Raw genomic sequence first — 110,110 nt, 5'->3', positions numbered from 1 at the left:
GCGGGGGCCGACGCCGAGGCGTGCCAGGTGCTCGACGTGGCGGCGGAGACGCTGACCGAGCCGGGCTGGCGGCAGGAGGCGTACGTCTACCGCTGCGTGGCCGACTGCTTCGCCGGGCGCATGAGCGGCGCGGCGCGATCACTGACGCGGGCCCGTTCGTACGGGCCCATGACGCTGCGGGGCGGGGCGCACGCCGACAGCATGGAGGCGTGGATCGACGCCTACACCGGGCGCGGCGAGCGTGCTCTCGCCCTGGCCGCGCGGACGCTGGTCAGCATGGCGAGCTGGAAGGACGAGGCCCCGCACGCCTTCCTGACGTTCCTGGACGCGACGTGCGCCGCGCACCTGTTCTGCGGGCGGCTGACGGAGGCCGCGCGGGCCGCGGAGCGGGGCATGGAGCTGCCCGCGGCTGAGCTGTCGGTGTCGGGGTTCGGGGCCCATCGGGCGATGGCCGGCCGGTTGGCGGGCGACGCGGCGGGAGCGGTCCGGTGGTGTGCCGAGGACATGGCGCGGCTGCCGGTGCGGGAGCCGTACCTGGGGCGGGTCGTGGCCGAGCAGGCGCACGCGCTCGCGCTGCTGGGCCGGATCGAGCAGGCCAGGGCCATGCTGGCCGAGGCCGGGGAGCTGACGTCACGGTGGGCTTTCACCCGTCAGCACACGATGCAGGCCGCCGTCTGGGTCGCGGCGGCGGGCGGCGACCTGGACGAGGCGGTGCGGTCGTGCCTGGCGGCGGTGGCGCACGCCGAGCGGCACGAGCTGCGCGGGCCGCTGATGTTCGCGCTGCACGACCTGGTGCGGCTCGGCGCTCCGGAACCGGCCGCGGAGCGGCTGACCGCGCTGGCGGAGCGGATGGAGGGACCGCTGGCAGCGCTGCTCGCCAGGCACGCGCGGGCCGCCGGCGACCCGGGCGAGCTGCGGGCGGTGGCGAGCGAGTTCGAACGGCTGGGCCTGATCCTGTACGCCGCCGAGGCCACCGCCCAGGAGTCGGCCGCCTGCCGGGACGCGGGCCGGGGCAGCCTGGCCAAGGGCGCGCAGACCAGGGCGTGGGCGCTGGCCAAGCGCTGCCCGGGAGTGTCCACGCCGGCGCTGGTCGAGCTGGCCACGCCGGCGCTCACGCCGCGGCAGCGGGAGATCGTCCAGCTCGCCGCGGCCGGGCTCACGAACCGGCAGATCGCCGACCGGCTGACGTTGTCCACGCGGACGGCGGCCAATCATCTGCAGGCCGCCTACGACAAGCTGGGCGTGAACGACCGCACGCAGGTGGGCCGCCTGCTCACGGCGCTCTGAACCGCGCGGCGGCCCTGTGGACCAGTCTCGGCACGCGTGGGTGGCGGCCCTTCGGGCCGGCCTCGGCACGCGGCCCTTCAGACCAGCTTCAGCAGGCCGTCGTACAGGCTCTCCCGCTCCGGCGCCGAGAGCACCCGGTACGGCGCCGCGGCCCGCAGGTTGGTGTCCGCCTCGACGCGGGCGTGCAGGGGCCCGTCGCGCAGCACGACGATCTCGGCTGCCGACAGGCCCCGCTGCTGCCAGGCCACGGCGTGCGCGTCCGCGCGGTGGTAGCGGAGCGTCGCGAGCCGGTTGAACAGCAGCAGGCCCGGCGACGCGCCCTCCGGCTCGTACGGCGGCGCCATCCGCTCCAGGGCGCCGCCGGGCACGCGCTCGGCCGCATCGAGCACCCGGCCCACCAGGCCGGCCAGCCCGGGGAGGTCGTGACCTGACCAGATGCGCTCCGCCGTGGCGGCGTGCAGGGCGTACAGGTTGTGGACGAACTCCTTGCCCCTGGCCGTCAGTCGCAGGCCGCCGCCGGGGTCCTCGGTGAGGGTGCCTTCGCGGAGGTGGTCCCGGATGGCGGGCTCGTGGTCGGCGGCGTCCGCGTACCGGTAGATCGTGGCCAGGTCGCGGCGGGTGAGGGCGCGGAGGGGGAGGGCGTAGCGGAGGTCGTTCAGGAGGCCGGTGGTGAGGCCGGACGTCTCGGCCAGCTCGATGCCCGCTCGGCGGGCCGAGGCGTGCAGGTTGACGTGGGCCGCGTCGATGACGGGGGCGATGGTCGCCGCGTATTCCGACAGATCCTGAAATTTCGACATCGGCCGTCATTATGCCGATGCTGCGCCCCCGCCGGACCCCGTTTCACGTGAAGCCGGACGGGCGGCACCGATCGGGTGGGTGCCCGTCAGCCGTAGCGGCCGCCCGCCGGCGGGCGCAGGGCGGTGGCGAGGTCGTCGGCCAGGCGCGGGATCTCGTCCTGGCGCAGCGTGGAGATGGTCACGCGGAGCGCGGGCGGCGTGGCGATGCGGTTGCGTGCCCCGGGTGCGGCGGCCCAGCCCCTGGCCAGCAGGCGGGTGATCGCGGTGGCCTCGTCGGCGACGGGGATCCACACGTTGAGCCCGCTGCGGCCGTGCGCGGGGACGCCGCGCTCGGCCAGCGCCGCCACCAGGCCGTTACGCCGCCCCGCGTACGCCGCGGCCACCGCCCCGGTGTCGACGGCCTCGGTACGCCACAGATGGGCCACGGCCCGTTGCAGCAGATGGCTGACCCACCCCGCGGCGATCCGCTGCCGCCCGCGCAGCCGGCCGACCGTGATGGGATCGCCGGTGACCAGGGCCAGCCGCAGGTCGGGCCCGAACGCCTTGGCCGTCGAGCGGATCAGCGTCCAATGGTCCGTGACCCCCGCCAGCGGGCACAGCGGCAGGTCCACGAAGCCGTCCCCGTGATCGTCCTCGATGAGCAGCACCCCCGGGTACGCCGCCAGCAGCGCCCGCAACTCCCCCGCCCGCCCGGCCGGAACGGCGGCGCCGGTCGGGTTCTGGGCGCGGGCGGTGATCACCACGGCGCGCACGCCCGCCCGCAGGGCCCGGCCCAGCTCGCCGGGCAGCGGGCCGTCGTCGTCCAGCCGCATCGGCACCGGGCGCAGCCCGAGCGCGGCGACCAGGTCGAGCAGCGACGTCCATCCCGGATCCTCCACGGCGATCGCGTCACCGGGGCGCAGGCGGGCGAGCAGCACCCGCTCGACCGCGTCGAGGGTGGCCGAGGTGATGGCCAGCGGCGCCTCCAGCACGCCGTCCGCGCGCAGCCTGGCCGCGGCCAGGGCCAGCAGTTCCTCGTCGTCGCCGGTGCCGTACATGGCCGGGCGCTCCTCGTGCGCGCGCGCCGCGCCGGCGAGGGCGTCGTGCAGACGCGGCAGCAGGGCCCGATCGGGGTTGCCCTTGGACAGGTCGCGTACGCCCGGGGGCACCTCGACGCGGATCTCCTCCCGCGCCGTGCTCGCGGGCCGGGGCCGGACCCGGGTGCCCCGGCGTCCGGCGGTCTCCACGATGCCGCGCTCGCGCAGCAGCCGGTACGCGGCCGCCGCCGTCCCCGGGCTGACCCGGGCCTGGGCCGCGGCTTCGCGGACCGGAGGGAGCATCGCGCCTGGTCGCAGCCGTCCCGCCGCCACGGCGGCCTCGACGTCACCCGCGATCTCGCTGGCCGTCCCACCGGTGAGCGGGTATGTTTCTAGCACAAAAGACATTATGTACTAATACAAAGAGGTTCGAGTGCTGATTCATCCATGGGACGCCGCTCGTGACGAAACCGAGTGGCGCGACTGGCTGACCACCCGCGACTTCGGCCAGCTCGTGGCCAACGGGGTGGACGGCGGGCCGCCGATGGTGGTGCCGACGCACTTCCTGTTCGACGGCGACCGGGCGATCGTGCTCCACCTGGCCAGGCCGAACCCGATCTGGGCGGCTCTGGAGGCCAACCCGGCGATCGTGGTGAGCGTGCACGACGACTACGCCTTCATCCCCGGCACCTGGCGCGCCGACTCCCCCGGCGAGGGCGTGCCGACCAGCTACTACACCTCGGTGCAGCTCACCTGCCTGGCGCAGATCGTGGACGACGCGGAGGCCAAGGCCGAGATCCTGCGCCGACAGCTGGCCCACTTCCAGCCCGAGGGCGGGCACGGTGTCATGGCCGCCGGCGAGGGGCCCTACCACCGGATGTTGCCGGGGATCCGGGGGTTGCGGCTGGCGGTGACCGGCGTGCGGGCGAAGTTCAAGTACGACGACAAGCGGCCGGTCGAGTTCCAGGGACGCGTGGCGGCCAGGCTCGCGGAACGCGATCGGCCAGGGGACGCGGGCGCCAGAGCGCAGCAGCTCAGACGGATGACGCTCGGCGATTTCCGAGCTCAGCGCCCTGCGGGGTGATTGTTAGGATTGATCGCATGACCGCCCAGGACGGCCCCGGCCGCGAGCACGTGCTCGCCTGGGTCGATCGGGTGGCGGCGTTCGTCTCCACGGAGTGGGGGCTGCCGCCGATCGCCGGCCGCGTCCTGGGCTGGCTGATGGTCTGCCACCCGCCCGCGCAGACCGCCGCCGGCATCGGCGCGGCCATCGGCGCCAGCCGCGCGTCACTGACGACGAACCTGCAGCTTCTGACGTCCATCCGGCTGATCCGCCGGCTCCGCAAGCCCGGCGAGCGCAACGTCTACTACCAGATCGAGGACGACGCCTGGTCCAAGGTCATCCGCCAGAAGCTCACCGTGTTCACCGCGTTCGACGAGCTGGCGGCCGAGGGCCTGCGGCTCGGCTGGAGCGACGACGCGCAGACCGCCCGGCTCCGCTCGGCCAGGGCCGCCATCGCCGCGCTGACCGACGCGCTCGGCCAGGCCGCGGCCACGGCCGATCCGCCTGCCTGACACCTGGAACCACAGCCTGTGGATAACTCGGCCATGCTGTGGATAACTCCCCTTTCGACACCACTCTCAGAACGCCATAACCCTGATACGTCCAGGTCAGCGCCTCACAAGGGATCCCGACCACGGTAAGTCACAGCCTGTGGATGAACCCGTATGTGACAGGGGGTCCTATGTCTCCCGCTCCAGCACCGAGTGCCGCCGGCTGTACGCGAAATAAACGATCATGCCGAGCACGAACCAGACGGCGAACCGCAACCACGTCACCGGATTCAGGAAGGTGATCAACCAGATCGAGAAGGCCGCGCCGACGGCCGGCACGAACGGCAACCACGGCATCCGGAACGACCGCGGCAGGTCGGGCCGCCGGTAACGGAGCACGATCACCGCCACGCACACGACCATGAACGCCAGCAGGATCCCGATGTTCGTCAGCTCGGCCGCCTCCCGGATCGGCAGGAACCCGGCGATCAACGCGGAGGCCACGCCGACGATCCAGGTGACCCGCACGGGCACCCGCCGCACCGGATGCAGCTTGGCGAACCACTGCGGCAGCAGCCCGTCCCTGCTCATCGAGAACCAGACCCGGGTCACCCCGAGCATGAACGTGAACATCACGGTCAGGATGCCCACGATCGCCCCCACCGCGATGACCGAAGCCAGCCCGGACAGCCCCACCGCGGCGAACGCCGAGGAGAAGCCGCTCTCCGGATCGATCTCCCGGTAGTTCTGCATGCCGGTGAGCACGAGGCAGGCCAGCACGTACAGCACCATGGAGATGACCAGCGAGTAGATGATCGCCTTCGGCATGTGCCGCTGCGCGTCGCGCGACTCCTCGGCCGCCGTGCTCATCGCGTCATAGCCGAACACCGCGAAGAACACCGTGGCGGCGCCGGTGATCGCGCCGCCGATCCCGAACGGGAAGAACGGCGTGTAGTTGCCGGTGTTGATGTGGAAGAAGCCGACCACGATCACCAGCAGCACGACGGCGACCTTGATGCCCACCACGAACGTCTCGAACCGGGCCGCGGCGCGGATGCCGAGGTTCAGCAGGAAGGCGATGATCAGGCACAACACCACCGCGAACAGGTCCACCACGTGCCCATCACCGGTGCCGGGCGCGCCGAGCAGCGCCGGGGGCAACCGGAACCCGAGCTCGTGAACGAGGAAGCCGAAGTAGCCGGAGATGCCGATGGCCACCACCGCGACGATCGCGGTGTACTCCAGCAGCAGGTCCCAGCCGATGAACCAGCCGACGATCTCCCCCAGGACCGCGTACCCGTAGGTGTAGGCGGAGCCGGCCTTCGGGATCATCCCGGCGAACTCCGCGTACGACAACGCCGCGGCGGCGCTCGCGATGCCCGCGATGAGGAACGACACCAGCACCGCCGGCCCCGCGGTCTGGTTGGCCACCGCGCCGGCCAGCGCGAAGATCCCGGCGCCGATGATGCCGCCCACACCGATGGCGGTGAGCTGCAACAGGCCGAGCGACCTGGACAACTCCCCCTCGTGTTCGGTGGCGATCTGCTCCACCGGTTTACGCCTGAAGACGCTGCGCGAAGTGACCATGATGCCCGCCCCCACTGACAGATCACCGACTCCGTGCGCATTCCCCACTCGGGGCGTTCCTAAGCGGAATCGCGAGGTCAGGGCCGCTTCAGGTAGTCGAACGGGACGACGCTGAGGGCTTCGAGCCGCTCCTTGAAGTCGTCGGAGAGCCCGGTGAGCACCATGCTCGTGGCGGGAGAGCCGTTGACGTGCTGCTGGGCCATGATGAGCGCGGCGATGCCGTTGGAGTCCCAGAACGTCATCCCGCCCAGGTCCAGCACCAGGCGGAGGACGACGTCGTCGGCGACCAGGGCCGCGATGGCGCCGGTGAGGCCGTCGGCCGTCCGGTGGTCGAGGCTCCCGATGAGCTCCAGCCGCACGTGACCGTTCGCCTGCGGGTGCCGGGCGAGCTGGAAGACGGGCGTGCCGGGCTGGGGAAGGACGAAGACGACGGTGGCGATCGCCCCGTCGGGGCCGTGGCGCACGCTGTGCTCGTCGCTGAGGTAGCGCGCGATCCACAAGCCGTGCCCGTACTCGTAGGGCCATTCGCCGGGCCCGGCGGCCGTGGGCGCCGGTGCGCCGGTGTCGCTGACCTGGCAGTGCAGGGCGTGCGGCGACTGGCGGACGATCACCCGGCCGGCGCCCGAGCCGTGCAGGATGACGTTGCTGGCCAGCTCGTGGACGGTGAGGACGAGATCGCTGGTGCGGCCTTCCGGCAGGCCGGCCTGGGTGACGTGCGCTTCGAGCGTCGCACGCAGGGCGTAGAGGGACTCGCGGCCGAACCGCTCGTCCAGGATGACGTGCCCGATCGGTCGTGCGGCGGATTCGGGTGATCTGGCCGGCCGGTAGCCCGGCGTCCGGTCACCCGTCATGACCGGTCACTACGGTCAACCCGGGGACTGAGGAAGCGCCGAGCAGCAGGAACGTCGAAGCGATCGAGTGATTGCAGCGCAGCACGACCTTGCGCGGCGGCGACAGGCTGCGGGCCGCGTCGATGATCAGGCGGGCGGAGTGCAGGTCGATGAAGGACAGCTCGACCATGTTGACCGTGATGTCGCCGTCCACCCGGATGGCCTCGCTCAGCGCCAGCGTCAGCGCGCTCTCCGCGAACCGGTCGACGTGCCCGGCCAGCCGGATGCCCGCGGGCGCGTACTGGCGGCAGATCCGCAGGAGGGGGTCCTGGTAATAGGTGGCGGCGGCGACGGAGTGGGTGTGGAAACAGGTGACCGAGGCGAGGGTGACCGGGTCGAAGCGGTCGCGGTCGTACTGGCACAGGACCGCGGCGCTGGTGCCCGACAGCGTGGCCGCGATCTCCTCCTCGAACGCGGGCAGTTGCTCGATCCCGTGGATCGGCCGCAGCGCCCAGCTCATGTCGAGGGCGACCCGCAACCCCGAGTAACCCCCCCGCAGCGTGTGGGCGATCTCGTCCCGGAGCCACCCCATCGCGTGCTCTAACGCGAACGCCTGTCCCGCCAGCAGCCCGTCCTGGCAGGCCGCGACCGTCAGCCGCCCGTTCGCCGTGGCCGACTTCGCGGCTATCCCGCGCCGGCCCAGCTCGGCCAGCCGCTGCTGCGGCTCCTCGGCGACCCAGACCACCCGCAGCCCGCCGGACAGGCCGTCCCGGACGAACGCGGCGGTCAGGTCCAGCAACTCCTCGGACTCGCAGAAAGTCAGGCAGGCGTGGTCCCGCAGAGTCAGATCCGTGATCTGTGCGTCGGCACTGACCGTCACCATGCCACCTTCCCGATCGCGGCCGTCCGTCGGACCCGCACCGCTGAACGACCAACAGTAGTGATCGGTGACCGCTGTGGCACCCCGCACAACACGATCCACCGCAGGGCGGACGCCACGGCGGACGTACCTGCCTGCCACCCTGGGCCTCCCCCGGAAATCGCGGACCGTCGACGGGGCCGGCCCTCGGCGAGATCTCCGGCCACCCCGCCTACCCTGCCGGAAGCGATAATCACCCGCCCCCTGTTGTGAGATATATCGGCATATGGTGCCATCCCTGAAAACGGGCCCCGCCACCGGGCTCGGTTTGTCGCCGAGAGGACCCGGGAACGATGTCGATTGATCTTCGGGAGGCGATCGGCGTGGACCTGACAATGGCACTGTCCATCCCTGTACAAAGGGCTTCCGTTTCATTGTCGACAAGCATATTCAGCGCCACTCTTGCCGAAATTCGGCGTTACGCAAGAAATGCGGGACGCTATCGTGCCGGCGCTCAACCTGCCTTTCGCGAAACCCCCGTACCGCACGGCTGACGGGCGGCCCGGCGGTCCGGCAGGCCCAGCCGGACCGGTGTTTTGCCGGGCGTGCGGCGGGCAGGGACGATCAAGAAGGGAGTGGTTGTGGTGAAGGTTGACACCTTCCGCCTGCTGGCGAATCTCAAGGGCGAGACATTCGTGCTGCACCCCATCGGAGAGCTCGATCTGACCAGCGCCGAACAGATCACGCAATGGCTGAGCGCCTATTTGCGGGACGGCCCGGCCTCGATCACCTTGGTGGACCTGGCCGACGTGAACTTCATCGACTCGGTGGGCCTCGGCGCGCTGATCCAGTTGAGCACCCGGGTGAGCGCCGCCGGGCACACGGTGGTCTTCGCGGCGCCGGCCAGGCAACCCGCCCGGCTGCTCAGCCTCACGGGGTTGTCGCAGCGACTGCGGGTGTACGAGACGGTCGCCGAGGCGTTCGCGGCGACCACCGGCAAGCCCGCCGGGCGGCACACCCTGCCGGTCCCGCAACGCTGAACCCGATGTTCAGGGGGCGGTGCGCGGGCGCAGGCCGTCCATGATGACGGTGACGAAGCCGTCGACCAGCGCCCTCGACGCGGGATGCGTCCGCGCGAACGCGTAGGCGACCTCCCCGAACAGGACCGTGGTGACACCGGGGTCGATGTCGGCCCTGATCGCCCCCTCCGCCCGCGCCCCGCCGATCATCTCCTCGACCACCCGCACGAGATCCGCCCGCAGCGCCGTGGTGGCGGGCAGATCCAGCCCGCCGAACTGGTCGCTGACGGCGTGGTGCGCCGACTGGAAGGCGATCAACTCGGCGAGGAACGTCCGCAGGGCCCGCTCGGGGCCGGACTCGCCCAGCAGGTCCCTGGCCCGCTGGACCATGGGGCCGAGCAGGTCGGCCACTGCGGCGTCGATGAGCGCCTCCTTGCTGCCGAAGGTGCGCACGACTGTGGCCGCCCCCAGGCCCGCCCTCTTGGCGATGGCCTCGACGGTGAGCGGGCCGCCCGGCTCGGCCAGCAGCGCCTTGGTCGCTTCGAACGCGAGGCGCCGGTTGCGCAGCGCATCGGCTCTCCGGCCGCCTTCGGCACGCGGTGACATCTGGAATGGTCCTTCCATATATTTCATCTGGAATGAACGTTTCACTTATCGTAGCGCAAAGGGGGCCTCTTGCTGACCAAGCACGTTCTCGTCTCTGGGGTGAGCATCGCCGGGCTACGTTGGCGTACTGGCTGGCCAGACACGACTTCCAGCCCACCCACCGTGATCGAGCGCGCCCCACGGGTGCGCGCCGCTCCTAAGAGCCTCATCTGTGAACTCCGGTGAAAAGTAAGTTACGACCTGTGTATCCCATTCCTCCAGGGCTTCCCGGCCCGGCAAGCTAGGGCTCGTTCCCGACCCCCTGGGGAGGATTCACCGTGCTCAGGCGTACACCCCTGTTCGGCAAGAAGACCCGGATCACCTTCGCCCTGCCCGTGGGCCGGCCCGACGGCACCGTCAGCGTCGTCGGCGACTTCAACGACTGGTCCCCCGGCCGGCACGAGCTGCGGATCCGCCACAACGGCACGCGTACGGTGTCGGTGATCCTCCCGCCGGGCACCCACCGCTTCCGCTACCTGGCGAGCGGCGGTGTGTGGTTCGACGACGAGTCGGCCGACCACATCGACCAGCACGGCGGCCAGCTCCACCTCTGACCGGCTAACTCGCCAGCCAGCCGAACTCCGGCGCCGCGACGTCGAGAACGGCACCGTCACGGATCTGCCACCATCGGGCCTGGCCTCGCTCGTCGGTGACCATGAAGACGCCCCGTGGACGATCGTTGTCCTCGTCGACCGGGGGCAGGGCGGCGAGTCGTTCGACCTGGGCGCGGATCTCAGGGAGTGTGCCCTCCCGGATGTCGCCCCCATAGAACAGGTAGAGCGTCCAGTTGAAGGGTTTCGCCGGCCACGCCCAGCCGCCGGCGTAGTGGTCGTCCCTGTTCGTCGCGATGATGAGCTCGGCGTCCGGCTTCTGGGCACCGTCGAGCTCGACCCATCCTCTGACTGAGACGTACATTCCCATGTCGGATGACTTCCCGTAGATCCTTAAGTCGTCAATAATTGAAAATATAAGCAAATGTCCGAAGCGCACGCACCAAGGAGGCAACCGTGAAGATCATCCACCGTGCCGCCAGGCTGGCACTCGGCACGACGGCCGGACTGGCGCTCGCGCTGTCCGGCACCACACCGGCCTCGGCGGCGACCTGGGAGCTGCGTGACCTCCAGCAGCGGATATGCGTCACGCCGAGCAGCGGCCACCCCAACACCTACTTCGTGGCCGTGGTCCTCGGGACCTGGTCGACGACCGTCCAGATCGGCCTGCAGAACCTGCCCACCGGTTCCACCAGCGCGGGCGGCACATCGATCCCGCCCGGATCCAACTACCCCAACCCGAGCAACGGGGCGACGACGGTGAACGGCTTCGTCCAGCTGTCGATCGCGCCGCTCCCGGCCGGGGTCTACACCCCGCTGCTCACGGCCTCGGCCGGAACGGAGACCCAGTCCGTCCCCGTCACCATCAACGTGAAGGAAAACTGCTACTAGCAGTTTTCGACGGGAGATCCGTCCTGGGCGGCCGAAGCCGATTGCCGGAGCGTATTTCAAGGAGGTCGCTTTAAGCGCGATCGTCCCCAACCCGCTGCTAGGACTCCAGTTGCTGGTGCACCAGCCGACGGAAGGCCTCGGTCGCGGGATGAGAGGGGCTGGTCGGCCACAACATGTACACCGTCACCGGGGCGGCATCGGACAGCGGCAGATAGCGGACGCCCGGGTGGGGATGGGTGTAGCTGGTGCCCGCGGTGGTCACCCCGACGGCTTCCCCGGTGGCGATGGTGGTAAGCCATTCGTCCACGCCCGGCACCTGAAAGGTCGGGGGCCGCTGGGCATCGGGCCACAGATCGGCGCGCGTGGTCGAGGCCGTCGAGCACACGGCGACAGGCTGGCCCGCGAGCTCGGCCAGGCGCACGGCCGAGCGGTGGGCGAGCGGATGCTCCTCGGGCACGGCCGCCATGCGCTGCTCGCGGATGAGAGAGCAGCTCGCCAGGTTGGGATCCGGGGTGGGTTCGGCGCGCAGGAATGCCACGTCGGCCTCGCCTCGCCGGACGGCCGCCTCGGGGTCGTCCACGCGCCGGACGTGCACAGGCGCGTCGGGGTGGCGCTCACGCCAGGCACGAAGAAGGGGAACCGTGTGGCTGCCCAGCGCGGACCAGGCGAAGGCCACGCGGATGGGGCGCGGCCGCGCCCCGGCGACCGCCTCGGCCAGCGCGGTGTCCACCTGGTCGAGTATGCGGTGGGCGTGCTCCCACAACCGCCTTCCGGCCTCGGTGAGCGTGAGGCGGCGAGTGGTGCGCTCCACCAGCCGGGTGCCCAGGCGGCTCTCCAACTGTTCCAAGGTGCGGGAAAGCGCGGGCTGGCTCATGTGCAGCGCGAGCGCGGCGCCGGTGATGGTGCCCTCGTCCCCGATCGCCACCAGGGCCCGGAGGTGACGCAGCTCCACATTCATAATCGCCGAGCATAAATGCCGCCTGAAGAGCATTTCACTGCCGGCTCCGTACCGCCGTAACGTCGTCGCCATGAGAATCCTGCTCATCGGCGGCGGCGGCACGCTCGGCACCGCCTTGCGCGAGACACTGCTCGGGCGTGGCCACGACGTCCTCACCGTCGGCCGGAGCAGTGGTGACCTCCGCCACGACATCTCCGACCCCGCTCAAGTCACGGCCCTGTACGCCAAGGCGGACGCGATCGACGCCGTGGTCAGCGCCGCCGGGCACGTCCCCTGGAAGCCGTTCACCGAGATGACGCCGCAGGACTACCAGGCGGCGTTCGACGGCAAGGTGCTCAGCCAGATCGAGCTGGTACGCCAGGGCATCGCGCACGTTGCCGAGCGCGGGTCCTTCACCCTGATCAGCGGCGTGCTGGCTCGTGAGCCTGTCACCACGGGCAGCGCCGCGTCCGTGGCCAACGGCGCGGTGGAGGCGTTCGTGCGGGCGGCCGCCATCGAGATCGCACCACAGCGCATCAACGCCGTCTCCCCCACGGTCTTCACCGAAGACCTCGACAAGTACGGGGCCTACTTTCCCGGCTTCCCGCCGGTGGACCTCAGCGATGTCGCCGCAGCTTACGTCCGCTCGATCGAAGGCGCCCAGACCGGCCAGATCTACGCCCTTCCGTAGCGCCGGAAGGACTGCCCAGAACCGTCCATTCGGCCACCCAGCGATCAACCGAGCGATCAACGCGCCGGTCGGCTGGCGTGAGCAGGGCGGCCCACCCGGGCTCGGCCACAGGATGCAGGGGGTCGTCAGTCTGCCTTCGACTGGGTACGTCGGGCGTAGGCGCGGGCGGCGCGGGCGCGGTCGCCGCAGCGGACGGAGCACCAGTGGCGGCGGCCGTGGCGCAGCAGGTAGCGGTTGCAGGGGGTGGAGCCACAGGCGGTGAGGCGTTCGGCGTCGGGCCCGGTGAGGAGGTCGGCCGTGTTGGCCGCAAGGGTCGCGAGAGCGCGGTCGAGGATCGCGTTGGTGGGGCACGGCGCCGCGCGGTAGGGGCCGCTCTTCTCGTCCCAGTACAGCAGAGCGGCCGTGGGTGCCCTGCTCAGGGCGTCATTGACGGCGGACAGGGCCGTGGGCAAGGCGGGCAGACCGGCAACGCGGGCGGCGAACAATGACCTGAGGTGTTCGCGCAGCGAGCGCAGCTGCGTTGTGCACATCTCCCGCAGCCCGGCATCGGCCGGAGCGAGGCCGCGTTCGGTGAGCCACTGATTCGTCGCCTCAGGGGTGCCGAGGAGATCGATGAACTGCCCTCCAGGCAGCGCGATGGCGCTGTTGGCAAAGTCGAGGGCGAGGTAGGCCTCCGCCCCCGGCGCGGGCGTCGACACAGACTCGGCGGTCAGGAGCTCGCTCATAGCTCTCATGGTACGGCTTGCGTCCATCCGTGAGACACCGCTACCGTCTTTCACGGATAAACCGCTTCCCATCCGTGAGGTTTCTCAATGCCTGGCACCAGCGCGTCCACTGAGCAGATCCCCGTCCGCGTCTTCGGCGGCCCGACCGCCCTCTTCGACTACGGCGGCTTGCGATTCCTGACCGACCCGACCTTCGACGCTCCCGGCGACTACCAGGTGCCGGGCGGCCGGCTGACCAAGACGGCGCCCTCCACCGCCGCACCGGCCGACCTCGGCCGCGTCGACGTGGTCCTGCTCTCCCACGACGAGCACCCCGACAACCTCGACAACTCCGGCCGAGCGCTGCTCGCCGACGTCCCGCTCACCCTCACCACGACCGGGGGCGCGCAGCGCCTGGGGAATGGAGCCAAGGGGCTGGCCGACTGGGAGTCGATCGAACTGGACCGCCCCGCCGGCGGCACGATCACCGTCACGGGCGTGCCCGCCATCCACGGACCCGGCGCACGCGAGGACGTCGAACCGATCACCGGCCAGGTCGTCGGATTCGTCCTGACCGGGCAGAGCCTGCCCACGGTCTACGTCAGCGGCGACAACGCCTCGCTCGACCTGGTCAAGCAGATCACCGAACGCTTCGGCCCGGTAGAGACCGCCATCCTCTTCGTCGGGGCTCCCCGTTTGCCCGTCCTCTTCGACGGCGCGCCCATCGTCCTCGACAGCGCCCAGGCCACCGAGGCGGTAAAGATCCTCGGCGCCCGCCGGGTGGTTCCCGTCCACTACGACAGCTGGGCCCACTTCACCGAAGGCCGTGACGAACTGGTAGCCGCTTTCACCGAAGCCGGGCTGGTTGACCACCTCGACCTGGGGTGACCGGGGATGTTCTTGCTTCGAATGAACGGTCTCGATGGTGGGATCGACGGAGAGGGATCGTGTGGAGCTGCGCGACATTGAAATCTTCCTGATCCTTGCCGAAGAGCTGCACTTCGGCCGCGCGGCAGAGCGGATGCACATCTCCGTGGCGGCGGTCAGCAAGGCCCTCAAGAAGCAGGAACGGGCCATCGGGTTCGAGCTCTTCGCCCGGGACAGCCGCAATGTACGGCTTACGCCGGTGGGTGAGCAGCTCCGCGACGACCTGCGCCACGTGTATCAGGAGTTGACGCAGAGTCTGGAGCGGGCCCGGCTGGCGGGCCGGGGCAAGCTCGGCACGCTCCGAGTCAGCCTGTTTCCCGCCAACGTCCAGGAGCTGCGCCGGTACTGGGAGACGTTCCGCTCCCGCCACCCACAGTGGGAGCTGCGACTGCGGATGTCGGCCTTTGCGGATCCGTTCGCCCCGTTGCGGAACGGGGAGGTTGACGTCCTGGTCACCTGGCCACCCGTGGAGGAGCCCGACCTGACCGTGGGCCCCCTGCTCTTCGCCGAGCCGAGGGTGCTGGCCGTGTCTGCCGACAACGCCCTCGCCAAGTGGTCCACGACCTCCCTGGAGGCGGTCACCGACTATCGGCACGTGACCGTCGAGGCACCTGGCGACTGGTTCGACCGCTACGTGCCCGACCTCACTCCGAAGGGCCGGTCGATCGACCGCGCAACCCTTGTGCACAACGTCGAGGACATCCTCATGAACACCGCCATGGGGGATACGGTCTCCCTCTTCCCGCGGCACGCGACCCGCTACTTCCGGCGTCCCGGCATCGTCTACCTGCCCGTCACGGACATGGAGGCGCTGCCGTACCGGATGGTGTGGCACAGCGACGCGGAGAACGACCTCATCCGCGCCCTCGCCGGCGTGGTGCGTGACCTGGGACCGCTGCCCGGCTGAGACCGTCAACCATGAGTCAACGACCGTTGCGATAGTCGCCGTTGATCCGCAGCACCGCCCGGCGTGATGCTTGTTCCAGCCAAAAGAGCACGCCCGTCGGGAGGTGAGTGGGGATATGTCATTTTCTGGTGCTGTGAGATGAACATCGTCTCTTCGGCTGTTTCCCTGACCGTCGCCGACCCTGCCGCTTCCAGCCGGTTCTTGACCCGTCATCTCGGCTTCCGCGAAGTCCTGGCCGGCGAGGAGTTCATCGCGCTGGGCCGTGACGACGCGGCCGTCGACCTGGTCCTGATGGAGCGCGACCTCGAGCGGTGGCAACCGGGACAGGGACTGGCAGAGGTGACCGTGGTGTTCGCGGTCACCGGCCTGGCCGCCGAGTACGAGCGGCTGCGCGGTGAAGACGCCACCATCACCATCCCGCTCCGGCGGGAGCCGTGGGGTGAGCTGCTGACGCAGCTCACCGATCCCAACGGCGTGAAGATCCAGCTCACCGAGTGGATCCCGCCGAGCACGGACTGATTCACTGGTTCAAAGGAGTACGCGATCATGTCTGTCACCCTTGATGAGCAGGACAAGCTCACCCTGCGCGTCGCCGCGTGGGGCGCGGTCTCGCTGATGTCCGCCGCCGGTGCCGCCGGCTCGGCGCACAGGGTCGCCACCGAGGGCTCCATCGCCCTGACCTCGGCGACCGGCCTGGTCGGGCACGTGCTCGCCAAGGCGCCCAAGGGCGTGAAGTACGGCAAGACGGTGGCCGAGCTCGCTGACCAGGTGCTGCCGGCCCTGACGGCATCGATGAGCCTGCTCAAGCAGCAGGCTCCGGCGGAGGCCGACAACTTCCGCCGCACCGTCCTGGTCGCCGTCGAGGCAGCCGCCCGGCCCCAGAAGGACGAGGCCAGTCCCACCCTGGCCCAGATGGCCAGCAAGATCACCGCGGCCCTCGACGCCGTTTCGGCCAGGCCCGGGACGGCCATCCCGGACAGCGGTGTCGCCGTGCCGCCATCCGCTGCCGGGCAGGATCGCCCGGAGTTGCAGAAGCTCATCCAGGAGATGGTCGATTCTGGTTTCGTCGGGGTGACGCTGCGCGTGCACGATGAGCGGGGCGAGTGGGTCGGCAGCGCCGGGGTGCGCGAGCTGGGCCAGAGCGAGAAGCCGCCGGTGGACGGGCATTTCCGGATCGGCAGCAACACCAAGACCTTCACCGCCACGGTGGTGCTGCAGCTGGTGGCCGAGGGCAGGATCGGGCTGGACAAGCCGGTGGATGACTACCTGCCCGAGTTCGGGCTGGACCGGCGGATCACGGTGCGGATGCTGCTGCAGCACACCAGCGGGGTGTTCAACTTCACCGGCGACTACTACCCCGAGTACGTGCCGGGGATCGTCTATCAGGGCAAGGAGTGGGTGGAGGGCCGGTTCAAGACCTACCGGCCGCAGGAACTGGTCCGGCTGGCACTGTCCAAGCCGGCGCGGTTCGAGCCGGGGACCGACTGGAGCTACTCCAACACCAACTACGTGCTGGCCAGGCTGCTGGTCGAGAAGGTCACCGGCCGCTCGCTCGGCGAGGAGATGCAGCGGCTGGTCCTGGGGCCGCTCGGGCTGACCGGCACCGTGGTGCCCGACACCTCGACGGACGTGCCCGAGCCGCACGCCCACGCCTACTACCGGTATGAGGAGGACGGCCAGGAGAAGGTGGTCGACGTCACTCTCCAGAACCCGTCCTGGATCTCCACCGGCGGCGACATGATCTCCACCACCCAGGACCTGCACACGTTCATCTCCGCGCTGGTGGGCGGCAGGCTGCTGCCGGCCGAGCTGCTGGCCGAGATGTGCACGCCGGAGCCGAAGGCCGGCTACGGCCTGGGGGTGTTCGTGCAGGACGTGCCGGGCGGCGGCACCGTCATCACCCACAACGGCGGCATCACCGGCCACGCGGGGCTGATGTACGGCACGCCCGACGGCAGCAAGACCCTGACCGCCTCGCTGAACTACGTGGACGACGCCGCACTGTCCATGGGAGAGGCGTTCCAGAAGGCGACGCCGAGGCTCGTCGAGGAGGTGTTCGGCGGCGGGCAGGCCGGATCGGCTCTGTCTCTGTAGAGCCGACCCAGAGGACAGGGCCGGGCACCAACTCATCGACTGTCTGCACTACTTCCGCAAGCGCGCCTGGGCTTCTTGATAGGCGAGCTGATGGCACGCAGCCGCCTGCCCGCCACCCAGGCCCGATTCCTCATCGACCCGAACTGCTCGGGCGAGCAGTCGTTCGCCCGAGCGCGACACCGAAAGACAAGGAACCATGAATACCCAATCCCCACCGGCGATCACGCAGAGCAAGGTCCTGCGGCGAGTGGCGGTTACGGCGCTGGCGGCCGCGCTGCTGGCCGGGGCGGCTGTGGCCGCACCCGGGGCAGCCACCGCGGCCGGCAGCGTGACCGTGCCGAAGGCCGTGGCCGGGCAGGACCGCCCGGAGCTGCAGAAGGCCACGCAGGCGTGGATCGACGCCGGTTTCGCCGGGGTGCAGGTGCGCGTGCACGATGAGCAGGGCGAGTGGGTCGGCAGCGCCGGGGTGCGCAAGCTGGGCCAGGACGCCAAGCCGCCAACGAACGGGGCGTTCTGGGCGGGGAGCATCAGCAAGCCCTTCACCGCGACCGTGGTGCTGCAGCTGGTGGCCGAGGGCAGGATCGGGCTGGACAAGCCGGTGGATGACTACCTGCCCGAGTTCGGGCTGGACCGGCGGATCACGGTGCGGATGCTGCTGCAGCACACCAGCGGGTTGTTCAACTACACCGGTGACTTCGACCCCGACGGGACGTATGTGCCGGGGATCTCCGCGGCAGGCAAGGCGTGGCTGGACAACCGGTTCCGCAGCTACCGGCCCGAAGAGCTGGTACGGCTGGCGTTGTCCAAGCCGGCACGGTTCGCGCCGGGGACAGACCAGGTTTACACGAACACCAACTACACGCTGGCCCTGCTGCTGATCGAGAAGGTCACCGGCCGCTCGTACGCCGAGGAGATGCAGCGGCGGATCCTGCGGCCGCTCAAGTTGGGGGGCACCATGGCGGCGGGCAACCGGACGCGGCTCCCCGGTCCGCACGCCCACGGCTACTACCGCTACGAGGAGGTCGGCCAGGAGAAGGTGGTCGACATCTCGCGCGAGAACCTCTCCCTGCTGGCCGGCGCCGGCGACCTGATCTCAACCACCCAGGACCTCCACACGTTCATCTCCGCGCTGAACGGAGGCAAGCTCCTGCCGGCCAAGGTGCTGGCCGAGATGCGCAGGCCGCACCCGAAGATGGGCTACGGCCTCGGGCTCTTCGTGCAAGACCTGGGCCCGGGCTGCGGCACCGTCTTCCAGCACAACGGCAGCCCCCCGCACGGCTACGGGGCGTTCATGTACAGCTCACCTGACGGCAAGAAGACCCTGACCGCGTCGGTGACCTGGGTGGACGAGGCCACAAGGGGCCCGGCAAAGGATTACGCGAAGCTGGTGGACGGGCTTGTCCAGGAGGTGTTCTGCGGCGGGCAGACCGCGGATTGACGACGCCAAGCCGGCTCCGCCGACGGGCCGGGCACCTTGGACCCGTACGCTGCTGGCGCAGGCCACCTCTGCGATCAACTGCCTACGCCACCTCCTCCACCGAGCGCGGCGCAGGGCCTGTCAGGGCGTCAGCCCCAGCTCACGCAGGAGATTGAGACTCCGGCGATGATGGCAGCCCGCAGCGCCGATATCGGGTTCGGGCTCGGAAGGCATACGCTGGTAGGCACAGAACGTCTATGCACATCTGGCGGCCATCCGCCTACGAGTCGTCGGCGTGGGCGGCCAGGGCGTGGGCGCGGTGGCAAATTGATGGCAAACGAACAAAAGGCCATCTCCCGATTATTGGAAATGGCCTTTGAACTGCTAAAACACTGTGGGGCTACCAGGACTTGAACCTGGGACCTCTTCCTTATCAGGGAAGCGCTCTAACCGTCTGAGCTATAGCCCCGCGCACACCGAACGCTATCGCATCCCCAGATGCGACGCGAACCGGTTGTTCGGACGAGGAAAAGCTTACCGCGTCCAGTAACCTGCTCGCGCCGCCCCCGCCAGGCGGGAACGGCGCGAGCACCGGCCTTACTCGGCCTCGCTGAAGGTCACCTCAACCCCTCCGACCAGGTCGGAGGCGATGTTGTAGATGACCGCCCCCAACGTGGACAGAGCCGTGATGAGGACGACGTTCACGGCCCCGATCAGCGCCGTGTAACCCAGAATCCGCACCGGCTCGAACCACGAGGCGATGTCGATGGGAATGGAGTTCTGGCCCTGCTCACCCTGGCCAAGCTGGTTGACCAGGTCCACCAGCGAATCGAACACCCCCAGGGCGGAAAGCACCCCGTACAGGACGGCCACCGCCACGAACAGCACCACGAAACAGACCAGGGACACCACGAAGCTGAACTTCATGGCCGACCACGGCTCAACGCGGCGCAGGACAAGATGGGCCTTGCGGGGGAGCCGGCCCCCTGAGGCGTTGGACGACTTCTTCTTGGGCAACTCGACGACGGGCGGAGCCTCCGTGGCCAGCGGCGACGACGGGCGGATGCGAACCGTGTCGTTGCCTTCCGGCTGCTGCGCGGGCGGCGCCTGCTGCGCTCCCTGCGGCGGAGCCGGCGAAGAGCGCTCCTGAGGCGGGCCAGGCTTGCCCTGTGCGGGCGTGGTGTCCTGGCCCTCGTCGACCCCGTCGAAGATCTCGGTTGCTGCGGGCTTCTGCGGTTGTTGTCCGTTACCCGATGCCGCCTTTGTTCTGGCGGAGCCACCTTGGGCGCTCATGAGCTACTCTCCTCCCCCGTCTTCCTCAGTCTCCACCGAAGTCTCCACCGAGTTCTCCACTGAAGTCTCTACCGAACTGTCCACCGAAGCTTCAATCGAAGCTTCCATCGACTCCGCGTTCCGGGCGAGGGCCACAACGCTGTCGCCTTCAGCGAGATTCATCAATCGGACTCCCATGGTCTGGCGGCCGGACTGCTTGATCTCGCCGGCACTCGTCCGGATCACCCCGCCTGCGGACGTGATCGCGAAGACCTCATCCTCCGGGTTGACCATGACGGCTCCGACCAGCTTGCCACGGGAAGATACGATTTTCGCAGTCAGCACGCCTCTACCGCCACGTCCTTGAACTGGATACTGCTCGACTGGCGTCCGTTTTGCGTACCCAGCCTTAGTCGCGATAAGCACGTCTTGACCGTCGGCGATCCGATTCATGGCGAGAAGTTCGTCACCCTCCAGGAACCTCATGCCGATGACACCGCTCGTCGCCCGCCCCATGGGACGCAGCGCCTCGTCGGACGCGGTGAACCTGATCGACTGCGCGCCCTTGGAGACGAGCAGCAGATCGTCCTCCTCGGAGACCAGCCGGGCGCCGATGACCTCATCGTCATCCCGGAGGTTGATCGCGATCAGACCGCCTGACCTGGGGGAGTCGTACTCGGACAGACGTGTCTTCTTGACCAGCCCGCTACGGGTGGCCAGGACCAGATAGGGCGCGACGTTGTAGTCGCGCAGATCGAGAACTTCCATGACTGTTTCGTCGGGCTGCATGGCCAAAAGGTTCGCCAGATGCATGCCCCGGGCGTCGCGCCCGGCGTCCGGCAACTCGTAGGCCTTGACCCGGTAGACGCGGCCCTTGTTCGTGAAGAACAGCAGCCAATGATGCGTCGAGGTGACGAAGAAGTGGTCGACGATGTCGTCCTGGCGCAGTTGCGCCCCGCGCACGCCCTTGCCACCGCGCTTCTGGGCCCGGTAGAGGTCGGTCCTGGTGCGCTTGGCGTAGCCGCCGCGGGTGATCGTGACGACGATCTCCTCTTCGGCGATGAGGTCCTCGATCGACATGTCGCCGTCGTAGGCGATGATCTCGGTCTTGCGCTCGTCGCCGTAGCGGCCGACGACCTCGGCCAGCTCGTCGTTGATGATCTCCCGCTGGCGGCTCTCGCTGGCCAGGATCGAGTTGTACTCGGCGATCTGGGTCATCAGCGACGCGAACTCGTCCTGGATCGACTGCCGCTCCAGGGCGGCCAGCTTGCGGAGCTGCATGTCGAGGATGGCCTGCGCCTGCACCTCGTCGATCTCCAGCAGCGCCATAAGGCCCTGCTGGGCGTGCGAGGCGCTCTCCGAGGCCCGGATCAAGGCGATGACCTCGTCGAGCCGCTCAAGGGCCTTCAGCAGCCCGCTCAGGATGTGGGCCCGCTCCTGGGCCTTGCGCAGCAGGTAGCGCGTCCTGCGGACGACGACCTCGACCTGGTGGGCCACGTAGTGCCGGACGAACTGGTCGAGCCGCAGCGTCCTCGGCACCCCGTCGACCAGCGCCAGCATGTTGGCGCCGAAGGTGTCCTGGAGCTGGGTGTGCTTGTACAGGTTGTTGAGCACGACCTTGGCGACCGCGTCGCGCTTGAGCACGATCACCAGGCGCTGCCCGACCCGCGAGGAGCTCTCGTCGCGTACGTCCGCGATGCCCGTCAGCTTGCCCTCGCGCACCAGCTCCGCGATCTTGAGGGCGAGGTTGTCAGGATTGACCTGGTACGGCAGCTCGGTGACGACCAGCGCCTGCCGCCCCTTCTCCTCCTCGACCTCGACCACGGCCCGCATCGTGATCGAGCCGCGCCCGGTCCGATAGGCGTCCTCGATCCCACGCCGGCCCACGATCAGCGCCTTGGTGGGGAAGTCGGGGCCCTTGACCAGCCTCATCGAGGCTTCGAGCAGATCCTCGTCACTGGCCTCGGGGTTCTCGAGGTACCACTTGACCGCCGCGGCCACCTCGCGCAGGTTGTGCGGCGGGATGTTGGTGGCCATGCCGACCGCGATGCCGCCGGAGCCGTTGACCAGCAACTGCGGGAAGCGCGCGGGCAGGACGTCGGGCTCGTTGGACTTGCCGTCGTAGTTGGGGCGGAAGTCGACGGTGTCCTTGTCGATGTCCCGCAACATCTCCATGGCGATGGGCGCGAGCTTGCACTCGGTGTAACGCATCGCCGCCGCCGGGTCGTTGCCGGGCGAGCCGAAGTTGCCCTGCCCGTCGACCAGCGGATAGCGCAGCGACCACGGCTGCGCCAGGCGCACCAGCGCGTCGTAGATCGAGGTGTCGCCGTGGGGGTGGTAGGTGCCCATCACGTCACCGACGACGCGGGCGCACTTGAAGTAGCCGCGGTCGGGACGGTAGCCACCGTCGTACATCGCGTAGAGCACCCGCCGGTGCACCGGCTTGAGGCCGTCCCGCACGTCCGGCAGCGCCCTGGACACGATGACGGACATCGCGTAGTCCATGTAACTGCGCTGCATCTCGGACTGGATGTCCACAGGCTCGATGCGTTCAGCCGGGGGAGTGGTGTTCACGTCCGTCACAGGTTGAGGTCCTTCTTCGTGTTGCGGTGAGCCACGCCCGGCGGCTCACCGCAGGTGTCTGCACCTACGGCTGACCGCTCAGACGTCGAGGAAACGTACGTCTCGCGCGTTGCGGATGATGAAGTCGCGCCGTGCCTCGACGTCTTCGCCCATGAGCACGCTGAACAGGTCGTCGGCCTGCGCCGCGTCGTCGAGCGTGACCTGGCGCAGCAGCCGGGTCTCCGGGTTCATGGTGGTCTCCCAGAGCTGGCCGGCGTTCATCTCGCCCAGACCCTTGAAGCGCTGCACGTTGTCGCGCGGCCGGGGGTCGGGCTTACCGTTGGCCATGCCGTCGGCGATGACCGCGTCGCGCTCCGGGTCGGAGTAGGCGTAGGAGGCGTCCTCGCCCTTGCGGTCCCACTTGATCTTGTAGAGCGGCGGGCACGACAGGTAGACGTGACCGGCCTCGATCAGCGGGCGCATGAACCTGAACAACAACGTCAGCAGCAGCGTGTTGATGTGCTGGCCGTCGACGTCGGCGTCGGCCATCAGGATCACCTTGTGGTAGCGCAGCTTGCCGATGTCGAACTCATCGTGCACGCCGGTGCCCAGCGCGGTGATCAGCGCCTGGACCTCGTTGTTCTTCAGGACCTTGTCGATCCGCGCCTTCTCGACGTTGAGGATCTTGCCGCGGATGGGCAGGATCGCCTGGAAGCGCGAGTCGCGGCCGCCCTTGGCGGAGCCGCCGGCCGAGTCGCCCTCGACGATGAACAGCTCGCACTTCTCCGGGTCGTTCCACTGGCAGTCGGCCAGCTTGCCCGGCAGTCCGCTGCCCGACTCCAGCAGCGACTTGCGCCTGGTCAGATCGCGCGCCTGGCGGGCGGCGAGGCGGGCGCGGGAGGCCTGCAAGGACTTGTAGATGATGTCCTTGGCCTCGCCGGGGTTGCGCTCGAACCAGTCACGCAGGTGGTCGTTGCAGGCCTTCTGCACGAACGACTTGGCCTCGGTGTTGCCGAGCTTGGTCTTGGTCTGGCCCTCGAACTGCGGGTCGGTCAGCTTGACCGAGATGATCGCGGTCAGCCCCTCGCGGACGTCCTCGCCGGAGAGGTTGTCGTCCTTGCCCTCCTTGAGGAACTTCTGCTCGCGCGCGTAGCGGTTGACGATCGTCGTCAGCGCCGCGCGGAAGCCCTCCTCGTGGGTGCCGCCCTCGGCCGTGTTGATCGTGTTGGCGAAGGTGTAGACCGACTCCGAGTAGGAGTTGTTCCACTGCATGGCGATCTCGACGGCGATGCCGTCGCCCTCTTCCTCGAAGGCGATGATCGACGCGTGCGCCGGCTCCTTCTTGGCGTTGAGGTGCTGCACGAAGTCGGCCAGGCCGCCCTCGTAGATGTAGGAGACCGTGCGACTGTCGCCGTCGACGTGGTCGGGGCGCTCGTCCGTCAGCGTGATCGTCAGGCCCTTGTTGAGGAAGGCCATCTCCTGGAAGCGGCGCGAGAGGGTCTCGTAGTTCCACATCGTGGTCTCGAAGACCTCGGGGTCGGGCCAGAACGTGATCGTCGTTCCGGTCTCGTCGGTCTCCTCGCTCTTGGCCAGCGGCGCGACCGGCTTGGAGTGCTCGTAGCGCTGCCGCCAGTAGTGGCCCTCCTGCTTGACCTCGACGTCCATGGCGATGGACAGCGCGTTGACCACCGCGGAGCCGACGCCGTGCAGGCCACCGGAGACCGCGTAGGACTGGCTGTCGAACTTGCCGCCGGCGTGCAGCGTGGTCAGCACGACCTCGACGGCCGAGCGCTTCTCGACGGGGTGGATGCCCGTGGGGATGCCACGGCCATTGTCGATCACGCGCACGCCGTTGTCGGCCAGGAGCGTGATGTCGATCATGTCGGCATGACCGGCCAGCGCCTCGTCCACCGCGTTGTCCACGATCTCGTAGACGAGGTGGTGCAGGCCGCGCTCACCGGTCGAGCCGATATACATACCCGGGCGCTTGCGAACCGCCTCAAGCCCTTCGAGTACGGTGATTGAGCTAGCGTCGTAGGACAACTGCGAAATCCTCCTGCCGCGGACACGCGGCTGGGGAGGCGATCAACTGCAAAGCTGCCCCTGCCGTGCCCGTCACCGTCGTGAGTGCCCCGATGCGCGGTCACCCGGGGGACGGCTTGCTGCCGGGGTGACACGCAAGCGGACGTGTCCGGAATCCTTTTTCATTCTACCGGGTCCGGAGCCCGAAGGTGGCAATGAACGCGCCTGTGATGCTCTCTAGCTCGTTTTGCCCCCAGTCAAGCATCCCCCCTCCGGAAAGGGGGCTTATCGCGTCTGCGGCTGTCTGATCGCCCTCGACGCCCAACCGCGGCGGCGCGAGCACCTGCTTGCAGATAGCCGCTGCACGGCTGTCCTCAGCGGCACGGAACGCCTGCTACGGACAGCCTGAACGGCCATCCGCAGCGGCACGAAGCTCCTGCTGCGGACAGCCGTGGAAGGGTCATCCGTAGGTGTCGCCGGGGCCGCGGCTTCCGGTCACCCGCAAGCCACCCGTGGGTCGCGGGGCGTTCTGCGGGCCTCTGACCTTGACCTTCGTCACCGTGCCGTCACCGAGCTCCTCGTTGAGCCTGCGTACGAGGGTGCGCGCGAGCAGCCTGACCTGCGTCGCCCAGGCCGTCGAGTCGGCCGCGATGAGCACCTCGCCGTCCTCGAAGGTCTCGGGCTTGGTGTGGGCGGCCAGGTCGGGCCCCACGATGTCGGCCCAGCGCCCGAAGACCCCGCCGACGGCCGCCGAGCGCTCCCAGCCGCGGTCGGCCAGCAGATCCGAGATCGCGCGTCCGAAAAGTTGTGGATCGCCGGCCTCCCGGCGCGGGCCCGCGGCCTTGCGCCGGGGCTCGCGCCGGGGGAGCTGCCCGCGTTTGGCCGCGTCGGCCTTGGCCTGGGCGAGCTTCTCCCTGGCCATGGCGGCGCCCCTGGCCGTCGGGTTCTCCTCAGCGGACACGGGCCACGCTCCCCTCTGCGACGTCGAACCTGGCGCCCGCCAGCTCCGACGGCACGTCGTCGGGCACGGCCGCGGTGATGAGCACCTGCTCCGCCGGGGCGACGATCTCGGCGAGGCGGCGCCTGCGATGGCTGTCGAGCTCGGCGAACACGTCGTCGAGGATCAGCACGGGATCACCGCCGTCGGCCCGCAGCAGGTCGTAGGCGGCCAGCCGCAGCGCCAGCGCGAACGACCAGGACTCGCCATGGCTGGCATAGCCCCGGGCCGGCAGGTCGCCGAGGCCGAGAATCAGGTCGTCGCGGTGCGGGCCGACGAGGGTGACGCCCCGCTCCAGCTCCGCCGAGCGGACCTCCAATAGCCGCTCCCGCAGACGTTCTTCAAGGGTTTTCCCCAAGTCTGTGGATAACGTCTGTGCATCGAAAGATCCCCGCTCACCGGGGACTTCGTCCTCCACAGCCCCCTCACCTGTGACCTCGCCTGTGGACAACGTGCTGCGGTAGGCCAGCGTCGCGGGGGCGCTCGACGGGGCGAGCCCGGCGTACGCTCCGGCCACCAGCGGGCGCAGCGCCTCGATGAGCTCCAGCCGTGCTTTGAGCAACTCCGCGCCGTGCTTGGCGAGGTGGGCGTCCCACACCTCCAGGGTGCTCAGCACGTCGCCGGCGCCCGCCGAGGCGAAGGCGCTGTCGGCATCCGCCCGCCGGGCGCTCCTGCTGCCTCTGCGGGCCTGCGCGGCCGTACGCAGCAGGGCTCCGCGCTGCTTCAGCACCCGGTCGTAGTCGGCCCGGACGCCGGCGAACCTGGGCGCCCTGGCCACCAGCAGGTCGTCGAGGAACCGGCGGCGCTCGGACGGGTCGCCTTTGGACAGCGACAGGTCCTCAGGGGCGAACAGGACCGTGCGCAGCAGGCCGACGACGTCGCGCGGCTTGGGGACGGGGGAGCGGTTGAGCCTGGCGCGGTTGGCGCGGCCCGGGTTGATCTCCAGCTCGACCAGCGCCCGCCGGTCGTCCCTGTGGACGGCGCAGCGCACGATCGCCCGCGCGGCGCCCTGGCGCACCAGCGGCGCGTCGTTCGCCACGCGGTGGCTCGCATGCGTCGCGACGTAGCCGAGGGCCTCGACCAGGTTGGTCTTGCCCTGGCCGTTGGGCCCCACGAACGCCGTGACGCCCGGCTCCAGGCCGAGCTCCACGGAGGCGTAGGACCGGAAGTCGGTCAGCGAGAGGTGGGCGACGTGCACCTCAAAAGATTAGTGGGCCACGCCCGCCCCTGGGGTCATCGGCATGCGTCCTGTGGAAAAACCCGCTATCGATCGCTCTCACGCGGGGGCGTCACGTCCGCGCCGGGCGAGTCGGCGCCCTTGGCGGTGCTGCCCTCGGTCGCGGTGATCGCGTGGCCGCCGAACTGGTTGCGCAGCGCCGCGATGACCTTCATCGACGGGGAGTCGTCCTGGCGCGAGGCGAACCTGGCGTAGAGGGCCGCGGTGATGACCGGCAGCGGCACAGCGTGGTCCACGGCGGCCTGGACGGTCCACCGGCCCTCGCCGGAGTCCTGTGCGTAACCACGGAGCTGATCGAGGTGCTCGTCGTCGTCCAGCGCCCGCACCAGGAGGTCGAGCAGCCAGGAGCGGATCACGGTGCCGGTGCGCCAGCTGCTGAAGCTGCCCTTGACGTCCTTGACGACGTCGGAGGCCTCCAGCAGCTCCCAGCCCTCCGCGAAGGCCTGCATCATGCCGTACTCGATGCCGTTGTGGACCATCTTCGCGAAGTGCCCGGCGCCGACGTCGCCGGCGTGCACGAAGCCGTCCTCGCCCTCGGGCTTGAGCGTCTCGAAGATCGGCATCAGGCGGTCGACGTCGGGCTTGTCGCCGCCGCACATGAGCGCGTAGCCGTTCTCGAGCCCCCAGACACCGCCGCTCACGCCGCAGTCGACGAAGCCGATGCCCTTCTCGCTCAGCTCCGCGGCGTGCTTCTGGTCGTCCACATAGTGTGAATTACCGCCGTCGATGACGATGTCGCCCTCGGAGAGCAGCTCACCGAGATCGTCCACCGTCGACTGCGTGGGCTTGCCCGCGGGAACCATGACCCAGATCGCCCGGGGCGCCTGCAGGCGCCCGATCAGGTCCTTCAGGCTGGCCGCGTCACTGATCGCCGGGTCGCGGTCGTAGCCGACGACCTCGTGACCGCCGCGGCGCAGCCTTTCGGCCATGTTGCCGCCCATTTTGCCCAGTCCGACCATGCCGATCTGCATGTGTCCTACCCCCTTGTCAGACTTCCATCATCCCCGATGACAGGTTCAGCCTGACAGGCGGATGGGCATGATCAGATAACGGTAGTCCGTGGTGGCTCCGTCCTCCACAGGCTTGCCACCGGTGAGGATAGCGGGCTTCGTCGATGTGGTCATCTGAAGCCGCGCCACGTCGGAGTCGATGGCCCCCAGACCTTCGAGCAGAAACTGGTGGTTGAAGGCGATGTTCATCTCGTCGCCGTCGTAATCCACCGGCAGCGCCTCGACGGCCTGCGCCTCGTCGCCGCTGCCCGCCTCCAGCACGACCTCGCCGCTCCTGAACGCCAGCCGTACGGGCGTGTTGCGCTCGGCGACCAGCGCCACGCGCTTGACCGCCTCGACGAACGGGCCGGTGGCCATGTCGGCGCGCGCGGAGAACTCCGTCGGCAGCAGCGAGCGGTACTTGGGGAACTCGGGGTCGAGCAGCCGCGTCGTGGTCCGCCGGCCGGCGCTGGAGAAGCCGATCATGCCCTCTCCGGTGCCGCCCGCGGAGCTGAGCGCGACCTCCACCTCGGCGCCGGTCGTGCCGAGCGCCTTGGCCGTGTCGGCGAGGGTCTTGCCGGGGATCATCGCGATCGCCGAGAAGTCGGGCTGGCCCGGCTGCCACTTCAGCTCGCGTACGGCCAGGCGGTAGCGGTCGGTCGCGGCGAGGGTCACCGTGTCGCCCTCGATCTCCATCCGCACGCCGGTGAGCATCGGCAGCGTGTCGTCCCGGCCCGCGGCGACGGCGACCTGCCCGACCGCGGAGGCGAACACGTCGCTGCCCACCCGGCCCGCTGCCGGCGGCATCGCCGGCAGCGACGGGTAGTCCTCCACAGGCATGGTCAGCAGGGTGAACCGCGCGCTGCCACAGGTGACGACCGCCTTGGCGCCTTCCACCACGAAATCCACAGGGTGTGCGGGAAGGGCGCGGGTGATCTCGGCGAGCAGCTTGCCCGAGACCAGGACGACCCCCGGCTCGCCGGTGTGGAGTTCGAGCGTCACCTCGGCGGAGACCTCGTAGTCGAACCCGGAGAGCTTGAGCCGCTGCTCTTCCGTGACCTCCATGCGCATCCCCGCGAGAACGGGCACCGACGGGCGCGCCGGGAGGCTGCGTGCCGTCCATGCCACCGCCTCAGCGAGGACGTCTCGCTCGATTCGGAACATCACGGTGATCAGCCTCCAGGGTTCGTCGTTGATTCAAGGATCCACTCTCCCGCACCTGAGCTCCGGGAGAACCCCTCTTATGAGTCTTTGAGTTTCTTAGTAAGAGAGATAAGAGGTCATCACACTAGGGGCTGTGGGAACTGTGGACAACTGGCGTTGCCGCTGGTCAGCACCCCTGTTTTCATCCACTGCGGCTGTGGGTGGCGCCTGGGGAGAACTCGCCCGCCTGGGGATGACGGTTCGTTGCCCACAGCTCGTCCCCAGATCAAGGGGTCTTCGTCCACCGGTTATCCACGAGGTTTCCACCGGTTATCCACGGGGTAACGGGGGCAAGTCTGGAGCCCCCGATCGACTGTGCACAGGCTGCCCACAGGTTGTCCACGAGTAGTCCCCAGGTTCTCCCCAGCATGTCCCCAGCTTTATCCCCAGGCGCTCTGCGGGATTTTTCCGGGCAATGTGGAGCGAACGGCCGCCGGCTTTCGGTGTTTTCGCAGATCCACAGTGTTATCCACAGGCTGTGCATAAAGTTCAGGCTCCGCGCGACGTCTGCTTGATCCGCATTGTTAGTTCGTTGACCTGGTTGTACATCGACCTGCGCTCGGCGATGAGCGACCGTATTTTCCGTTCCGCGTGCATCACGGTGGTGTGGTCGCGCCCGCCGAACTGCTGGCCGATCTTCGGCAGCGACAGCTCGGTCAGCTCGCGCACCAGATACATGGCGATCTGCCGGGCGTTCACCAGAGCCCTGCTGCGCGAGGTGCCGCAGAGGTCCTCGATGCTGATCCCGAAGTACTCGGCGGTCTGGGCCATGATCGTGGCGATCGTGATCTCCTGGCCGGAGTCGGCGGTGATCAGATCCTTCAGCACCACCTCGGCGAGCTGCAGGTCGACGCCCTGCCTGTTGAGGCTGGCGAACGCGGTGACCCTGATCAGGGCGCCCTCGAGCTCGCGGATGTTGGTGGAGATGCGGCTGGCGATGTACTCGAGCACCTCGGGCGGCGCGGCCAGGCCCTCCTGGATGGCCTTCTTCCGCAGGATGGCGATCCGGGTCTCCAGCTCGGGCGGCTGCACGTCGGTGATCAGACCCCACTCGAACCGGTTGCGCAGCCGGTCCTCCAGCGTGATCAGTTGCTTGGGCGCCCGGTCGCTGGAGATCACGATCTGCTTGTTCGCGTTGTGGAGAGTGTTGAAGGTGTGGAAGAACTCCTCCTGCGTCTGCTCCTTGCCCTCCAGGAACTGGATGTCGTCGACCAGCAGGATGTCGATCGCCCGGTAGCGGCCGCGGAAGCCGTCGGCCTTGTGGTCGCGGATGCTGTTGATGAAGTCGTTGGTGAACTCCTCGGAGCTCACGTACCTGACCCGCGCCCCGTCGTACAGGCTCTGGGCGTAATGCCCGATGGCGTGCAGCAGGTGTGTCTTCCCCAGCCCCGAGTCGCCGTAAATGAAGAGCGGGTTGTACGCCTTCGCGGGGGATTCGGCCACCGCCACGGCCGCGGCGTGCGCGAACCGGTTGCTGGCGCCGATGACGAATGTCTCAAATGTGTACTTTTGATTGAGTCTGGCCGGTTCGCTCGGCTTGTTGCTCTTCGCTTCCCACCGGTTCGGAGCCGGCTCCGGCGCTTTTTCCACAGGCGGTGTGTACGGCTGGGCCTGTTCAAAAGTGAAGCTCTGCTGTGGATATTCGGTGGATATCTGGGGCGGCTCAGGCTGTGGAGAATAGAACTGAGGCGGCTCGGAAGCCGGGTTGTGCTGCGGTTGAGCGGGCTGTGTATAACGGAGCTGACTCTCCACACCCTGGGGATAACTTTGAGTCACAGGCTGTTGATGAGGGTCGGGCATCTGCATCTGCATCGGCTGCTCGGGCGCCGTCGTGTCGATCATCACGGCCAGCCGCATCGTCCGGCCGAGCTCCTGCGACAGCGCGTGGGCCACCAGCGGGCGCAGTTTGCCCTCGATGAGGTCCTTGAGGAAGTCGTTGGGGACGCCGAGCACTATCGTGTCGTTGGCCAGGGCGATCGGGCGCACCATGGCCAGCCACGTGCGCTGCTGGATGGGCACGTTCTCGTTGAGGAAGTTACCCAGGGCCCTCGCCCATACCGTGCCGAGGTCGACACTGTTCATAGCGCGGCTCCCCCTCCTCCCTCTCGCGGCCCCCCGCGATCGTTTATCCACATGGCTCGGCCGCTCACGATGATCAGCGACCCTTCGTCCACAGCGCTGTGGCAGGGCTTCGTACCCAGGGCCTCCACAGGAGATCCACAGGTTGTGCACAGCCTCTGGGCTCGCCTGAAAGGGCCGACAGTATCTATGTGCACAGGCTGTGTTCAAGACGTTGTCCACAGCCTAGTGGCACCTGAGTGCACATACTGTGGACGCCGCCCGGGCGGTGGAAAAGTCGCCTGTGGAAAGGTGGATAACCCGTCTGGTTTGACCTGGGGCAGGTATGGCCCGTAACGTACGACGGTCGGCTTGTCACGTGACGGCTATTTCGCGTGCCCTCGCATCTCTGGCAGGCCAGCCCTGTGTGTTAAGCGCCTGCAAGGCGCACCCTCAAGCCTGGAGCCAACCCGTGAGCAAGCGTACTTTCCAGCCGAACAACCGTCGCCGCGCGAAGACCCACGGCTTCCGGCTGCGCATGCGCACCCGGGCCGGTCGCGCCATCCTCGCCGCTCGCCGCCGCAAGGGCCGCGAGAAGCTGTCGGCCTGACCGTCCTGCGCCACTCAGTCGGCCCGCCGGTGGATCCCTCCGGCGGGCGTTAGGCGTATACGGTGCTATCTCGTGATTCCCGCATGCGGCGCGGGGAGGATTTCGATTCGGCGGTTAGGCGCGGCCAACGCGCGGGCCGTCCGACTCTCGTGGTGCATTTCACCGTTTCTGGGGAAGAGTCACCTCTGGTCGGTTTCGTGGTGAGTAAGGCTGTCGGTGGTGCCGTGACCCGAAACAAGGTCAAACGACGGCTCCGACACCTGATGCGAGACCGTCTACACCGGCTGCCGCGAGGTAGCCTGCTTGTGGTACGCGCCAACCCACCGGCCGCGTCCGCGCGCTTCGAGCACCTGGCCGCCGAGCTCGATTCCGCGCTGGATCGTTTGCTCAGGCGGCGCGAGTCCTCGACGGGTGGACATAGATGACGGAGCAGCCGCAAGGGGTGGTCCCGAGCTTCGCCGCTCGGGCCCTGATCATCCCGATCCGGTTCTACCGGGCCTTCATCAGCCCGGTGCTCGGTCCGCGCTGCCGCTTCTACCCGTCATGCAGTGCGTACGGGCTCGAGGCGATCGCCGTCCACGGTGCATTGCGCGGCATATGGCTGACTGTCCGGCGCATCGGGCGTTGCCACCCATTCCATCCCGGAGGTATAGACCCGGTGCCCCCACGCCCGGTCCGGTCCCACGAAACGCAAGGGAGATAGCTCGGTGGAGCTGTCCTGGCTCAACTGGCTGTACACAGCCGTCGCCCAAGTCATCACCTGGATCCACCAGGCATACAGCACGGTCCTTGACCCGAACAGCGGCTTGACGTGGGCGCTCACCATCATCACGCTGACCGTCATCATGAGGATCTTGATCTTCCCTCTGTTCCTCAAGCAGATGCGTTCGTCGCGAAAGATGCAGGAGCTGGCGCCGAAGGTCCAGGAACTCCGCAAGCGTTACAAGAACGACAAGCAGCGTATGAACCAGGAGGTCATGGCGCTCTATCAGGGAGCCGGCGCCAACCCCCTCGGTGGCTGCCTGCCTGTCGTCGCGCAGTTCCCGATCTTCATCTCGATGTTCACCGTGCTTCGGGCCATCGCGGCGGACGAGGCGAAGTTCGGCATGTCGCAGGAGCTCGTCGACAGCGCCAAGCACGCCCTCATCCTGGGCGCCCCGCTGCCCGCCACCTTCTTCGAAGCGCCCAGCGTGAGCGAGAAGATCGTGATCGGCTGCTTCGTCGCGGTCAGCTCGCTGACGACCTTCCTCACCGTCCGGCAGAGCGTCACCCGCTCCATGGCTCAGATGCCGGACAACCCCATGGCACAGCAGCAGAAGATCCTCATGTACATCTCTCCGCTGTTCGCCTTCTTCAGCCTGAACTTCCCGCTCGGTCTGATCATGTACTGGGTCACCACCAACGTGTGGACGCTCGGCCAGCAGCACTGGTTCTACAGCCGCAACCCCATGCCGGAATACGACGCCAAGGGCAACCCGGTCCCCGTACAGTCCAAGCCCGGCCTGATCGCCAAGCTTCGCAAGACAACGCCGGAAGTACAGGCGCCCCCGCCGGCCCCGCCGGAGCCTAAGATCGTCAGGCAGCAGCCAAGCCGCCAGTCCCGCAGCAAGCGCACCGGCAGCAAGAAGTCTTGAACACGAAGGAGAGGCCGGCCATGACCGAGGCCGAGCAGGAGAAGGCTCCTGATCTCAGCGCGCTCGAGCAGGAGGGCGAGATCGCTGCCGACTACGTCGAGGGCCTTCTCGACATCGCCGACATCGACGGTGACATCGACATGGACGTCGAGGGCGACCGCGCCATGGTCTCCGTCGTGGGGCTCAAGGGCAATGAGCTGGTGGGGCCCGCAGGGGAGGTCCTGGAGGCACTGCAGGAGCTGACCCGCCTGGCCGTGCACCGGCAGACGGGGGAGCGCTCCAGGCTGATGCTGGACGTCGCCGGTTACCGCGAGCGTCGGCGGGCGGAGCTGACCAAGCTCGGCACCGAGATCGCCAACGAGGTCCGGGAGCGGGGCGATTCCAAGGCGCTGCAGCCGATGACACCGTTCGAGCGCAAGATCGTGCACGACGCGGTGGCGGCCGCCGGGCTCCGGAGCGAGTCCGAGGGCGAGGAGCCTCAGCGTTACGTGGTGGTTCTTCCCGCCTGAGGGCGCTTTGCCATCTCAATCGGCCGTCTGCCCGCTTGATGCGCGGGACAGGCGGCCGTTTCCGCTTTTATGCCTGTACGTACTGCTTAATGCCGAAAAAGGTTGCCGAGCCGCCGTATCCTCTTCGCTGGCGCTTGCGCGACGGTGATCAAGGCACCTATGACAGGGCACAACGATGGCGGCGTGCTCAAAGGTCACTTTCAGGCCAGCCCGCTAGTCTTCCACTGTGATCTCACCTTTAGCCTTGGGTAGAGATCGTTCTTGGACCTGTCACTCTGGGCTCGTCCTCGCCGATCAACGGGCTCTGCTCGCTGATCGGCGGGCGCCGCCCACGGACCACCGGGCTCCGGCCCGTCTAGTAACGGGCTCCGGCCCGCCTAGTAGCGGGCTCGGGCCCACCGAACAATGGGCTCCGGCCCGCTGAGCGAACGGGCTTCAGCCCGCTGAACGAACGGGCTTCGGCCCGCCGGACAGACCGGGCTTCTCGCCCGCCGACCAAAGGGCGACCAGCCCCAGAAAGGGCCACCGACCAGTGAGCGATGAGCTTCCGGCGCCGCCGGACATAGCGCGGGACGTCTTCACCGGGGAGGCCTGGGATCGCGCCAAAGCCTTCGCCGAGTTGCTGGCGGGTCCCGGCGTCGTCCGGGGGTTGCTGGGCCCGCGCGAGGTGCCGCGGATCTGGGATCGCCACCTGCTCAACTGCGCGGTGGTCGAGGAGGTCGTGCCTCTCGACGTCCGGCTGGTGGACATCGGCTCCGGCGCCGGGCTGCCTGGTCTCGTCCTGGCGATCGTCCGGCCGGACATCACGGTCACGCTGCTGGAGCCGTTGCTTCGCCGTACCGTCTTCCTGGAGGAGTGCGTCGAGACGCTCAAGCTCGATAACGTCGAGGTGCTGCGCGGCCGGGCGGAGGAGCTGGCGGGAAAGCGCGAGTTCGATGTCGCCAGCGCCCGTGCGGTGGCTCCGCTCGATCGTCTCCTTCAATGGGCCATGCCGCTGCTGCGTGAGGGCGGCGAGCTGATAGCTATGAAGGGTGAGCGCGCCGCCGGCGAACTCGCCGAGGCGGAGCCCCAATTGCGAGCCAGCGGAGCCCGAACGGCTGAGCTTGTGACCGTCGGGCGCGGTAAGGTCGAGCCGGCTGCAACATTGGTTCGGGTGGTAGCGGGTCGTGCGCCGGAGCAAGCAAGGCGGCGACGAAGGAGGTGACGGTTGTGCCAGTCGCGTCATGCGGTCTTGGTTGGCCGGACAACCGTCGGTCCGAGGGCCCAACCGGGGTTGGCTGGCCCGAAATGGGCGTGTCGCGACAGCAAATTCCCGGCACCGGCACACCACTGGTTGAAAGGATGGCCATTGTGACTCAGACCCCCCTGAACCCAGGTGAATCGCCATTGGTACGAGAGGCGCTCAGCTCAGTGGTTTCACGTGAAACACCTGCAACTCAGCCGGCGGCTGCCCAGTCGGGCGAGGCTCCGAGTGACGGGAACGGCGACTGGCCGCATCCCGTCAAGTGCAGAGTTATCGCGGTGGCCAACCAGAAGGGCGGCGTCGGCAAGACCACCACCTCGGTCAACATCGCAGCCGCGCTTTCCATGCACGGCCAGCGTGTCCTCGTGGTGGACCTCGACCCCCAGGGCAACGCCTCCACTGCGCTGGCCACTGAGCATCGCGGCGATGTGCCGGATGTCTACCAGGTTCTGGTCGACGACCTTCCCTTGACGGACATCATCAAGCAGGTCCCCGACATGCCGAACCTCTACTGCGCCCCGGCGACCATCGACTTGGCCGGCGCGGAGATCGAGCTGGTCTCGCTGGTAGCCCGGGAGGCCCGCCTCCGACGCGCGCTGGCGGCCTATGACTCGATCGCGTTCGACTACATCGTGATCGACTGCCCGCCGTCCCTGGGCCTTCTGACGGTGAACGCTCTGGTGGCCGCAGAAGAGGTCATGATTCCCATCCAGTGCGAGTACTACGCCTTGGAGGGTCTCGGTCAGCTCCTGCGGAACGTGGACCTGATCCGGGCCCACCTGAACCCGACGCTGCAGCTCTCGACCATCGTGCTGACGATGTACGACGGGCGTACGCGGCTGGCGTCACAGGTGGCGGACGAGGTGCGGGCGCACTTCGGGGACACGGTGCTCAACGCGGTCATCCCGCGCAGCGTCCGGCTGTCGGAGGCGCCCAGCTATGGGCAGTCCGTCATGACGTACGATCCGGGATCCAGTGGCGCCATGGCCTACATGGACGCCGCCCGCGAAATAGCCCACCGCGCCACCGTGGCCTGACCGCGTCACCCACTCCGCAGCCTCTTTCTCATCCGTGCCGCGATACCCGCCCATGCCGCGCAGAGAGCGGTGTGTGAGCAGGGCGTGGCATGCGAGTAGTGAGTCCTGAGCGCCCACAGGTGGGGGAGAAGCGCAGTCCACCTCCCGCCCCCACCACCCGGCCGGTCCCGACGCACCCTTATCCGGTCACGCCTCCATGTGGCCACGCCTGGACACCCATCACCCTTGCGTGCGACCACGCCAGACAGCACGCTTACGCGGGGCCACGCTGCCCGCATGAGATGCGCACTCCGTGCGAGACGCGCTGTCCCCGTGCGAGACGCGCTGTCCCCGTGCGAGGCGCGCTCTCCCGGTGCGAGGCGCCACTGCCGTACGAGACGCGCGCTTTCGTGAAACCCGTCTCTTAGGTCGTGCGGGTACTTGCACTCGCGGTCCCCACTCTCGACGCCGTCGATGCTTGGACGGGACCTGGCGTAGTAGGAGGAGGGGCCGCATCCGGGCTACAACTTCGGCTCAGTCAGGAGTTGGGCAGATTTGTGACCGTGTCGGTGTAAATCCAACGGGACGGTGTGTGGCGAGGGGACACCGGGTCGGGCCCACGACGGTAACCTCTCCTGGAGTGACCGGATTCGGCCGGGTGGATGAGGAGACGCAGTGAGCCAGCAGCGGCGGGGATTGGGCAAGGGGCTCGGGGCGCTCATTCCGACCGGTCCCATTGTTGACGGTACGGGGACGGCGCCGAACCCGGCTAACGGCTCGACGGGGGAGACGGGGCCGAAGCCGATTGCCGGAGCGTATTTCAAGGAGGTCGCTCTCAGTGCGATCGTCCCCAACCCGCGCCAGCCGCGTGAGGTTTTCGACGATGAGCGACTCGACGAGCTGGCGGCGTCGATTCGGGAAGTCGGTCTTCTGCAGCCGATCGTGGTTCGCCCGGTTGGTGGTGGTCAGTATGAGCTGATCATGGGGGAGCGCCGCTGGCGAGCATGCCAGCAGGTCGGCTTGAATCCGGTGCCGGCGATCGTTCGCAACACGCAGGACACCGATCTTCTCCGTGACGCCCTCATCGAGAACCTTCAGCGCGAACAACTGAACGCGCTGGAAGAGGCTGCGGCGTACCAGCAACTCCTTGACGACTTTCAGGCCACCCACGAACAGCTCGCTCAGAAGGTCGGTCGCTCTCGCTCCCACATCACCAACACTCTGCGCCTCCTCAACCTCCCGCCTGAGGTTCAGCGCAAGGTGGCGGCCGGAGTCATCAGCGCCGGCCATGCCCGCGCGCTTCTCGGCCTCAACAGCCCAGAGGAGCAGATGGAGCTAGCCAAGCGGATCGTGGCTCAGCTTCTCTCCGTCCGAGCAGTGGAAGAGATCGTCGCCACAGGCAGCGCGAAGGCCGCCGCCCAGAAGGCGCCCCGTGAGCGCCAGCCCGCTCAGCCGACCGCTCCCGGCCTGACGCATCTCGCCGACCGCCTCTCGGATCATTTCGAGACCAAGGTCAAGGTTGACCTGGGTCGGCGAAAGGGGCGCATCGTCGTGGAGTTCGCCACGATTGATGACCTTGAGCGCATCATCGGCACCATGGCACCTGAAGCCGTCCGGGCAATGCGCGAATCCGAGGACTGACACCGTTTCACATGAAACACCCTTAGCTTTCGCGTCCCAGACCCGTTCAGCCTGCCCGGTTGATCTGTCGCTCTCTTCTCGGCCTCCTGCCGTGTCCTCCCGACCTCCTCCATATCGCGCCCGTTCTTCTCCCCTTTGAGTCTCCGTCGGGCTGCATCCTTATGCTGCTTACCGGGAGACTGGCCGTCGAACCGGCAGTCGCCCCGAAGGGCCACCCAGGGGCGTTACGGCGGGAAGCGGTAACCCATCAAGGGGTTTCCGTCCCGACTTGCCCCGAGGGAACTCACTCCAGGGAGCTCCACGGTGCAGGGCAGTGACCCGCCAAGGAGCACTTACCTGCCATGGAGTGCTCATGCGCTAGGAGTGCTCATGCGCTAAGAGGCGCTCGTGCGCCGAAGGGTACTCACCCGCCGAGGGGTCTGCAGCCTCAGACGACTCGGCGGTCGCTCCCCTTGTCCGGCCGACAGGAAGGGCAGCCGTTTCGTTGTCGGGTCGGATAGCGGCGCTTAGCCACCTGATGTGTTGCCGCTTCTTGTTTCACGTGAAACGTGCTTGCATCTATCCACGGATCGCTGCTGTGGAAGGGACGAGCACGGATGGGTTTAGAAGCGCCTCCAATACCACCGCCGCCTCCAATACCACCGTCGTCATCGCCGCCACCGCCACCGCCACCGCCACCGCCACCGTCGTCGCCGCCGCCGCCGCCGCCACCGCCACCGCCGCCACGGCCACTGCTGCTGCCGCCGCCACCACCGCCGCCGCCGCTGTCGTCAGATCCGACGGACGGGTGGACGGTCTCCGGCCGACGGGATCGCCCGCGCCGTCGAGCCGGCCTAAAGCTCCTCCCGACCTGACGGGTGACCGGCCTCGGCCGACGCGGCCTACGGCGTGCACAGGCTCCGTGCCGTCGCCGCCTGCATCGCCGCGTCGCGACACCACCGCGAACCTGCTGCGCCGCGGCCCCATTCAGCGCCGCTCCGCGGACGTCGAGATGCGCAAGTTGCTCTCCGGCAGAGCGCGACGGTAGACGGCGGAGATCGTGCCCACGTTACGCGGGGCGCGTTGCGTGAGCTGCTTGCAGCTGCCTGTGTCGCGTGCTGTCCGCGCTGCCCGTCCTACCTGCGCTGCCCTCTGCCCGTCTAGCCCGTGCGCTGCCTGGGTTGTCCGAGCTGCTCGCGTCGCGTCCCGCCCGTGCGTTGCCTGTCCTGCCCGCGCTGCCTGTCCTGCCCGCGCTGCCCGCGCTGCCCGCGCTGCCCGCGCTGCTCGCGTCGCGTCCCGCCCGTGCGTTGCCTGTCCTGCCCGCGCTGCCCGCGCTGCCCGCGTCGCTTCCTGCCCGTGCGCTGCTGTGCAGCGCGCCTTGCCCGGAGCTGGCGCCTACTCCGTCGTAGCTCAACGCCCTCAGTCTGACGTGGCCTGTAGGGCGTGCCTATGTTTCACGTGAAACGCGTCTGCTGCGCCGCTCCACCATGAGACGTCCGAGCGGGACGGCGACTGGGGCTGTCGGGAACCGGAGGGACGGCGGGAACGACGACGGGGGACATGACCGGACGATGGCGACCGGGACGACGGCGATGGAGACGGAGATGGGGACGTTGGATGGGAGTGGCCGTAGGGCGGCGTGTTTCACGTGAAACAGGGAGCGGGTGCCGCCTGGAGCTACGCGGCGACCGCCTTCCGGATGTCGTCGAGGAAGTCGTCTACCTGTTCCGGGGTCGTGTCGAAGGCGGTCATCCAACGGACGATGCCCGCAGCTTCATCCCAGTAGTGGAACAGATAGCGGCGCTGGAGAGCCTGGGTGGCAGCGTGCGGGAGGACGGCGAAGACCGCGTTGGATTGGACGGGATAGGCCAAGGAGGCGTTGGCGATGTCGGTAAGGCCGCCGGCGAGGCGACTGGCCATCTGGTTGGCATGCGCGGCGTTCTTGTGCCACAGGTCGTCCGTCAGGAGGGCCGAAAGCTGGGCTGAGATGAAGCGCATCTTCGAAGCGAGTTGAAGGGACTGGCGACGAAGGAAAGGCACCGCATGGGTCAGCGAAGGATCGAGGACAACCACGGCTTCAGCCGCCAGGGCGCCGTTCTTCGTTCCGCCGAAGCTGAAGACGTCAACGCCGGCATCGGTCGTGATGGCCTTCATGTCACAGGACAGATGGGCGGCGGCGTTGGCGAGCCTGGCGCCGTCCACATGAAGGCGTAGACCGGACGAGTGCGCCGCCTCGGCGAGGGCGGCGATTTCGGCGGGGGAGTAGCAAGTGCCGAGCTCTGTGACTTGAGAGATCGAGACAACGGTCGGCTGAGATTCGTGGGGGTTGCCGATCCCACCCAAGCGAGCCCGGATGTCGTCAGGGCGCAGCTTGCCGTCCTCGGTCGGGATCGTCATCAGCTTCACGCCGAGCAGTCGCTCCGTCGCCCCTGCTTCGTGGCTGGCGATGTGCGCGGTGTCGGCGCACAGGATGGCGTCGTACCGACCGAGCATGAGGGCCAGGCCGACCATGTTGGCGCCCGCTCCGTTGATCACCGCGAAGCCTTCCGCGCCGGATCCGAACACCTCCTTGACCTTGTCCTCGAACGCAGAGGTCCAACTGTCGTCGCCATAAGCGGGAGCGTCTCCGTGGTTCGCTGCGGCTATGGCTTCGAGGATGGTGGGATGCACGCCTGCGTGGTTGTCACTGGCGAAACTCTTGGGGTAGGTCGAATCGATCAGCACACGGTAAGGCTACTTTCACCGCATCGGTGGCCGTTGCAACCGTCCGGCAGCCGACCGGTGCCAAGGGCGAGGGATTGTGTGGGCCGTCAGTGCTGAAAGGTGATGGTGGTGGTGGGAGGCGAAGGGCTTGGGTTGGGGGTGACGGGGCGTCCGGTACGGACGGGGTGTGGACAGGTGCCGTGGCGAGAGTTGTGGTGAGGAGAGAGGAAGGCCGTGGGAAGCGAGCACAGGTGCCGCGTGCGTGGGGCCGTGCGTGGAGGCCGTGCGTGGCTGGCGGAGGAGGTGAGAGTTTGGGTATGGCGCGCGCAAGGCTGCCGCTCATCAAAGGGCTGACCGTCAGACGGTGTGCGCGGGCGGTGTGCGCGGGCGGTGTGGCGCGGTGCGGTGTGTACGGGTGGTGCGGGGCGCGCGGGCGGTGTGGCGTGGAGCCGGTCAACGATGTGGGTGGCGGTGACGTCGGGTGTGGGTGGGTGGCGCTGGTGTCACGTGAGGGTGGTGGGTGGGGGTGCCTGCCGGGGTGGGGTGGGGGTGGGTCAGGTCCGGGAGCGGCTGGCGGCGCTCTGGAGGAGGGTGCGGCAGAGGTCGCCCAGGTCTTGGCCGGCGGCCTCGGCGGCCATGGGCAGGAGCGACGTCTCCGTCATTCCCGGTGCCACGTTGACCTCAAGGAAGTGGGGCTGCCCGGCCGCATCGACGATCAGATCCGTACGGGAGATGTCGCGCAGACCGAGAGCGGTGTGGGCTGTCACCGCGGTTTCCGCGCAGGCCGCTGCCGCCTGGGCGGAGAGGCGGGCGGGGGCGAAGAACTCGGTGTGCCCGGCCGTGTAGCGGGCGGCGTAGTCGTAGACGCCTTCGTCGGGGACGATCTCCACGGCGGGCAGGGCCTCCGGGCCGTTGCCGAGGTCCACGACTGAGACCGCCACCTCTACACCGTCCACGTACCGCTCGATCAGCGCCGTGTCACCGTAGGCGAAGCAGCCGACCATGGCGGCGGGAAGCTCTTCCGCCGTGCGTACGATCGACGCGCCCAGCGCCGAGCCGCCTCTGGCGGGCTTGACGAACAGGGGGAGGCCGAGGTGTGCCACGATGCGGCCCAGCACCACCGTGGCGCCGAGGTCGTGGAACGTCTCCTTCGGCAGGGTAACCGACTCCGGGGTGCGCAGGCCGACAGAGCGTACGACGGCCTTGGCGGTGGGCTTGTCGAAGGCCACCCGGCAGGCGTCCGGGTCGGCGCCGACGTAGGGGACGTTGAGGAGCTCCAGCACGGACCGGATGGCGCCGTCCTCGCCCGCGCCGCCGTGCAGTGTCACGAAGACCGCGTCCGGCGGGTCCGCCAGGATCGAGGGCACGAGGGAGGCGTCGGTGTCCCGGGCCTCCACGTCGATGCCCGCGGCACGCAGCACCTCGCTGACTCGGCGGCCGGAGCGCAGAGACACCTCTCGTTCATAGGAGAGGCCCCCGGCCAGCACGAGCACGTGGCCCAGATCGCTCATCACATCTCCTCCGCTGATCGCACGCTGTCCAACCGTACCGGCGTCGGGGGTGAATGGTGTACGGGAGGTGCTTTCTCCGGCGATCCCCGTCCTAGTCCTACCGAATGGATGAGGATGCTCCGGTCCCGGACGGGGCATCCGGGGTGGTGCCGTGCGGTCCTGAAGAGGGGCCCGCATGCGAGCGTGCCCCGCCGGCAGTCGGCAAGTCGTGGTCTCCGGGGGTGCGCATCGGTCCCGTCTGCCGGGACGCTGGGGGTGCTCAGTGCTGGTGACGCCCGACGGTGCACGTGCGCAGCGATCAGCTGGGAGACCTCCCGCGGACACCCAGAAGATCCCGCGAAGAAAAATGGCCGGCGTCACGGAAACGTGGCGCCGGCCATCAACTACGGGGAAGCTCAGGCCAGATCAGGCCCGGGTGTGTCGACGCCGGTGCGTTCGCGCGCCGAAGCCGTCCCGAACGTGTCCCTGAGCTGCATCTCCTGCTCGATCACGCCGGCCAGCCGCCGCACCCCTTCCCGGATGCGGTCAGGCTCGGGGAAGCAGAAGGACAGGCGCATGTGCCGGGCCCCGCTGCCGTCCGCGAAGAACCCGGTCCCGGGTACGAACGCCACCCGCTCCGCCACCGCCCGCGGCAGGATGGCCTTCGAGTCGAGGCCCTCGGGCAGGGTCGCCCAGACGAAGAACCCGCCCGCGGGACGGGTCCACGTGACCTCGGGCGGCATCAGGGCGTCGAGAGCGTCGAGGAGCGCGTCGCGGCGCTCCCGGTAGAGCTCTCTGAACGACTTGATCTGCTCCTGCCACGGCTGCGTGGCGAGGTACTGGCCGACGGCGAGCTGGGTGAAGGACGAGTGCGACAACACGGCGGACTCCATGGCCAGCACGAGCTTGTCGCGGATGGCGTGCGGCGCCAGGGCCCAGCCGACCCGGAAGCCGGGGGCGAGCGTCTTGGAGAACGAGCCCAGGTAGACGACGCCGTCGGGATTGTCGGCACGCAGGGCGCGCATGGGCTCGCCGTCGAAGCCGAGCAGTCCGTACGGATTGTCCTCGATGATGAGGATCCCGGCCCGCTGGCAGATGTCGAGAACCTGCTGCCGGCGGGCGATGTTCAGGGTGACGCCGGCGGGGTTCTGGAAGGTCGGGATCGTGTAGAGGAACTTGATGGGCGCCCCGGCCGTCTCCAGCGCGTAGATGGTCTGGGCCAGGGACTCGGGCACGATGCCCTGCTCGTCCATGGCGATGTGGACCACTTTGGCCTGGTAGGCGGCGAACGTACCCAGGGCTCCCACATACGAGGGGCCCTCGGCGAGCACCACGTCGCCCGGATCGATGAAGATCCGGGTCATCAGGTCGAGCGCCTGCTGCGAACCCACGGTGACGACCACGTCGTTCGCCCCGGCGGAGATCCCCTCCAGCCGCATGACCTCGCAGATCTGCTCGCGCAGATGCGGGTCACCCTGGCCGGAGCCGTACTGCAGCGCGACGGGGCCGCGCCTGGTGATGAGATCGGAAACGAGCTCGCCCACCATGTCGAGGGGAAGCGCCGTGACGTACGGCATGCCGCCGGCGAGCGAGACCACCTCTGGTCTCGATGCGACGGCGAAAAGAGCTCGAATCTCGGAGGCGACCATCCCGGTAGCTCGTGCGGCATACCGATCGACGAATGCGTCGATGCGCGACCCTTGGGTCGCGGGTGCCTGACCGTGATTCCGCTCTTCTGTCACGGCCCACCTCCTAGGTGTCATATGGGACTGAAATACCAGATTACGCCAGACGGACATGTCGCACGTGACCGGCTCGCCCGTCGTGGTGCCCGCTGGCGTCATCTTCACTGGGCTACGATGCCACCTGTGGACGCGGTTTTCGCGCGCTTTTCCGGGTCAACGATAGGGGCCGTAGTTGTCGCGCCGGCTGGTCAACATAACCCTGGACAATCTTGACGATCTGCCGCGCCGCTGTCGGCGGTGCGTGTTCTGGGAGCTCGATCCCGTCAGTGGCGAACGCGCGCAGGACTCGGGCGATCCCGGGCTGGAGAAGGAAGCCTGGATCTCCGGCACGCTGCTGGAGTGGGGCAGCTGCGGAAAGATCATCTATGTTGACGGAGTGCCCGCGGGGTTCGTGATCTACAGCCCGCCGCTCTACACCCCGCGCTCCGTGGCCTTTCCCACCTCGCCCGTCAGCGCTGACGCGGTGTTGCTGATGACGGCGCACATCATCCCCGAGTTCTCGGGGGGCGGACTGGGCCGGATGTTGATTCAGGGTGTGGCCAAGGATCTGACGCGGCGCGGCGTGAAAGCCATTGAAGCTTTCGGCGACTTGAAGTGGGAAGAGCCTAGTTGCGTGGTTCCGGCCGAGTACTTGTTGTCTGTTGGGTTTAAGACGGTTCGTCCGCATTTGCGCTTTCCGCGGCTCCGGTTGGAGCTCAAGACCGCCATCTCGTGGCGTGAGGACGTCGAGGTGGCCTTGGAGCGCCTCCTGGGCTCCATGAGTCCGGAACGCGCCCTACGTCCCGTCTAACGGCCCCTGAGGGCTCCCGGCACACCATCAGGGGCCGCGCCAGCATCAGGGGACCGCGAAGGACCCGCCCGCCGTCAGCGGGCTCGCGAAGGAGTGGAAAGCGAAGGACCGGACATGCGTGAGCCCCCCGCGCCGGTTCGCGCGGGGGGCTCAGGCCGGACGGAGAGGACGGTCTAGATGATGCCCTCAAGCTCGCGCAGCAGCATGGCCTTCGGCTTGGCGCCGATGATCTGCTTCACCAGCTCTCCACCCTTGTAGACGTTCAGCGTCGGAATCTGGAGCACGCCGTACTGGCGCGGAACCTCAGGGTTCTCGTCGATGTTGAGCTTCACGATCTCCAGCTTGTCGCCGTGCTCGTTGGCGATCTCCTGCAGGATGGGCGCGACCTGACGGCAGGGGCCGCACCACTCTGCCCAGAAGTCGACCAGCACAGGCTTGTCGCTCTTGAGGACGTCGGTGTCGAAAGTGGCGTCGGTGACAGCCTTCACGGGGCGCTCTCCCTACTCTTCGTTGTTGGCAAGCCAGCGCTCGGAGTCGAGCGAGGCCGCGCAGCCGGTGCCGGCCGCGGTGATGGCCTGGCGGTAGATGTGGTCGACGACGTCACCGGCGGCGTACACACCGTCGATGTTGGTCGCCGTGGAGGGGGCGGCCACCTGGATGTAGCCGTCCTCGTCGAGGTCGATCTGGCCCTTGACCAGCTCGCTGCGCGGGTCGTGCCCGATGGCCAGGAACAGCGCGTCCGTCGCCAGCTCGCACTCCTCGCCGGTCTTGACGTTGCGCAGCTTGACCGCCTCGACCTTGGTGTCGCCGAGCACGTCGACGACCTCGGAGTCCCACACGAAGCGGATCTTCTCGTTCGCCAGCGCCCGATCCTGCATGATCTTGCTCGCCCGCAGGCTGTCGCGGCGGTGCACCACCGTCACCATGCGCCCGAACCGGGTCAGGAACGTGGCCTCCTCCATGGCGGTGTCGCCACCGCCGACGACCACGATGTCCTTGTTGCGGAAGAAGAAGCCGTCACAGGTCGCGCACCAGGACACGCCATGGCCGGACAGGCGCTTCTCGTTCTTCAGGCCGAGCTCGCGGTAGCCGGAGCCCATGGCCAGGATGACGGACTTGGCGTAGTAGGTGTCCGTGTGGGTCTTGACGACCTTGGGGTTGGCCCGCAGGTCGACCTCGACCACGTCGTCGGCCACCAACTCGGCGCCGAATCGCTCCGCCTGCTTGCGCAGGTTGTCCATGAGGTCGGGGCCCATGATGCCATCGGGAAAACCGGGAAAGTTCTCCACGTCGGTGGTGTTCATGAGCGCGCCACCCGCGGTGACGGAGCCCTCGAAGATCAGCGGCTTGAGCTCGGCGCGCGCGGAGTAAACGGCCGCGGTATAGCCTGCTGGGCCGGATCCAATGATGATCACGTTACGAACGTCGCTCAACGCCCCACGCCTTCCTCGTCTGCTGTTGCACCGGCGTCAACAGATCCTAGGCCGCCGTGATTCCCAGCCCTTACCCACCACGCTCGGCGCAACGCTCGCACAAAACGAAAGAGCCCGCCGAAGCGGGCTCTGACGTGGGATTTCCTTACCAGCGGCCCAGGATGGGCTTACGCAGGCTCTTGCAGTTGAACGGATCGACGATGTCGATCCGCAGCCGCTGCGCGGCCTTGTCCTTCCAGGACGCGATGATCAGCGCCTCCTGGCCGTTGTACTGGCCCTGGTCCGCCGCGTACGTGTGCAGCTTGGTCCGGCTCGCCACCCGGCTCACGCAGTTGTCGACGTTGACCACGTCGGACGTGGGTCCGCCGACGATGGGAGCGGGGCCGAAGAAGCTTTCGAGTGGCTGGCGCAGCTCGCTGTCGCTGTAGTTGTGGCCGCTGTCGGTCAGCGCGTACGCCCTGGCCTTGAGCTCGTTCGTCTCCACCTTGGACGGCAGCGCGACCGGCGGAGACACAGCGTCACCGCCATTGCCGCCGCCACCGGCGAGCAGGTTGCTCGAAAGCACCGCCGTGCCCACCACGAAGGCCGCCGCCGCGGCCGCGACCGCGGGCATCGCCCACCGGCGCCGGCGCGCGGGACCGCGCCGCCTGACCGGGACGATGGTGCCGTTGTCGGAGACCACGCCCAGGCGTACCGGCTCAGGGACCTCCTCAAAGTGGTTGCTCCCGAAGTGCGCGGGCTCGGGCAGCTCGACTGGCCGCTCCCACGGGGCATCCCGCATGAGCTCATCCCAGTCGGGTGCTTCCGCGAGGCCGACACCTCCGCCCCGCCGGGACTCCGCCTCGGCGGCCAGCGCCTTGTCGATGCGCAGTGCGACCCCCATCGGCATGGCCGGTGTCGGAGTCGCCGCGAGCACCTCGCGAACCGCCGCAAGGTCCGCCAGTCGCTCCCCGCAGGGGTCGCAGACCGCGAGATGCTCGCGGACCTGGCGTGCCGTACCGGCGTCTAGGAGATCCTCGGCCAACTCGGCCAGGGTCTCCAGATCGTAGTGCGTATCACCCGTCACGAAGTTCTGCTCCCTTCGCGGATGAGACGCGATTGAGGTCCGATCGGTTCCGCAGATGCGAAAGAATCGGGGCAAGTTTCGCGCGTCCCCGAGCGCACCGGCTCTTGACCGTGCCACTGGGCACCTGGAGTACCTGAGCTGCGTCTTCGACCGAATATCCCATCATGTCAACTAGTACGAGGGCTGCCCGCTGGTCGCTGGGCAGCAGTTTCAGAGCGGCCGAAACCTCCATCGAGACCTCGCGCTCGACGGTCTGGTCGGGCAACGGGCTCTCGCGTTCGGCGGCCTCGATGAGCTCGTCATCGGCCACCGGCCGCACGGATTTGCGGCGCATCCGGTCGAGGCAGGCGTTGACCACGATGCGGTGGAGCCAGGTGGTGACGGCCGCCTCGCCGCGAAACGTGGCGGCCTTGCGATATGCGGAGACGAAGGCGTCCTGCACGGCGTCGGCGGCCTCGTCGGGATCACCGAGTGTCCGCAGGGCGACCGCCCACATGCGGTCACGGTGCCTTTTGACGATTTCACTGAAGGCGTGAGGATCCCCGTGGATGTGCGCGGTCAGCAGCTCGGCGTCTGTGACCGCCGGCCGCTCCGCTGCTGAGGGTGTCTCGGGTGGGGAGTTCACAAGAGAGATTCCTGGTTATGCCGATCCGGGAGAGTGCACCACTACTTCATAGATGGTGCCATGAAACTTGCCCGCATCCGTCGGAACGCGTGTAAACCAGATCAAAACGTACTGGCCGCTGGCCGCCTGGTCAGGGGTGAGAGTGGTTTTTCCGGCCGCGTTCTTCTCGGTCGCCACGGTCTTGAGCGAGTCGAGCTCGGGGGAGTCGCCCACCTTGAGCTCGACGGTCGCGCCCGGCGCGTCCGACAACGTGGCCACCACGTCGCTGATCTGCATGGACTTGCCCATGTTGAGCAGCAGGCCGACGCCGTCCTTGAGCCGGCCCAGGTCGGCGCTGGTGTAGGCCTCGGTCTTCCACAGGGTGCTGGGTTTGCCGTCGATGGCCAGCGCCGCCATCTCGGACTTCTCGTCACCGTCGCCGAGCGGGTCGAAACCCTTGGCGTTCTCCGGCTTGACGGACTCGGCCGCGGCCTGGGCGGGCGCCGAGCTGGTGGGCAGGGTGGCCTTCGCCTCGGGCGTGGTCGGGCTGCCCAGGCTGCGGCCGATCGTCCAGGCGCCCACGCCGACCGCGGCGATGACGAGCAGCACCACCAGCGTCATGAGCACGCGGTTGAGCGTGCCGCCACCGCCGTTGTTCGGCACGCGGCGCGGCACCGGCGGCAGCGGCGGCATGGTGGCCGCCTGGCGGTGGGCGACGTCGAGGCCCTCGGTGTGGGAGGCCGAGGCCACCGCGGGAGTCGAGGGGTAGGCCATCGGGATCGGCATCGGCCTGGCCACGTCGGCCAGCGCCTCGGAGATCTCGGACGGGCTCGTCAGCGCCCCCTGGCCCCTGCGGGACTCGGGCAGGCACGCCCGCACGGTGACCGTGTCGAGGTAGCTGGGCACGCCGGCGGTGACCTGGCGGGGGGTGCAGAAGTGACCGTCGCTCATGGGCGCCGCGGGCAGCCCGCCCTCTTGCTCGTCGCCCGGCCAGTGGCCGGTCAGGCCGGCGTACAGCAGCCGGCCCAGCCCTTCGGCGTCGTCGAGCGCGGGCTGGTCGGTGGTGAGCCCGTACATGGCCGCGTCGACGGCCACGCCGAGCACCTTGACCGTGTTGCCGGTCGTCCACACCAGGTGCTCGGGGCGCAGGCACAGGTGGTAGAGGTTGGCCTCGTGGGCGTGCGCGAGCGCCTCGGCGGCCTCGGCGACCAGCCCGGCGGCGCGCTCCGGGTCCAGCGGGCCGGAGGCGAGCAGGTCGATCAGCGACTCGCCGGTGACCCACTCGCTCACCACATAGGAGGCCGTCTCGTCCTCCGCCGCGTCGAACACCTGCGTCAGGCGCGGATCGGTGAGCCGGCTGGCCGACCGGGCGGCCGTGACGACCTCATGGACGCGCGGGAAGTCGGGGGAGAAGGTGTGCACGGCCACGGGACGCGCGAGGATCTCGTCGATGGCCTTCCACAGCGTGGCACCGTCGGACTCGCTGACGCGGTCTTCGAGCCGGAAGCGCTCGGCGAGACGGGTGCCGGGTTCGACGGCCGACATGCTCACAGGCTCTCTCCGCTTGGCCGATCGGGCATGCTCATGACTCGACTCACCTGCGTGGGGGTGTCCCACGAAGGCACGCTATGCCGGGTGGATCCGCCCACGCCCCTCCTGCTTCCATACGAGCGTGTCGGGCTCCATGGTAGTGCCGAGTCGATTCTGCCCGCGTTCTTTGCCAGCGGGAAACCTGCCCTTCGGACTGTCACTATCGTGACGGTAGTCGCATGGGGAGATATCCCATAACTACCGACCTACCCGTCTTGCGACCATCCCAACAAGTGAATTGACCTCGGGTATGCGCATTCTGTGAGCAACGCCCAGGTAGAGCAGCAAACCGAGGCCGCCGCCGACGGCCAGGACGATCAGCGAACTGACGAAATCGAGCCCGCCCCACACGGTGGTGACCACCCAGACCGCGGCCAGCGCCAGCACCGCCGTCGGCAGCGACGCGAGATACACCCGGGTCAGCGCCATGCCGATGGTCCAGCCGCCCAGCCCCTGGACCCGGCGGCTGGCCAGCCACCAGGCGGTGACCGCGCCCAGCGCGTACGCGATCGCGTACGCCAGTGCCAGCCCCATCACGGCGTAACGCTCCGGCAGCAGCCAGAAGAACAGCACCATGAGCAGCGCGTTGACCGCCGTGGTGCCCGCGCCGACGTACACCGGCGTCCGGGTGTCGCCGAAGCTGTAGAAGACCCGCAACAACAACTGGTACACCGAGAACGGCACCAGCGCGAGCCCGTAGACCTGCAGCACGTTGCCGATGTAGACCGCGTTGGCGATGCTGTTGGCCCCGTGGCCGTAGATGGGCACGGTGATCGCCGGGCCGAGGACCATGAGCAGCAGCGACACCGGCACCATCAGCGAGCAGATCAGCCGCACGCTCGACCCGAACTCGGCCCGCACGTCGCCGAAGCGCCCCTCGCCGACCGCCCGGCTCATCCGCGGCAGCATGGCCGTGATCACCGAGACGCCGATGACGCCGTACGGGAGCTGGAAAAGCTGGAACGCCAGCGTGTACGGCGTGATGCCGTGCCCCTCCACGACGTTGCCCGCCGCGCTGGACAGGTTGGTCGTGAGCATGAAGCCGAGCTGGGTGACGACCACGTAGCCGATCGTCCAGGCGCCGGCCTTGGTCATCTCGCCCAGCCGCGCGTTGCGCACGTCGAAGCGCGGCACGAAGGCGAACCCGGCCCGCTTGAGCGCCATGATCAGCACGACCGCCTGCGCCACGATGCCCGCCGTGGTGCCGATGCCGAGCAGCGCCAGGTCGCCGTCGGTGACCTTGTCGATGTCACCGCCCGCGTCGCTCATCAGGGCGTAGCCCACGAACACGAAGATGACGACCAGGTTGTTGACGACCGGCGCCCACATGGGAGCGCCGTAGCGGTCGCGGGTGTTGAGTATCGCCCCCGCCACCGCGCCCACGCCGAAGAAGGCGAGCTGCGGCAGGATGAAGCGGGCCAGCGTGACCGCGACCTCGAACTTCCGCTCGCCCGGCCGCCAATCGGTGTAGAGGTCGATGAGCAGCGGCGCGGCCAGGACGGCGACGACCGCCACCACGACCAGCGCGGCCGTCGCCAGCGTGAGCAGCCGCTGCTCGTAGGCGCGGCCGCCGTCGGCGTCGTGCTGCTGCGCCCGGACGATCATCGGCACCACGACGCTGCTCAGCACGCCCAGGAGCAGCAGGTCGAGAATGCTGTAGGGGATGGCGTAGGCGGCGTTGTAGGAGTCGCCCAGGGCCATCGTGCCGATGGCGTAGGCGAGGACCATCGTCCGCACGAACCCCGTGACCCTGGACACCATCGTGCCCGCCGCCATGATGGCGCTGGCCCGCAGCATGCGGCTCATACGGTCTCACTCTCCCGGCCTCTGGCCGAACGTGCGAGCTTCCGCTCCGACCTGCGCCGTAGCACTCGCGTCACCACAGCGGCCAGCATCACGGTCAGAGCAGCTCCCACGATCACCAGCGCGATCCCGGTGTAGCCCGTGGTGCGGATCGTCAGCCGCTGCGGCTTGCCATAGGGCTGGCCGTCAGCGGTTCGCAGTTGAACGGTCACCGTCGCGTCGCCGCTGATGCCGCTGGCGGCGTTCATCGGCACCTGCACGGTTCCGCTCTGCCCGCCGCCGATGGGCAGGGGCTCCTCCTGCGTGAAGTTCACCTGCAGCAGATCGGGGTTGTTCGACTTGACGTCGATGAACAGGCTGATGTCGCTGCTCAGCGAGTTCTTCACGCTGATCGGCACCACGCCGTTGCTGCCCGCCAGCGTGCGCGGCCGGTCCGGGCCGGCCCCGGTGATCTGGATCTCGTCGGTCCGGTCCGCGACGGCGGCGCTGACCAGCTTGGTCACCGCGCGGCCCGCCCGCGTGCTGTTGCGCCAGCCGGACGACGTCAGCCTGAGCACCGCCGCGTCGAAGCCCGACTCGCCCTTCTCGCCCGTGATCAGCGAGGTGAGCTGCGCCTTCGCCCAGGCGTCCTTGACCGGCTCCAGGTATTTGCGGGTCAGCTCTTCCTTGCGGTCCTGCTCGGTGTAGGTCAGCCCCGCGCGCGGGACCGACACCTTGGCCGGCTTGAGCGACTCCAGCGGGGTGAGCTGCAGCCACGGCAGCTTCACCGCGGTCTTCAGCAGCGCTTTGACGAGGGTCGGATTGGGGTCCCAGCGCCGCGAGGGGGCGATGACCAGGGAGCGCGGCGAGGTCTGGCCCGCCTCCCCGGCGATCATGGCGGTCTCGGCGATGAAGCGCTGATTGCTGAGCAGGACGGAGGTGGCGCCGGCCGGCTCGAACAGGCGGCTCAGCTCGGCGTCGGCGGTCAGCGCGGTGACGGGCCCGTTCACCGAGTCGACCGTCGCGGCGGCGTCGGGCGTGAACGTGACGGGTGGTTGCGGCGGCAGGTTGGTCGCGTTGAGCAGGACGGTGCCGACCTTGTCCTTGCTGACCGAGAGCAGGTCGAGCGCGTCGGGGTCGAGCACGCCGGCGGCCGGCCAGTTGACGGTGGTCTTCGCGCTCCGGCTGAGCAGCGCCCTGGCGACCTCGCCGCCCAGCTCGATCGCCCGCTCGGTCTGCGAGTCCAGGCCCTGGTGCGCGAGCGCGGCCACGTCGGGATCGGCGTACGGGACCGCGACCACGGGCGCGGCGGCCAGCGACGTGCGCATGGACGTCAGCCACTGCCCGGCCTCGGCGCTGGCCTTCCGGTCTTCCTCGCCGTCCTTCGTCCTGACCCGGTAGCCGCCCTTGGCCATCGTGTTGAGGTCGTCGAGCAGCGCCGGATCGACGAACCACGTGACGCTCCCCGGCGCGACCTGGGCGATGCCCGCCAGGTCGGCCAGCCGGCCCTTGCCGACGACCGACTGGGCCAGCTTGTCGTCGACGAACAGGGTGTCGGTGGCCCGGTGCGGCTGGTCGATCACCGGGAGGGCGATGGCCAGCCGGTTGGGCGGCAGCTTCGGCACCGTGGGCGGCGCGTAGGTGAGGTAAGTGCGCTGCGTCGCCAGGGGCACGCCGTTGGGGGCCACCTCCACGGCGACCGGGTAGACGCCGAAGGTCCGGTAGCCGAGCTGGACGGGCGTCGCGGTGAACTCCCAGCGCACCGAGGCGCCCGCGGCCAGCGCGGGGATGATCTGGGACGAGGTGCGCGAGACGCTCCCCGGCAGGGTCGTCGTGGTCTGGTCGGCCTCGTAGGCGGCCATGGTGGCGCGGTCGGTGATCGGCTGGGGGGTGTAGCGCAGCCGTACGGACACGTTGGTCAGCGGCGCGCCGGTGTCGTTGCGGAGCGAGCCGGTGAATTTGATCACATCGGTCAGCGACCGCGGGACCTCGGGTGTGATCGACGAGATCGACACGGCGAGCGTCTGCCTGCTCGCGGTCGCCTGCACGGCAGCCGCGCCCGGCGCGGCGGCCACCGTCACGGGGGCGAGCAGCGCGGCGGACAGCACGGCGAGCAGCGCGGCCTTACGGATCACGCGGATGCCTGAGCTGGAGGACGACGACGCACGCCCGCAATGGTACGGGCTCAGTGCCCCCGCGCGACCGCCTCACGTGATCCTCTCGGGCGCGCACCACGTAGGTCCACCATCTTTCCTGGCATGAAGGTCAGCAGGTCGAGGGCACGTAAGGAGAGCGCCGTGTGCCGTTCGCCGGTGGCCGTGAAGATCGGCTCGGTGTCGGTGAGCAGCCGGTCGTCGATGAACATCGGCAGCGACTCCGGCAGCAGCAGCGGGCAGACGAGCCCGTCGGCGTAGTCGGTGGCCGCGTTGACCACGTTGGCCGGGGCCGGACGCACGTGGCGGGCGCCGAGCAGCGCCTTGACGGCCTCCGGACGTGGGGGCGCCGCCACGGTGGAGGTGACCGCGATGACGACCTCGCGGCCGATCCTGGTGGCGACTTCGAGCACGGTGACCATCAGGCACCTCACCGGTGCCGCGGAGACCGTCTCAGGCAGCTCTTCCGCGCATGTCATGGGGCGCGGAAGGCGTACGATCTCATGATGGACCTGGTGTGCGAGGAGCCAGCGGTGGATCGCGAGGGCGTCCTTCATACAGTCCTCCCTGCCTTGTGCCTTGTGCCATGGCCCCCGACGGTCCCTTGACCGACGGTAACCCGGACCTGGTGTGGCCCGGGGGATATGTTCCGGATGAAGGACCTACCTAGTTTGTCCGACTCAACTTTGACCGAGAGCCAGCAGCGGGCCATGACCGACCTGTTCCGCAAGATCGCCCCGGTGGCCGACGAGCTCGGCCGCCTGTTCGCCACGCAGGGCCACGAGCTGGCCCTGGTGGGCGGTCCCGTGCGCGACATCCTGCTCGGCCGTACCGGCAACGACCTCGACCTGACCACGGAGGCCCGCCCCGAGCGGGTGCTGGAGATCGTCAGGGACTGGGCCGACTCCGTGTGGACGATCGGCATCGACTTCGGCACCGTGGGCCTGCGCAAGGGCAACTGGCTCATCGAGATCACGACGTACCGCAGCGAGTCGTACGACCCCAAGTCGCGCAAGCCCGAGGTCATGTACGGCGACACGCTGGAGGCGGATCTGGAGCGGCGCGACTTCGCGGTCAACGCGATGGCGGTGCGGCTGCCCGCGCACGAGTTCGTCGACCCGTACGGCGGGCTGACCGACCTGCGGGCCAAACTGCTGCGCACGCCCGGCCCCCCCGAGCGGTCCTTCGACGACGACCCGCTGCGCATGTTGCGGGCCGCCAGGTTCGCCTCGCAGCTCGGCTTCGCCGTCGACGAGGCCGCTCTGGCGGCCATGACCGCCATGGCCGACCGCATCGAGATCGTCTCGGCCGAGCGCATTCGCGACGAGCTGGACAAACTCATCTGCGGCCTCTACCCGCGTGAGGGGCTGCGACTCCTCGTCGAGACCGGCCTGGCCGCCCGCGTGCTGCCTGAGCTGCCCAAGCTGCGGCTGGAAATCGACGAGCACCACCGGCACAAGGACGTCTACGAGCACTCGCTGACCGTCCTCGAACAGGCCATCGCGCAGGAGGAGGACGGCAAGCCCGACCGGATCCTGCGCTGGGCGGCGCTCCTGCACGACGTCGGCAAGCCCAAGACGCGCCGCCACGAGACGGGCGGCCGGGTGTCGTTCCACCACCACGAGGTCGTCGGCGCCCAGATGGCCAAGAAGCGGATGACCGAGCTGAAGTTCCCCAAGGACGTGGTGGCCGACGTGGCGCAGCTCGTGGAGCTGCACCTGCGCTTCCACGGCTACGGCACGGGGGAGTGGACCGACAGCGCCGTGCGCCGATACGTGCGCGACGCCGGCCACCTGCTCGACCGGCTGCACAAGCTGACCAGGGCCGACTGCACCACGCGCAACAAGCGCAAGGCCGTGGCGCTGTCGCGCACCTACGACCAGCTCGAAGAGCGCATCGCCAAGCTCGCCGACGAGGAGGAGCTGGCCAAGATCCGGCCCGAGCTCGACGGCAACGAGATCCAGCGGGTCCTCGGCATCGGGCCGGGGCCGATCGTGGGTCAGGCGTACAAGTTCCTGCTGGAGCTCAGACTCGACAAGGGCCTGATCGGCAAGGAGGCGGTCACGGAGGCGCTGACCGAGTGGGCCAGGTCAGGCGACTCCGGTGCGTGACGACGTGGTGATCATCCGGTAGGCCAGCGCGGCCAGCGGGTAGCCGACCGCGATGATCACGACGGCGGTGTAGGACTTGCCGTTGGCGGGCAGGATCATCGCCGACAGGGCCGCGGCCAGCACGTACATGCCGTTGAAGAGCATGTCGTAGAGGGAGAAGGCCCGGCCCAGGTAGATGTCCTCGACGTCGCGCTGGACCGTGGTGTCGGCGCAGATCTTGACGCTCTGCCCGGCCACGCCCAGCACGAACCCGGCCGCCGGCAGCCCCCACTCCTGGAACGGCAGCACCAGCACGGCCCCCAGCACCCCGGCCGCCGTCAGCGCGATCGTCACCCAGCGCTCGATCCCGAACCGGTCGGTCGCGTAGGGCGTGATGATGACGGCCAGGAAGTAGCCGAAGCCGGACGTGGCCACGACCACGCTGAGCCCGCGCAGCGCGGCTTCCGGGTCGCCGTCGCTGAAGTAGTAGCGGTAGAGGATGATGCCGAGCGCGGTCGCGATGCCGTAGAAGAAGCGGTGGGCGGCCATCGCGCCCATGGTGACGGCGGCCCTGCGGTGGCCCACCAGGTGCCGGGCGCCGTCGGCGAGGCCGCTGACCACGTTGCGCATGGCCTGGCTCGCCTGCGGCCGGTCGGGGTCGTCCGTCGGGCCGAGCAGCCGGCGGTCCATCGTCCGCGCGACCAGGGCGCTCATGCCGAAGACCACGCCGGAGGTCACCAGGAGCAGCGCGACGCCGGCGTCGCCGCCGCCGAACATCTCCCGGAGCAGGAAGCCCACGCCCGCGCCCACGAACGTGACCACGGTCCCCGAGGTGGGCGTGACGGCGTTGGCCGCCATCAGCCGCTCGGCGGGCACCACGTGCGGCAGCGAGGCGCCGAGCGCGGCCAGGAAGAACCGGTTGACCGCGAGCACGGCGAGCGCCGCCGCGTAGAACACCGGATCGGGCACGCCCACGGCGACCAGCGCCGCGGCGGCCACCAGCAGCACGCCGCGGACGAGCGGCGCCACCAGCAGGATCTGCCGCCGCGACCAGCGGTCGATGAACACGCCGACGAAGGGCCCGAGCACGCTGTACGGCAGCAGCAGCACGGCCAGCCCGATGGCCACTTCGAGCGCGGTCGTCTGGTTCTCGGGACTGAAGAAGGCGAAGCCGGTCACCGCGAACTGGAAGATTCCGTCGGAGAACTGGGAGATCAGCCGGGTGCCGAAGAGCCGGCGGAAGTCCCTGCCCCGGAGGACCACGCGTAGGTCGGCGACGAAAGACACGCCGTCAGCCTAACCCCCGGCGGTTGTCCTCTAGGATGCCGCAGAGGTTGGTGCATCAGGTGAGCAACGGGTTCCGAGCGGGCATCGCGATCTCGTACGCTTCATAGCGTGACGATCGAGGAACACGTTGTGCTGGTTGACCGTGACGGCCACGCACTCGGCACAGCCCCCAAGACGTCGGTGCACGGTCACGAGACCCCGCTTCATCTGGCGTTCTCCAGCTACGTCTTCGACCAGCAGGGCCGCGTGCTGCTCACCAGGCGGGCGGACCACAAGGTCACCTGGCCGGGCGTCTGGACCAACAGTTGTTGCGGCCATCCGCTGCCCGGCGAGGCGGTGGACCGGGCGATCATGCGCCGGCTCTCCTACGAGCTGGGCCTCACGGCCGAGCACGCCGACCTGATGTTGCCGACCTTCGCCTACCGCGCCGTCATGGCCAACGGCATCGTGGAGCACGAGCTCTGCCCCGTCTACCGCGTCGTCGCCGACGCCGCGGCCGTACCCAACCCCGAGGAGGTGGGGGAGACGTTGTGGATGCCGTGGAAGGAGCTCACCGAGGGGGTGCGCAACGGGCTGCTGGCGATCTCTCCCTGGTGCAGGGAGCAGGTGCCGCTGCTCGCGGAGCTCGGCGCCGACCCGCTGACCTGGCAGCCCGCCGCCGCCGATGAGCTGCCACCCGCCGCACGCCTGTGAGCCCGTAACGGGGTTGTCCCCGGCACGAGGACGGCGCCGCACCTTCGCGCTGGTGCGGCGCCGTCCTCGTGAAAGGCGAGCTCAGCGCTCGACCTCGCCCCTGATGAACTTCTCGACGTAGTCGCGAGCCTCGTCGTCGGAGAACTGCTCGGGCGGCGACTTCATGAAGTACGAGGAAGCCGACAGGATCGGCCCGCCGATGCCCCGGTCCATGGCGATCTTGGCCGCCCGCACCGCGTCGATGATGATCCCCGCCGAGTTGGGCGAGTCCCACACCTCCAGCTTGTACTCCAGGTTGAGCGGCGTGTCACCGAACGAGCGCCCCTCCAGCCGGACGTAGGCCCACTTGCGGTCGTCGAGCCACGGCACGTGGTCCGACGGCCCGATGTGCACGTCGGCCTTGCCCATCTCGTGGGGGATCTGCGAGGTGACCGACTGCGTCTTGGAGATCTTCTTGGACTGGAGCCGCTTGCGCTCCAGCATGTTCATGAAGTCCATGTTGCCGCCGAAGTTGAGCTGGTACGTGCGCAGCAGCTCCACCCCGCGGTCCTCGAACAGCTTGGCCAGCACGCGGTGCGTGATCGTGGCGCCGACCTGGGACTTGATGTCGTCACCGACGATCGGCACCCCGGCGTCGGTGAACTTCTGCGCCCACGTGGGGTCGGAGGCGATGAAGACCGGCAGCGCGTTGACGAACCCGACCTTGGCGTCCAGCGCGCACTGCGCGTAGAAGCGGTCCGCGTCCTCCGAGCCCACCGGCAGGTAGGAGACCAGGACGTCGACCCGGGCGTCGCGAAGCGCCTGGACCACGTCGACGGGCGCCTCGTCGGACTCCTCGATGATCTCCGAGTAGTACTCGCCCAAGCCGTCGTAGGTGTGGCCCCGCTGGACCGTCACCCCCGTCGGAGGCACATCCGTGATCTTGATGGTGTTGTTCTCGCTGGCGACGATCGCCTCGGAGAGGTCACGGCCGACCTTCTTGGCGTCCACGTCGAAGGCCGCGACGACCTCGACGTCGCCGACGTGGTAATCGCCGAACTTCACGTGCATCAGGCCCGGGACCCGTGTGTCCGGGTCGGCGTCCTTGTAGTAGTGGACGCCCTGGACCAGCGACGACGCGCAGTTGCCGACACCGACAATGGCCACGCGAACCGAACCCATCGCACTCGCTCCCTTACTCATCAGTTGACGTGGTATCTCTCTCGGGCCCCTCAGAGGCCCGACGCTCTGTTGCGATCAGCTCGTTCAGCCAGCGCACCTCGCGCTCCACGGATTCGAGCCCGTGACGCTGAAGCTCCAGCGTGTAGCTGTCGAGGCGCTCCCTGGTGCGGGCCAGCGCCGTGCGCACGGCGTCCAGCCGCTCCTCCAGCCGGCTGCGGCGGCCTTCGAGGATGCGCAGGCGCACCTCGGCTTCGGTGTGCCGGAAAAAGGCGAAATGCACGCCGAAGCTCTCGTCCTCCCAAGCGGAAGGGCCGGCCTGGGTGAGCATGTCCTGCAGTCGTTCCTTGCCTTCGGCGGTCAGCTTGTAGACGATCTTCGACCGGCCGCCGACCATCGTGGTGGGAGCGGGCTGCTCCTCCGCGATGAGGCCCTCGGTCAGGAGTGATCGCAGACAGGGGTACAGCGACCCGTAGGAGAACGCGCGGAACATCCCCAGCAGGGCGTTGAGCCGTTTGCGCAGCTCATAGCCGTGTAGCGGCGTCTCGTGAAGCGACCCGAGCACGGCCAGTTCCAGGACTCTGCCCTGTCCGCTGGCCATGGGAACCGTCCCCTCTCGCGTCGATGTATCGAGCCGATACATCCCGAGGATACGTCGGGCCGCTATATGTCCGCAATCTATGAATCTGCCAAGCCGTTGGGATGAATCGGTAAAAAGCCGTAGTCTGGCGCTCATGTGGTCACAGCGGAGGGTGGTGGATTACGGCCTTGCGAAGCGGGCGGTGCTTCGCTCCCTACGTGCCGGACGGGCTCTGAGGAGGGACGTCTGTGACGCACAGCCCTACCTCCTTCGGGCGGCGCGCCACTTCGGCGAGCCGACCGAACGCCTCTGCCCGGTCTGTGAACACGAGAACGTCATCCACGTGACCTATGTCTACGGGGATTCCCTCGGACGGCATGCCGGTCAGGCAAAGGTCATGTCAGAGCTCGTCGCCATGGCTCATGATTACGATGAGTTCCGGGTGTACGTTGTCGAGGTCTGCCAAGGTTGTTCCTGGAACCACCTGACGGTTTCGTACGTACTCGGGAACGGGCCGCCTGACCGCGTCGGGCAATCGTGAAAACCGAGGGCGGCGAGAAACCTCACGCCCAACCGCCGTTTCTGTTCCGACGACGTTGCGAGGACGTGTGAGTGACAGCATGAGTGAGGGAACGCCCCGCCCTGGAAGGCGGCGCCGGTCCGGCTCATCCCGTTCTGTGCCCCAAGGTTCTCCTCCCCAAACCGGTGACCCGGGATGGGGTGCGGCGGAGCCGCAACGTCGTCCGGAAGCCGCTTACGAGCAGACGGGCGCCATGGCCGCGCAGCCGTACGACGATTCGCAGCAGAGACGGGCGGCTCCGCCGTCACCATCGGGATCATCCCCCTATGGGCCGCAACAACCTGGGCCGCAACAACCTGGACAGCAGCCCGGACGGCCGCAACCTGGCCCGCAGCCCGGTCCGAGACCTGGCCCGCAGCCTGGGCCGTCGGCTCCGGAGCGCGGCGACCAGCCGTCGCCGCGCTCCCGGTCACGCGCCCGCGCGGACACCCGCGCGGTGAGCAACCAGGACACCATGGTCGGCGACGGCCAGCGGCGCTCGCGCAGGAAGGGCGAGGGCGGCCCGCCCGAGCCGCCGGGCCCGCCGACCGCGAAGGGTGGCGGCGGCCGCGGCGGATGGCGCCGCTATCTGCCGAGCTGGAAGATCGTCGTCGCGGGTGTGGTCGTGTTCGCCGCGGGCATCTTCGGCATGATCATGGTCGCCTACGCCAACACCACGGTGCCCACGGGCGCCCAGGCGGAGGCGATCGCGCAGCAGAGCACCATCTACTTCAACGACGGCAAGACCCCGATCTCCCGGCTCGGCATGAAGCGGGAGATCGTCGAGCTGCCGCAGATGGCCGAGAGCGTCCGGGACGCCACGATCGCCATCGAGAACAAGACGTTCTACGAGGACTCCGGCATCTCCCTCTCGGGTATGGCCCGATCGCTCTGGATGACCGCGACCGGCCAGCAGTTGCAGGGTGCCTCGACGATCACCCAGCAGATGGCGCGTAACTACTACGACGGCCTCAGCCAGGAAGTGTCGATCAAGCGAAAGATCGACGAGATCTTCGTCGCGGTCAAGCTCGACGAGACGCTGTCCAAGGACGAGATCCTCCGCAACTACCTCAACACGGTCAACTTCGGCCGGGCGTACGGCGTGGAGGCCGCGGCCAAGGCGTACTTCGGCAACAAGGTCACCGCCAAGAAGCTGACGCCCGTGCAGAGCGCCTACCTCGCCGCGCGCATCCAGCAGCCCAACTGGGAGCCGGACGCGCCCGCGCTCAAGGTGCGCTTCAACACCGTCATCCAGTACATGTCCGAGCAGTGGCCCGACAAGTACGGCCAGCTTCCGCAGACCGCGAAGTTCCCCACCACGCGCAAGGCCGGCACCAGCAACGAGATGGGCGGCCTCAAGGGCTACATGGTCACCCAGGTGCTGCAGGAGCTGGAGGGGCGTGGCCTGACCCGCGACGAGATCGAGAGCGGCGGCTACGACATCACCTCCACCTTCGACAAGGAGCTCATGCTGGCCGCGAAGGCCGCGGTGAAGAGCCAGACGGCGTCGATGTCCAGCGAGTACCACGCCGGGCTGGTCGCGGTGGACACCAAGCACGGCCGCGTCCTGGCGTTCTACGGCGGCGACGACTACCTGAAGGACCCCTGGAACGAGCCCTTCCAGTCCACGAAGCAGGCGGCGTCGGCGTTCAAGCCGTACGTGCTGGCCGCGTGGCTGCAGGCCGGCTACTCGCTCAAGAGCTTCGTGCCGGGCAACCAGACGGTGCCGAAGGAGCTGCCCGGTCAGCAGCCGGGCGGCATCAAGAACAGCCACAACGTCGGCGCGGCGGTCGACGTGGTGAAGGCGACGGCCCAGTCGGTCAACACCGCTTTCGTGTCGATGGCGTACAAGCTGCCCAACCAGCTTGACGACGTGAAAAACCTCGTCGAGGCGGCCGGCTTCAACCAGAAGCGCATGGACCAGGACGTCGACGAGCACCAGTACCAGTTCGCCATCGGCAGCGCCCTGGTGACGCCGGTCGAGCAGGCCGCGGGCTACGCGATGTTCGCCAACGGCGGCAAGTACACCCGCTACCACGTGGTCAAAGACGTCAAGCTGAACAACAAGGTGGCCTACGGGGAGCTGAAGAACTCCAAGTCGGTCATCGACGCCGGTGTCGCCGCCGACGCCACGGTCGCCATGCAGGAGGTGCTGCGCAGCGGCACCGCGGCGGGCAAGGGCCTGGGCAACCGGCCGGCGGCCGGCAAGACCGGCACCAACAACGACGAGAAGGAAGCCTGGTTCGTCGGCTACACGCCGCAGATCTCCACCGCGGTCGGTTTCTACCGCGAGGAGTGCCGGACGAAGAGCGGCAAGCTGGTCAAGCCGCGCTACGCCAACTGCCCGACCACGCCGAGCAGCAAGCCGAGCACCAAGTACAGCGACAACAACCCCTACACGACGGCCAAGGAAGTGTCCCTGGGCTTCGAGGGCGCCGGTCCGCCCACGCTGGCCTGGCAGAAGTTCATGCTGGCCGCGCACGCGAAACTCGAGGTCGAGCAGTTCCCCACCAAGGCCGAGGTCGGGCTGGCCGAGAACATCGTGCCGAGCCCGACGCCCACGCCGACGCCCACGCCCGAGAACCCGTTCGACAGCGGCGACGACCCGCTCGGTGACGGCGGCGGCCAGGAGTGTCTGGTCGCTCCGTGTGACGACCAGCCGGGCGACGACGTCACCATCGACGACGGCGGCCAGCCCGACTTCCCGCAGACGTCGGACGACTCGGGCGCCTCGGGCGGCGGCTCCCTGCCGGAGTCGAGATCGTCCGGGCGGCAGCACTGGTTCACCCGGCCTGAGGACCAGTGACGAGCACGGAGGTGCGCGCCCCGCTGGCGGCGCGCGCCATCCCTTATCTCCCCCTGGGCGTGATCGCCGCCCTGGGGGCGACCCTCGCGTACGTGGTGCGGCTGCCGTGCCGCACCGGCGGCTGGAACAACCAGGTCTCGACCTACACGAACTTCTGCTACACCGACATCTACCCGCTCTACTTCGACAGGGAGCTGGCCACCCAGAACCCCTACTTCGCCCACGTCGCCTTCGACAAGCAGGTCGAATACCCGGTCGTGCTGGGCGAGGTCATGCAGTTCTTCGCCTGGATCGTCCGGTGGGTGGAGCCCGACCAGGTCGCGCAGGCCGTCAAGTTCTACGACCTGACGGTCATCCTGCTCGGCATCTCGCTGGTGATCGGTGTCCTGCTGATGGCCGCGCTGGCCGGGCCGACGCGGCCGTGGGACGCGCTCTGGTACGCGATCTCGCCCGCCGTGGTGCTGGCCGCGTACATCAACTGGGACCTGGTCGCGGGCGCGTTGTCGATGGGCATGCTGCTGGCCTGGGCGCGGCGCCGGCAGGCGCTGGCCGGGGTGCTGCTCGGGCTGGCGATCGCCACCAAGTTCTATCCGCTGATGTTCGTGGGGGCGCTGTTCCTGCTCACCCTGCGCACCGCGCGATGGCGGCCGTTCCTGGTCACGATGGGCTCGGCGGTGGCGGTGTGGCTCGTGGTCAACGCGCCGTTCATGATCTTCGCCTGGGACGGCTGGCGCCGGTTCTACGTCTTCTCCCAGGAGCGCGGGGTCGACTGGGGCTCGCCCTGGTTGTTCTTCCAGAAGAAGGAGTGGGCGATCCTCGGCGAAGGTGACGTGAGCACGCTCGGCATGCTGGCGCTGGCCCTCCTGTGCCTGGGCGTCGCCGTGCTGACGCTGGCCGCGCCGCGCCGGCCCAGGCTGGCCCAGATCTGCTTCCTGGCGCTGGCCGCGTTCATGATGACGAACAAGGTGTGGTCGCCGCAGTTCGTGTTGTGGCTGGTGCCGTTCGCCGTGCTGGCCAGACCCAACTGGAAGCCGCTGGCGTTGTGGCAGCTCGCCGAGGTCTGGTATTTCGCCGCCATCTGGCTGTATCTGCTCTCCCAGCCGCCGCTCAGCCGCAATGACCTGGGCATCGGTGACGACACGTACTTCACCGCCGTCTGGGGACGGATCATCACCATCGGCATCATGATGGCGTTCGTCGTGCGGGACATCCTGCGGCCCGACAAGGACGTGGTGCGGCAGGGCGGCATCGACGACCAGACCGGCGGCGTGTTCGACGACGCGCGGGACCGGTTCACATTGGCGTCCGTACTGCGATGATCACTCGCTCTGCCCGGCGGGACGCTTTACTGCTCTGGCTCGGCTCGCGGGCGGGGATCGTGGTCGCCACGCTGCTCGGCGTGACGCTCGCCGACTATGTCGGCAAGTGGCGTAAGTGGGACAGCGGGCTGTTCATCACCATCGCCGAGTACGGGTACGACGGCGAGCCGGGCAAGACCCCGGACGATGGACTGCCCGCCTTCTTCCCCGGGCTGCCGATGCTGATGCGCGTGGTGCACCTGGTCGTTCCCGACTGGACGGCGGCCGGCCTGCTGATCTCGCTGGTCGCCGGGGCGGTGGCCATGGTGGCGCTGGCCCGGCTGGCCGAGCTCGAAGGCGCCTCCGGCTGGATGGCGGTGCTGGCGCTGCTGCTCTTCCCGATGGCGGTGTTCCTGGCCGCGGGATACAGCGAGTCGCTCTTCCTGGCCTTCGCCATCCCGGCGTGGCTGGCGGCGCGGCAGGGGCGCTGGCCGCAGGCCGTCATCCTGGCGGCCGGCGCCTCCTGCGTGCGGATCACGGGGTTGTTCCTGGCGCTCGCGCTCGTGGTGGAGTTCGTCACCGGCAGGGAGTCGCCGCGGCGGGCGGGGTGGCTGGTGCTGCCGGTCGTCCCGCTGCTGGCGTACTCGGTCTACCACTACCGCAGGTCGGGCGACTGGCTGGCGTGGAAGCACGCGCAGGAGGCCGGCTGGGGACGCGACTTCTCGTGGCCGTGGGAGGCATGGGGGACGACCTGGAACGCGGCGATGGGCCGTGACGACTTCGCGGTGGCCTTCCGGATGGAGATCATCGGGGCCGTGGTGGCCGTCGGCGTGGTGGTCTGGCTGCTGGTGTTGCGCAGGTGGGGCGAGGCCGTCTACACCGGGGCGCAGGCGGCGGCGCTGATGACGTCGGCGTACTACCTGTCGATCCCGCGCTCGTTGTTGCTGTACTTCCCGCTGTGGGTCCTGGTGGCCAAGGTCGCGACCAGGAGGGCGTGGGTGATGGCGCTCTACGCCCTGATCTCCGGGCCGCTCATGCTTGTCAACACCGCCCGTTTCCTCAGCGGCGCGTGGGCGGGCTGATGTCTATACCCACTCAGCGCTCTCGGTAATCCAGGGAAGTTATCCACAGGCTGTGTGTTTTCCCTAGAGGTTCTTCCGCAGGAACGCGATGTCCTCCGCCTGGCCGTCGCCGGGCGTCTCCACCACGATCGGCGCCCCCGCCGCCCGGCAGACCGCCAGGATGGCCTCGGGGTCGATCTTCCCCTTGCCCAGGTTGGCGTGCCGGTCGGCGCCGGAGTCGAAGTCGTCGCGCGAGTCGTTGCAGTGGACGAGGTCGATCCGGCCGGTGATGGCCTTGACCCGGTCGACCAGGTCGACCAGCTCCTCGCCGCCGGCGTGGGCGTGACAGGTGTCGAGGCAGAAGCCCACGTCGAAGCCGTCGAGCGCGTCCCACAACCGGGCGATGCGCTCCAGCTTGCGGGCCATCGCGTTGCCGCCGCCCGCGGTGTTCTCGATCAGCACCGGGATCGGGCACTCCATGCGCTCGAACACCTTGCGCCAGTTGTCGAACCCCGTCTGCGGATCGTCGTTCTTGCCGACGTGGCCGCCGTGCACGATCAAGCCCTTGGCGCCCAGGCCCGCGGCCGCCTTGAGGTGCTGCTCCAGCAGTTTGCGGCTGGGGATCCTGATGCGGTTGTTGGTGGTCGCCACGTTGACCAGGTAAGGGGCGTGCACGTAGATGTCCACACCCTCGACCGGCTTGGCGGGCAGCACGGGCTTGTCGTAACCCTGGGGATCACCGAGGAAGAACTGCACCACCTCGGCTCCCACCGCCTCGGCGTGGGCCGCGGGGTCGTCCTGATCGACATGAGCTCCGATGCGCACCATGTCAAAAAGCTTATCCGTTTGTGCACAGCGCGTTCGGGAAGACGCCAGGCACCCCCTACACGAGGAGAACGATATGAGCCGCTGGCGCTTACGAGCGCTCGTCGTCTTGGTCTACGTCATCATCGGCATCTACGTCGGCTGGGTCTACGACTACATCACCCCCGGGTTGCTCAAGGATCTCGCGGAGGCCCTGCTCGCGGTCTTCCTGTGGTTCCTCGTCCTGCTCGGCATCGACCTGCACATCGGCGCATGAGTCATATATCGCGACGGCCCCGGCGGATCCGCCGGGGCCGTTGATCACGGCTTGCCCACGTGTTCTACGGGTGTGGCAGGAAGCCGCCGTGCGCGATGCCGAGGGCGGCGGCGATGAACGAGCCCACGAGCCCGATGATGTTGAACGTGCGCTGCGGCGTGGTCGCCGAGACATACTGCGAATAGAGCCCGGTGCCGAAGCCGAGCGTGCCGATCCACGACGAGATCGCGTGCGCGGAGGTCCAGAACGTGGAGACGAAGGCCACCAGGCCGCAGACCAGCGTGGCGATGGCCAGAACGTTCTCGACCGGGTGCGAACGCCCGTCCGTGTTGAGCGTGAGCTTGAGCCGCTCCGTCTTGGAGGGATGAAGCACGTGTGGCACAGCCACCACCCCCTTGGTTTCCTACAGGCCTTCCCACCTACTGGCGGCTGGTAACCTGGGCACGCTGCGTTGTGATGGGTGATCCATCGCGCCGGGGTGCCGAAAGGGGCGCTTCCGGGTTAAACGTCAGCGTCCTCCTGTCACGGCAGAGTGTCGTGACCGCAAGAGTCCAGAGGAGGTTGGAGTCCCGCATGCGTCGTTACGAAGTAATGGTCATCCTGGACCCTTCGCTCGATGAGCGCACTGTCGCGCCGTCCCTCGATCAGTTCCTCACCGTGGTCCGCACCGACGGCGGCACCGTGGAGAAGGTCGACGTCTGGGGCCGGCGCCGTCTGGCCTACGACATCGACAAGAAGTCCGAAGGCATCTACGCCGTCATCGACCTGTCCGCGGAGCCCGCGACGGTCAAGGAGCTCGACCGGCAGATGAACCTCAACGAGGGCATTCTGCGTACCAAGGTCCTGCGTCCGGACGTGCACTAACCCCGGCTTTTTGTCGGGGGACACCCGTACTCTGAGCCGTAACCCAAGCGAAGGCGTGCAGGAAGGCGAGCGCTAGCCATGGCAGCAGGCGACACCGTAATTACCATCGTCGGCAACCTCGTCGACGACCCGGAGCTGCGCTTCACCCCTACGGGGCAAGCGGTGGCTCGATTCCGCATCGCGTCCACTCCGCGGTTCATGGATCGTCAGACCAACGAGTGGAAAGACGGCGAGAGCCTCTTCCTGACCTGCAACGTGTGGCGGCAGGCGGCGGAGAACGCCGCCGAGAGCCTCCAGCGCGGCATGCGGGTCATCGTGCAGGGGCGGCTCAAGCAGCGGTCTTACGACACCAAGGAAGGCGAGAAGCGCACGGTCTACGAGGTCGAGGTCGACGAGGTCGGCCCGTCTCTGCGTAACGCCACGGCCAAGGTCAACCGCACCTCCCGTCAGGGTGGCGGCGGTGGCGGCGGCTTCGGCGGCGGCCCTGCCGACGACCCGTGGGCCTCCGCGTCGCCCGCCTCGCCTCAGGGCGGCGGCGGTTTCAGCGGCGGCGGTGGCGGCGGGTTCGGCGGCGGCGGCGGCCAGCAGAGCGGGGGCGGCCAGCAGAGCGGCGGCTTCGGCGGCGGCGGCGGCGACTTCAGCGACGAACCGCCTTTCTAAACCAGTCCCATCAGTCCGAGTCCATTCCCGCTCGAAAGGCGGGGCTCTGAAAGGAGCACCACGATGGCCAAGCCGGCACTGCGCAAGCCCAAGAAGAAGGTTTGCCTGTTCTGTCACGACAAGATCTCCTACGTCGACTACAAGGACACGGCGCTGCTGCGGAAGTTCATCTCCGACCGCGGCAAGATCCGTGCCCGCCGGGTGACGGGCAACTGCACCCAGCACCAGCGCGACGTGGCGACCGCGATCAAGAACGCCCGTGAGGTGGCTCTGCTGCCTTACACGAGCACCGCGCGCTAAGGAGGCCTGCCGATATGAAGCTCATCCTCACCAACGAGGTCTCCGGCCTCGGTGCCCCCGGCGACGTCGTCGAGGTCAAGGACGGCTACGGCCGTAACTACCTCATCCCGCGCGGCTACGCCATGCGCTGGACTCGCGGAGCCGAGAAGCAGATCGACACGATCAAGAAGGCACGTGACGCTCGCGAGATTCGCGACCTTGGCACCGCCAAGGAGGTCGCCGGCCAGATCGGCGCCCTGCGCGTGCGCCTGGCGACCCGCGCGGGCGACTCCGGCCGCCTGTTCGGCTCGATCACCACGGGCGACATCGCCGACGCGGTCAAGGCCGCCGGCGGCCCGATTCTCGACCGCCGCCGCATCGAGATCGTTAACCCGATCAAGAGCGTCGGCTCGCACAAGGTGACCGTCAAGCTCCACCCGGAAGTGTCCGCTTCCGTGGATGTCGAGGTTGTCGGGAGCTGATCCCTCGTCAGAAGGCTCCTCTCCGTTCAGGGGAGGGGCCTTTTGCGTGCGCGGAGCTCCGCGCACGCAGGGGCTTTGTGCGTGCGCGGAGGTTCGCCGTTCAGGGGGCGTGTTGCGGGCGCGGGCCCGCGCTGCCCGCCGTGGGCAGGGGCGCCCGTGGGCGTTATTCCCTATTCGGGCGGCGTAGAATGCCTTCGTTCTTTCGCGCATTCCCCCTGGAGGCTTGGCCATGGCCCGTCCCCTCATGCTGCTCGCGCTGGCCACCGGGCTGGCCGTGGCCATCGTCGGTTGCGCGCCCGTCGACGACGCGGCGACCACGACGTCGGCCGCCCCCACGACGGCCGACGCTTGCGCCAAGGAGCAGCTCAAGGTCGTCACCGCCGGCAAACTGACCATCGCCACCGACAAGCCGGCCTTCGAGCCCTGGTTCAAGGACGACGATCCGGCCAACGGGCAGGGCTTCGAGAGCGCCGTGGCGTTCGCGGTGGCGGGCGAGCTGGGGTTCGACCGCAGCGAGGTGCAGTGGAGCACCGTCAAGTTCGACTCGGCGTTCGCGCCCGGCGAGAAGCAGTTCGACTTCGACGTCAACCAGGTCTCGATCACCCCGAAGCGGGCGGAGGTCGTCGACTTCAGCAAGGGCTATTACACGGTCAAGCAGGCCGTCGTCGCCGTCGAGGGCGGCAAGTTCGCCGGGGCCAAGAGCCTGGCCGAGCTGAAGGACGCGAAGATCGGCGTACAGGTGGGGACGACCTCGCTGGACGCGGTCAAGAACGTCATCAAGCCCTCCGACGACCCCAACGTCTACAACGAGCAGGTCGACGCGGTGAACGCGCTCAAGAACAAGCAGGTGGACGCGATCGTCGTGGACCTGCCGACCGCGTTCTACGTGACGGCCGCGCAGGTCGAGAAGTCCAAGATCGTGGGTCAGTTCAGCTCGACCGGCGGCACGCCCGAGGAGTTCGGGCTGGTCATGGAGAAGGGCAGCACGCTCAAGCCGTGTGTCGACAAGGCCGTGGACGCGCTGAAGTCGAAGGGTGAGTTGGCCAAGATCGAGCAGGAGTGGCTCGGCTCGGCGGCGGGCGCTCCCGAGCTTCAATGAGCGAATGGGTCAAGTCCGAGCGGCAGGCCGAGCGCGAGCGGGTGCGCAGGTCCCACGCCCGCCGCTCGGCCTCGATCGCGACGGCCTCGACGATCGTCTTCATCGTCTTGGCCGGCTGGATCGCCACGACGTCACCCGGCTGGCCTCGGGTGCGGGACACCTTCTTCAGCCTCAGCCACTTCACCGACGCGCTGCCCGACGTGCTGGACGGGTTCCTGCTCAACATCAGGATCTTCCTGATCGCCGAGCCGCTGATCCTGGTCGTCGGGTTGCTGGTCGCGCTGGCCAGGGGGATCAGGACGCCGGCGTTCTTCCCGATCCGGGCGCTGGCGACGCTCTACACCGACATCTTCCGCGGCGTGCCGACGATCCTGGTGATCTACCTGGTCGGGTTCGGGCTGCCCGCGCTGCGGCTGCAGGGTATTCCCACCGACCTGGCGACGCTGGGCATCATCGCGCTGACGCTGTCCTACGGCGCGTACGTCGCCGAGGTGTTCCGCTCCGGCATCGAGTCCATCCATCCCAGTCAGGTGGCGGCGGCCCGCTCGCTCGGGCTGAGCCACGTCAAGACCATGCGGTTCGTGGTGTTGCCGCAGGCCACCCGCAGGGTGGTGCCGCCGCTGCTGAACGACTTCGTCTCCCTGCAGAAGGACACGGCCCTGGTCTCCACCATCGGGCCGCTGGAGGCGATCAGGCAGGCGCAGATCCACGTGGCCGGCTCGTTCAACTACACGCCCTATCTGGCGGCGGCGTTGTTGTTCCTGCTCTGCACGATCCCCATGGCCAGGTTCACCGACCATCTGGCCGCCCGCACGCGCAGGAGGCGGGGCGCATGAGCCTGCTGACCATCGACGGGGTGTGGAAGAACTTCGACGGGCACAACGTGCTGCGCGGCGTCGACCTGGAGGTGCGCCCGCATGAGGTGGTGAGCCTGATCGGGGCCTCGGGCTCGGGCAAGTCCACGCTGCTGCGCTGCGTCAACCTCCTGGAGACGGTGGACGACGGCGCGATCCTGCTCGACGGCGAGGAGATCACCGATCCGCGGGTGAACGTCGACGACGTGCGCAAGCGGCTGGGCATCGTCTTCCAGGCCTTCAACCTCTTCCCGCACATGACCGTGCTGGACAACATCACGCTGGCGCCCCGCCGGGTGCACGGGGTGGCCAAGGGGGAGGCAGAGGAGCAGGCACGCGACCTGCTGGCCAGGTTCGGGCTGGCGGACAAGGCGCGGGCCTATCCCGACCAGCTCTCCGGCGGGCAGCAGCAGCGGGTGGCCATCATCAGGGCGCTGGCCACGCGGCCCAGGCTGATGCTGCTCGACGAGGTCACCTCGGCGCTCGACCCGCAACTCGTGGTGGAGGTGCTGCAGATCATCAGGGAGCTCAAGGAGTCGGGCATGACGATGATCCTCACCACCCATGAGATGGGCTTCTGCCGCGACATCTCGGACACGGTGTGTTTTCTCGACGGTGGTGTGCTGCTGGAGAAGGGGCCGGCCGAGAAGATCTTCACCGAGCCGGAGCATCCCAGGACCAGGGAGTTCCTGCGCAGCGTGCTCCAGTCGGGGCGGTTCTAGCGGCGGTGCCGGCCGCGGGCCGCCTCCATGGGGGTCCTGGGCTGGGCGAGCAGGCTGTGGCGGCGGCCGTACACGAGGTAGACCAGCAGGCCGAAGGCCATCCACAGGGCGAACCAGGCCCAGGTCAGCACCCGCAGGTTGACCATGAGCCAGAGCGTGGCCACCAGCGAGAGCGCCGGCAGTAGCGGCGAGAGCGGCACCCGGAAGCCCCGCTCCAGGTCCGGCATGCGCCGCCGCATCGTGATCACCCCCGCGGCCACGAAGAGGAACGCGAACAGCGTCCCGATCACCACCAGCTCCTGCATCATGAGCACCGGGACGAACTCCGCCAGCACGATCGCCACGACCCCGATCACCAGCGTCACCCGTGTGGGCGTGTGGTAGCGGCGGCTCACGGACGCCAGGCCACGGGGGATGAGGCCGTCGCGCGCCATCGAGAAGAGCACCCGCGTCTGCCCCACGATCAGCACCAGGACCACGGTCGTCAGGCCGAGCACCGCGCCCGCGTCGATGACGTGCACCATCCAGTCCACGCCGACCACCCGGAACGCGCTGGACAGCGGCGCCGCCACCGAGATCTTGGTGTACGGCACCATGCCCACCATGACCAGGGCCACCGCCAGGTAGATGACGGTGGCGATCACCAGGCTGCGGATCATGCCCCGCGGCACGGCCCTGGGCGCGTTCGCGGTCTCCTCGGCGGAGGTGGCCACGATGTCGAACCCGATGTACGCGAACGCGATCGCCGAGGCCGCCGCGAAGATCCCGGCCCAGCCGAACGCCTGGCTGTGCCCCGCGAACATCTCCAGCACGGTCCCCGGCGCGGCCGGCAGCGCCTTGGGCGCGACGTGGAAGTCGCCGAAGTTCCCCATGTCGATGTGCGGCAGGCCCACGACGATGACCGCGCCGACGGCCAGCAGCTTGGCCGCCACCATGACCCACAGGGCACGCAGCCCGACCCGCGCGCCCAGGGCCACGATGCCGGTGAGCAGCACGAGAAGCACGAGGACGAGCACGTCGGCGACGGCCTCCTCGTGCGGCACCCGCACGCCGAAATGGGTGATCGCCCCGACCGCGATCGAGCCCCAGGCCCTGGCCACGACGGCGGCGGCGAACTGCAGCTCCAGGATCAGCGCCCAGCCGATGATCCAGGCCCAGACCTCGCCGAAGATGACGTACGTGAAGGTGTAGGCGCTGCCGGAGGTCGGCATCGTGGACGACAACTCGGCATAACACAGGCAGGCGAGCAGGCACGCGATGCCCGCGATCATGAAGGACAGGATCACCCCGGGGCCGGCCGTGGTGGCCGCCTGCCGCCCGGCGATGGAGAAGATGCCCGCGCCGATCATCACGCCGAGCCCGAGCACGATCAGGTCGGCCGGACGGTAGATCTCGGCCAGGCTGTGCCGGGCGCCGGTGCGTAAGCCGGCCGCCTCTGACGGTGGAAGTCGTCGCAGAATCGTGGACAAGGGCCACCCCGCTCAGGGAACCCGCCCACCATGTCTTACCATGTGGACAACCTCAAGCACGGAAGGGTCACGCCCCGGTCACCAGCCAGGCAGTGCCGGCGGCCCGGCGGACCAGGGTGATCCACCGCGCGATCATCCACACGCCGAGCGCGCACCACAGAGCGACGACCCCGAACCGGGCCGCCACCAGCGCGGCGGGCAGGTACGCCAGCGTCGTCCACACGCCCGCCCAGGCGAGATACCGCTGGTCGCCCGCGCCGATGAGCACGCCGTCGAGCACGAACACGATGCCGCAGATCGGCTGGAACAGCGCCACCGGCCACATCAGGGCCAGCAGCAGCTCGGCGACCTGCGGATCGGCGTCGAACAGCCCCGGCAGCACCGGGCGGGCGACGACGACGAGCAGGCCGAGCACGACGCCGCACCACAGGCCCCACCGGACCATGCGCGCGGTCGCCTCCTTGGTGGCCGCGACGTCCCCGGCGCCGAGCGAGCGTCCCGTGATGGCCTGCCCGGCGATGGCGATGGCGTCCAGGGCGAAGGCGAGCAGCGTCCACACCTGGGTGGCGATGGCGTACGCGGCCAGCTCGGCCTCGCCCAGCCTGGTGGCGATCACGGTGGCCGCCAGCAGCACGATCCGCAGGCACACGGTACGGATGAGCAGCGCGAACCCGGTCGTACCCGCCTGCCTGACCCCGTCCAGACCCGGTAGCAACGACGTCCCCAGCCGCCGCGCGCCCCTGGCCACCACGGCGAGGTAGACGAGCGCGCCGAGCGTCTGGGCCAGCACGGTGCCCCAGGCCGACCCCGCGATGCCCCAGCCCAGCCCCAGCACGAACCACGCGTTGAGCGCCGCGTTCAGCGCGAACGACCCCACCGCGACGACCAGCGGCGTGACCGTGTCCCGCAGCCCCCGCAACACCCCGGTGCCGGCCAGCACCACCAGCATGCCGGGCGTGCCGAGCAGGCTGATCCGCAGGTACGTCACCGCCTGCGCGCTCTGCTCCGCACTCGCCCCGAACCACGCCACGACGGCGGGCGCCAGCGGCCAGAACACCGCGATGAGCGCCACGCCGATGCCCAGCGCCAGCCAGATCCCGTCCACCCCGCTGCGCATGGCCCGCGTGTGCTGGCCGGCCCCCGACAGGCGGGCCACGGACGCTGTGGTGCCGTAGGCGAGGAAGACGCACAGGCTCACCAGGGTGGTCAGGACCGTGCCCGCCACCCCCAGAGCCCCCACTGCCGTAGTGCCCAGCCCGTGCCCCACGATGGCGTAGTCGGCCAGCAGGAAGAGCGGCTCGGCCACCAGCGCGCCGAACGCGGGCACGGCGAGCCGCAGGATCTCCCGGTCTCTAGTGGTAAGGGGCATCTGTCTATTATGACCCTTACACGGCGTGTCGGCGAAACTTTCTTTCCTCCACAGCCGGTGGATAGCGTTTCCGCAGGTAGGAGCCGGTCTGTGGATATCGCCCAAGAGTTATCCCCAGGTCCGTCCACAGGCCTTTCACACCCTGGGCGCGATCGTGCACAGCTTGACCACAACGTTATCCACAGGCTGCGTTGCCGATGGACTCCGACTCCGCGAAACTGTCAGCCCGGTCGGCTACATGTGGGGGTGGTGCGACCGTCGGCTGTTCGAGGGGGCACAGTGTGAGCAATGACGGAGATACGGGCGCGGGCCCTGGTTTTGAGCGCACACCCCCGCACAACATCGACGCGGAGCAGTCCGTGCTCGGCGGCATGTTGTTGTCCAAGGACGCCATCGCCGACGTCGTGGAGATCCTGCGGTCCGACGACTTCTACCGCCCCGCCCACCAGATGGTCTACGACGTCATCACCGACCTCTACGGCAGGGGCGAGCCCGCCGACGCGGTGACCGTCTTCGACGAGTTGCAGAAGCGCGGCGAGATGGCCCGGGTGGGCGGCGCCGCCTATCTCCACACCCTCACCGCCGTCGTGCCGACCGCGGCCAACGCCGGCTACTACGCCAAGATCGTCAGAGAGCAGGCCATCCTCCGCCGCCTCATCGAGGCCGGCACCCGCATCGTCTCCTTCGGCTACGGCGGCCAGAACGAAGAGGTCGACGACCTCGTGGACCGCGCCCAGGCGGAGATCTACAAGGTCACCGAGCGCCGCACCTCCGAGGACTACGCGCCGCTGGCCGACATCATGCCCGGCGCCCTCGACGAGCTGGAGGCCATCGGCAGCCGGGGCGGCCAGATGGTCGGCGTCCCCACCGGCTTCCAGGACCTCGACCAGCTCACCAACGGCCTCCACCCGGGCCAGATGATCGTCGTGGCCGCCCGCCCGGCCATCGGCAAGAGCACCCTCGGTCTAGACTTCGCGCGCTCGGCGGCGATCAAGCACGGGATGACCACGGTCATCTTCTCGCTGGAGATGTCCCGCAACGAGATCACCATGCGCCTGCTCTCCGCGGAGGCCCGCGTGGCGCTGCACGCCATGCGCTCCGGCATGATGGGCGACGACGACTGGACCCGCCTGGCCCGCCGGATGAGCGAGGTGGCCGAGGCGCCGCTGTTCATCGACGACTCGCCCAACATGTCGATGATGGAGATCAGGGCCAAGTGCCGGCGGCTCAAGCAGCGCAACGACCTGCGGTTCGTGGTCATCGACTACCTCCAGCTCATGAGCTCGCCGAAGAAGACCGAGAGCCGCCAGAACGAGGTCTCGGAGATCTCCCGTGCCATCAAGCTGCTGGCCAAGGAGCTGGAGGTGCCCGTCATCGCGATCTCCCAGCTCAACCGTGGTCCCGAGCAGCGCACCGACAAGCGCCCCGCGGTCAGCGACCTGCGTGAGTCGGGGTGCCTGACGGCGGACACGCGAGTCCTGCGGGCCGACACGGGCGCGGAGACGTCGCTGGGCGAGCTGCTGGAGTCCGGCGCGCGCGACGTTCCCGTCTGGTCGCTGGATGAGAAGTTGCGGCTCGTGCGGCGCACCATGACGCACGTCTTCCCCAGCGGCACGAAGGAAGTGTTCAGGCTGCTGCTGACGTCGGGCCGGGAGATCAAGGCGACGGCCGGCCACCCCTTCATGACCTACGAGGGCTGGCGGCCACTGGGGGAGATCGGCCCGGGTGCCCGCCTCGCCGTCCCGCGCCACGTCCCGGCCCCCCGGGACCTGCAGGAGTGGTCTGAGGGCGAGGTCATCCTGCTCGGAGGCAGTCCTGGCGGTCAGGAGCGATGCGTTCCCCAGGGGGTCTTCTCCCTGCCCAAAAGGCAGATCGCCCTGTTCATCCGGCACCTGTGGACGACCGGCGGACGCGTCTGGTGGGACGAGGAGCAGAGCCGGTCGCGGATCTCCTACGCCTCGGCGAGCCGGCGCCTGATCGACGACGTCGCGCGTCTGCTCCTCCGGTTCAACGTGATGACGCGCGTCGAGACGACACAGCAGGGCGACCATCGGCTGTACGTCGACGACGCGTCCAACCAGCTGCGCTTCCTGGACGAGGTGGGCGTGCCCGGCGACCAGGCCGCTCGCTGCGTGTCGGCACTGCGGGCGGCCAAGGGCGGCCCGGACCTCGACACGGTCCCGCGCGAGGTCTGGGACCGCGTCCGCGGCGCGCTGGCCGACCAGGACCTGACCGGCTCAGGACTCCTGGTGAAGCAGCGGCCCGGCCGGGAGCGGCTGGGCCGGGTGGCGGCGATCCTGGACGACGCTCAGATGGACATGCTGGCGACGAACGACGTCTTCTGGGACGAGATCGCCTCGATCGAAAGCCTGGGGGAGCAGCCGGTCTATGACGCCACGGTGCTGGGCACCCACAACTTCGTGGCCAACGGCATAGCCGTGCACAACAGCATCGAGCAGGACGCCGACATGGTCATCCTGCTGCACCGGGAGGACGCCTACGAGCGGGAGTCGCCGAGGGCGGGTGAGGCCGACCTGATCGTGGCCAAGCACCGTAACGGCCCGACGGCCACGGTGACGGTGGCGTTCCAGGGCCACTACAGCCGTTTCGTCGACATGGCCCAGCACTAATCCCCCGTTGTGCAGGGTCTCAACGATCTTGGCACCGATCTGGCACATGTGCCAGATCGGTGAGACAGCCTTTCGGTGAGGGGGTGTCTCTGAGTACTGGCTTTGATCCTTTCGTGCATGGGCCGGAGCTGGGATACCAAGATCCAGTCCTTGATCTTGCCGGGATGGCCTGGCTTCCAGCGTCGGCCCGCCCCCCGGGGGCGGTCGAACCTCGTCGGTGACCATCCGGCCGGCCGGTCGTCGGGCAACGTGTCGGCTATGTCAATCGGTCGTGCCGGCGTGCACGGCGATGATTCGCCAGCCGTGCGTCTCGCTGTACAGCCAAGTACGGGTGTAGCGCATCCTGGCCGCGAACGGCGTACCGGAGACGGTCCCTTCGACGGTGCCGAGAAACCACGTCACCCCGGTGCGCCCATCGGCGAGCACGGTCAACTCCTCCTCGGCCACCCTCGTCATCACCTGAGTCCGAGTGCGGTGCAGCTCCAGGTCGTCCGCCTTGGTCGCAACGTTCGCACCGAAGGTAAAGATCAGCCGATCATCCAGCAGCCGATCCAGCGCCTCGACATCTCCAGCGAGCTGCGCGGCCTGGAGCCGGCGCTCGGCGTCCCGCAAGTCCTCCATCATGAGGTCCACCCTCCCAGCCGGCGCCGTATCCGCGCCAGGACGTTCACGCTCGGCTGATCTTTGCGGTCCGATCCAGGGACTCCGATCGCCACCAGGCATTCCTTCAGGACACGTATCCGAGCGCCAAGCAAATCGCCACAGCCTGCGGAACCACGAGCGAGCACATCCGCTACATCCTCGATGAGCACCCCGTCGATCGACCGATCCTGACCATCAGCCCGTCCGGAGACGTGGCCTGGCCACTCGCGCATCCGGTGACGGCCGTCCTGCTCTGGTCGGCCGCGCTGCTGGTGATCTTCGTTCCGCTGTCGCTCCGCGCCTACATGCGCAGAGGACGCTGAATGCTCCAGGCAGCAGCGGTCATGAAGTGCTCTGACCGCGCTCGACGGCTCCGACGGGCTCGGAGGTCGTGGGGGTGCCGGGGGCCGGGCGGTCGTAGATGCCGACCGCCCATTCGCCGGGCCGCTCGCCGACCTCCGCCGAGAGACGTTCGAGCACGTCCGGGTGGGAAAGCGCGGCACCAGCGGCCCGCTCGTCGCACGTTGCCGACTTCGTGAACCGCAGGCAGCGGCCGAGCTCCTCGGCGACCCTGACAACAGGCGCGTCCGAGGGGAAGACCCACACCTGTATCGCATGCGGGCCCTTGAGCCATCCGGAGGGCGCGGAGAGCCGGTCGTGGTGTCCGCCCACCCCATCTCCGCACCGTCCGGACGTGCCGCCCGGTTCACCGCTCTTGAGCGGGGACGAGACGACCACCCAGGCTTGAGGATCGCCGCAGACCACCTTGTAGCCGGTAGAGACACTTGCCGGCGTGAACGTCACGGTCCGGTCGACGCCCGTGGTGTTGAAGCGCTGGGAGTGGATGAGGGAAAGGCTGAACCGTTCGGCTCCCAGCACCACGGGGAAACTCTCGGGCAGTGCCGGGGCCGCCTCGACCCGCGCCGAGCTGGGTGGCTGTGCCACCACGGCCCGGTCCGTCCGGACGGGGCCCGTCAGAAGGACGGCGGCGGTGGCGGTGACGGCCAGCGCCGCCCCGACGCTCAGCGCACGCCGGGCCCGGCGCGTCCGGCGGCCTCGCCGGATGATCGCGTCGAGGTGGGGGACCGGCTCCCGGCCGGTCGCGTGGTGGGCGTGCTTCTCCAGGAGCGTGCGCAGGTTGCTCTCCGTAGGCCTCATCGCTGGAGCTCCTCCAGGTTCATGGTGCGGATGTCTGGATCGACCCGGAGACGGGTCAGGGCCCTGCTGAGCTGGCTCTTGACCGCGCCCAGCGAGCAGCCGACGAGGTCGGCGACCTGGGTGAGCGTCCGCCCCTCGAAGTAGTGCAGGACGATCACCGCCCGTTGGCGTGACGACAGGGTGCCGATGGCGTTCCACAGAGCCGCCCGGTCGTCCACCGCAGCGGCCTGGTCATGCGGATCGGCCGTCTCGGGCAGGGTCTCGGCCGGCACCTCACCGCGCCACAGCCGGCGCCACCACGAGGCGTGGGTGTTCACGATGATGCGATAGACGTACGGATCGGGGTTGCCTTCGATCCGTCGCCAGGCCACCCAGGCCTTGGCCAGCGCAGTCTGTACCAAGTCCTCGGCCGCGCCCCAGTCCCGGGTAAGGAGGTACGCCATCCGGCACAGCCGTAGATGGCGATGCGCCACGTACTCGGCGAACCCGTCGTCCATCAGTCATCTCCGTCTCATCGTCTCCAGCGATGACTACTACGTGGGAGGCGGATTCGGATGACAGGCGTTCATGTCGAAGCTCAGCCGGTTCGATGGCTGCTGGATCATGACAAGCTCACCGATGTGGTTCAGCTGCTCCCCGGGTGGACCGGCGATCGGTGCTCCTCGTGAGCGTCACTGTGAGGCGGCGGCGTCGTAGGCGTCGCGGGCGTGGACGACGGCCGTACGGTGGCGTTCGGCCCACCCGGTGAGGCCGAGCAGGTGGTCGTACAGCTCGCGGGCCATATCGGTGGCGACGTACTCGACCTTGGGCGGCACCGTGGGGTAGACGGTGCGCGTCAGGAGGCCGTCGCGCTCCAGATTGCGCAGGGTGAGCGTGAGCATGCGCCGGCTGATGCCCTTGATCGCGCGCTCCAGCTCGGTGAAGCGCACCGGTCCGCGGGTCGCCTCCATCAGGATGCCGATGCTCCACTTGCCACTCACCCGGCCGAGCACGTCGAGAACAGTGCACGCTTCCCCGCCGTCGACCTGGTCGGGAACACAGGTGTTCCGCTGTGACATAAATGTCCCTTCTTCCGCCGGCGTCCCCGGTTACAGATGATGGTCACTGTAACAATGTGTTCACCTATGGAGGTCAGAGCCTTATGTCGATCACGTTCGACGACGCCACGCGGAAGTTGCTCGACGACAGGAACTTCGCGACGGTCGCGACCTTGAACGCCGACGGCGGGCCGCAGACGTCGATGGTGTGGATCCTGCGTGAGGGCGACACGGTGCTGTTCTCCAGCACCCGCGAGCGGCACAAGGTCCGCAACCTTGCCCGGGACCCGCGGGTCAGCCTGACCGTCTTCGACAACGCCAACCCTTACCGCACTGTGGAGGTGCGCGGCACCGTCGAGCTGGTCGAGGATCGCGATCGTGCCGTCCAGCTGGCGGTCTCGCACAAGTACCTGGGCGAGGACCCGCCGCCCGACCCCGAGCACACGGTACGCGTGGTCGTCTGCGTCACTCCCCACAAGGTGACCAGCTTCTCGGTCTGATCGCGCCCCGCCACGACCTCTCGGGCAGCACAGTTGTTCGTGCCCAGCGACCGCGCTCACCTCCGAGCCCCACACCGTTGCGGACATTATGTGACGGAGCAGACAGTTCTTCCCGGGATGGCGTTCGATCACTTCGTTGCTGCAACAGATGAGTGAGCGAAGGGAAAGAACGCCATGACCATCCTCGTCGCCTATGACGGTTCGGCCGACTCGCGCAGCGCCATCGAGTTCGCCGCCAAGCATCTCGCCGCCGAGCCCACCCTTGTCGTGACCGTGTGGGAGCCGCTGCTCGTGCAGCTCAAGAAGTACCCGCTGGCCGCGGGCGCGCTCGACGCCGACACCGAGGACGCGGCGCACGCCCAGGCGGACCAGCTCGCCAAGGAGGGCGCCGAGCTGGCCCTCGCGGCGGGGCTCGCCGACGTGACCTATCGGGCGGTCGCCGACAACGAGTCGATCTGGAAGACGATCGTGGACGTGGCGGACGAGATCGACGCGTCGCTGATCGTCACGGGGTCGCGGGGGCTGGCCGGGGTCAGGTCGGTGCTGCTCGGCAGCGTCTCCAACCACGTGCTGCACCACGCGCGCCGGCCGACCCTGATCGTCCCGCCGCCGAAGCCCCCCGCGAAGGCGTAGCCCCCCGCGAAGGCGTAGGCCGCACGCTTCTCGCCGGCCAGCCGAAGGCCCGTCAGGAGCCGGACGCCGTCAGGGCCGAGGGTGCGGCGCAGTAGCTCTTCTCCGGCGGGCAGAGCCGGGTGTCGATGCGACGGGCGCCCGGCCCTTCGTCCCCCAGCCGGTCGTGCGGGTTGGCCACCGGGCACCGGTCCAGCGACAGGCAGCCGCACCCTATGCAGTCGGTGAGGTCGTCACGCAGCCGCTGGAGCTGCTCGATGCGGTCATCCAGCTCGCCTCGCCACGCGGCCGACAACCGGGCCCAGTCCTCGCGGGTGGGCGTGCGCTCGTCCGGCAGCTCCGCCATCGCGTCCTTGATGGTCTTCAGCGGGATGCCGAGGCGCTGGGCCAGCCGGATGAACGCCACCCGGCGCAGGCTGTCACGCGAGTAACGGCGCTGGTTCCCGGCCGTACGGCGGCTCGTGATCAGGCCCTTGCCCTCGTAGAAGTGCAGGGCGGACACGGCGACGCCACTGCGTTCCGCGAGCTCGCCGACGGTGAGCTCCTTGGAGTTCCAGGCCACCTTGGTCATACCTTGAGATTACTTGAGGGTCCGCTCGAAGAACGTCTCCAGGACGACGACCGTCCGCGTCCTCTTGTGGTCCGCCTGATTATGGTGGACGCCATGACGGACACGATCCCCACTGAGTTCGAGGTGCTCGACGAGCGGTTCGCCGCGATCGGCGGCGACGACCGGACCGAGCGGCTGCACACCGGCACCCGCTGGGCCGAGGGCCCCGTTTACTTCCCGGCCGGCCGGTTCCTGGTCTGGAGTGACATCCCCAACGAGCGGATGTTGCGCTGGGACGAGATGACCGGCGCGGTGGGCCCGTTCCGCCTGCCCTCCGGCTACGCCAACGGCAACACCCTCGACCGCGAGGGCCGGCTGGTCACCTGCGAGCAGGGCAACCGCCGCGTCACCAGGACGGAGCACGACGGCTCGATCACGGTGATCGCCGACCGCTGGGAGGGCAAGCGGCTCAACAGCCCCAACGACGTGATCGTCCGCTCCGACGGCTCCGTCTGGTTCACCGACCCGCCCTACGGCATCAGCAGCGACTATGAGGGCGTCGCCGCCGAGCAGGAGATCGACGGCTGCCACGTCTACCGCGCCGATCCGGTGACGGGCGAGGTGCGCATCGTGGCCGGCGACTTCGTCCGGCCCAACGGCCTGGCCTTCTCGCTCGACGAGAGCCGCCTCTACGTGGCCGACACGAGGGCGCGGCATCTGCGGGTGTTCGACGTGCGCGCGGACGGCACCCTGACCGGCGGCAAGGTCTTCGCCGAGGGCACCGACCAGGACAACTTCGACGGTGTGCGGCTCGACAACACCGGCCGCGTCTGGGCCGCGGCGGGCCGGGCGGTGCTCTGCCACGACCCCGACGGCACCCTGATCGGTCGGCTGAATCTGCCGGAGGCCGTGGCCAACCTGGTCTTCGGCGGGCTCAAGCGCAACCGCCTGTTCATCACGGCCTCCTCCTCGCTCTACTCCCTGATGACCAACGTCACGGGCGCGCGCCCGGTCTGGGCCGGACGCTAGCCTCACTCCCACCTGAACAAGCGCACGGCCAGTCCGCCGAAGATCACCAGAGCGGCGGCCACCACCACCAGATGCAGGAGTTGCGGGGCCTGTCCCGCCCAGGTGTCCCTGAGCATCTGCGTGAACGGTCCGGCCACCGAATAGTCGCTGACCGTGCGGAGCGCGTCCGGCATCAGGTCACGCGGCAGCCACATCCCGCCCAGGAACATGAGCGGGAACATCACCGCCGACCCGATGCCGGGAGCGACTCTGCCGTTGGGCGCCACGGCGGCGATCACCAGCCCCATGGACATCAGCGCCGCGGTGCCGAGCAGGAAGACCAGGATGAATCCGGCCCACTGCCGCGGCGCCGACGAGCCGAACATCACCGAGCCCGCCACGATGAGGAGCACCGTGGAGATGGCCCCCACGGCCAGGTTGATGAGCAGTTGGGTGCCCAGCAGCCGCGCCGGGTGCACCGGCGTGGTGGACATCCGCCGCAACACGCCCCGCTCGCGGTATCCGGTGAGCACCGTGGGCACCACGCTGAACGCCATCATCAGCAGCGCGAGGAGCACCATCACGCTGGGCATCTGCGTGTCCACGGGCCGCTCTCCGCCCGGCCCGGCCACCGTCATGACCGGGATGGCGGAGCCCAGCACGATCAGCAGGAGGACCGGCAGCCCGAGGGTGAACAGCAGGGCCGGCCAGTCGCGCAGGGTCAGCTTGGTCTCCATGACGAGCATCTTCATGACAACTTCCTTCCGGTGAGCGCGAGGAACGCGTCGTCGAGGGTGGCCTGTTCGATCCGCAGGTCCCCGGGGACGATCTGCTGCTGGGCCAGCGCGAGGGTGACGGCCGGCGCCAGGTTGCCCGAGCCGGTCACCACGACCTGGCCGCCGCTCCGGGAGATCTCGCGTACCTCCGGCAGCGCCAGCAGCAGCGCGTCCTCGACCGGCGCCGACGGCCTGAACCGCACCCGCTGCTCCTTCCCGACCTGCGCGATCAGACCGGAAGGGGTGTCGGTGGCGACCACCTTGCCCGCGTCGATGAGGGCGAGCCTGTCGCAGAGCCGCTCGGCCTCCTCCATGAAGTGCGTGACGAGCACGATCGTCACGCCCGAGTCGCGTACCTGCTCCACCAGCTCCCAGGTGTCCCTGCGGGCCTGCGGGTCGAGCCCGGTGGTCAGCTCGTCGAGCACCGCCACGCGCGGCCGGCCGACCAGCGCCAGCGCCACGGACAGCCGCTGGCGCTGCCCGCCGGACAACTCCTTGAACCTGCTGTCCCGCTTGCCGGCGAGCCCGACCCGGTCGAGCAGCTCGGACCAGTTCGCGGGGTCGGGGTAGAAGGAGGCGTAGAGGTCCATGGCCTCCCAGACCTTCATCTTCTCCGGCAGCTCCGCGCTCTGCAGTTGCATGCCGAGCACCAGGCTCAGCTCCCGCCGGTCCCGCCGCGGGTCCAGGTCGGCCACCCGCACGGTGCCGCCGTCCGGGGCACGCAGGCCGGCGACGCACTCCACGGTGGTGGTCTTGCCGGCTCCGTTCGGGCCGAGGATGCCGAAGATCTCGCCCTCCGCCACCTCGAACGACACGTCGTCGACCGCGAGGTGGTTCGGATACTGCTTCCGCAGGTTCCTGACCTCGATGATTTTCATGTCTCAGACGCTAGGGAATGCCGATGGATCAGTGAATGTCGTTAGATGCCGAGCAAGGGTGTACCTAGGTGCATTGGCCGCACCAGGTGCGCTGCAGCAGACTGGAAGCATGCTGCGAAGGCTCGGTCAGGTGATGGCACTGCTCGCGCTCCTCGTGATCGAGGTGCCCGCGATCCCCGTCGCCGTCCTCATGCTGCTCTTGTCGTTCGCGATGGGCATGGTCTTCCTCTTCCCGCCGCAGGTGCGGCTGGTCAGAGCCCTGGCCGAGCTGCACAGGCGGCTGCTGCGCGCCTGGACCGACGTCAACATCGAGGCCCCCTACCTGCCCAAGCCCCCGCCTCCGCGGCCGCAGTCGGACGGCATGTACCGCTCGGAACGGACGCTCTACAAGACACCGCGGGTCCCGGCCTGGAACAACCGCTGGAAGTGGCTGGTCACCGATCCGGCGACCTGGCGCGACGGGCTCTGGTTGCTGCTCGACCCGGTGCTGAAGGTGGGGCTGCTGCCGCTGTTCATCCTGCTCCCCGCACGGGGCCTGCGCCTGTACGCGCTCTGCGGCGACATGCTGCTCGGCGCGACGACCGCCAGCCGCCTGGCCGGCCAGGTGACCCACCTGCGGCGCACCCGCAACCTGGCCGCCGACTCCCAGGCGGCCGAGATGCGCCGGATCGAACGCGACCTGCACGACGGCACGCAGGCCAGGCTGGTGGCCATCGGCATGACACTCGGCGCGGTCGAGCAGCTCGTCGACCAGAATCCGTCGGCGGCCAAGGCCCTGCTGGCCAAGGCCAGGGACGCCTCCTCCGACACGCTCACCGAGCTGCGCCAGGTCATCCGGGGCATCCACCCTCCGGTGCTGGCCGAGCGGGGGCTCGCCGACGCGGTGCGGGCGCTGGCCATGGACAGCGCGATCAAGGTCGACGTGGACGTCGACCTGCCGCATCGCCCGGAGCCGCCGGTGGAGGCGGCCATCTACTTCGCCGTCAGCGAGCTGCTCGCCAACGCCGCGCGGCACGGTGACGCCCGCCGCGCTCATGTGGACATCAGCGCCAACGGCCCCCATCTGCGCGTCACGGTTCACGACGACGGTCTGGGCGGCGCCGACCCGGACAAGGGCAGCGGCCTGGCCGGCATCGACCGCCGGCTGGCCGCCTTCGACGGGCTGCTCGCCGTGCACAGCCCGCCCGGCGGTCCCACCACCGTGTCGATGGAGCTGCCCCGGGCGCTGCCCGATCGCTGGGGCGGCCTGGGCGGCACCATGCCGCGCTGGAAGATGGCCGCGGTGATCGCCCTCTGGGCCACGGCCTGGTGCCCGACGTTTCCGCAGGGCTTCGTGGCCGCCATCTTCAAGATCTTTTCCATTGAGGAGAAGACGTGGTTCCTCGCTCTGCATCTTCCCGAAATCTGGCAATGGCCGGTCATCCTGGGCATGATCACGCTCGGTGTCGGCATGCATGTCATGGCCATGCTCATTCCCGCGACCCACGACCGAGAAAGCTGGATGGCGCACGCGACGCCCGCCAAACCCTGGTACCCATGAACAAGCGCGTTCTCATCGCCGAAGACCTCTACCTGCTCAGAGACGGGCTGGTCCACCTCCTCCAGGCGCACGGTTTCACGGTCGTGGCCGCCGTGGAGTCCGGTCCCGAGCTGCTGAAGGGGCTGGTCGAGCTGCGGCCCGACGTCTCTGTCGTGGACGTGCGGCTGCCGCCCACGTTCACCGACGAGGGCCTGCAGGCCGCGCTCACGGCCAGGAAGCAGGTGCCGGGGCTGCCGATCCTCGTGCTGTCCCAGCACGTCGAGCAGCTCTACGCGCGTGAGCTCCTGGCCGACGGGTCGGGCGGGATCGGTTACCTGCTCAAAGACCGCGTCTTCAACGCCGAGCAGTTCGTCGACGCCGTACGCCGGGTCGCCGAGGGCGGCACCGCCATGGACCCGGAGGTCATCGCCAAGCTGCTGGCCAGCAATGCCCGGCACGAGCCGCTGGCCGCGCTGACGCCCAGGGAGCGGGAGGTGCTGGAGGCCATGGCGGAGGGACGCTCCAACGCCGCGATCTCCCAGCGGCTCTTTCTCAGCGAGAGCGCCGTGGCCAAGCACACGGCCAACATCTTCGGCAAGCTCGGCCTCGCCCCTTCTGACGACGACAACCGCCGGGTGCTCGCGGTGCTCGCCTACCTCAACAGCCGCTGACCGCCGCGGGTTCGCCTGCCGTAGTAGCTGGAGATTGCCGCGTGTTCGCCTGCGGTAGTAGCCGGAAATCGCCGCGTGTTCGCCTGCACCAACCGTCGGAAACCGCCTCTTCGTCGCCTGTGGCCGTTCTTCGGCAGCTCGGGGCCATGCCTCGGCAGCGAGGGTCATCTCTCGGGACGGCACCGAGTTGTCGGTAGCACCGGCTATTTTCATAGGGGCACGGCGCGACGAAGGGGTGGTAACAGGTGAAAATCCGGGTTAACCGCGATGTACTGGCTGATGCGGTGGCGTGGGCCGCCCGAGCGCTGCCCAGCCGCCCTGTGGTGCCCGTGCTCTCCGGGCTGCTGCTCGAAGCGGGCGATGACCTGACTCTGTCCGCCTTCGACTACGACGTCTCCGCGCGCGCCACGGTCGAGGCCGACGTGGCCGAGGCGGGCAGCGTGCTGATCCCCGGCAAGCTCCTGGCCGAGATCAGCCGGAGCCTGCCCGCCGACGACGTCGAGATCGTGATCGAGGGCCAGGAGGCGGTGCTGACCTGCGGGAGCGCCGAGTTCGGCCTGATCACGATGCCGGTCGAGGACTTCCCGAGCATGCCGGCGATGCCGCCGGGCATCGGGGCGATCGGCGGCGGCGTGTTCGCCTCCGCCGTCGGCCAGGTGGCGCCCGCGGCCAGCCGCGACGACACGCTGCCCATGCTCACCGGCATCAGGGTCGACATCGAGGGCGAGTCCGTCGCGATGGCGGCGACCGACCGCTACCGCATCGCCGCCCGCGACTTCACCTGGCGGCCCGCCGGCTCCGACGTCGCCGTGTCGGCCATGGTGCCGGCCCGGGTGCTGGTCGAGGTGGCCAAGTCGCTGCGCGGTGGCGAAGTGTCGATCGCGATGGGCGACGGGGTGGCGGGCTTCGAGAGCATCGGGCGCAGGACGACCGTGCGGCTGCTCGACGAGCAGTTCATCGACTATCGCGCGCGGCTGACCTCCGACTGGTCGATCAGGGCCGACGTGGCGGTGACGCCGTTCGTCAACGCGATCAAGCGCGTGGCCCTGGTGGCTGAGCGCAACACCGCGATCCGGCTGTCGTTCAGCCAGGGGCAGGTGCTGATCCAGGCCGGCGGCGGCGACATCGGGCGCGGCGCCGAGATGGTCGACTGCGAGCTGCGCGGTGAGGACATCCAGATCGCCTTCCAGTCGCAGTTCCTGCTCGACGGGCTGACCGGCATCGAGAGCGAGCTGGCCGCCATCCACATGGAGTCGCCGACCAGGCCCGCCCTCATCCAGGACGTGCCGGGCGACGCCCAGCCCGTCTTCCGCTACCTGGTCATGTCGCTGCGTCAGAGCTGAGGCCGCTCATATCACTGCGCGAGCGCTGAGGCTGGTCATGTTGCTGAGCCAGCGCTGAGGCTGGTCACTGTGCGGGGCTGGGGCTGGTCACTGTGCGGGCTGGGGCTGGTCACTGTGCGGGCTGGGGCTGGTCACTGCGTGGGGGCTGAGGCCGACTGTCGCTCGACGACCAGCTTGAAGACCCTTTTGAACTCCGCGTACGCCTGCTCGCCCACGGCCTGCGCGTGCGCGGCCTCCATGGCGGCCAGGATGGCGTCCGACCTGGCCATGTGGTCGCGCCCCTTCTCGGTGGGCACGATCAGCTTGGCCCGCCGGTCGGCCGGATCCGGCCTGCGCTCGACGTAGCCGAGCTCGACCAGCTCGTCCACGAGCGTGCCGATCACCTGCTTGTGCTGGCCGGACTGCGCGGCCAGATCGGTGGCCCTGCTGCCCTCCTCGTCCAGATAGGCCAGCACCGCACCGTGCCGTGGCCGCGTCTCGCCGTGGCCCTGCTCGGACAGCGTCGCGAACAGCTCCCGCTGCAGACTGAAGAGGGTTCTGCCGGCCAAAACGCCGAGATCGGGGTCGTCCTGCTTACGCCGGCTCCTGCGCATCTCATCCTCCGTCCACGCCGCCGAGGTCCTGCGCACCCTTACGGGCCCGGCCGGCCTCTCACCAGGAAGGCGGTGCGAGGGCTGGAGCAGGCGCAGGGCGATGGGTGGGCGGCTACCCGACGCCGGCGTTCCACAGCTCTGATGGGCCGCCCTGCCGGCTCGCTCATCGCCCGCGATCGCTCGCCGCCCATGACCGTGCCGCTCCGGGGTTCGGTCAGGACTCGGTGAGTGCGATGAGGATGTGCTCCATGCAGGCGTGCCCGGCTCGCTCGGCCGCCGACGCGTCACCGGCCGCGATGGCCCGGGCGATCGCGTCGTGCGGGATGTAGCTCTTGTTGAGCGACGTGCCGGCGGCGGTGATGCTGGCCCGCAGGGCCGCCGAGAAGTCCTCGTAGAGGTCGATCAGCACGAGGTTGTGGGTGGCGTGCGCGACGGCCATGTGGAAGGCCAGGTCGGCCTCGACGAAGAAGTCGGGGTCGTCCAGGTCCCAGGCCCGCTCGCGCTCGGCCAGCGCCGCCTCGATGCGCGTGATGTCCTCGTCGTTGCGCCTGGTGGCCGCCAGGCGGGCCGACTCGACCTCGAGCGCACGGCGTACCTCGAGGATTTCGAGTTGCTCGGCCTGGCGCAGCCGCCGGAGCATGGCGCCGGACAGCTCACTGGTCGCGCGGACGTAAGTGCCGTCCCCCTGACGGCACTCCAGCAGCCCCGCGTGAGTGAGCGCGCGCACGGCCTCCCGAACGGTGTTGCGACCCACCCCGAGTTGCTCGGCCAGCACGGTCTCGGTGGGAATCTTGCCGTTCATCGACCACGACCCTGAGGTGATCTGCTCCTTGAGCTGATCGATCACCTGGTCGACGAGCGAAGCCCGCTGCGCCGTACGCAGACTCACAGTCCGCCTCCTCCGGGGAAACCAATCATCCTATGAGTCAATGACTGGATGACCCTAATTATTCCAGACTTGAAAAGCCAAATCTGGAGCTCCCGGAGGATCAGCGGGAAACTGTTGCGTCGACCGTCACCCCTACCATTGCGGAGCGAACTCCGGCAGCTTCGAGGGCTTTACGATATGCGGCGGCCTGTTGTGGTCGGGACCCGGCCCTGCCGTACAGGTCGCCCAGCTCGCGCCAGCAACGAGCGGACTGCCGGTCGGAGCCGAACACCGGCCGGTCCAGCGTGTCGAGCAACTCGTGCGCCTTGCGCAGGTGCGCGGTGGCGTCGTCGCCCTGGTGCAGGGCGGCGGTGGCCAGCACGATGCTGGCCTCGGCCGGCGTCGTGCCCGAGCGGTCGTGCGACAGCCCCAGGACCGCGACGGCCAGCTCGCTCGCGCGCACCGGGTCGCCCGCCCGCAGCTTGACCCGCGCGTGCACGATGAGGCTCTCGCCGTGCTCGCGCGTGGTGGCCGGGAACGTGGCAAACGCCGCGGAGGTGGCGGCGATGAGCCGCTCGGCCTCGTCGATCGGCGCCGACGTCAGCCTGGACCAGTGCATGGCGGTCCTCGCCAACTGCAACGTCAGGCGGGCTTGGCGGCCGGCCATGATCGCGTCGTCGGCCAGGCGCACGGCCAGCGCCGAGTCCTCGCCCGCCGCGGCGGCGGCGCTCGCGTGCCACAAGGCCTGGATCTCTCCGGAACGGTCCACAACTTGTGGCACGCCAGTGAGGTCCAGCACGCGCTTGACGTAGTCGAGCTCGGGGGAGTCGCCCGCCCGCTCGCTGCGGGCCTCGACCAGCGCGGCGGCCAGGTCGATGGCGATCTCGCCCTGCGTGATGCGCAGTCGTTCGGCCTGCTCCAGCGCGGAGGCGGCCAGGTCACGGGCGCGCAGCCGGTCGCCGGCCCGCTGGTAGCAGCGGCTCAGCGCGATGGTGAGCGGAAGGTCGGCCAGTCGCTCGGGATGAGCCGCTGCCTCCCTGCGCAGGCGCTCGAACGCCTCCACCGCCTGACCCAGACGCCCCTGGGCCTCCAGCGCGCGTGCCCTGCCGAACCGGGCGTGCGCGGTCAGCATGGCGTTTTCCTCGTCGGCCGCCTTCACGATCTCCGTGAAGCGGTCGGCCGCGACGGACGGGTCGCCGTGCTGCAACTCGAGCTCGGCATGACGCAGCCCGAGCTCGGTGTCGATGCGCTGACGAGGCTCGATCCCGTGAAGGAGGAACTCGGTCGTGCAGCCCAGCCGCTCGGCCAGCAGCCGAGCCACCACAGGAGTCGGTGTGCGCTTACCCGACTCGATGAGCGAGACATAACTGTCAGACAGGTCGGGTCCGGCCAGTTGGGCCTGCGACATCCGCCTGTTCAGCCGCAATCCTCGGACGCGGTCACCGATGGTTCCCTGACTCGGCATCTCATCTCTCAGGGCGGGGAAGGGTCAACAACACGCAATGATTGCATGAAGTGGCCGAATCGGGTATCCCCGCGTGAAGAAATCCCCACGCAGAGATTAATCGTCGCTCTCGTCCTTGCTGGGGAAAAGCATCTGGCAGACCTCTAGGTACAAGGTCTCGGGATACGGAATGTACTCCACCGTCGAGAGTGCCTGGTCCTGGCCGGCGGACTCAAGGATGAACTCACCGTAACCGAGCATGCGCCCAAGCAGAGATCTTTGGAAGCTCATGTCGGTGACCTTCCCGAGCGGCATCATCGCGACCTTGCGCGTGATCAGCCCAGTGGTCAGCAACATGCGCTTGGAAGTCACCACAAAGTAATCGACCGACCACTCCGCGACTTTCCAGACAAAGCGGATCAGAAGCAGGAGCCACAACCACCAGACGACGACGAGCGCCGTGCCGGCCGACTCGCTGCCGCTGAAGAATCGGCTCAGCAAGCCCGCCACGATCAGGCCGCCGAAGACCTCGGCGACCGGACGCAGCAGGATGGCAGGGTGCCTGCGCACCATGATGACCTGTTGTTCGTGGGGGAGGAGGTAGCGGTTGACCGACGACGGAGCAGAGTCCCCGTGGGTCACAAGTCTCATGCGAGGCTGTTCACGAATTGGGCCAGCGAGTCGGCCGCGTTGAACACCGTGTCGAACGCCCCCTTGACCGCGTCAGCGGCATCCGCTGGTCGCGCGAACAGGTAGTACGCCACAAATGCGATACCACCGTATGTGAGGACTTTTTTGACCTGCACTGTCGCCTCCGAGCCACTAACACACTCCACCCGCCATCTACATTACCCACCCGGGTGCCGGGGTAAAGGTAACTTCGCGGGTTAGTTATGATCTTGCTTAGCCACGCTCGCTGGCCACCAGAGCCAGGACGTGCAGATGCTTGCGTGCGATACGTTCGACGAGGCTGGGATGGGCATACCCGGTGACCTCCAGCGCGCCGTAGTGCGCCGCTTCGACGCAGCGCGTTACGGTGGTCGCCGAGTGGATGCCGACGAACTCGTCGCGCAGCACCTCCTCCACCTCCGCGTACGGAGTCGGATCGGCCTCTGTGTGCTCGTTCACGAGAACACCTCGGCCCAGGGCATGTCGCTCATTCGTGCTCCCCCACCCGAATGCGGAAGTTGCCTTCCCACCTCTTCGTACCCACTCAACCACAGTATGTAACGAAGTGGCGACTCTGCGTGACGGAAAAGCGGCTTTCCGGCAATGCCGAAGAGGGGGGCGCCGGGCTTTCCCGCGACGCGTAGAAGCGGGTGCCAGGCTCCGGCGACGGTGCAGAGGCGGGTGCCAGGCTTCAGACGACGCCGTAGAGGCGGTCGCCGGCGTCGCCGAGACCGGGGACGATGTAGCCGTGCTCGTTGAGCCGCTCGTCCAGCGCGGCGGTCACCACCCGGATCGGCTTGCCGGAGTTGGCGAACACCTTGTCCATGTGGGCCAGGCCCTCGGGGGCGGCCAGCAGGCAGATGGCGGTGACGTCGACGGCGCCCCGGCCGAACAGGAACTGCACGGCCGCCGCCAGCGTGCCGCCGGTGGCCAGCATCGGGTCGACCACGAAGCACTGCCGCCCGGAGAGGTCGTCGGGCAGCCGCGTCGCGTACGTCTCCGCCTGGAGCGTCGACTCGTTGCGGATCATGCCAAGGAAGCCGACCTCGGCGGTGGGCAGCAGCCTGGTCATGCCGTCGAGCATGCCGAGGCCCGCGCGCAGGATGGGCACGACCAGCGGCTGCGGCTTGGCCAGCCGCACGCCGTGCGCCTGGGCGACGGGGGTGTCGACGGTGACGTCGATGACACGCACGTCGCGGGTGGCCTCGTACGCCAGCAGTGTCACCAGCTCGTCGGCGAGCCTGCGGAAGGTCGGCGAGTCGGTGCGGACATCGCGCAGCGTGGTGAGCTTGTGGGCCACGAGCGGATGATCGACGACGAGGGTTTCCATGAGGCCCACGCTATCTCGTGAGGAACGGGGGGTGTGGACCGCGCCATTTTTGGTGACACAGCGCACATGGCCCACCATACCGGCACCTCACGACATGGGTTTTGATCACAATTTGGTCGGAGAGGCACACAGCCGGTTGCCTGTTCTGGAACGATTAGGTGTTGGTGATATCTGTCGCCTCAGAGGTCGGGTGGAGATGGCGATGACAGACGAAGACGCTCTTGACTTCGCCATCGTGGTTTATCGCGAGGACGACTGCTGGGAGGCTGAGCTGATGCCCAGCACGCTCACGTCCGATCTGAAGGGGCTGATCCACGCTCTGCGGCAGCAGCCGAGCGAGAGCGGCACGATCGGTCTGGTGGCCGTCGGGGATGAGTTCTTCGTGGCGCTGCGGGTGCTGGGTGAGCGGGTGGACGTCTTTCTGTCCGACATCGCGGCCTCTTGGGACTTTCCGCTGGCAGAGCAGGTTCTCGACTATCTCGACGTGCCCGTGCCCGACGAGGAGGAGCTCGACGAGATCCTCCAGGACGAGGAGACCGTGCTGCCCGCCGGGGATCTGTCGATCTTCGCCGATCTCGGATTGGACGAGATGGAGCTGGGCATCCTCTCCGGCGACATTGATCTGCTGCCCGAAGATGTGCTGTCCAGCATCGCCGCGCGGCTCGGCTTCTCCGAGCCGTTCGAGCGTGCCATCGAATCGGTCTTCGGCTGAACCCCCTGGAGCGCGGTTATGGCGGCCAACACCTTCTCTGCGGCCTTCGTCAGAACGCCCGATGGTTGGAGCGGTGCGGAGGTCGATCTGCGGCACGCGGAGATCGTTGACGACCTGGGCGACGCCGTCACCGAGGCGCTGAATCTGGCGGGTGACGAGCTGGCCCTGCTCTGCGTCGAGGTGGAGGACGAATGGTTCGCCATCGTCCGCTACCGGGGCGAGGACGAGCCGCGCGTGTTCCTGTCGGACGCGCATGCCACCCCCTCCAACAGCTTGGGTGAGCTGTTCGCCGAGTTCGCCGGCGTCGCGCCCGACAAGGACGGCAACGGGCTCGGGGTGCGGCCGGCCGGCGACTTCGAGCTGCTCAGCGATCTGGGCTTGAGCTCGGAGGAGTTGCTGGAGCTGAGCATGGAAGAGGGCCTGCTGCCCGCCGACATCCTGTCGGTCGTCGCCGAGCGGTTGTCGTTCGCCGACGAGCTCGACCGGTTGCGGTGACCGAGCCCCGGCCCTCGCGATGAGGTCGGCCCGTTTCCGCGACGACCTGCGGCCGGGTCGCACGGCGGCCCGCGACCGGCCCTCGCGATGACCTACGAGGAGGCCATGCGCCTGGCTCTGGCGGAGGCCGGCGCGGCCGGTGCCAGGGGCGAGATCCCGGTGGGGGCCGTCGTGCTCGACCCGCTCGGCGAGGTCCTGTCCGTGGCGGGTAACGATCGCGAGTCCGCCGCCGACCCGACCGCCCACGCCGAGGTGCTCGCGCTCAGGCTGGCCGCGGCGGCACGCGGGCAGTGGCGGCTGAGCGGATGCACGCTCGTGGTGACGCTGGAGCCCTGCACGATGTGCGCGGGGGCGGCGGTGCTGGCCCGGGTGGATCGCATCGTGTACGGCGCCGTGGACGACAAGGGCGGCGCCGTGGGGTCGTTGTGGGACGTCGTACGCGATCGGCGGCTCAACCATCGGCCCGAGGTCGTCATGGGTGTGATGGCCGAAGAGTGCTCCTCCGTACTAAAGCGGTTCTTCGCCACTCGCAGAATCCGGTAAGCTCGTGCGCGGTGGTGTCGCCTAGTGGCCGAGGGCGCACGCCTCGAAAGCGTGTGATGGGGCAACTCATCCGTGGGTTCAAATCCCACCACCACCGCCATCCGTGCAAGGGCCTCCGAATCCCGGGGGCCCTTTCGCGTTGCATCAGACCTTTCGCGGCTGGTCAGCGGCTGGTCAGCTCAGTGTCCACTCGCCCTTCTGGTCGGCGAGCCCGCTGTCGAGCGCGAACTGCAGCTTGGCCGCCGTGGCCGCCTCCGGCACCTCGAACACGAGCATGCCCTTCCTGCTGTCGCCGGTGTTGATCGTGGCCGAGCCGCCGAACGACTCGCCTTCGGTGACGTACGCGATGCTGGCGCGATGTTGCTGGCCCTCGCCGTCGATGAGCCAGGCCCCGTTGCTGGGAGAGTCGCTGTAGAGGGCCGCACCCTGGTTGGTGAGGGTGATCTGCACCGCGACGAACCGCCGGCCCGCCTGCGGCTTGGTGAAGGTGTTGGCCGGGGTGGCGGGCGAGACGACCTGGTTGACGGTCACGGCGACCTTGAGCCCGGGCTCTCTGCCCTGAAGAGCGACTGTCTCACCGACCTTCGCCGGCTGCGTCTGAGACGGCTGCGTTGGGGACGGCTGTGTCTGAGAGGGCTGTGTTTGGGACGGCTGCGTCTGGGACGGTGGATCACCGTTCGCCACCGCCTTCAGCAGGTCGCCATGCTCCGCACTCACCCCGGACGCCCCGTCGGTGAGCACCAGGAAGACCGCCCCGCCACCGCCGAGCAGCAGCAGGGGCAAGCCGATGACCAGCAACAGGATCACCGAGAGGTTGCTGCTCGGCGCCGGCCGGTAGCCGTGAGCCTGCTGGGGCGGCGGCGGGCCGTGACCGTGTCCGCGGGGAGGCTGCTGCCCAGGCGGTTGCTGCGGATACGACACGGCATTCTCCATAATGCTGGTGGAAAGGGTGCTGCGTGTGACGCGTGAGCCGCCGTGCCGGTTGACATACGAAAAGGGGAGCCGCGAAGACTTTCGCGGCTCCCCTTTTCGGTTGACTCAGTTGGGCAGCTCCAGGACCCTGGCGTGCAGGATCGATCGTTGGTGCAGGGCCGCGCGGAGTGCGCGGTGCAGGCCGTCCTCCAGATAGAGCTCGCCCTGCCACTGCACCACGTGCGGGAAAAGGTCCCCGTAGAAGGTGGAGTCGGCGGCGAGGAGTGAGTGCAGGTCCAGCATGGCCTTCGTGGTGATCAACGAGTCGAGCCGGACCTGCCTTGGAGGGATCTGCGCCCACTCCCGGTGCGTCAGACCGTGTTCGGGATAAGGGCGTCCGTCGCCGACAAGCTTGAAGATCACCCCTTGATTTTAGGAGAGATTCAGATTCCTCGTGCTATCTGTCCGGATCAGCGCAGGCCGGCCGGATCGCACTCGGCGGGGGCGCCGTTTTTGTAGCCACGCTGGAAGGCGTTGACGCGTTGCTCGGAGGTGCCGTGCGTGAACGAGTCAGGATCGATTCTGCCGGTGGTGCGTTGCTGAATTCTGTCGTCGCCGACGGCCGCCGCGGCGTCCAGGGCTTCGGCGATTTCCGCCTCGGTGAAGTCTTTCTCGTAGAAACCGGTGTCGACGGCGTTCCGCGCCCAGACGCCGGCGTAGCAGTCGGCCTGGAGCTCCGTGGGGACGGAGTCGCCCGAGTTCAGGGCGCCGGAGAGGTTCTGCACGTGGTGGCCGTACTCGTGGGCGATCACGTACGCCTGGGCGAAGGGGCCGCCCTTGGCGCCGAACTGGCTGTGGAGTTGGTCGAAGAAGCTCAGGTCGAGATAGACGCGCTGGTCGCCGGGGCAGTAGAAGGGGCCGACGGCCGAACTGGCCGCACCGCAGCCGGTCTTTAACTGGCCGGTGTACAGCACGGTCTTGGCCGGTTGATACGCGGAGTTCGCCTGCTTCCAGTAGTCCTGGATGCTGTTGACGACTCCCACGACGCGGCACTTCTCCGACTGGTCGGCGTCCTTGCCCGTCCGGCACTGCTCGGAGAGCTTCGACGGGGGCTGCTGTTGCCGGGCGGGCTCGTCGCCGCCGCCCACGTTGTTCAGCACGAAGACGAGCACGAGCACGATCAGGCTGACGATGCCGCCCCCGCCGATGACCATCCCACCGGGGAAGCCGCCTCCGCCGCCTCCGCCGCTCCCGCCGGCGTCCTCCACCTGTGAGGAGTCGAGCTCGACGTTGTCCTTGAAGTCCATCGCTGACGTCCCTTCTGGGCCCCGCCCGCCAGACAGCTTCCCCGCAGGACGCTCCGGAATCCCCTCCAGGACCGGCCGCATACTCGTCGTGGGCGCTAGATCCCTCCGGTGAACGTGTCGCACTGCTCGGGGTCGCCGCTCTCGTATCCGATGGTGAACCACTTCTCACGCTGTTGTGAGGTGCCGTGGGTGAAGGCGTCGGGGGTCACGCGCCCCTGCGTACGCCGCTGGATGCTGTCGTCGCCGACCGCCGCGGCGGCGCTGAGCGCCTGGTCGATGTCCGCCTGGGAGAACGGCGTCTTGTAGAAGCCGGTTTTGACCGCGTTGTGCGCCCAGACTCCGGCGTAGCAGTCGGCTTGGAGTTCGAGGCGGACGGACGCGCTGTTCGCGCCGGGCCGGCTGTTGTCGCCGGCCCTGTTCATGGTGCCGAGGAGGTTCTGCACGTGGTGGCCGTACTCGTGGGCGATCACGTACGCCTGCGCGAACGGCCCGCCCTCGGCGCCGAAGTCGCGCTGCAAGGTGTTGAAGAACGACAGGTCGAGGTAGACCTTGCGATCGGCCGGGCAGTAGAACGGCCCGACGGCGGAGTCCGCCGTGCCGCAGGCGGTTCTGACCGCCTTGGAGAACAGCACGGTCCTGGCCGGCTTGTACGTGCCCTTGCCGGTCTGTGCGAACGCCTGCCGCCAATAGGACTGGATGCTGTTCACGGTGCCGACGATGCGGCAGTCCTCCGACTGGGAGGCGTCGGCGCCGGTCTTGCAGCGTTCGGCCAGGTTGCCGCTCGGGGAGGGCGCCGGCGGAGCGCTCGGCTGCTGCCCGCCGCCCTGCCCTTGCCGCTGCCCCTGCCGGTCGCGCTGCTGCCCGCCCTCGTCCCCGGTGAACGGCGATGGCACGATCCCGAACAGAAGCAGCCCGAACGCCGCCACGACCAGCAGCAGGCAACCGCCGCAGCCGCCTTTGCCGCCGATGGGCAGCGCGCAGCCGCCCGGCATCCCGCCGAAGCCGCCGCCGCCCCCGCGGCCTCCGCCTGCTTGCGGGCCCGAGCCCCGCACGTCCTCGACCTGTGATGGGTCGAGTTGCGCATCCTCGTCGAACTGCATGTGTCCCCCTGAGGGACCATCTTCCCAGTAGTCATCCAAATACGCACCGTAATATCTCAGATGATTTTTGGGGATACATCCGATAATGTGCCGATATGACGACTGCCTTGATCGGTATCGCGCTGGTGTCCCTGGGCATGGTCCTCACCCCAGGGCCGAACATGATGTATCTCGTTTCGCGCTCGATCTCCCAAGGCCGCCGGGCGGGTCTGATCTCCCTCACGGGAGTGTTCCTCGGTTTCACCGTCTACCTGACGGCGACCTGCCTCGGATTGACGGCCGTCTTCGCGTACGTGCCCGCCGCCTACACGGCGCTCAAGCTGGCCGGCGCCGCGTACCTGCTCTGGCTGGCCTGGAACGCCGTCAAGCCGGGCGGCACGTCGGCCTTCCAGCCGCGCGAGCTCGACATCGAGCCGCCGCGCAGATTGTTCGGTATGGGCCTGCTGACCTGCCTGCTCAACCCCAAGATCGCCATTCTGTACCTGTCGTTGCTGCCCCAGTTCATCGACCCTGCCATGGGCCACGTGATGCTGCAGAGCCTGGCGCTCGGCTCGGTGCAGATCATCGTCGCCACCCTGGTGAACGGCCTGATCGCGATCTCCGCCGGAGCGCTGGCCGCGTTCCTGGCCCGCCGCCCGCTCTGGATGCGGATCCAGCGTTACATCATGGGCACGGTGCTCGGCGCCTTCGCGATCACCATGGCGACCGACCGTTCAAAGGTGCTGGTGAGCTCCTGACCGCCTGACCGCCTGACCGCCTGCGCGGGCCCTTGCGGCCCGCCAGGTCTCAGCGGTCGAACCACGTCCCGGACGACGACCTGCACAACTGGGCGAACACGGCTCCGGACAGCAGCACGCCCAGCACGTTGCCGAAGGTGACGCCGTTCGCGAGCTCCCAGATCCCGAGCAGGATCAGGGCGGACTCGACGACCAGCCCGCAGACGCGCACCCAGCCGCGGCGGGTGGGCATGCGGCTGGCCAGGAACCCGAGCAGCAGGATCGTGGCCAGCGGGACGAGCAGCGCGACCAGCAAGGCGCCGCGAACGGTGCTCACCGGTGCGCTTCCCAGCAGCACGAACAGCAGGAACAGACCGACCAGTCCCAAGATCGTCTGGATCCACATGCAGATCCGGGCGACGGTGACGGACCGCGGCATCGCCTCCATGCTGTAAGGCTCGGACATACGAGCCTCCCGTTCAGGGGCAGCGATTGACGCGCCGAGCATAGGTCCGCAGGGCATGGTCATGTACGCGAACACCGGTCAGCGCGCGAACCAGGCCGTCGAGGCGGCCCGCAGCAGCTGGGCGATCACGATCACCGGCAGCGCCAGGCGCAGCAGCCCGCTCGCGGTGAAGTCCTCGAAGAGCGGATACGCGTACGCGATGAGCACGAAGCCCTCTACCACCAGCGCGCTGATCCGCACCCACTTCCGGCCGGACGAGGCCCTGACCGCCAGCACGCCGATCAGGGCGACGACCACGACATCGGGAACGAGGTACAGCAACATCGACCAGTCCGCCGTACGCAGCGCCACTTCGCGGTAGAGGTTGAACAGGAGATACAGCCCGAAGATCCCGAACGCCACCTGCACCCACATGGCGATCCGCGCGGCTCTGACCGGCTGCGGCATCGCCTCGACCGGCTGGATCCCGGTCATCGGAACCTCTTGGGAAGCCGACCACGTGCCAAAACCGCTCCCCGAGGAAGAAAGCCCGTTGAACTGGCGAAGGATGGGACAGTCGTACCCGCCGAAAGGTTGCCCCATACCCGCTTTCCGACGCCAGGCCAGGATGGCACCCCTGAGCCGGTCCGCCCATGCTTGTCAGACAACTTCGAGAAGTCCGGCGCGCCTGTCCGCGTACAAGTCTGACACCGGCTCGCGGTCAGCGCCCGGGCCGCCTGGCGACCAGCACCTCGGTCACCAACTGCTGTTCCCACTCGCCTGCCGGGTTGTCGGCGAGCAACGCCTGTCGCAGCGTCTTGACGAAGGCGGGCAGCTGATCGCCGAGTCTGGCGGGCGAGCTGTAGGAGTAGGAGAGCTGGAGCCCGACAAGCCCGTCCACGTTCCAGGTCAGCCGTCGGCGGAACACCCGGAATTCCTGGCTGCTGAAGGGCGAGCGGGCCAGCAGGTCGTGATGGTGCTCGCCGGTGGCGCGGAAGCGGCTGGCAGCGGTGTGGATGTCGAGGCCGAATGCCTCGCACACCCGTCTCTCGACCGGCTGCCACGGTTGCGCGTCCGGCTGCCATGGCTCTCCCCGCTGCCTCGCCGGGCCGATCAGCGCCACCGCGCCGCCGGGCGGCAGCAACGCGTCCAACTGCGCCAGCACGGCGGCGCGGTCCATCCAGTGGAACGACCGGCCCATCACAACCTGCTCGAACGCCGGCAGCGCCGGGAGAGTGGTGGAGTCGCCGAGCAACCACATGATGTTGGCGGCGTCTCCGGCCAGGCGCCTGCCTTCGGCGAGCATCTCCTGCGCCGGATCCACTGCGAGAACCGCCTGCACCAGCCGGGCGAGCGGGATCGCGATCGTCCCCGGGCCACAGCCGAGGTCCAGCACCAGGCTGTCCGTGCCGAGCGTTTCCGCCAGGTGCTCGACCGCCGGCTGACCGTAGCCGGGGCGGTATCTGGCGTAGTACGGCGCAGCGCCGCCGAACGGATCCTCCACGAAGCGCATCTGCACCGACCGTCAACCCGTTGCCGGAAAGTCCCCGAAGATGTGCAGGCATCAACCGCTCATACGATCTCGAACCATCCACCCAACACGATACTGAGCCTTAATCTCGCGTTCCAGCGCGCGTAGGGTAGCGCGTGATGATCACACAGCCACCTGAGCCGCCCTATGTCACAGCCTTGCGGCCCAAGCTGGCGACGGGCTCGTCGTTCATCAGGGCCAGTGTCAGAAGGTTGCCGTCTCCCTCTCCCGGAAAACGGCGGTCTGCATTCTTTGGGTGCCGTTACATTTGTCATGATTAAGACGTGTATATCCGGCACGTACCGGCTTGGGTGGACCGTGCGAGACTTCATCGGGTGTCCAAGACTTATGTCACGGTGGCCGTCTTCGTGGTCACCGCCGTGCCGAGCCTCCTGCAGTTCGCCGTACCGGGCCTGGAGCCGGCGCTGATGCGCGACCCGGCGGCGATCGCCGCCGGCGAGTGGTGGCGCCTGGCGACGTCGCTGGTCGTGCAGGACGGCGGGGTGTTCGGCACGTTGTGCAACCTGGCGTTCCTGGCCGTGCTCGGGTATGTGGCCGAGCGTGCTCTCGGCCCCACCCGCTGGCTGGTGCTCTACCTGTGCGGCGCGGCGGCGGGTGAGGCCGCCGGATACCTCCTCGACCAGCCGGGCGCGGGGAATTCGGTCGCGCTGTGTGGCCTGGCAGGCGGCCTCGTCCTGGCCGCCGGCCGGCTCGAACGCTCGCTCGGCACGTTCTACGCGGTCGTCGCCGCTGCCTGGCTGCCGGCCGCGTCCGGCGGCATGTGGGGCCTGGTCGCCACGGTCGCCCTGGCCGTCGCCGGAGCCCAGCTCGTCGTCCACCGCGACCGTCTGCCCCGGTGGCTGCCGGTGGCCGTGTTCGGCGTCGCGGTGGCCGTGCTGGTCGCCCTCCGCGACCTCCACGGCTTCGCGCTGCTCGGCGGCATCATCGTGGGTTGGATCTCGAACGCGACGTCCCCTTCGGCACCCAGGCGTACGTCACCCGATCCCCCCGGACTCAGCGGTCGCACAAGGTGGTGACGAAGGCGTCGATCAGGTGCTGCCGATTGCGGGGCACGCCAGTGACGTAGACGGTGGCGGCGCGCCCGGCCCGGTCCCGGCCGCTGAACACCGCGGCCCCCGGCATGTCGCCCGCGGCGAAGTAGGCGTAGCCGCAGCTCGACTTCATCTGGACCACGCCGTAGCCATAGCGGGCGCCCGCGGGCCAGCCTTCCTGCTCGACCTGTACCGGCCTCGCGCTTAGCGGTCAGGATGGCTGGACTTCGTCGAAGAGGGCGAGGGCTTCGGTGGGGTCCGGGCTCACGAGGCGTTCCAGACCGGCCGTCGTGATCTCCGCCCACCTGCCGGCCCGTGCCCACATCTGCTCCTCGAAGGCGCGGACGGCCTCGTCCAGATCGCCAGGGCCGGGGGCGGCGGCGACGGACTCGGCGAGTTCGGCGCCTTCCAGCATCGCGAGGTTCGCGCCCACCCCCAACGGGGGCATCAGGTGGGCGGCGTCGCCCAGCAGCGTCACCCCGGGGACGTGGGCCCAGGTGTGGGACACGGGCAGGACGTAGAGGGGGCGGTGGACGAAAGCGGTGCCGTGGCGGAGGAGGTCGAGCACGGGCGCGGCCCAGCCGTCGAACATGGCCAGCAGGCTTGATCGCACGGCCTCGACGTCGGCCAGGTCCAGGCCCGCGTCCTGACCCGCGTCCAGGCCCGTACGCCGGTCGAGGTTCGTGTGCCAGTCCAGCGGCGCGCGGAACTGGGCGTACACCTTGACGTGGCCGCCGCTGTTGCGCTGGGCGACGAGGTTGCGGTTCACGCCGTACACGGCCATGGAACCGTCGCCGATCAGCCGGGCGAGGTCGGGGTGGCGGCTGTCGACGTCGTCCAGGGAGGTCTCGACCATGGTGATGCCGGTGTAGTGCGGCGTCACGGACGAGACCGCCGGGCGAACCCGGGACCAGGCGCCGTCCGCGCCGACCACTAGGTCGAACGTCTCCTGTCGCCCGTCCGCGAAACGGACCAGCACGCCATCCCGGGTCCCCGGCACCACCTCCGTCACGCCCCGCCCCCACTGGACGTCGAGAGGGCCGAGCAGCAGGTCACGGAGTTGCCCGCGATCGATCTCGGGATTGGCCTGCTCATCCGGACGGGGTTGCCAATCGCGGAGTACGGTCCCGTCCGCGTCCAGGATGCGCATGGCCTGCCCCTCGGGACGGGAAAGCGCCTGGAACTCCGTCAGCAGCCCCGCCTTGGCCAGCGCGAGCTGGCCCAGCTTGTCATGCAGATCCAGCGTGCCGCCCGGGGGACGGGCGTCGGGGGCGGGATCGCGTTCGAGAACGGTGACGGGGCGATCCTGGCGGTGCAGGACGCGAGCGAAGGTGAGGCCGGCCGGGCCGCCTCCGATTACGGCAATACGATGTCTCATGGCGATATAGCGTATTTTGCCAATACGGTGTATCGCAACAGTACGATGTGGCCTATGACTGTGTGGGACCGGCCGGAACCGCCGACTCGCCCCGCGCCGCTCGACCGGGAGCGAATCGTTGCCGCCGCCATCGCGCTGGCCGACGAGGGCGGGCTGGAGGCGGTGTCGCTGCGCAAGGTCGCCGCGCGGCTGAACGCCGGCCCGATGCGGTTGTACGCATACATCGCCACCAAGGAGGAGCTGTTCGACCTCATGGTGGACGAGGTCCACGCCGAGATCCTGCCCGAGGAGCAGCCCGGCGACTGGCGGGAGGCGCTGCGTACCCACGCTCACCTCACCAGGCAGGCCACCCTCCGCCACGAATGGCTGGCCGACCTGCTCGGCGGCCGTCCGACCCTGGGCCCGAACGCCCTCGCCGTGACCGAGGCCACGCTGGCCGCCCTCGACGGCCTCGCCGACCTCGACATCATCAGGCGCGCCGTGGAGACCGTCAGCGCCTATTCCACCGGCGCGATCAGGCGCGAGATCGCGAACCTGCGGGCCGAGCGCGCCACCGGCCTGTCCAAGCGCGAGTGGCAGCGCGCCTTCGGCCCGCATGTGAGCAGGATGCTGGCCACGGGCCGCTTCCCGGCGCTGGCCAAGGCCGTGCACGACGGCACGGAGGTGGACGCCGAGACGTCCTTCGCGACCGGCCTGGACTGGGTCCTCGACGCCGTGGCCGCCAAACTCACCCGGCCGCCGGCGTGACGCTCAGGACTTCCAGGTGACACCGCATGACTGCGCACCCTTAGGGGCACCGGCGGCTCGCCGTGGTCCAGCACTCATGGAAGCAAAGAGGCGGTCGCGGCCTCAACTGAGACTGGAAAGCCAGAGGGGTCATACCGCTGATCGCGATATGACCCCTCTGCGCTGGCGGAGGATAGGGGATTTGAACCCCTGAAAGGTTGCCCTTTACACGCTTTCCAAGTCTGTGGACCTTCGTTCAGTGCCGGTCAAGGAGGTCTCTAACTGGGGCGGAGGGTCTGCCGGGAACCCTCGTGAACACCTCTGTACGGAGGTGAACTGAGACCCTGAATGAGACCCATCCGGAGGGGATTCGGCTGTAACACTGGGGGGCGCCCCTGGCGTGTTACAGCCGCTCTTCGCGCGTAGCGCGCCAGGGAAGCGAGCGATGCGCCGTCCACTTTTACTTCTCGAGGGACAGCAGGGACACTCATTCCAGCGACGTGTCCCTCATCATCACGTGCGTTAGTCCTGGTCAAGACCGATCGTGGGACAGCGGGGACAGCGGGGACGCATCTTAGCCACGCGCGGACAGGGTCTCGTCGGCCGCAGTAGGCATCTACTCGTTCACGCTCGATAGTGACACCACGATGTAGCTTCCCCACTTCTCCGGATCAGCTTGCAGCGCTTCTTCCGTCGCTGGCTCCAACTGCGCACCAAGCGAATCTAGCTCCTCCACAGAGCCAATTCCCGCGGTCGTCCCCTTCCAGCGACTCGACTCCATCTGGACCCACATGTCAGTAGAGGCAACTTCGCTCCATCCGAGTCGTTCCAGGCGACCCTGCATGAGGTTAACCGCTTCGGTGAAGTCGGCGGCCTGCATGTCGATCACCAGAATCTCAATGACTTGTACAGTTCGCTCGTACAACGGGTCCGTAAAGGTCTGCGTAACGACACGGCCAATGCTTCGTACTTCGCTAATTGCGCCAGGATCGACCTTGATCACCGTCTCGGGCAACCATGCCGCATCGCAACCCGAAACTGCGGCTAACATGCACAGCACCGCTAAAAAGCGCCTGACCATGGAAGCGTCATCCTCCTCTGTTGCTTAGCGCCACGAGTCTCATCAGCCATGAATACTTACGGCTTTCCAGCGCGGGCTGCAACACCTGCCTGCGCTGAGCGGGCGCCGTCTTCAGGAGGCATTGGCCCATCTCCGCAGCGGCGTCAGCCCTTCAGGGGCTGGTGAGCGCGTCGGCCAGATCTTCCATGCTGGTGACGATGATCGGCCTCCGCGCTACCAAGCCGCTCGACCTTTCCCGGCCGATTGGCGTAGCCAACGGCGACCACTCCGGCGCGCTTGGACGCCTCCACGTCGGTGATCGAGTCGCCCACCAGTAGGGCGGACGGAGGTTCCATGCCGATGCGGGTCAGCGCCTGGTCGAGTAGGTGGGGATTCGGCTTCATGAGGAGACGGGTCCGCCTCCGCTCTCGCGGAGATGTACTGCACCAGGCCGCCAAGCCCTTCCCGGCTCAGGAGGGCCGATACAGCGGCCACGGAGTTGTTGCTGACGATGGCCACGGGCAGGCCCTTGTCGCGTGCCCGTTCCATCAAGTCAGCCGCACCAGTGGTAGGCCGCGCTGTACCGGCCGCCTTCACCTCCAGCTTTGTGAGTGTCCTGAGAGCGAGCAGGTTGAGGTCGTCGCCGAGAGACACGCTGAGCCGGAACACCTCCAGCGGGTCGTTTACGGTCCTCGTCTCGGGCGGGAGTTGCGCTCCCGCCCCTTCCAGCGTGGCGCGGAGGCTGTCCGCCACGGTGGGTGCCGGCAGACCCGCGAAGATGTCGCAGACGGGTCCGTCGAAGTCGAGCAAGAGGCACCGGGCCTTGCTCATGACGCCCCGGATGGCTTCAGGGCTCGACAGCGCCATTACGACACCTCGCGAGCGACCGTGTTCCATACCGCGTCGAACCATGCGGATGACTGCTGTACGTACTGACACGACGTCGAATCGGGACCGTCGCTCAGTGCGAAGTGGAACAACTCGGTGTCCTTGCCCATCAGGTCGAACATCGTGATCGGGCCACCGCCCAATGCCACGGTGTGCTCCGCCACGGCGTAGTAGCCGAAGAACGCCTCTTCGCCGTTGATCACGTACATCTTGAACCGTGGCGGCTCTCCACTGATCCGGACCTCGGCGGAGGCGTGCGCTACCAGGCCGAGATCCCTCAGCTCATGCACAGAGTCCACGATGGCCTGGGCATGGAGCTGGTGACCCTGCTCAGGAAGCACAAAGCAGAGCAGGACAAGGACCGCGAAGAGGCCCGCCAGCTCTGGCAAGAGGGTGGCTGGGTCTTCACCACGGCGACCGGCCAGCCCGTGAGTCCGTACACCGACTATCACGAATGCAAGGCCCTGCTGAAGGCCGCTGGGCTACGAGACGGTCGTCTCCACGATGCCCGCCACACCGCTGCCACGGTGCTGCTCATCATCGGAGTGCCCGAACGCACTGTCATGGCCATCATGGGGTGGTCCGGCTCTGGCATGGCGGCGCGGTATCAGCACGTGACGGACGGCATCCGGCAGACCGTGGCTAGGCAGGTCGGGGGTCTCATCTGGGAGGCGGAAAGGAGTTCCGAGAAGGCCAACTGAGACCCGAACTGAGACCCAAAGCAAGAGGGGTCATGCCGCTGATCGCGGCATGACCCCTCTGAGCTGGCGGAGGATAGGGGATTTGAACCCCTGAAAGGTTGCCCTTTACACGCTTTCCAAGCGTGCGCCCTCGGCCACTAGGCGAATCCTCCGTCGACGAGCTTACCGGACTTCACGACGTGTGAAGACCATGTTTCTCTCGCGGTTTCTGGTGCGAGAGCGTGGAGCGAGCACTGCCGCATCCGGCTAGACTATCCAGGGACCCCTCGCGCGGCGTCATCCTGTGAACCTCCCCAGGGCCGGAAGGCAGCAAGGATAAGCGGGCTCTGGCGGGTGTGCGAGGGGTCTCTTTCGTTGAGAGCCCCTCTCAGGCGGGATGGTCGCATGAGCCTTGCGCTTTACCGCAAGTACCGACCCGGGACCTTCGCCGAGGTCAAGGGCCAGGAGCACGTCACAGACCCGTTGCGGCAGGCGCTGCGTACCCACCGCATCAACCACGCCTACCTGTTCAGCGGCCCTCGCGGGTGCGGCAAGACCTCCAGCGCGCGCATCCTGGCACGCTCTCTCAACTGCGAGCAGGGCCCGACGCCCGACCCCTGCGGCGTCTGCGAGCCGTGCGTCGCGCTCGCCCCGACCGGCCCCGGCCACCTCGACGTGATCGAGATCGACGCCGCCTCGCACGGTGGCGTCGACGACGCGCGCGACCTGCGCGAGCGGGCCTTCTTCGCCCCCGTCTCCGCGCGCTACAAGATCTACATCATCGACGAGGCGCACATGGTGACCCGCGAGGGTTTCAACGCGCTGCTCAAGCTCGTCGAGGAGCCCCCGTCACACCTGAAGTTCATCTTCGCGACGACCGAGCCGGAAAAGGTCATCGGCACCATCAAGTCGCGTACGCACCACTATCCGTTCAGGCTGATGCCGCCCGCGACGCTCAAGGCGCTGCTGGAGGAGATCCTCACCTCGGAGAACGTGCCCTTCGAGCCGACCGCGCTGCCCCTGGTCGTCCGGGCCGGCGCGGGCTCCGCGCGTGACTCGCTGTCGATCCTCGACCAGCTCCTCGCCGGGGCGGATGAGGACGGCATCACCTACGCCAAGGCCGTCTCCCTGCTCGGCTACACCGACGGCGACCTGCTCGACGAGGTCGTCAACGCGTTCGCGGCCCGCGACGGCGGCCAGATCTTCCACACGGTCAACCGGGTGATCGAGGGCGGCCACGACCCCCGCCGCTTCGCCTCCGACCTGCTCGAACGCTTCCGTGACCTGGTCATCCTGGCCAACGTGCCCGAGGCGGCGTCCAGCGGCCTGCTCGACCGGCCCGCCGACGAGCTGGAGCGCCTGGTCCAGCAGGCGTCCTCGATGGGGCCCGCCGAGCTCACCCGGGCGGCCGAGATCTTCAACGCCGGCCTCACGGAGATGCGCGGCGCCACCGCGCCGCGCCTGCTGCTTGAGCTGATGTGCGCCCGCGTCCTGCTGCCCGGTGCCGCGCAGGGCGAGCAGGCGCTGCTCGCCCGTCTCGAACGTCTCGAACGCGGCGGCGCCGTCGCCCAGATGGCCGCCAGGTCCGCCTCCGCTACGCCTGTGGCCACCGTGACGCCCACGGTCCCCGCCGCGGTGACCATTCCGCGACCGGGAGCTTCCAGTGGCGCGCGCGTCGCCGAAGCGGCCCACGCCGCCGGTGGCCCGACGGCCGCCCACGACGCCACCGGCCAGTCCCGGCACACCGGTTCCGCGGCTGGAAGCGGTGACGCCCATGCTCCGGCAGCGTCGTCCCCCGCCGCGGACGACTGGCCCGAGCCGGCCCGTCCCGGCGCACCCGCCGCCGCGGCTGCGGCTGCGGCGGCCGAATCGAACACCCCCCCGGCAGCCGCGACGGCGGCCTCCCCCGGGGGTGGTCCCACGCCCGGCGGCGCAGGGGCCCTCCAGGGCCAGTGGGCCGCCGTGCTGGCCGCGCTCAAGCAGCGCAGCATCGTCGTCTGGGCCAACGTGAGCACCAACGCCCAGGTGGTGGGCGTGGAAGGCAATCTGGTCACGCTCGGCTTCACCCAGGTCGGCGCGATGAAGAACTTCACCGGCGGCGGCAAGGACGCCGTGGTGGCCACCGCGCTCGCCGACGTGCTCGGCGGCACCTGGCGGGTCGAAGCGGTCGTCGGCGGCTCCCCGCTGCCCCCGCCGCCCTCCCGTGGCCCTTCGCGCCCGCAACCGCCCTCTCACGGCGGCCAGCCCGGCTCTCCGCACGGCTCGACCAGTCCTCAGGGGACCGCCGCCGCCGCGCCCGCCGCCGCGCAGGGACGTACAGCCTCACACGGCGCAGCCCAGGAAGACCGGGGCACCCAGGACTCCGCCCACCCGCCGGCCGGCCCGTCGGCCGACGCTCCGGCCCGGCCTTCGGCCGCCCTGTCCGCGCCCGCTCCGTCCGGACGCACGACCACGGACGAGTCCTGGCCGGACGCCCCCGACGACCACAGCCCCGGCTCCCCGCCCACCCCCGACCCCACCCGCACCGTGGCCGTCGGAGCGCCGGCGAAGAGCGGTTCGGTCGGCCCGGGCCTGGCCGCCGCGAGGTCGGCGGCGAAGGCGGCCGCCCAGGCCGGCCCCCGTGCCCCTGCGGCCCGCGGTGCCGTCGCGGCCTGGCCGGACGCGGTTCCCAGCCGCAACAAGGGGCCGGAGTCCGACGAGGTCGACCGGCTCAACGACGCGGACGCCGACGCGAACGGGATCTCGGGCATGGTCCTGCTGGAACGCGAACTCGGCGCCCAGATGATCGGCGAGATCGACCACGCCTGACGCACTGATCCACCCGCGTGGCACGAACTCGCCTACGCCGCAGGAGGAGAGGAGCGGGCTCGCTCTGCGCCGCCGAAAGAGGGGCGCGAACTCGCCTGCGCCGCCGGAGAGAGGGTGCGGGTCCGCCTGCGCCGCCGTAGCAGCGCGGATGGTGTCAAGCGAGGCGGGAGCGGGCGGCTGCGGAGCGCGGGTCGGTCGGGGGCAGGGCGGCGAGGCGTTCGAGGATCTCGTAGTCGTCGCGCCCGTTGGCCGTCTGCGCGTACGCCCACAGATCGCCGGGCGAGCCCCATCGCAACAGACAGGCGCGCACCTGGGCTTCGAGCTCGTCCCGTTCCCTGCGGATCTCGGGTGACTCCGAGCGGGGCAGCAGCGGGCCGGCGTACGCGTGGGCCAGCGCGTCCGGGGCGCCGGCCGAGAGGTGGCGGCGCAGCGTCAGGAAGTCGGCCTCGACCGGGCAGGTCAGCCGGTACGGCTTGGCCGCGATCGCGTCCCCGAGCTGGGCGCGCAGCCGGTGGATCTCGGCCCGGATGGTCACCGGGTTGCCGTCGTCGCCGTACAGGTGGAACGAGAGTTGTTCGGCCGTCAGCCCGTGCGGATGCAGGGCCAGGAGGGCGAGGATCTCGGCGTGCCGGAGCGACAGCGGCCGGTCGCGCTCCCCGAACTCGGCCGAGGGTGTGCCTTCGCCGAGCAACGACAGGGTCAGGGTGGGGGGCGCGGCCGACGGCGTGGGGCGCAGCAGGAAGCCGTCGGAGAAGGGCTCCAGCAGGGCGACCGTTCCGTTGCGGAGGATCATGCGCTGCCCGGGGAGACGCAGGCGTGCGGCCGGGTCGCCGGTCGCGGAGCCGGCCGGAGGGTCTGCGCTCAGCGATGGGCCGCCCGCGTCGCCCCAGAGGTCGACGCGCTCGCCGAGGCTGTCCGACGGGTCACCCGAGATGACGCGGCCGGTGGACGACAGCAACACGCCGGGCCGGCCGCGCAGGGACTCGTAGCGGCGGCGCAGGCGGGCGTCGCGCTCGTGCATCCGCAGGGCGAGCTGGCTCTCGGCGAGCTTGGCCGTGGCGGCGACCAGGGCGACGGTCGCGGGGTGCAGGCTGCGGGAGGTGCCGCTGACGTCGACGCAGCCGACCACGCGGCCCGAGTCGGGGTCGGTGATCGGGGCGGCGCTGCACGACCACACGTGGAGGATGCGCATGAGGTGCTCCTCCGAGTAGACGTGCACGGGCCGGCCCGTCGCGAGGGCGGTGCCGATGCCGTTGGTGCCGACGCGGTGCTCGGTCCATTGGTGTCCGTCGGCGAGGCCGATCTGGTCGGCGCGGCGCAGGATCGAGTGGTCGCCCGCACGCCACAACACCTGGCCGTCACCGTCTGTGACGATCATGATGTGCCCGGTCTCGTCGGCGACACCTGAGAGCGTCTGGGCGATGAGGGGGAGCAGGGGCCGCAGCGGATGGGCTCCGCGGGCGTCCTCGATGCGCGACGGGTCGAGCACCAGGGGCGCGCTCTTGCCCTCGGGATCGATGCCCGCTTCCAGGGAGCGGTGCCAGGAAGCGGTGATCAGGCGGCGGGGCGACTCTCGCCAGACCCGCCCGCCGGCCGCGGCTTCGTGGGCTCTTCGCAGAAGGCGGGTGTACGCGTCGAGATGGGCGTAACTCATCGGTCACTCCAAGTAGTCAATTAGAGCATCCGTCTTGCGGGCGATCCGCGCAACCCGTTCAGGGGGATTGCGCAGGGTGATTGAATGAACGCAACGTGTGTGCAACGTTCGGCTCACTACCGTCCTGAAACACCGCGTCGGCGTGGTGCGGCCGCTCCGTCGGCGTGCTGGCCGGGTCTCGGACACTGGAGGGGGGCCGAGATCCGGCCAAAACATCCGGCACCCAGCGAGCCGGGCAGGCGAGTCCGCCGAAAAGCACACGTGCGGCGAGGGTGAGAGGGCCGAGGGCGAAACATGGGGACGCCGCCAGTACATGACGCCGCCCAAACACCGTAGGCTCGTGGCAGTCAAGAACGCGGAGCCACGAGGAGCGCACGACGGTGAACCCAGGGGATGTCAACCTGC

At 68.7% G+C, this 110,110-nt stretch carries 115 protein-coding genes, 3 tRNA genes and 1 other RNA gene (2 of these 119 only partly in view); 56 read left to right on the top strand and 63 right to left on the bottom strand.

Features of this window, described 5'->3' with window-relative positions:
• A protein-coding gene (locus ACWD0F_RS24695) for a LuxR C-terminal-related transcriptional regulator (RefSeq protein ID WP_449879151.1) crosses the window boundary here: on the top strand, positions 1–1,287 show its final stretch. 1,302 nt of this gene lie to the left of the window's left edge; 1,287 of the gene's 2,589 nt are visible here — the last part of the coding sequence; the start codon falls outside the window, past its left edge; its stop codon occupies positions 1,285–1,287.
• Between the two features lie 77 nt (positions 1,288–1,364).
• Here ACWD0F_RS24695 and ACWD0F_RS24690 read toward each other — a convergent pair whose 3' ends face one another.
• Positions 1,365–2,084 carry a hypothetical protein gene (locus tag ACWD0F_RS24690; protein WP_449879150.1) on the bottom strand — a complete coding sequence of 240 codons (720 nt, stop codon included), beginning with the start codon at positions 2,082–2,084 and terminating at the stop codon, positions 1,365–1,367.
• Between the two features lie 86 nt (positions 2,085–2,170).
• Positions 2,171–3,508 (bottom strand): aminotransferase class I/II-fold pyridoxal phosphate-dependent enzyme, encoded by a 1,338-nt coding sequence (locus ACWD0F_RS24685; RefSeq protein ID WP_449879148.1) that lies wholly within the window; start codon positions 3,506–3,508, stop codon positions 2,171–2,173.
• Positions 3,509–3,533: 25 nt separating this feature from the next.
• Here ACWD0F_RS24685 and ACWD0F_RS24680 point away from each other — a divergent pair, with 25 nt between their 5' ends.
• Both ACWD0F_RS24680 and ACWD0F_RS24675 read left to right on the top strand, forming a co-directional pair.
• A complete protein-coding gene (locus tag ACWD0F_RS24680; protein ID WP_449879146.1) occupies positions 3,534–4,184 on the top strand; it encodes an FMN-binding negative transcriptional regulator in 651 nt (216 codons plus the stop codon).
• Between the two features lie 17 nt (positions 4,185–4,201).
• On the top strand, positions 4,202–4,675 hold the full coding sequence (locus ACWD0F_RS24675; RefSeq protein WP_449879144.1) for a GbsR/MarR family transcriptional regulator: 474 nt from the start codon (positions 4,202–4,204) through the stop codon (positions 4,673–4,675).
• A gap of 168 nt (positions 4,676–4,843) precedes the next feature.
• Here the strand turns inward: ACWD0F_RS24675 and ACWD0F_RS24670 are convergent, their stop codons facing one another.
• The 3 genes from ACWD0F_RS24670 to ACWD0F_RS24660 all read right to left on the bottom strand — a co-directional run bounded on the left by ACWD0F_RS24670 (position 4,844) and on the right by ACWD0F_RS24660 (position 7,954).
• Entirely contained in the window at positions 4,844–6,241 is a 1,398-nt protein-coding gene (locus ACWD0F_RS24670; protein WP_449879142.1) for an amino acid permease, read from the bottom strand.
• A gap of 77 nt (positions 6,242–6,318) precedes the next feature.
• Positions 6,319–7,092, bottom strand: coding sequence for an ATP-binding protein (locus ACWD0F_RS24665; protein ID WP_449879140.1), 774 nt, complete (start codon positions 7,090–7,092; stop codon positions 6,319–6,321).
• Positions 7,082–7,954 carry an MEDS domain-containing protein gene (locus tag ACWD0F_RS24660; RefSeq protein WP_449879138.1) on the bottom strand — a complete coding sequence of 291 codons (873 nt, stop codon included), beginning with the start codon at positions 7,952–7,954 and terminating at the stop codon, positions 7,082–7,084. Before ACWD0F_RS24660 ends, ACWD0F_RS24665 begins: the two co-directional genes overlap by 11 nt.
• A 617-nt stretch (positions 7,955–8,571) precedes the next feature.
• On the opposite strand from ACWD0F_RS24660, the gene ACWD0F_RS24655 reads away from it, so the two are divergent.
• On the top strand, positions 8,572–8,970 hold the full coding sequence (locus tag ACWD0F_RS24655) for an STAS domain-containing protein (RefSeq protein ID WP_449879137.1): 399 nt from the start codon (positions 8,572–8,574) through the stop codon (positions 8,968–8,970).
• Positions 8,971–8,979: 9 nt separating this feature from the next.
• On the opposite strand, the gene ACWD0F_RS24650 is transcribed toward ACWD0F_RS24655, so the two are convergent.
• Positions 8,980–9,555, bottom strand: coding sequence for a TetR/AcrR family transcriptional regulator (locus ACWD0F_RS24650; protein WP_449879135.1), 576 nt, complete (start codon positions 9,553–9,555; stop codon positions 8,980–8,982).
• Positions 9,556–9,872: 317 nt separating this feature from the next.
• Between ACWD0F_RS24650 and ACWD0F_RS24645 the strand changes: the two genes are divergently transcribed.
• Entirely contained in the window at positions 9,873–10,148 is a 276-nt protein-coding gene (locus tag ACWD0F_RS24645) for an isoamylase early set domain-containing protein (RefSeq protein WP_449879133.1), read from the top strand.
• Between the two features lie 4 nt (positions 10,149–10,152).
• Here ACWD0F_RS24645 and ACWD0F_RS24640 read toward each other — a convergent pair whose 3' ends face one another.
• Positions 10,153–10,509, bottom strand: coding sequence for a hypothetical protein (locus ACWD0F_RS24640; protein WP_449879131.1), 357 nt, complete (start codon positions 10,507–10,509; stop codon positions 10,153–10,155).
• 92 nt (positions 10,510–10,601) lie between these two features.
• On the opposite strand from ACWD0F_RS24640, the gene ACWD0F_RS24635 reads away from it, so the two are divergent.
• Entirely contained in the window at positions 10,602–11,036 is a 435-nt protein-coding gene (locus ACWD0F_RS24635; RefSeq protein WP_449879129.1) for a DUF5980 family protein, read from the top strand.
• A 97-nt stretch (positions 11,037–11,133) separates the two neighbouring features.
• Here ACWD0F_RS24635 and ACWD0F_RS24630 read toward each other — a convergent pair whose 3' ends face one another.
• Entirely contained in the window at positions 11,134–11,994 is an 861-nt protein-coding gene (locus ACWD0F_RS24630) for a LysR family transcriptional regulator (RefSeq protein WP_449879127.1), read from the bottom strand.
• A 70-nt stretch (positions 11,995–12,064) separates the two neighbouring features.
• On the opposite strand from ACWD0F_RS24630, the gene ACWD0F_RS24625 reads away from it, so the two are divergent.
• Positions 12,065–12,664, top strand: coding sequence for a short chain dehydrogenase (locus ACWD0F_RS24625; RefSeq protein WP_449879125.1), 600 nt, complete (start codon positions 12,065–12,067; stop codon positions 12,662–12,664).
• A gap of 125 nt (positions 12,665–12,789) precedes the next feature.
• Here the strand turns inward: ACWD0F_RS24625 and ACWD0F_RS24620 are convergent, their stop codons facing one another.
• Entirely contained in the window at positions 12,790–13,389 is a 600-nt protein-coding gene (locus tag ACWD0F_RS24620; protein WP_449879123.1) for a CGNR zinc finger domain-containing protein, read from the bottom strand.
• Positions 13,390–13,476: 87 nt separating this feature from the next.
• Between ACWD0F_RS24620 and ACWD0F_RS24615 the strand changes: the two genes are divergently transcribed.
• From ACWD0F_RS24615 to ACWD0F_RS24595, 5 genes are all read left to right on the top strand, one after another.
• Positions 13,477–14,256 (top strand): MBL fold metallo-hydrolase, encoded by a 780-nt coding sequence (locus ACWD0F_RS24615; protein ID WP_449879121.1) that lies wholly within the window; start codon positions 13,477–13,479, stop codon positions 14,254–14,256.
• 61 nt (positions 14,257–14,317) lie between these two features.
• Complete coding sequence (locus ACWD0F_RS24610) at positions 14,318–15,202, top strand: LysR family transcriptional regulator (protein ID WP_449879119.1); 885 nt, start codon at positions 14,318–14,320, stop codon at positions 15,200–15,202.
• A 138-nt stretch (positions 15,203–15,340) separates the two neighbouring features.
• Positions 15,341–15,721, top strand: a complete 381-nt coding sequence (locus ACWD0F_RS24605) for a VOC family protein (protein ID WP_449879117.1) — start codon at positions 15,341–15,343, stop codon at positions 15,719–15,721.
• A gap of 27 nt (positions 15,722–15,748) precedes the next feature.
• Complete coding sequence (locus ACWD0F_RS24600) at positions 15,749–17,296, top strand: serine hydrolase domain-containing protein (protein WP_449879115.1); 1,548 nt, start codon at positions 15,749–15,751, stop codon at positions 17,294–17,296.
• A 196-nt stretch (positions 17,297–17,492) separates the two neighbouring features.
• Positions 17,493–18,734 (top strand): serine hydrolase domain-containing protein, encoded by a 1,242-nt coding sequence (locus ACWD0F_RS24595; protein WP_449879113.1) that lies wholly within the window; start codon positions 17,493–17,495, stop codon positions 18,732–18,734.
• A 374-nt stretch (positions 18,735–19,108) separates the two neighbouring features.
• Here the strand turns inward: ACWD0F_RS24595 and ACWD0F_RS24590 are convergent.
• The 9 genes from ACWD0F_RS24590 to dnaA form a co-directional block, all read right to left on the bottom strand.
• Positions 19,109–19,182, bottom strand: a tRNA-Ile gene (locus ACWD0F_RS24590).
• Positions 19,183–19,310: 128 nt separating this feature from the next.
• Entirely contained in the window at positions 19,311–20,006 is a 696-nt protein-coding gene (locus ACWD0F_RS24585; protein ID WP_449879111.1) for a DUF3566 domain-containing protein, read from the bottom strand.
• 3 nt (positions 20,007–20,009) lie between these two features.
• The gene (gene gyrA, locus ACWD0F_RS24580; RefSeq protein ID WP_449879110.1) at positions 20,010–22,568 is read right to left on the bottom strand and encodes a DNA gyrase subunit A; all 2,559 of its coding nucleotides are present in this window, start codon (positions 22,566–22,568) and stop codon (positions 20,010–20,012) included.
• 78 nt (positions 22,569–22,646) lie between these two features.
• The gene (gyrB, locus tag ACWD0F_RS24575) at positions 22,647–24,590 is read right to left on the bottom strand and encodes a DNA topoisomerase (ATP-hydrolyzing) subunit B (protein WP_449879108.1); all 1,944 of its coding nucleotides are present in this window, start codon (positions 24,588–24,590) and stop codon (positions 22,647–22,649) included.
• Positions 24,591–25,029: 439 nt separating this feature from the next.
• Positions 25,030–25,530, bottom strand: a complete 501-nt coding sequence (locus ACWD0F_RS24570) for a DUF721 domain-containing protein (protein ID WP_449879106.1) — start codon at positions 25,528–25,530, stop codon at positions 25,030–25,032.
• Positions 25,520–26,764: a DNA replication/repair protein RecF gene (gene recF / locus ACWD0F_RS24565; protein WP_449879104.1), complete on the bottom strand. Its 1,245-nt coding sequence runs from the start codon at positions 26,762–26,764 to the stop codon at positions 25,520–25,522. The genes ACWD0F_RS24570 and recF overlap by 11 nt, the downstream gene beginning before the upstream one ends.
• A gap of 65 nt (positions 26,765–26,829) precedes the next feature.
• On the bottom strand, positions 26,830–27,774 hold the full coding sequence (gnd, locus tag ACWD0F_RS24560; protein WP_449879102.1) for a phosphogluconate dehydrogenase (NAD(+)-dependent, decarboxylating): 945 nt from the start codon (positions 27,772–27,774) through the stop codon (positions 26,830–26,832).
• A 45-nt stretch (positions 27,775–27,819) separates the two neighbouring features.
• A complete protein-coding gene (gene dnaN, locus ACWD0F_RS24555) occupies positions 27,820–28,959 on the bottom strand; it encodes a DNA polymerase III subunit beta (protein ID WP_449879100.1) in 1,140 nt (379 codons plus the stop codon).
• 525 nt (positions 28,960–29,484) lie between these two features.
• Positions 29,485–31,077: a chromosomal replication initiator protein DnaA gene (gene dnaA / locus ACWD0F_RS24550; RefSeq protein WP_449879098.1), complete on the bottom strand. Its 1,593-nt coding sequence runs from the start codon at positions 31,075–31,077 to the stop codon at positions 29,485–29,487.
• Positions 31,078–31,525: 448 nt separating this feature from the next.
• Between dnaA and rpmH the strand changes: the two genes are divergently transcribed.
• From rpmH to ACWD0F_RS24500, 10 genes are all read left to right on the top strand, one after another.
• Positions 31,526–31,663, top strand: a complete 138-nt coding sequence (rpmH, locus tag ACWD0F_RS24545; RefSeq protein ID WP_043614899.1) for a 50S ribosomal protein L34 — start codon at positions 31,526–31,528, stop codon at positions 31,661–31,663.
• 62 nt (positions 31,664–31,725) lie between these two features.
• Positions 31,726–32,088, top strand: coding sequence for a ribonuclease P protein component (rnpA, locus tag ACWD0F_RS24540; protein ID WP_449879096.1), 363 nt, complete (start codon positions 31,726–31,728; stop codon positions 32,086–32,088).
• Positions 32,085–32,366 carry a membrane protein insertion efficiency factor YidD gene (gene yidD / locus ACWD0F_RS24535; protein ID WP_449879094.1) on the top strand — a complete coding sequence of 94 codons (282 nt, stop codon included), beginning with the start codon at positions 32,085–32,087 and terminating at the stop codon, positions 32,364–32,366. The genes rnpA and yidD overlap by 4 nt, the downstream gene beginning before the upstream one ends.
• A gap of 4 nt (positions 32,367–32,370) precedes the next feature.
• A complete protein-coding gene (yidC, locus tag ACWD0F_RS24530; RefSeq protein ID WP_449879092.1) occupies positions 32,371–33,297 on the top strand; it encodes a membrane protein insertase YidC in 927 nt (308 codons plus the stop codon).
• Between the two features lie 20 nt (positions 33,298–33,317).
• Positions 33,318–33,806, top strand: coding sequence for a Jag family protein (locus ACWD0F_RS24525; RefSeq protein ID WP_449879090.1), 489 nt, complete (start codon positions 33,318–33,320; stop codon positions 33,804–33,806).
• Positions 33,807–34,338: 532 nt separating this feature from the next.
• Positions 34,339–35,010, top strand: a complete 672-nt coding sequence (gene rsmG, locus ACWD0F_RS24520; protein ID WP_449879088.1) for a 16S rRNA (guanine(527)-N(7))-methyltransferase RsmG — start codon at positions 34,339–34,341, stop codon at positions 35,008–35,010.
• 137 nt (positions 35,011–35,147) lie between these two features.
• Positions 35,148–36,086 (top strand): ParA family protein, encoded by a 939-nt coding sequence (locus ACWD0F_RS24515; protein ID WP_449879189.1) that lies wholly within the window; start codon positions 35,148–35,150, stop codon positions 36,084–36,086.
• Positions 36,087–36,740: 654 nt separating this feature from the next.
• Positions 36,741–37,706, top strand: a complete 966-nt coding sequence (locus ACWD0F_RS24510) for a ParB/RepB/Spo0J family partition protein (protein ID WP_449879086.1) — start codon at positions 36,741–36,743, stop codon at positions 37,704–37,706.
• Positions 37,707–38,283: 577 nt separating this feature from the next.
• Positions 38,284–38,733, top strand: coding sequence for a hypothetical protein (locus ACWD0F_RS24505; protein ID WP_449879084.1), 450 nt, complete (start codon positions 38,284–38,286; stop codon positions 38,731–38,733).
• A gap of 169 nt (positions 38,734–38,902) precedes the next feature.
• The gene (locus ACWD0F_RS24500; RefSeq protein ID WP_449879082.1) at positions 38,903–39,094 is read left to right on the top strand and encodes a hypothetical protein; all 192 of its coding nucleotides are present in this window, start codon (positions 38,903–38,905) and stop codon (positions 39,092–39,094) included.
• A gap of 268 nt (positions 39,095–39,362) precedes the next feature.
• Here ACWD0F_RS24500 and ACWD0F_RS24495 read toward each other — a convergent pair whose 3' ends face one another.
• The 3 genes from ACWD0F_RS24495 to ACWD0F_RS24485 form a co-directional block, all read right to left on the bottom strand.
• Positions 39,363–40,409 (bottom strand): threonine aldolase family protein, encoded by a 1,047-nt coding sequence (locus tag ACWD0F_RS24495; RefSeq protein ID WP_449879080.1) that lies wholly within the window; start codon positions 40,407–40,409, stop codon positions 39,363–39,365.
• 533 nt (positions 40,410–40,942) lie between these two features.
• A complete protein-coding gene (locus ACWD0F_RS24490; protein ID WP_449879078.1) occupies positions 40,943–41,899 on the bottom strand; it encodes a D-alanine--D-alanine ligase family protein in 957 nt (318 codons plus the stop codon).
• A gap of 395 nt (positions 41,900–42,294) precedes the next feature.
• Positions 42,295–43,641 (bottom strand): aminotransferase-like domain-containing protein, encoded by a 1,347-nt coding sequence (locus ACWD0F_RS24485; protein WP_449879076.1) that lies wholly within the window; start codon positions 43,639–43,641, stop codon positions 42,295–42,297.
• A 154-nt stretch (positions 43,642–43,795) separates the two neighbouring features.
• Between ACWD0F_RS24485 and ACWD0F_RS24480 the strand changes: the two genes are divergently transcribed.
• Positions 43,796–44,413, top strand: coding sequence for a GNAT family N-acetyltransferase (locus tag ACWD0F_RS24480; protein WP_449879074.1), 618 nt, complete (start codon positions 43,796–43,798; stop codon positions 44,411–44,413).
• Positions 44,414–44,586: 173 nt separating this feature from the next.
• Here ACWD0F_RS24480 and trxA read toward each other — a convergent pair whose 3' ends face one another.
• The 8 genes from trxA to ACWD0F_RS24440 all read right to left on the bottom strand — a co-directional run bounded on the left by trxA (position 44,587) and on the right by ACWD0F_RS24440 (position 53,598).
• Positions 44,587–44,901, bottom strand: coding sequence for a thioredoxin (gene trxA / locus ACWD0F_RS24475; RefSeq protein ID WP_449879072.1), 315 nt, complete (start codon positions 44,899–44,901; stop codon positions 44,587–44,589).
• 12 nt (positions 44,902–44,913) lie between these two features.
• A complete protein-coding gene (gene trxB / locus ACWD0F_RS24470; RefSeq protein ID WP_449879070.1) occupies positions 44,914–45,846 on the bottom strand; it encodes a thioredoxin-disulfide reductase in 933 nt (310 codons plus the stop codon).
• 145 nt (positions 45,847–45,991) lie between these two features.
• Complete coding sequence (locus ACWD0F_RS24465) at positions 45,992–46,912, bottom strand: anti-sigma factor family protein (RefSeq protein WP_449879068.1); 921 nt, start codon at positions 46,910–46,912, stop codon at positions 45,992–45,994.
• Positions 46,902–47,537 carry an RNA polymerase sigma factor SigM gene (gene sigM, locus ACWD0F_RS24460; RefSeq protein ID WP_449879066.1) on the bottom strand — a complete coding sequence of 212 codons (636 nt, stop codon included), beginning with the start codon at positions 47,535–47,537 and terminating at the stop codon, positions 46,902–46,904. The genes ACWD0F_RS24465 and sigM overlap by 11 nt, the downstream gene beginning before the upstream one ends.
• Positions 47,538–47,552: 15 nt before the next feature.
• The gene (locus ACWD0F_RS24455) at positions 47,553–49,061 is read right to left on the bottom strand and encodes a protein kinase family protein (protein WP_449879064.1); all 1,509 of its coding nucleotides are present in this window, start codon (positions 49,059–49,061) and stop codon (positions 47,553–47,555) included.
• A 243-nt stretch (positions 49,062–49,304) separates the two neighbouring features.
• Entirely contained in the window at positions 49,305–50,912 is a 1,608-nt protein-coding gene (murJ, locus tag ACWD0F_RS24450) for a murein biosynthesis integral membrane protein MurJ (protein ID WP_449879062.1), read from the bottom strand.
• Positions 50,909–53,023 carry a DUF6049 family protein gene (locus tag ACWD0F_RS24445; RefSeq protein ID WP_449879060.1) on the bottom strand — a complete coding sequence of 705 codons (2,115 nt, stop codon included), beginning with the start codon at positions 53,021–53,023 and terminating at the stop codon, positions 50,909–50,911. The genes murJ and ACWD0F_RS24445 overlap by 4 nt, the downstream gene beginning before the upstream one ends.
• Before the next feature lie 50 nt (positions 53,024–53,073).
• Positions 53,074–53,598, bottom strand: coding sequence for an aminoacyl-tRNA deacylase (locus ACWD0F_RS24440; RefSeq protein WP_449879059.1), 525 nt, complete (start codon positions 53,596–53,598; stop codon positions 53,074–53,076).
• Between the two features lie 87 nt (positions 53,599–53,685).
• Between ACWD0F_RS24440 and ACWD0F_RS24435 the strand changes: the two genes are divergently transcribed.
• Positions 53,686–55,152, top strand: coding sequence for a CCA tRNA nucleotidyltransferase (locus ACWD0F_RS24435; protein WP_449879057.1), 1,467 nt, complete (start codon positions 53,686–53,688; stop codon positions 55,150–55,152).
• Here ACWD0F_RS24435 and ACWD0F_RS24430 read toward each other — a convergent pair.
• Positions 55,132–56,418 carry an MFS transporter gene (locus ACWD0F_RS24430; RefSeq protein WP_449879055.1) on the bottom strand — a complete coding sequence of 429 codons (1,287 nt, stop codon included), beginning with the start codon at positions 56,416–56,418 and terminating at the stop codon, positions 55,132–55,134. The genes ACWD0F_RS24435 and ACWD0F_RS24430 overlap by 21 nt on opposite strands.
• Positions 56,419–56,526: 108 nt before the next feature.
• On the opposite strand from ACWD0F_RS24430, the gene idi reads away from it, so the two are divergent.
• The gene (gene idi, locus ACWD0F_RS24425; protein ID WP_449879053.1) at positions 56,527–57,111 is read left to right on the top strand and encodes an isopentenyl-diphosphate Delta-isomerase; all 585 of its coding nucleotides are present in this window, start codon (positions 56,527–56,529) and stop codon (positions 57,109–57,111) included.
• A gap of 81 nt (positions 57,112–57,192) precedes the next feature.
• Here the strand turns inward: idi and ACWD0F_RS24420 are convergent, their stop codons facing one another.
• Together ACWD0F_RS24420 and ACWD0F_RS24415 are read right to left on the bottom strand one after the other, a co-directional pair.
• A complete protein-coding gene (locus ACWD0F_RS24420; protein ID WP_449879051.1) occupies positions 57,193–58,272 on the bottom strand; it encodes an inositol-3-phosphate synthase in 1,080 nt (359 codons plus the stop codon).
• Between the two features lie 13 nt (positions 58,273–58,285).
• Complete coding sequence (locus ACWD0F_RS24415) at positions 58,286–58,870, bottom strand: helix-turn-helix transcriptional regulator (protein ID WP_449879050.1); 585 nt, start codon at positions 58,868–58,870, stop codon at positions 58,286–58,288.
• On the opposite strand from ACWD0F_RS24415, the gene ACWD0F_RS24410 reads away from it, so the two are divergent.
• The 5 genes from ACWD0F_RS24410 (at position 58,869) to ACWD0F_RS24390 (ending at position 64,594) form a co-directional block, all read left to right on the top strand.
• Positions 58,869–59,390, top strand: coding sequence for a DUF5318 family protein (locus tag ACWD0F_RS24410; protein WP_449879048.1), 522 nt, complete (start codon positions 58,869–58,871; stop codon positions 59,388–59,390). The two genes, ACWD0F_RS24415 and ACWD0F_RS24410, sit on opposite strands and share 2 nt — an antisense overlap.
• Positions 59,391–59,695: 305 nt before the next feature.
• The gene (locus ACWD0F_RS24405) at positions 59,696–59,869 is read left to right on the top strand and encodes a hypothetical protein (protein ID WP_449879046.1); all 174 of its coding nucleotides are present in this window, start codon (positions 59,696–59,698) and stop codon (positions 59,867–59,869) included.
• A complete protein-coding gene (locus tag ACWD0F_RS24400) occupies positions 59,866–62,214 on the top strand; it encodes a transglycosylase domain-containing protein (protein WP_449879044.1) in 2,349 nt (782 codons plus the stop codon). The genes ACWD0F_RS24405 and ACWD0F_RS24400 overlap by 4 nt, the downstream gene beginning before the upstream one ends.
• Complete coding sequence (locus ACWD0F_RS24395) at positions 62,211–63,533, top strand: glycosyltransferase family 87 protein (RefSeq protein ID WP_449879042.1); 1,323 nt, start codon at positions 62,211–62,213, stop codon at positions 63,531–63,533. Before ACWD0F_RS24400 ends, ACWD0F_RS24395 begins: the two co-directional genes overlap by 4 nt.
• On the top strand, positions 63,530–64,594 hold the full coding sequence (locus tag ACWD0F_RS24390) for a mannosyltransferase family protein (protein ID WP_449879040.1): 1,065 nt from the start codon (positions 63,530–63,532) through the stop codon (positions 64,592–64,594). Before ACWD0F_RS24395 ends, ACWD0F_RS24390 begins: the two co-directional genes overlap by 4 nt.
• A 63-nt stretch (positions 64,595–64,657) precedes the next feature.
• Here the strand turns inward: ACWD0F_RS24390 and ACWD0F_RS24385 are convergent, their stop codons facing one another.
• On the bottom strand, positions 64,658–65,401 hold the full coding sequence (locus tag ACWD0F_RS24385) for a deoxyribonuclease IV (protein WP_449879038.1): 744 nt from the start codon (positions 65,399–65,401) through the stop codon (positions 64,658–64,660).
• Between the two features lie 73 nt (positions 65,402–65,474).
• On the opposite strand from ACWD0F_RS24385, the gene ACWD0F_RS24380 reads away from it, so the two are divergent.
• The gene (locus ACWD0F_RS24380; RefSeq protein WP_449879036.1) at positions 65,475–65,654 is read left to right on the top strand and encodes a hypothetical protein; all 180 of its coding nucleotides are present in this window, start codon (positions 65,475–65,477) and stop codon (positions 65,652–65,654) included.
• A 64-nt stretch (positions 65,655–65,718) separates the two neighbouring features.
• On the opposite strand, the gene ACWD0F_RS24375 is transcribed toward ACWD0F_RS24380, so the two are convergent.
• On the bottom strand, positions 65,719–66,036 hold the full coding sequence (locus ACWD0F_RS24375) for a hypothetical protein (RefSeq protein ID WP_449879034.1): 318 nt from the start codon (positions 66,034–66,036) through the stop codon (positions 65,719–65,721).
• Between the two features lie 191 nt (positions 66,037–66,227).
• Here ACWD0F_RS24375 and rpsF point away from each other — a divergent pair, with 191 nt between their 5' ends.
• The 7 genes from rpsF to ACWD0F_RS24340 all read left to right on the top strand — a co-directional run bounded on the left by rpsF (position 66,228) and on the right by ACWD0F_RS24340 (position 70,614).
• The gene (rpsF, locus tag ACWD0F_RS24370; RefSeq protein ID WP_103957115.1) at positions 66,228–66,518 is read left to right on the top strand and encodes a 30S ribosomal protein S6; all 291 of its coding nucleotides are present in this window, start codon (positions 66,228–66,230) and stop codon (positions 66,516–66,518) included.
• 78 nt (positions 66,519–66,596) lie between these two features.
• Positions 66,597–67,178, top strand: a complete 582-nt coding sequence (locus ACWD0F_RS24365; RefSeq protein ID WP_449879032.1) for a single-stranded DNA-binding protein — start codon at positions 66,597–66,599, stop codon at positions 67,176–67,178.
• 63 nt (positions 67,179–67,241) lie between these two features.
• Complete coding sequence (gene rpsR, locus ACWD0F_RS24360) at positions 67,242–67,478, top strand: 30S ribosomal protein S18 (RefSeq protein ID WP_020543048.1); 237 nt, start codon at positions 67,242–67,244, stop codon at positions 67,476–67,478.
• Positions 67,479–67,492: 14 nt separating this feature from the next.
• Complete coding sequence (rplI, locus tag ACWD0F_RS24355; RefSeq protein ID WP_449879030.1) at positions 67,493–67,939, top strand: 50S ribosomal protein L9; 447 nt, start codon at positions 67,493–67,495, stop codon at positions 67,937–67,939.
• Between the two features lie 229 nt (positions 67,940–68,168).
• Positions 68,169–69,038 (top strand): ABC transporter substrate-binding protein, encoded by an 870-nt coding sequence (locus tag ACWD0F_RS24350; RefSeq protein ID WP_449879028.1) that lies wholly within the window; start codon positions 68,169–68,171, stop codon positions 69,036–69,038.
• Entirely contained in the window at positions 69,035–69,874 is an 840-nt protein-coding gene (locus tag ACWD0F_RS24345) for an amino acid ABC transporter permease (protein WP_449879026.1), read from the top strand. The genes ACWD0F_RS24350 and ACWD0F_RS24345 overlap by 4 nt, the downstream gene beginning before the upstream one ends.
• The gene (locus ACWD0F_RS24340) at positions 69,871–70,614 is read left to right on the top strand and encodes an amino acid ABC transporter ATP-binding protein (RefSeq protein WP_449879024.1); all 744 of its coding nucleotides are present in this window, start codon (positions 69,871–69,873) and stop codon (positions 70,612–70,614) included. Before ACWD0F_RS24345 ends, ACWD0F_RS24340 begins: the two co-directional genes overlap by 4 nt.
• Here ACWD0F_RS24340 and ACWD0F_RS24335 read toward each other — a convergent pair.
• Positions 70,611–72,083, bottom strand: coding sequence for an APC family permease (locus ACWD0F_RS24335; protein WP_449879022.1), 1,473 nt, complete (start codon positions 72,081–72,083; stop codon positions 70,611–70,613). The two genes, ACWD0F_RS24340 and ACWD0F_RS24335, sit on opposite strands and share 4 nt — an antisense overlap.
• Before the next feature lie 67 nt (positions 72,084–72,150).
• Positions 72,151–73,452: an MATE family efflux transporter gene (locus ACWD0F_RS24330; RefSeq protein ID WP_449879021.1), complete on the bottom strand. Its 1,302-nt coding sequence runs from the start codon at positions 73,450–73,452 to the stop codon at positions 72,151–72,153.
• Positions 73,453–73,733: 281 nt separating this feature from the next.
• Here ACWD0F_RS24330 and ACWD0F_RS24325 point away from each other — a divergent pair, with 281 nt between their 5' ends.
• Positions 73,734–76,082, top strand: coding sequence for a replicative DNA helicase (locus ACWD0F_RS24325; protein ID WP_449879020.1), 2,349 nt, complete (start codon positions 73,734–73,736; stop codon positions 76,080–76,082).
• A gap of 261 nt (positions 76,083–76,343) precedes the next feature.
• Here the strand turns inward: ACWD0F_RS24325 and ACWD0F_RS24320 are convergent, their stop codons facing one another.
• The 4 genes from ACWD0F_RS24320 to ACWD0F_RS24305 form a co-directional block, all read right to left on the bottom strand.
• Positions 76,344–76,706: a nuclear transport factor 2 family protein gene (locus tag ACWD0F_RS24320; RefSeq protein ID WP_449879019.1), complete on the bottom strand. Its 363-nt coding sequence runs from the start codon at positions 76,704–76,706 to the stop codon at positions 76,344–76,346.
• 360 nt (positions 76,707–77,066) lie between these two features.
• Complete coding sequence (locus ACWD0F_RS24315; protein WP_449879017.1) at positions 77,067–77,882, bottom strand: hypothetical protein; 816 nt, start codon at positions 77,880–77,882, stop codon at positions 77,067–77,069.
• A complete protein-coding gene (locus ACWD0F_RS24310) occupies positions 77,879–78,379 on the bottom strand; it encodes a SigE family RNA polymerase sigma factor (protein ID WP_449879015.1) in 501 nt (166 codons plus the stop codon). The genes ACWD0F_RS24315 and ACWD0F_RS24310 overlap by 4 nt, the downstream gene beginning before the upstream one ends.
• A 174-nt stretch (positions 78,380–78,553) precedes the next feature.
• Complete coding sequence (locus ACWD0F_RS24305) at positions 78,554–78,940, bottom strand: winged helix-turn-helix transcriptional regulator (RefSeq protein ID WP_449879013.1); 387 nt, start codon at positions 78,938–78,940, stop codon at positions 78,554–78,556.
• Positions 78,941–79,023: 83 nt separating this feature from the next.
• Here ACWD0F_RS24305 and ACWD0F_RS24300 point away from each other — a divergent pair, with 83 nt between their 5' ends.
• Both ACWD0F_RS24300 and ACWD0F_RS24295 read left to right on the top strand, forming a co-directional pair.
• Positions 79,024–79,419 carry a PPOX class F420-dependent oxidoreductase gene (locus ACWD0F_RS24300; protein ID WP_449879011.1) on the top strand — a complete coding sequence of 132 codons (396 nt, stop codon included), beginning with the start codon at positions 79,024–79,026 and terminating at the stop codon, positions 79,417–79,419.
• 174 nt (positions 79,420–79,593) lie between these two features.
• Complete coding sequence (locus tag ACWD0F_RS24295) at positions 79,594–80,052, top strand: universal stress protein (RefSeq protein ID WP_449879009.1); 459 nt, start codon at positions 79,594–79,596, stop codon at positions 80,050–80,052.
• A 52-nt stretch (positions 80,053–80,104) separates the two neighbouring features.
• On the opposite strand, the gene soxR is transcribed toward ACWD0F_RS24295, so the two are convergent.
• Positions 80,105–80,620: a redox-sensitive transcriptional activator SoxR gene (gene soxR, locus ACWD0F_RS24290; protein ID WP_449879007.1), complete on the bottom strand. Its 516-nt coding sequence runs from the start codon at positions 80,618–80,620 to the stop codon at positions 80,105–80,107.
• Between the two features lie 93 nt (positions 80,621–80,713).
• Between soxR and ACWD0F_RS24285 the strand changes: the two genes are divergently transcribed.
• Positions 80,714–81,628, top strand: coding sequence for an SMP-30/gluconolactonase/LRE family protein (locus ACWD0F_RS24285; protein ID WP_449879005.1), 915 nt, complete (start codon positions 80,714–80,716; stop codon positions 81,626–81,628).
• 2 nt (positions 81,629–81,630) lie between these two features.
• Here ACWD0F_RS24285 and ACWD0F_RS24280 read toward each other — a convergent pair whose 3' ends face one another.
• Positions 81,631–82,359 (bottom strand): ABC transporter permease, encoded by a 729-nt coding sequence (locus tag ACWD0F_RS24280; RefSeq protein WP_449879003.1) that lies wholly within the window; start codon positions 82,357–82,359, stop codon positions 81,631–81,633.
• Positions 82,356–83,261 (bottom strand): ABC transporter ATP-binding protein, encoded by a 906-nt coding sequence (locus ACWD0F_RS24275; protein WP_449879001.1) that lies wholly within the window; start codon positions 83,259–83,261, stop codon positions 82,356–82,358. The genes ACWD0F_RS24280 and ACWD0F_RS24275 overlap by 4 nt, the downstream gene beginning before the upstream one ends.
• 109 nt (positions 83,262–83,370) lie before the next feature.
• On the opposite strand from ACWD0F_RS24275, the gene ACWD0F_RS24270 reads away from it, so the two are divergent.
• The 3 genes from ACWD0F_RS24270 (at position 83,371) to dnaN (ACWD0F_RS24260) (ending at position 86,794) form a co-directional block, all read left to right on the top strand.
• Positions 83,371–84,801, top strand: coding sequence for a sensor histidine kinase (locus ACWD0F_RS24270; protein WP_449879000.1), 1,431 nt, complete (start codon positions 83,371–83,373; stop codon positions 84,799–84,801).
• The gene (locus ACWD0F_RS24265; protein WP_449878998.1) at positions 84,798–85,451 is read left to right on the top strand and encodes a response regulator transcription factor; all 654 of its coding nucleotides are present in this window, start codon (positions 84,798–84,800) and stop codon (positions 85,449–85,451) included. Before ACWD0F_RS24270 ends, ACWD0F_RS24265 begins: the two co-directional genes overlap by 4 nt.
• Positions 85,452–85,696: 245 nt before the next feature.
• A complete protein-coding gene (gene dnaN, locus ACWD0F_RS24260; protein ID WP_449878996.1) occupies positions 85,697–86,794 on the top strand; it encodes a DNA polymerase III subunit beta in 1,098 nt (365 codons plus the stop codon).
• Positions 86,795–86,925: 131 nt separating this feature from the next.
• Here dnaN (ACWD0F_RS24260) and ACWD0F_RS24255 read toward each other — a convergent pair whose 3' ends face one another.
• From ACWD0F_RS24255 to upp, 6 genes are all read right to left on the bottom strand, one after another.
• A complete protein-coding gene (locus ACWD0F_RS24255; RefSeq protein WP_449878995.1) occupies positions 86,926–87,387 on the bottom strand; it encodes a MarR family winged helix-turn-helix transcriptional regulator in 462 nt (153 codons plus the stop codon).
• A 214-nt stretch (positions 87,388–87,601) separates the two neighbouring features.
• Positions 87,602–88,276, bottom strand: a complete 675-nt coding sequence (locus tag ACWD0F_RS24250; protein WP_449878993.1) for a FadR/GntR family transcriptional regulator — start codon at positions 88,274–88,276, stop codon at positions 87,602–87,604.
• Between the two features lie 100 nt (positions 88,277–88,376).
• Positions 88,377–89,720: a helix-turn-helix domain-containing protein gene (locus ACWD0F_RS24245; RefSeq protein WP_449878991.1), complete on the bottom strand. Its 1,344-nt coding sequence runs from the start codon at positions 89,718–89,720 to the stop codon at positions 88,377–88,379.
• 96 nt (positions 89,721–89,816) lie between these two features.
• Positions 89,817–90,350 (bottom strand): PH domain-containing protein, encoded by a 534-nt coding sequence (locus ACWD0F_RS24240; RefSeq protein WP_449878989.1) that lies wholly within the window; start codon positions 90,348–90,350, stop codon positions 89,817–89,819.
• A 252-nt stretch (positions 90,351–90,602) separates the two neighbouring features.
• Positions 90,603–90,827 carry a hypothetical protein gene (locus tag ACWD0F_RS24235; RefSeq protein WP_449878987.1) on the bottom strand — a complete coding sequence of 75 codons (225 nt, stop codon included), beginning with the start codon at positions 90,825–90,827 and terminating at the stop codon, positions 90,603–90,605.
• Positions 90,828–91,059: 232 nt separating this feature from the next.
• Positions 91,060–91,698 (bottom strand): uracil phosphoribosyltransferase, encoded by a 639-nt coding sequence (gene upp / locus ACWD0F_RS24230; protein ID WP_449878985.1) that lies wholly within the window; start codon positions 91,696–91,698, stop codon positions 91,060–91,062.
• Between the two features lie 196 nt (positions 91,699–91,894).
• Here upp and ACWD0F_RS24225 point away from each other — a divergent pair, with 196 nt between their 5' ends.
• The 4 genes from ACWD0F_RS24225 to ACWD0F_RS24210 all read left to right on the top strand — a co-directional run bounded on the left by ACWD0F_RS24225 (position 91,895) and on the right by ACWD0F_RS24210 (position 93,548).
• The gene (locus tag ACWD0F_RS24225; protein ID WP_449879187.1) at positions 91,895–92,410 is read left to right on the top strand and encodes a tRNA adenosine deaminase-associated protein; all 516 of its coding nucleotides are present in this window, start codon (positions 91,895–91,897) and stop codon (positions 92,408–92,410) included.
• Between the two features lie 18 nt (positions 92,411–92,428).
• Positions 92,429–92,905, top strand: a complete 477-nt coding sequence (locus ACWD0F_RS24220) for a tRNA adenosine deaminase-associated protein (protein ID WP_449878983.1) — start codon at positions 92,429–92,431, stop codon at positions 92,903–92,905.
• Positions 92,906–92,992: 87 nt separating this feature from the next.
• Positions 92,993–93,448, top strand: a complete 456-nt coding sequence (locus tag ACWD0F_RS24215) for a nucleoside deaminase (protein WP_449878981.1) — start codon at positions 92,993–92,995, stop codon at positions 93,446–93,448.
• A gap of 10 nt (positions 93,449–93,458) precedes the next feature.
• Positions 93,459–93,548 (top strand) — tRNA-Ser (locus ACWD0F_RS24210).
• Positions 93,549–93,622: 74 nt separating this feature from the next.
• On the opposite strand, the gene ACWD0F_RS24205 is transcribed toward ACWD0F_RS24210, so the two are convergent.
• The 4 genes from ACWD0F_RS24205 to ypfJ (ACWD0F_RS24190) all read right to left on the bottom strand — a co-directional run bounded on the left by ACWD0F_RS24205 (position 93,623) and on the right by ypfJ (ACWD0F_RS24190) (position 96,767).
• A complete protein-coding gene (locus tag ACWD0F_RS24205; protein ID WP_449878980.1) occupies positions 93,623–94,369 on the bottom strand; it encodes a DUF4352 domain-containing protein in 747 nt (248 codons plus the stop codon).
• Positions 94,370–94,486: 117 nt separating this feature from the next.
• A complete protein-coding gene (locus tag ACWD0F_RS24200; protein WP_195897211.1) occupies positions 94,487–94,783 on the bottom strand; it encodes a type II toxin-antitoxin system VapB family antitoxin in 297 nt (98 codons plus the stop codon).
• A gap of 47 nt (positions 94,784–94,830) precedes the next feature.
• Complete coding sequence (gene ypfJ, locus ACWD0F_RS24195) at positions 94,831–95,667, bottom strand: KPN_02809 family neutral zinc metallopeptidase (RefSeq protein ID WP_449878979.1); 837 nt, start codon at positions 95,665–95,667, stop codon at positions 94,831–94,833.
• Between the two features lie 95 nt (positions 95,668–95,762).
• A complete protein-coding gene (gene ypfJ / locus ACWD0F_RS24190; protein ID WP_449878977.1) occupies positions 95,763–96,767 on the bottom strand; it encodes a KPN_02809 family neutral zinc metallopeptidase in 1,005 nt (334 codons plus the stop codon).
• Positions 96,768–96,862: 95 nt separating this feature from the next.
• Here ypfJ (ACWD0F_RS24190) and ACWD0F_RS24185 point away from each other — a divergent pair, with 95 nt between their 5' ends.
• Entirely contained in the window at positions 96,863–97,504 is a 642-nt protein-coding gene (locus tag ACWD0F_RS24185) for a LysE family translocator (RefSeq protein WP_449878975.1), read from the top strand.
• 49 nt (positions 97,505–97,553) lie between these two features.
• Here ACWD0F_RS24185 and ACWD0F_RS24180 read toward each other — a convergent pair whose 3' ends face one another.
• From ACWD0F_RS24180 to ACWD0F_RS24170, 3 genes are all read right to left on the bottom strand, one after another.
• Entirely contained in the window at positions 97,554–97,949 is a 396-nt protein-coding gene (locus tag ACWD0F_RS24180) for a hypothetical protein (RefSeq protein ID WP_449878973.1), read from the bottom strand.
• A 78-nt stretch (positions 97,950–98,027) separates the two neighbouring features.
• A complete protein-coding gene (locus ACWD0F_RS24175; protein WP_449878972.1) occupies positions 98,028–98,423 on the bottom strand; it encodes a hypothetical protein in 396 nt (131 codons plus the stop codon).
• A gap of 226 nt (positions 98,424–98,649) precedes the next feature.
• Positions 98,650–99,441 (bottom strand): class I SAM-dependent methyltransferase, encoded by a 792-nt coding sequence (locus ACWD0F_RS24170; RefSeq protein ID WP_449878970.1) that lies wholly within the window; start codon positions 99,439–99,441, stop codon positions 98,650–98,652.
• Positions 99,442–99,794: 353 nt separating this feature from the next.
• Here ACWD0F_RS24170 and ACWD0F_RS24165 point away from each other — a divergent pair, with 353 nt between their 5' ends.
• Positions 99,795–100,496, top strand: coding sequence for a rhomboid family intramembrane serine protease (locus ACWD0F_RS24165; RefSeq protein ID WP_449878969.1), 702 nt, complete (start codon positions 99,795–99,797; stop codon positions 100,494–100,496).
• Here the strand turns inward: ACWD0F_RS24165 and ACWD0F_RS24160 are convergent.
• Positions 100,474–100,653, bottom strand: a complete 180-nt coding sequence (locus tag ACWD0F_RS24160) for a hypothetical protein (protein ID WP_449878967.1) — start codon at positions 100,651–100,653, stop codon at positions 100,474–100,476. The genes ACWD0F_RS24165 and ACWD0F_RS24160 overlap by 23 nt on opposite strands.
• 69 nt (positions 100,654–100,722) lie before the next feature.
• Positions 100,723–101,889 (bottom strand): FAD-dependent oxidoreductase, encoded by a 1,167-nt coding sequence (locus tag ACWD0F_RS24155; RefSeq protein ID WP_449878966.1) that lies wholly within the window; start codon positions 101,887–101,889, stop codon positions 100,723–100,725.
• Between the two features lie 54 nt (positions 101,890–101,943).
• On the opposite strand from ACWD0F_RS24155, the gene ACWD0F_RS24150 reads away from it, so the two are divergent.
• Positions 101,944–102,636 (top strand): TetR/AcrR family transcriptional regulator, encoded by a 693-nt coding sequence (locus ACWD0F_RS24150; protein ID WP_449878965.1) that lies wholly within the window; start codon positions 101,944–101,946, stop codon positions 102,634–102,636.
• A 595-nt stretch (positions 102,637–103,231) separates the two neighbouring features.
• On the opposite strand, the gene ACWD0F_RS24145 is transcribed toward ACWD0F_RS24150, so the two are convergent.
• The 3 genes from ACWD0F_RS24145 to ACWD0F_RS24135 all read right to left on the bottom strand — a co-directional run bounded on the left by ACWD0F_RS24145 (position 103,232) and on the right by ACWD0F_RS24135 (position 104,853).
• Positions 103,232–103,696, bottom strand: a complete 465-nt coding sequence (locus tag ACWD0F_RS24145) for a hypothetical protein (RefSeq protein WP_449878963.1) — start codon at positions 103,694–103,696, stop codon at positions 103,232–103,234.
• A 143-nt stretch (positions 103,697–103,839) separates the two neighbouring features.
• Positions 103,840–104,079 (bottom strand): HAD family hydrolase, encoded by a 240-nt coding sequence (locus ACWD0F_RS24140; protein ID WP_449878961.1) that lies wholly within the window; start codon positions 104,077–104,079, stop codon positions 103,840–103,842.
• A gap of 462 nt (positions 104,080–104,541) precedes the next feature.
• Positions 104,542–104,853 carry a hypothetical protein gene (locus ACWD0F_RS24135; RefSeq protein WP_449878960.1) on the bottom strand — a complete coding sequence of 104 codons (312 nt, stop codon included), beginning with the start codon at positions 104,851–104,853 and terminating at the stop codon, positions 104,542–104,544.
• Positions 104,854–104,874: 21 nt separating this feature from the next.
• On the opposite strand from ACWD0F_RS24135, the gene ACWD0F_RS24130 reads away from it, so the two are divergent.
• Positions 104,875–105,264 (top strand): tyrosine-type recombinase/integrase, encoded by a 390-nt coding sequence (locus tag ACWD0F_RS24130; RefSeq protein WP_449878958.1) that lies wholly within the window; start codon positions 104,875–104,877, stop codon positions 105,262–105,264.
• Positions 105,265–105,328: 64 nt separating this feature from the next.
• Here ACWD0F_RS24130 and ACWD0F_RS24125 read toward each other — a convergent pair.
• Positions 105,329–105,416 (bottom strand) — tRNA-Ser (locus tag ACWD0F_RS24125).
• 105 nt (positions 105,417–105,521) lie between these two features.
• Here ACWD0F_RS24125 and ffs point away from each other — a divergent pair.
• Positions 105,522–105,617, top strand: an RNA gene (ffs, locus tag ACWD0F_RS24120) — signal recognition particle sRNA small type.
• A gap of 31 nt (positions 105,618–105,648) precedes the next feature.
• Positions 105,649–108,051, top strand: a complete 2,403-nt coding sequence (locus ACWD0F_RS24115) for a DNA polymerase III subunit gamma and tau (protein WP_449878956.1) — start codon at positions 105,649–105,651, stop codon at positions 108,049–108,051.
• 154 nt (positions 108,052–108,205) lie between these two features.
• On the opposite strand, the gene ACWD0F_RS24110 is transcribed toward ACWD0F_RS24115, so the two are convergent.
• The gene (locus tag ACWD0F_RS24110) at positions 108,206–109,705 is read right to left on the bottom strand and encodes a GAF domain-containing protein (protein WP_449878954.1); all 1,500 of its coding nucleotides are present in this window, start codon (positions 109,703–109,705) and stop codon (positions 108,206–108,208) included.
• A 380-nt stretch (positions 109,706–110,085) separates the two neighbouring features.
• Here ACWD0F_RS24110 and ACWD0F_RS24105 point away from each other — a divergent pair, with 380 nt between their 5' ends.
• A protein-coding gene (locus ACWD0F_RS24105; RefSeq protein ID WP_449878952.1) for a YbaB/EbfC family nucleoid-associated protein crosses the window boundary here: on the top strand, positions 110,086–110,110 show its start. The gene runs 326 nt beyond the window's last position; only the first 25 of its 351 coding nucleotides appear in the window; the start codon lies at positions 110,086–110,088; the stop codon falls past the right edge of the window.

Source organism: Nonomuraea sp. NPDC002799, assembly GCF_053592075.1.
Note: the sequence above shows the minus strand (reverse complement) of the source record. Positions and strands in the feature narration are given on the sequence as shown.

What these genes read in the sequence shown, in the direction of transcription:
- ACWD0F_RS24690 (WP_449879150.1), bottom strand. Translation starts at nt 2,084, where the DNA reads ATGTCGAAATTTCAGGATCTGTCGGAATACGCGGCGACCATCGCCCCC.
- ACWD0F_RS24685 (WP_449879148.1), bottom strand. Translation starts at nt 3,508, where the DNA reads ATGTCTTTTGTGCTAGAAACATACCCGCTCACCGGTGGGACGGCCAGC.
- ACWD0F_RS24675 (WP_449879144.1), top strand. Translation starts at nt 4,202, where the DNA reads ATGACCGCCCAGGACGGCCCCGGCCGCGAGCACGTGCTCGCCTGGGTC.
- ACWD0F_RS24670 (WP_449879142.1), bottom strand. Translation starts at nt 6,241, where the DNA reads ATGGTCACTTCGCGCAGCGTCTTCAGGCGTAAACCGGTGGAGCAGATC.
- ACWD0F_RS24665 (WP_449879140.1), bottom strand. Translation starts at nt 7,092, where the DNA reads ATGACGGGTGACCGGACGCCGGGCTACCGGCCGGCCAGATCACCCGAA.
- ACWD0F_RS24660 (WP_449879138.1), bottom strand. Translation starts at nt 7,954, where the DNA reads ATGGTGACGGTCAGTGCCGACGCACAGATCACGGATCTGACTCTGCGG.
- ACWD0F_RS24650 (WP_449879135.1), bottom strand. Translation starts at nt 9,555, where the DNA reads ATGTCACCGCGTGCCGAAGGCGGCCGGAGAGCCGATGCGCTGCGCAAC.
- ACWD0F_RS24640 (WP_449879131.1), bottom strand. Translation starts at nt 10,509, where the DNA reads ATGTACGTCTCAGTCAGAGGATGGGTCGAGCTCGACGGTGCCCAGAAG.
- ACWD0F_RS24630 (WP_449879127.1), bottom strand. Translation starts at nt 11,994, where the DNA reads ATGAATGTGGAGCTGCGTCACCTCCGGGCCCTGGTGGCGATCGGGGAC.
- ACWD0F_RS24625 (WP_449879125.1), top strand. Translation starts at nt 12,065, where the DNA reads ATGAGAATCCTGCTCATCGGCGGCGGCGGCACGCTCGGCACCGCCTTG.
- ACWD0F_RS24620 (WP_449879123.1), bottom strand. Translation starts at nt 13,389, where the DNA reads ATGAGCGAGCTCCTGACCGCCGAGTCTGTGTCGACGCCCGCGCCGGGG.
- ACWD0F_RS24615 (WP_449879121.1), top strand. Translation starts at nt 13,477, where the DNA reads ATGCCTGGCACCAGCGCGTCCACTGAGCAGATCCCCGTCCGCGTCTTC.
- ACWD0F_RS24605 (WP_449879117.1), top strand. Translation starts at nt 15,341, where the DNA reads ATGAACATCGTCTCTTCGGCTGTTTCCCTGACCGTCGCCGACCCTGCC.
- ACWD0F_RS24600 (WP_449879115.1), top strand. Translation starts at nt 15,749, where the DNA reads ATGTCTGTCACCCTTGATGAGCAGGACAAGCTCACCCTGCGCGTCGCC.
- ACWD0F_RS24595 (WP_449879113.1), top strand. Translation starts at nt 17,493, where the DNA reads ATGAATACCCAATCCCCACCGGCGATCACGCAGAGCAAGGTCCTGCGG.
- ACWD0F_RS24585 (WP_449879111.1), bottom strand. Translation starts at nt 20,006, where the DNA reads ATGAGCGCCCAAGGTGGCTCCGCCAGAACAAAGGCGGCATCGGGTAAC.
- gnd (WP_449879102.1), bottom strand. Translation starts at nt 27,774, where the DNA reads ATGCAGATCGGCATGGTCGGACTGGGCAAAATGGGCGGCAACATGGCC.
- dnaA (WP_449879098.1), bottom strand. Translation starts at nt 31,077, where the DNA reads ATGAACAGTGTCGACCTCGGCACGGTATGGGCGAGGGCCCTGGGTAAC.
- yidD (WP_449879094.1), top strand. Translation starts at nt 32,085, where the DNA reads ATGACGGAGCAGCCGCAAGGGGTGGTCCCGAGCTTCGCCGCTCGGGCC.
- ACWD0F_RS24525 (WP_449879090.1), top strand. Translation starts at nt 33,318, where the DNA reads ATGACCGAGGCCGAGCAGGAGAAGGCTCCTGATCTCAGCGCGCTCGAG.
- ACWD0F_RS24515 (WP_449879189.1), top strand. Translation starts at nt 35,148, where the DNA reads ATGGCCATTGTGACTCAGACCCCCCTGAACCCAGGTGAATCGCCATTG.
- ACWD0F_RS24490 (WP_449879078.1), bottom strand. Translation starts at nt 41,899, where the DNA reads ATGAGCGATCTGGGCCACGTGCTCGTGCTGGCCGGGGGCCTCTCCTAT.
- ACWD0F_RS24485 (WP_449879076.1), bottom strand. Translation starts at nt 43,641, where the DNA reads ATGACACCTAGGAGGTGGGCCGTGACAGAAGAGCGGAATCACGGTCAG.
- ACWD0F_RS24455 (WP_449879064.1), bottom strand. Translation starts at nt 49,061, where the DNA reads ATGTCGGCCGTCGAACCCGGCACCCGTCTCGCCGAGCGCTTCCGGCTC.
- murJ (WP_449879062.1), bottom strand. Translation starts at nt 50,912, where the DNA reads ATGAGCCGCATGCTGCGGGCCAGCGCCATCATGGCGGCGGGCACGATG.
- ACWD0F_RS24440 (WP_449879059.1), bottom strand. Translation starts at nt 53,598, where the DNA reads ATGAAGGACGCCCTCGCGATCCACCGCTGGCTCCTCGCACACCAGGTC.
- ACWD0F_RS24435 (WP_449879057.1), top strand. Translation starts at nt 53,686, where the DNA reads ATGTTCCGGATGAAGGACCTACCTAGTTTGTCCGACTCAACTTTGACC.
- ACWD0F_RS24420 (WP_449879051.1), bottom strand. Translation starts at nt 58,272, where the DNA reads ATGGGTTCGGTTCGCGTGGCCATTGTCGGTGTCGGCAACTGCGCGTCG.
- ACWD0F_RS24410 (WP_449879048.1), top strand. Translation starts at nt 58,869, where the DNA reads ATGGGAACCGTCCCCTCTCGCGTCGATGTATCGAGCCGATACATCCCG.
- ACWD0F_RS24415 (WP_449879050.1), bottom strand. Translation starts at nt 58,870, where the DNA reads ATGGCCAGCGGACAGGGCAGAGTCCTGGAACTGGCCGTGCTCGGGTCG.
- ACWD0F_RS24405 (WP_449879046.1), top strand. Translation starts at nt 59,696, where the DNA reads ATGGGCCGCAACAACCTGGGCCGCAACAACCTGGACAGCAGCCCGGAC.
- ACWD0F_RS24390 (WP_449879040.1), top strand. Translation starts at nt 63,530, where the DNA reads ATGATCACTCGCTCTGCCCGGCGGGACGCTTTACTGCTCTGGCTCGGC.
- ACWD0F_RS24385 (WP_449879038.1), bottom strand. Translation starts at nt 65,401, where the DNA reads ATGGTGCGCATCGGAGCTCATGTCGATCAGGACGACCCCGCGGCCCAC.
- ACWD0F_RS24380 (WP_449879036.1), top strand. Translation starts at nt 65,475, where the DNA reads ATGAGCCGCTGGCGCTTACGAGCGCTCGTCGTCTTGGTCTACGTCATC.
- rpsF (WP_103957115.1), top strand. Translation starts at nt 66,228, where the DNA reads ATGCGTCGTTACGAAGTAATGGTCATCCTGGACCCTTCGCTCGATGAG.
- ACWD0F_RS24365 (WP_449879032.1), top strand. Translation starts at nt 66,597, where the DNA reads ATGGCAGCAGGCGACACCGTAATTACCATCGTCGGCAACCTCGTCGAC.
- rpsR (WP_020543048.1), top strand. Translation starts at nt 67,242, where the DNA reads ATGGCCAAGCCGGCACTGCGCAAGCCCAAGAAGAAGGTTTGCCTGTTC.
- rplI (WP_449879030.1), top strand. Translation starts at nt 67,493, where the DNA reads ATGAAGCTCATCCTCACCAACGAGGTCTCCGGCCTCGGTGCCCCCGGC.
- ACWD0F_RS24350 (WP_449879028.1), top strand. Translation starts at nt 68,169, where the DNA reads ATGGCCCGTCCCCTCATGCTGCTCGCGCTGGCCACCGGGCTGGCCGTG.
- ACWD0F_RS24345 (WP_449879026.1), top strand. Translation starts at nt 69,035, where the DNA reads ATGAGCGAATGGGTCAAGTCCGAGCGGCAGGCCGAGCGCGAGCGGGTG.
- ACWD0F_RS24340 (WP_449879024.1), top strand. Translation starts at nt 69,871, where the DNA reads ATGAGCCTGCTGACCATCGACGGGGTGTGGAAGAACTTCGACGGGCAC.
- ACWD0F_RS24330 (WP_449879021.1), bottom strand. Translation starts at nt 73,452, where the DNA reads ATGCCCCTTACCACTAGAGACCGGGAGATCCTGCGGCTCGCCGTGCCC.
- ACWD0F_RS24320 (WP_449879019.1), bottom strand. Translation starts at nt 76,706, where the DNA reads ATGATGGAGGACTTGCGGGACGCCGAGCGCCGGCTCCAGGCCGCGCAG.
- ACWD0F_RS24315 (WP_449879017.1), bottom strand. Translation starts at nt 77,882, where the DNA reads ATGAGGCCTACGGAGAGCAACCTGCGCACGCTCCTGGAGAAGCACGCC.
- ACWD0F_RS24310 (WP_449879015.1), bottom strand. Translation starts at nt 78,379, where the DNA reads ATGGACGACGGGTTCGCCGAGTACGTGGCGCATCGCCATCTACGGCTG.
- ACWD0F_RS24305 (WP_449879013.1), bottom strand. Translation starts at nt 78,940, where the DNA reads ATGTCACAGCGGAACACCTGTGTTCCCGACCAGGTCGACGGCGGGGAA.
- ACWD0F_RS24300 (WP_449879011.1), top strand. Translation starts at nt 79,024, where the DNA reads ATGTCGATCACGTTCGACGACGCCACGCGGAAGTTGCTCGACGACAGG.
- ACWD0F_RS24295 (WP_449879009.1), top strand. Translation starts at nt 79,594, where the DNA reads ATGACCATCCTCGTCGCCTATGACGGTTCGGCCGACTCGCGCAGCGCC.
- soxR (WP_449879007.1), bottom strand. Translation starts at nt 80,620, where the DNA reads ATGACCAAGGTGGCCTGGAACTCCAAGGAGCTCACCGTCGGCGAGCTC.
- ACWD0F_RS24285 (WP_449879005.1), top strand. Translation starts at nt 80,714, where the DNA reads ATGACGGACACGATCCCCACTGAGTTCGAGGTGCTCGACGAGCGGTTC.
- ACWD0F_RS24280 (WP_449879003.1), bottom strand. Translation starts at nt 82,359, where the DNA reads ATGAAGATGCTCGTCATGGAGACCAAGCTGACCCTGCGCGACTGGCCG.
- ACWD0F_RS24275 (WP_449879001.1), bottom strand. Translation starts at nt 83,261, where the DNA reads ATGAAAATCATCGAGGTCAGGAACCTGCGGAAGCAGTATCCGAACCAC.
- ACWD0F_RS24270 (WP_449879000.1), top strand. Translation starts at nt 83,371, where the DNA reads ATGCTGCGAAGGCTCGGTCAGGTGATGGCACTGCTCGCGCTCCTCGTG.
- ACWD0F_RS24265 (WP_449878998.1), top strand. Translation starts at nt 84,798, where the DNA reads ATGAACAAGCGCGTTCTCATCGCCGAAGACCTCTACCTGCTCAGAGAC.
- ACWD0F_RS24255 (WP_449878995.1), bottom strand. Translation starts at nt 87,387, where the DNA reads ATGCGCAGGAGCCGGCGTAAGCAGGACGACCCCGATCTCGGCGTTTTG.
- ACWD0F_RS24245 (WP_449878991.1), bottom strand. Translation starts at nt 89,720, where the DNA reads ATGCCGAGTCAGGGAACCATCGGTGACCGCGTCCGAGGATTGCGGCTG.
- ACWD0F_RS24240 (WP_449878989.1), bottom strand. Translation starts at nt 90,350, where the DNA reads ATGAGACTTGTGACCCACGGGGACTCTGCTCCGTCGTCGGTCAACCGC.
- upp (WP_449878985.1), bottom strand. Translation starts at nt 91,698, where the DNA reads ATGGAAACCCTCGTCGTCGATCATCCGCTCGTGGCCCACAAGCTCACC.
- ACWD0F_RS24225 (WP_449879187.1), top strand. Translation starts at nt 91,895, where the DNA reads ATGGCGATGACAGACGAAGACGCTCTTGACTTCGCCATCGTGGTTTAT.
- ACWD0F_RS24220 (WP_449878983.1), top strand. Translation starts at nt 92,429, where the DNA reads ATGGCGGCCAACACCTTCTCTGCGGCCTTCGTCAGAACGCCCGATGGT.
- ACWD0F_RS24215 (WP_449878981.1), top strand. Translation starts at nt 92,993, where the DNA reads ATGACCTACGAGGAGGCCATGCGCCTGGCTCTGGCGGAGGCCGGCGCG.
- ypfJ (WP_449878979.1), bottom strand. Translation starts at nt 95,667, where the DNA reads ATGGACTTCAAGGACAACGTCGAGCTCGACTCCTCACAGGTGGAGGAC.
- ypfJ (WP_449878977.1), bottom strand. Translation starts at nt 96,767, where the DNA reads ATGCAGTTCGACGAGGATGCGCAACTCGACCCATCACAGGTCGAGGAC.
- ACWD0F_RS24185 (WP_449878975.1), top strand. Translation starts at nt 96,863, where the DNA reads ATGACGACTGCCTTGATCGGTATCGCGCTGGTGTCCCTGGGCATGGTC.
- ACWD0F_RS24180 (WP_449878973.1), bottom strand. Translation starts at nt 97,949, where the DNA reads ATGTCCGAGCCTTACAGCATGGAGGCGATGCCGCGGTCCGTCACCGTC.
- ACWD0F_RS24175 (WP_449878972.1), bottom strand. Translation starts at nt 98,423, where the DNA reads ATGACCGGGATCCAGCCGGTCGAGGCGATGCCGCAGCCGGTCAGAGCC.
- ACWD0F_RS24170 (WP_449878970.1), bottom strand. Translation starts at nt 99,441, where the DNA reads ATGCGCTTCGTGGAGGATCCGTTCGGCGGCGCTGCGCCGTACTACGCC.
- ACWD0F_RS24155 (WP_449878966.1), bottom strand. Translation starts at nt 101,889, where the DNA reads ATGAGACATCGTATTGCCGTAATCGGAGGCGGCCCGGCCGGCCTCACC.
- ACWD0F_RS24150 (WP_449878965.1), top strand. Translation starts at nt 101,944, where the DNA reads ATGACTGTGTGGGACCGGCCGGAACCGCCGACTCGCCCCGCGCCGCTC.
- ACWD0F_RS24145 (WP_449878963.1), bottom strand. Translation starts at nt 103,696, where the DNA reads ATGGTCAGGCGCTTTTTAGCGGTGCTGTGCATGTTAGCCGCAGTTTCG.
- ACWD0F_RS24140 (WP_449878961.1), bottom strand. Translation starts at nt 104,079, where the DNA reads ATGAAGCCGAATCCCCACCTACTCGACCAGGCGCTGACCCGCATCGGC.
- ACWD0F_RS24130 (WP_449878958.1), top strand. Translation starts at nt 104,875, where the DNA reads ATGGAGCTGGTGACCCTGCTCAGGAAGCACAAAGCAGAGCAGGACAAG.
- ACWD0F_RS24115 (WP_449878956.1), top strand. Translation starts at nt 105,649, where the DNA reads ATGAGCCTTGCGCTTTACCGCAAGTACCGACCCGGGACCTTCGCCGAG.
- ACWD0F_RS24110 (WP_449878954.1), bottom strand. Translation starts at nt 109,705, where the DNA reads ATGAGTTACGCCCATCTCGACGCGTACACCCGCCTTCTGCGAAGAGCC.